The organism is Aeromicrobium sp. CF3.5 (assembly GCF_051262695.1).
Taxonomy (GTDB): domain Bacteria; phylum Actinomycetota; class Actinomycetes; order Propionibacteriales; family Nocardioidaceae; genus Aeromicrobium.
Genome location: NZ_JBIMEZ010000004.1, coordinates 168,179 through 280,168 on the forward strand (window position 1 = coordinate 168,179; position 111,990 = coordinate 280,168).

109 protein-coding genes (2 of these 109 only partly in view) are annotated in these 111,990 nt (G+C 69.1%); 46 read left to right on the plus strand and 63 right to left on the minus strand.

Annotation, left to right across the window (positions count from 1 at the left end; all coding sequences use genetic code 11):
- The 4 genes in view from cydC to ACHAA3_RS09745 are tightly spaced (at most 28 nt apart) and all read right to left on the minus strand, a layout consistent with a single transcriptional unit that may run on beyond the window.
- On the minus strand, positions 1-203 hold the 5' portion of the coding sequence (cydC, locus tag ACHAA3_RS09730) for a thiol reductant ABC exporter subunit CydC (RefSeq protein WP_435708799.1). The gene continues 1,432 nt to the left of window position 1, outside the view; the window shows 203 of its 1,635 coding nt (coding positions 1-203); it begins with the start codon at positions 201-203; its stop codon lies beyond the left edge, outside the window.
- Positions 200-1,834, minus strand: coding sequence for a thiol reductant ABC exporter subunit CydD (gene cydD / locus ACHAA3_RS09735; RefSeq protein WP_435708800.1), 1,635 nt, complete (start codon positions 1,832-1,834; stop codon positions 200-202). Before cydD ends, cydC begins: the two co-directional genes overlap by 4 nt.
- Entirely contained in the window at positions 1,831-2,853 is a 1,023-nt protein-coding gene (gene cydB / locus ACHAA3_RS09740) for a cytochrome d ubiquinol oxidase subunit II (protein ID WP_435708801.1), read from the minus strand. The genes cydD and cydB overlap by 4 nt, the downstream gene beginning before the upstream one ends.
- Positions 2,854-2,881: 28 nt before the next feature.
- Positions 2,882-4,345 (minus strand): cytochrome ubiquinol oxidase subunit I, encoded by a 1,464-nt coding sequence (locus tag ACHAA3_RS09745; protein ID WP_435708802.1) that lies wholly within the window; start codon positions 4,343-4,345, stop codon positions 2,882-2,884.
- Positions 4,346-4,452: 107 nt separating this feature from the next.
- On the opposite strand from ACHAA3_RS09745, the gene ACHAA3_RS09750 reads away from it, so the two are divergent.
- Complete coding sequence (locus tag ACHAA3_RS09750; RefSeq protein WP_435708803.1) at positions 4,453-4,815, plus strand: BlaI/MecI/CopY family transcriptional regulator; 363 nt, start codon at positions 4,453-4,455, stop codon at positions 4,813-4,815.
- A complete protein-coding gene (locus tag ACHAA3_RS09755; protein WP_435708804.1) occupies positions 4,812-5,690 on the plus strand; it encodes a M56 family metallopeptidase in 879 nt (292 codons plus the stop codon). Before ACHAA3_RS09750 ends, ACHAA3_RS09755 begins: the two co-directional genes overlap by 4 nt.
- Before the next feature lie 293 nt (positions 5,691-5,983).
- On the opposite strand, the gene ACHAA3_RS09760 is transcribed toward ACHAA3_RS09755, so the two are convergent.
- The 4 genes from ACHAA3_RS09760 to ACHAA3_RS09775 form a co-directional block, all read right to left on the minus strand.
- Entirely contained in the window at positions 5,984-6,556 is a 573-nt protein-coding gene (locus ACHAA3_RS09760; protein WP_435708805.1) for an NYN domain-containing protein, read from the minus strand.
- Positions 6,549-7,004, minus strand: a complete 456-nt coding sequence (locus ACHAA3_RS09765) for an acyl-CoA thioesterase (protein WP_435708806.1) — start codon at positions 7,002-7,004, stop codon at positions 6,549-6,551. Before ACHAA3_RS09765 ends, ACHAA3_RS09760 begins: the two co-directional genes overlap by 8 nt.
- Positions 7,001-10,567: a chromosome segregation protein SMC gene (gene smc, locus ACHAA3_RS09770; protein WP_435708807.1), complete on the minus strand. Its 3,567-nt coding sequence runs from the start codon at positions 10,565-10,567 to the stop codon at positions 7,001-7,003. The genes ACHAA3_RS09765 and smc overlap by 4 nt, the downstream gene beginning before the upstream one ends.
- Positions 10,568-10,654: 87 nt before the next feature.
- Complete coding sequence (locus ACHAA3_RS09775; RefSeq protein ID WP_435708808.1) at positions 10,655-10,855, minus strand: hypothetical protein; 201 nt, start codon at positions 10,853-10,855, stop codon at positions 10,655-10,657.
- A 119-nt stretch (positions 10,856-10,974) separates the two neighbouring features.
- Between ACHAA3_RS09775 and ACHAA3_RS09780 the strand changes: the two genes are divergently transcribed.
- The 3 genes from ACHAA3_RS09780 to ACHAA3_RS09790 are packed head-to-tail and all read left to right on the plus strand — an operon-like array spanning position 10,975 to position 13,885.
- Positions 10,975-11,484 (plus strand): PH domain-containing protein, encoded by a 510-nt coding sequence (locus tag ACHAA3_RS09780; protein WP_435708809.1) that lies wholly within the window; start codon positions 10,975-10,977, stop codon positions 11,482-11,484.
- Positions 11,477-12,805, plus strand: a complete 1,329-nt coding sequence (locus ACHAA3_RS09785; protein WP_435708810.1) for a PH domain-containing protein — start codon at positions 11,477-11,479, stop codon at positions 12,803-12,805. Before ACHAA3_RS09780 ends, ACHAA3_RS09785 begins: the two co-directional genes overlap by 8 nt.
- A 54-nt stretch (positions 12,806-12,859) precedes the next feature.
- Positions 12,860-13,885, plus strand: coding sequence for an aldo/keto reductase (locus ACHAA3_RS09790; RefSeq protein WP_435708811.1), 1,026 nt, complete (start codon positions 12,860-12,862; stop codon positions 13,883-13,885).
- Between the two features lie 124 nt (positions 13,886-14,009).
- Here ACHAA3_RS09790 and dusB read toward each other — a convergent pair whose 3' ends face one another.
- A complete protein-coding gene (dusB, locus tag ACHAA3_RS09795) occupies positions 14,010-15,155 on the minus strand; it encodes a tRNA dihydrouridine synthase DusB (protein ID WP_435708812.1) in 1,146 nt (381 codons plus the stop codon).
- A 72-nt stretch (positions 15,156-15,227) separates the two neighbouring features.
- On the opposite strand from dusB, the gene ACHAA3_RS09800 reads away from it, so the two are divergent.
- Positions 15,228-16,343: a glycosyltransferase gene (locus tag ACHAA3_RS09800; RefSeq protein ID WP_435708813.1), complete on the plus strand. Its 1,116-nt coding sequence runs from the start codon at positions 15,228-15,230 to the stop codon at positions 16,341-16,343.
- Here the strand turns inward: ACHAA3_RS09800 and mptB are convergent.
- Genes mptB through ACHAA3_RS09815 form a run of 3 tightly spaced genes read right to left on the minus strand, consistent with a single transcriptional unit; the run spans position 16,333 to position 19,706 of the window.
- Positions 16,333-17,706 (minus strand): polyprenol phosphomannose-dependent alpha 1,6 mannosyltransferase MptB, encoded by a 1,374-nt coding sequence (gene mptB, locus ACHAA3_RS09805; RefSeq protein ID WP_435708814.1) that lies wholly within the window; start codon positions 17,704-17,706, stop codon positions 16,333-16,335. The two genes, ACHAA3_RS09800 and mptB, sit on opposite strands and share 11 nt — an antisense overlap.
- Before the next feature lie 39 nt (positions 17,707-17,745).
- Entirely contained in the window at positions 17,746-18,318 is a 573-nt protein-coding gene (locus ACHAA3_RS09810; RefSeq protein WP_435708815.1) for a hypothetical protein, read from the minus strand.
- A 2-nt stretch (positions 18,319-18,320) separates the two neighbouring features.
- On the minus strand, positions 18,321-19,706 hold the full coding sequence (locus tag ACHAA3_RS09815; RefSeq protein ID WP_435708816.1) for a glycine--tRNA ligase: 1,386 nt from the start codon (positions 19,704-19,706) through the stop codon (positions 18,321-18,323).
- 134 nt (positions 19,707-19,840) lie between these two features.
- Here ACHAA3_RS09815 and ACHAA3_RS09820 point away from each other — a divergent pair, with 134 nt between their 5' ends.
- From ACHAA3_RS09820 to ACHAA3_RS09840, 5 genes are read left to right on the plus strand one after another with little or no spacing between them, the layout of a single operon-like run.
- Entirely contained in the window at positions 19,841-20,797 is a 957-nt protein-coding gene (locus ACHAA3_RS09820) for a metal ABC transporter substrate-binding protein (RefSeq protein WP_435708817.1), read from the plus strand.
- Positions 20,794-21,582, plus strand: a complete 789-nt coding sequence (locus ACHAA3_RS09825) for a metal ABC transporter ATP-binding protein (RefSeq protein ID WP_435708818.1) — start codon at positions 20,794-20,796, stop codon at positions 21,580-21,582. The genes ACHAA3_RS09820 and ACHAA3_RS09825 overlap by 4 nt, the downstream gene beginning before the upstream one ends.
- Before the next feature lie 5 nt (positions 21,583-21,587).
- Complete coding sequence (locus ACHAA3_RS09830) at positions 21,588-22,409, plus strand: metal ABC transporter permease (RefSeq protein ID WP_435708918.1); 822 nt, start codon at positions 21,588-21,590, stop codon at positions 22,407-22,409.
- A 2-nt stretch (positions 22,410-22,411) separates the two neighbouring features.
- Positions 22,412-22,801, plus strand: coding sequence for a Fur family transcriptional regulator (locus tag ACHAA3_RS09835; RefSeq protein ID WP_435708819.1), 390 nt, complete (start codon positions 22,412-22,414; stop codon positions 22,799-22,801).
- A 22-nt stretch (positions 22,802-22,823) separates the two neighbouring features.
- On the plus strand, positions 22,824-23,240 hold the full coding sequence (locus ACHAA3_RS09840; protein WP_435708820.1) for a VOC family protein: 417 nt from the start codon (positions 22,824-22,826) through the stop codon (positions 23,238-23,240).
- 8 nt (positions 23,241-23,248) lie between these two features.
- Here ACHAA3_RS09840 and ACHAA3_RS09845 read toward each other — a convergent pair whose 3' ends face one another.
- Positions 23,249-23,902, minus strand: coding sequence for a VOC family protein (locus tag ACHAA3_RS09845; protein ID WP_435708821.1), 654 nt, complete (start codon positions 23,900-23,902; stop codon positions 23,249-23,251).
- 23 nt (positions 23,903-23,925) lie between these two features.
- On the opposite strand from ACHAA3_RS09845, the gene ACHAA3_RS09850 reads away from it, so the two are divergent.
- Positions 23,926-24,378, plus strand: a complete 453-nt coding sequence (locus tag ACHAA3_RS09850) for a GNAT family N-acetyltransferase (RefSeq protein ID WP_435708822.1) — start codon at positions 23,926-23,928, stop codon at positions 24,376-24,378.
- On the opposite strand, the gene ACHAA3_RS09855 is transcribed toward ACHAA3_RS09850, so the two are convergent.
- Both ACHAA3_RS09855 and cimA read right to left on the minus strand, forming a co-directional pair.
- A complete protein-coding gene (locus ACHAA3_RS09855) occupies positions 24,368-25,144 on the minus strand; it encodes a hypothetical protein (protein ID WP_435708823.1) in 777 nt (258 codons plus the stop codon). The two genes, ACHAA3_RS09850 and ACHAA3_RS09855, sit on opposite strands and share 11 nt — an antisense overlap.
- A complete protein-coding gene (gene cimA, locus ACHAA3_RS09860; RefSeq protein ID WP_435708824.1) occupies positions 25,141-26,772 on the minus strand; it encodes a citramalate synthase in 1,632 nt (543 codons plus the stop codon). The genes ACHAA3_RS09855 and cimA overlap by 4 nt, the downstream gene beginning before the upstream one ends.
- Positions 26,773-26,877: 105 nt before the next feature.
- On the opposite strand from cimA, the gene ACHAA3_RS09865 reads away from it, so the two are divergent.
- The 3 genes from ACHAA3_RS09865 (at position 26,878) to ACHAA3_RS09875 (ending at position 29,518) form a co-directional block, all read left to right on the plus strand.
- On the plus strand, positions 26,878-27,900 hold the full coding sequence (locus ACHAA3_RS09865) for an NADP-dependent oxidoreductase (RefSeq protein WP_435708825.1): 1,023 nt from the start codon (positions 26,878-26,880) through the stop codon (positions 27,898-27,900).
- 167 nt (positions 27,901-28,067) lie between these two features.
- Positions 28,068-28,577, plus strand: a complete 510-nt coding sequence (locus ACHAA3_RS09870; RefSeq protein ID WP_435708826.1) for a hypothetical protein — start codon at positions 28,068-28,070, stop codon at positions 28,575-28,577.
- Positions 28,574-29,518 (plus strand): pyridoxal-phosphate dependent enzyme, encoded by a 945-nt coding sequence (locus tag ACHAA3_RS09875; RefSeq protein ID WP_435708827.1) that lies wholly within the window; start codon positions 28,574-28,576, stop codon positions 29,516-29,518. The genes ACHAA3_RS09870 and ACHAA3_RS09875 overlap by 4 nt, the downstream gene beginning before the upstream one ends.
- Before the next feature lie 222 nt (positions 29,519-29,740).
- On the opposite strand, the gene ACHAA3_RS09880 is transcribed toward ACHAA3_RS09875, so the two are convergent.
- From ACHAA3_RS09880 to ACHAA3_RS09895, 4 genes are read right to left on the minus strand one after another with little or no spacing between them, the layout of a single operon-like run.
- Positions 29,741-31,162: an aspartate ammonia-lyase gene (locus ACHAA3_RS09880; protein ID WP_435708828.1), complete on the minus strand. Its 1,422-nt coding sequence runs from the start codon at positions 31,160-31,162 to the stop codon at positions 29,741-29,743.
- 21 nt (positions 31,163-31,183) lie between these two features.
- Complete coding sequence (locus tag ACHAA3_RS09885) at positions 31,184-32,269, minus strand: branched-chain amino acid aminotransferase (protein WP_435708829.1); 1,086 nt, start codon at positions 32,267-32,269, stop codon at positions 31,184-31,186.
- 5 nt (positions 32,270-32,274) lie between these two features.
- Complete coding sequence (locus tag ACHAA3_RS09890) at positions 32,275-33,318, minus strand: 3-isopropylmalate dehydrogenase (protein ID WP_435708830.1); 1,044 nt, start codon at positions 33,316-33,318, stop codon at positions 32,275-32,277.
- Between the two features lie 23 nt (positions 33,319-33,341).
- On the minus strand, positions 33,342-33,476 hold the full coding sequence (locus tag ACHAA3_RS09895) for a hypothetical protein (RefSeq protein ID WP_435708832.1): 135 nt from the start codon (positions 33,474-33,476) through the stop codon (positions 33,342-33,344).
- 318 nt (positions 33,477-33,794) lie between these two features.
- Here ACHAA3_RS09895 and ACHAA3_RS09900 point away from each other — a divergent pair, with 318 nt between their 5' ends.
- Positions 33,795-34,358, plus strand: a complete 564-nt coding sequence (locus ACHAA3_RS09900; protein WP_435708833.1) for an O-methyltransferase — start codon at positions 33,795-33,797, stop codon at positions 34,356-34,358.
- Positions 34,359-34,963: 605 nt separating this feature from the next.
- Here the strand turns inward: ACHAA3_RS09900 and ACHAA3_RS09905 are convergent.
- Positions 34,964-35,875: a DMT family transporter gene (locus tag ACHAA3_RS09905; protein WP_435708834.1), complete on the minus strand. Its 912-nt coding sequence runs from the start codon at positions 35,873-35,875 to the stop codon at positions 34,964-34,966.
- Positions 35,876-35,935: 60 nt separating this feature from the next.
- Between ACHAA3_RS09905 and ACHAA3_RS09910 the strand changes: the two genes are divergently transcribed.
- Entirely contained in the window at positions 35,936-37,366 is a 1,431-nt protein-coding gene (locus ACHAA3_RS09910; protein WP_435708835.1) for a PLP-dependent aminotransferase family protein, read from the plus strand.
- 8 nt (positions 37,367-37,374) lie between these two features.
- Here ACHAA3_RS09910 and ACHAA3_RS09915 read toward each other — a convergent pair whose 3' ends face one another.
- The 4 genes from ACHAA3_RS09915 to ACHAA3_RS09930 all read right to left on the minus strand — a co-directional run bounded on the left by ACHAA3_RS09915 (position 37,375) and on the right by ACHAA3_RS09930 (position 43,051).
- Positions 37,375-39,669, minus strand: a complete 2,295-nt coding sequence (locus tag ACHAA3_RS09915) for a glycerol-3-phosphate 1-O-acyltransferase (protein ID WP_435708919.1) — start codon at positions 39,667-39,669, stop codon at positions 37,375-37,377.
- The gene (gene ilvC, locus ACHAA3_RS09920) at positions 39,621-40,646 is read right to left on the minus strand and encodes a ketol-acid reductoisomerase (protein ID WP_435708836.1); all 1,026 of its coding nucleotides are present in this window, start codon (positions 40,644-40,646) and stop codon (positions 39,621-39,623) included. Before ilvC ends, ACHAA3_RS09915 begins: the two co-directional genes overlap by 49 nt.
- Before the next feature lie 28 nt (positions 40,647-40,674).
- Entirely contained in the window at positions 40,675-41,205 is a 531-nt protein-coding gene (gene ilvN / locus ACHAA3_RS09925) for an acetolactate synthase small subunit (RefSeq protein WP_435708837.1), read from the minus strand.
- A 79-nt stretch (positions 41,206-41,284) separates the two neighbouring features.
- On the minus strand, positions 41,285-43,051 hold the full coding sequence (locus ACHAA3_RS09930; RefSeq protein ID WP_435708838.1) for an acetolactate synthase large subunit: 1,767 nt from the start codon (positions 43,049-43,051) through the stop codon (positions 41,285-41,287).
- Positions 43,052-43,315: 264 nt separating this feature from the next.
- On the opposite strand from ACHAA3_RS09930, the gene ACHAA3_RS09935 reads away from it, so the two are divergent.
- Complete coding sequence (locus ACHAA3_RS09935) at positions 43,316-43,624, plus strand: hypothetical protein (protein ID WP_435708839.1); 309 nt, start codon at positions 43,316-43,318, stop codon at positions 43,622-43,624.
- 3 nt (positions 43,625-43,627) lie between these two features.
- Here ACHAA3_RS09935 and ACHAA3_RS09940 read toward each other — a convergent pair whose 3' ends face one another.
- Genes ACHAA3_RS09940 through ACHAA3_RS09965 form a run of 6 tightly spaced genes read right to left on the minus strand, consistent with a single transcriptional unit; the run spans position 43,628 to position 50,646 of the window.
- Positions 43,628-45,070, minus strand: a complete 1,443-nt coding sequence (locus ACHAA3_RS09940) for an SDR family NAD(P)-dependent oxidoreductase (protein ID WP_435708840.1) — start codon at positions 45,068-45,070, stop codon at positions 43,628-43,630.
- A gap of 11 nt (positions 45,071-45,081) precedes the next feature.
- Positions 45,082-45,687, minus strand: coding sequence for a hypothetical protein (locus ACHAA3_RS09945; RefSeq protein ID WP_435708841.1), 606 nt, complete (start codon positions 45,685-45,687; stop codon positions 45,082-45,084).
- A gap of 5 nt (positions 45,688-45,692) precedes the next feature.
- The gene (gene ilvD, locus ACHAA3_RS09950) at positions 45,693-47,384 is read right to left on the minus strand and encodes a dihydroxy-acid dehydratase (protein ID WP_435708842.1); all 1,692 of its coding nucleotides are present in this window, start codon (positions 47,382-47,384) and stop codon (positions 45,693-45,695) included.
- A gap of 10 nt (positions 47,385-47,394) precedes the next feature.
- A complete protein-coding gene (locus ACHAA3_RS09955) occupies positions 47,395-48,243 on the minus strand; it encodes an enoyl-CoA hydratase/isomerase family protein (RefSeq protein ID WP_435708843.1) in 849 nt (282 codons plus the stop codon).
- Positions 48,240-49,388, minus strand: a complete 1,149-nt coding sequence (locus tag ACHAA3_RS09960) for an acyl-CoA dehydrogenase family protein (protein WP_435708844.1) — start codon at positions 49,386-49,388, stop codon at positions 48,240-48,242. The genes ACHAA3_RS09955 and ACHAA3_RS09960 overlap by 4 nt, the downstream gene beginning before the upstream one ends.
- A 34-nt stretch (positions 49,389-49,422) precedes the next feature.
- Positions 49,423-50,646 carry a CaiB/BaiF CoA transferase family protein gene (locus ACHAA3_RS09965; protein WP_435708845.1) on the minus strand — a complete coding sequence of 408 codons (1,224 nt, stop codon included), beginning with the start codon at positions 50,644-50,646 and terminating at the stop codon, positions 49,423-49,425.
- Between the two features lie 90 nt (positions 50,647-50,736).
- On the opposite strand from ACHAA3_RS09965, the gene ACHAA3_RS09970 reads away from it, so the two are divergent.
- Positions 50,737-51,675 (plus strand): LysR family transcriptional regulator, encoded by a 939-nt coding sequence (locus ACHAA3_RS09970; protein WP_435708846.1) that lies wholly within the window; start codon positions 50,737-50,739, stop codon positions 51,673-51,675.
- Here the strand turns inward: ACHAA3_RS09970 and ACHAA3_RS09975 are convergent.
- Positions 51,656-52,585: an acyl-CoA thioesterase gene (locus ACHAA3_RS09975; RefSeq protein ID WP_435708847.1), complete on the minus strand. Its 930-nt coding sequence runs from the start codon at positions 52,583-52,585 to the stop codon at positions 51,656-51,658. The genes ACHAA3_RS09970 and ACHAA3_RS09975 overlap by 20 nt on opposite strands.
- Positions 52,586-52,817: 232 nt before the next feature.
- On the opposite strand from ACHAA3_RS09975, the gene ACHAA3_RS09980 reads away from it, so the two are divergent.
- From ACHAA3_RS09980 to ACHAA3_RS09995, 4 genes are read left to right on the plus strand one after another with little or no spacing between them, the layout of a single operon-like run.
- Complete coding sequence (locus tag ACHAA3_RS09980; protein WP_435708848.1) at positions 52,818-53,954, plus strand: TAXI family TRAP transporter solute-binding subunit; 1,137 nt, start codon at positions 52,818-52,820, stop codon at positions 53,952-53,954.
- The gene (locus ACHAA3_RS09985) at positions 53,951-55,975 is read left to right on the plus strand and encodes a TRAP transporter permease (RefSeq protein WP_435708849.1); all 2,025 of its coding nucleotides are present in this window, start codon (positions 53,951-53,953) and stop codon (positions 55,973-55,975) included. The genes ACHAA3_RS09980 and ACHAA3_RS09985 overlap by 4 nt, the downstream gene beginning before the upstream one ends.
- On the plus strand, positions 55,972-57,711 hold the full coding sequence (locus tag ACHAA3_RS09990) for a CoA-transferase (RefSeq protein ID WP_435708850.1): 1,740 nt from the start codon (positions 55,972-55,974) through the stop codon (positions 57,709-57,711). The genes ACHAA3_RS09985 and ACHAA3_RS09990 overlap by 4 nt, the downstream gene beginning before the upstream one ends.
- A 10-nt stretch (positions 57,712-57,721) precedes the next feature.
- Positions 57,722-59,116, plus strand: a complete 1,395-nt coding sequence (locus tag ACHAA3_RS09995; protein ID WP_435708851.1) for an MFS transporter — start codon at positions 57,722-57,724, stop codon at positions 59,114-59,116.
- A gap of 26 nt (positions 59,117-59,142) precedes the next feature.
- Here ACHAA3_RS09995 and ACHAA3_RS10000 read toward each other — a convergent pair whose 3' ends face one another.
- Positions 59,143-59,784, minus strand: coding sequence for a GntR family transcriptional regulator (locus tag ACHAA3_RS10000; RefSeq protein ID WP_435708852.1), 642 nt, complete (start codon positions 59,782-59,784; stop codon positions 59,143-59,145).
- 95 nt (positions 59,785-59,879) lie between these two features.
- Between ACHAA3_RS10000 and ACHAA3_RS10005 the strand changes: the two genes are divergently transcribed.
- From ACHAA3_RS10005 to ACHAA3_RS10035, 7 genes are read left to right on the plus strand one after another with little or no spacing between them, the layout of a single operon-like run.
- A complete protein-coding gene (locus ACHAA3_RS10005; protein ID WP_435708853.1) occupies positions 59,880-61,121 on the plus strand; it encodes a CoA transferase in 1,242 nt (413 codons plus the stop codon).
- Positions 61,118-61,951: an HpcH/HpaI aldolase/citrate lyase family protein gene (locus ACHAA3_RS10010; RefSeq protein WP_435708854.1), complete on the plus strand. Its 834-nt coding sequence runs from the start codon at positions 61,118-61,120 to the stop codon at positions 61,949-61,951. The genes ACHAA3_RS10005 and ACHAA3_RS10010 overlap by 4 nt, the downstream gene beginning before the upstream one ends.
- A complete protein-coding gene (locus ACHAA3_RS10015) occupies positions 61,944-63,110 on the plus strand; it encodes an acyl-CoA dehydrogenase family protein (protein ID WP_435708855.1) in 1,167 nt (388 codons plus the stop codon). Before ACHAA3_RS10010 ends, ACHAA3_RS10015 begins: the two co-directional genes overlap by 8 nt.
- Before the next feature lies 1 nt (position 63,111).
- Entirely contained in the window at positions 63,112-63,861 is a 750-nt protein-coding gene (gene fabG / locus ACHAA3_RS10020; RefSeq protein ID WP_435708856.1) for a 3-oxoacyl-ACP reductase FabG, read from the plus strand.
- Positions 63,862-63,881: 20 nt separating this feature from the next.
- Entirely contained in the window at positions 63,882-64,754 is an 873-nt protein-coding gene (locus tag ACHAA3_RS10025; protein ID WP_435708857.1) for an FAS1-like dehydratase domain-containing protein, read from the plus strand.
- Positions 64,754-65,980, plus strand: a complete 1,227-nt coding sequence (locus ACHAA3_RS10030) for an acetyl-CoA C-acetyltransferase (protein ID WP_435708858.1) — start codon at positions 64,754-64,756, stop codon at positions 65,978-65,980. The genes ACHAA3_RS10025 and ACHAA3_RS10030 overlap by 1 nt, the downstream gene beginning before the upstream one ends.
- Positions 65,980-66,435 carry a MaoC family dehydratase gene (locus ACHAA3_RS10035; RefSeq protein WP_435708859.1) on the plus strand — a complete coding sequence of 152 codons (456 nt, stop codon included), beginning with the start codon at positions 65,980-65,982 and terminating at the stop codon, positions 66,433-66,435. The genes ACHAA3_RS10030 and ACHAA3_RS10035 overlap by 1 nt, the downstream gene beginning before the upstream one ends.
- A 6-nt stretch (positions 66,436-66,441) precedes the next feature.
- On the opposite strand, the gene ACHAA3_RS10040 is transcribed toward ACHAA3_RS10035, so the two are convergent.
- Entirely contained in the window at positions 66,442-67,131 is a 690-nt protein-coding gene (locus ACHAA3_RS10040; RefSeq protein ID WP_435708860.1) for a hypothetical protein, read from the minus strand.
- The gene (locus tag ACHAA3_RS10045) at positions 67,128-67,772 is read right to left on the minus strand and encodes a SatD family protein (protein WP_435708861.1); all 645 of its coding nucleotides are present in this window, start codon (positions 67,770-67,772) and stop codon (positions 67,128-67,130) included. Before ACHAA3_RS10045 ends, ACHAA3_RS10040 begins: the two co-directional genes overlap by 4 nt.
- Before the next feature lie 70 nt (positions 67,773-67,842).
- Here ACHAA3_RS10045 and ACHAA3_RS10050 point away from each other — a divergent pair, with 70 nt between their 5' ends.
- On the plus strand, positions 67,843-68,709 hold the full coding sequence (locus ACHAA3_RS10050; protein WP_435708862.1) for an ATP-grasp domain-containing protein: 867 nt from the start codon (positions 67,843-67,845) through the stop codon (positions 68,707-68,709).
- Here ACHAA3_RS10050 and ACHAA3_RS10055 read toward each other — a convergent pair.
- Positions 68,663-69,676, minus strand: coding sequence for a patatin-like phospholipase family protein (locus ACHAA3_RS10055; RefSeq protein ID WP_435708863.1), 1,014 nt, complete (start codon positions 69,674-69,676; stop codon positions 68,663-68,665). The genes ACHAA3_RS10050 and ACHAA3_RS10055 overlap by 47 nt on opposite strands.
- Positions 69,677-69,711: 35 nt before the next feature.
- Here ACHAA3_RS10055 and ACHAA3_RS10060 point away from each other — a divergent pair, with 35 nt between their 5' ends.
- Positions 69,712-70,605: an alpha/beta fold hydrolase gene (locus tag ACHAA3_RS10060; protein ID WP_435708864.1), complete on the plus strand. Its 894-nt coding sequence runs from the start codon at positions 69,712-69,714 to the stop codon at positions 70,603-70,605.
- Here ACHAA3_RS10060 and gatB read toward each other — a convergent pair.
- The 4 genes from gatB to ACHAA3_RS10080 all read right to left on the minus strand — a co-directional run bounded on the left by gatB (position 70,598) and on the right by ACHAA3_RS10080 (position 74,850).
- Positions 70,598-72,127, minus strand: a complete 1,530-nt coding sequence (gatB, locus tag ACHAA3_RS10065) for an Asp-tRNA(Asn)/Glu-tRNA(Gln) amidotransferase subunit GatB (protein WP_435708865.1) — start codon at positions 72,125-72,127, stop codon at positions 70,598-70,600. The two genes, ACHAA3_RS10060 and gatB, sit on opposite strands and share 8 nt — an antisense overlap.
- Positions 72,124-73,644 carry an Asp-tRNA(Asn)/Glu-tRNA(Gln) amidotransferase subunit GatA gene (gatA, locus tag ACHAA3_RS10070; RefSeq protein WP_435708866.1) on the minus strand — a complete coding sequence of 507 codons (1,521 nt, stop codon included), beginning with the start codon at positions 73,642-73,644 and terminating at the stop codon, positions 72,124-72,126. Before gatA ends, gatB begins: the two co-directional genes overlap by 4 nt.
- Positions 73,644-73,952 carry an Asp-tRNA(Asn)/Glu-tRNA(Gln) amidotransferase subunit GatC gene (gatC, locus tag ACHAA3_RS10075; protein ID WP_435708867.1) on the minus strand — a complete coding sequence of 103 codons (309 nt, stop codon included), beginning with the start codon at positions 73,950-73,952 and terminating at the stop codon, positions 73,644-73,646. The genes gatA and gatC overlap by 1 nt, the downstream gene beginning before the upstream one ends.
- Before the next feature lie 82 nt (positions 73,953-74,034).
- Entirely contained in the window at positions 74,035-74,850 is an 816-nt protein-coding gene (locus ACHAA3_RS10080; protein ID WP_435708868.1) for a pseudouridine synthase, read from the minus strand.
- A 189-nt stretch (positions 74,851-75,039) separates the two neighbouring features.
- On the opposite strand from ACHAA3_RS10080, the gene ACHAA3_RS10085 reads away from it, so the two are divergent.
- Positions 75,040-75,873, plus strand: a complete 834-nt coding sequence (locus ACHAA3_RS10085; RefSeq protein WP_435708869.1) for an alpha/beta fold hydrolase — start codon at positions 75,040-75,042, stop codon at positions 75,871-75,873.
- On the opposite strand, the gene ACHAA3_RS10090 is transcribed toward ACHAA3_RS10085, so the two are convergent.
- The 4 genes from ACHAA3_RS10090 to ligA are packed head-to-tail and all read right to left on the minus strand — an operon-like array spanning position 75,870 to position 80,592.
- The gene (locus tag ACHAA3_RS10090) at positions 75,870-76,895 is read right to left on the minus strand and encodes a hypothetical protein (RefSeq protein WP_435708870.1); all 1,026 of its coding nucleotides are present in this window, start codon (positions 76,893-76,895) and stop codon (positions 75,870-75,872) included. The two genes, ACHAA3_RS10085 and ACHAA3_RS10090, sit on opposite strands and share 4 nt — an antisense overlap.
- Positions 76,895-77,824: an NAD-dependent epimerase/dehydratase family protein gene (locus ACHAA3_RS10095; RefSeq protein ID WP_435708871.1), complete on the minus strand. Its 930-nt coding sequence runs from the start codon at positions 77,822-77,824 to the stop codon at positions 76,895-76,897. The genes ACHAA3_RS10090 and ACHAA3_RS10095 overlap by 1 nt, the downstream gene beginning before the upstream one ends.
- A gap of 51 nt (positions 77,825-77,875) precedes the next feature.
- On the minus strand, positions 77,876-78,511 hold the full coding sequence (locus ACHAA3_RS10100; RefSeq protein ID WP_435708872.1) for a maleylpyruvate isomerase family mycothiol-dependent enzyme: 636 nt from the start codon (positions 78,509-78,511) through the stop codon (positions 77,876-77,878).
- A complete protein-coding gene (gene ligA / locus ACHAA3_RS10105; protein WP_435708873.1) occupies positions 78,508-80,592 on the minus strand; it encodes an NAD-dependent DNA ligase LigA in 2,085 nt (694 codons plus the stop codon). The genes ACHAA3_RS10100 and ligA overlap by 4 nt, the downstream gene beginning before the upstream one ends.
- Positions 80,593-81,031: 439 nt before the next feature.
- Here ligA and ACHAA3_RS10110 point away from each other — a divergent pair, with 439 nt between their 5' ends.
- On the plus strand, positions 81,032-82,180 hold the full coding sequence (locus ACHAA3_RS10110) for a DUF222 domain-containing protein (RefSeq protein WP_435708874.1): 1,149 nt from the start codon (positions 81,032-81,034) through the stop codon (positions 82,178-82,180).
- A gap of 1 nt (position 82,181) precedes the next feature.
- Here ACHAA3_RS10110 and ACHAA3_RS10115 read toward each other — a convergent pair whose 3' ends face one another.
- The 5 genes from ACHAA3_RS10115 to ACHAA3_RS10135 all read right to left on the minus strand — a co-directional run bounded on the left by ACHAA3_RS10115 (position 82,182) and on the right by ACHAA3_RS10135 (position 87,128).
- A complete protein-coding gene (locus ACHAA3_RS10115; protein WP_435708875.1) occupies positions 82,182-83,153 on the minus strand; it encodes a methionine synthase in 972 nt (323 codons plus the stop codon).
- Complete coding sequence (gene mnmA / locus ACHAA3_RS10120; protein ID WP_435708876.1) at positions 83,153-84,247, minus strand: tRNA 2-thiouridine(34) synthase MnmA; 1,095 nt, start codon at positions 84,245-84,247, stop codon at positions 83,153-83,155. Before mnmA ends, ACHAA3_RS10115 begins: the two co-directional genes overlap by 1 nt.
- A gap of 3 nt (positions 84,248-84,250) precedes the next feature.
- Entirely contained in the window at positions 84,251-85,447 is a 1,197-nt protein-coding gene (locus ACHAA3_RS10125; protein WP_435708877.1) for a cysteine desulfurase family protein, read from the minus strand.
- Between the two features lie 83 nt (positions 85,448-85,530).
- Positions 85,531-86,064, minus strand: coding sequence for a hypothetical protein (locus tag ACHAA3_RS10130; protein ID WP_435708878.1), 534 nt, complete (start codon positions 86,062-86,064; stop codon positions 85,531-85,533).
- A gap of 35 nt (positions 86,065-86,099) precedes the next feature.
- Positions 86,100-87,128, minus strand: coding sequence for a bacterial transcriptional activator domain-containing protein (locus ACHAA3_RS10135; protein WP_435708920.1), 1,029 nt, complete (start codon positions 87,126-87,128; stop codon positions 86,100-86,102).
- Positions 87,129-87,163: 35 nt separating this feature from the next.
- On the opposite strand from ACHAA3_RS10135, the gene ACHAA3_RS10140 reads away from it, so the two are divergent.
- Positions 87,164-87,286: a hypothetical protein gene (locus ACHAA3_RS10140; RefSeq protein WP_435708879.1), complete on the plus strand. Its 123-nt coding sequence runs from the start codon at positions 87,164-87,166 to the stop codon at positions 87,284-87,286.
- Positions 87,287-87,559: 273 nt separating this feature from the next.
- Here ACHAA3_RS10140 and ACHAA3_RS10145 read toward each other — a convergent pair whose 3' ends face one another.
- From ACHAA3_RS10145 to ACHAA3_RS10165, 5 genes are read right to left on the minus strand one after another with little or no spacing between them, the layout of a single operon-like run.
- The gene (locus ACHAA3_RS10145; protein ID WP_435708880.1) at positions 87,560-88,669 is read right to left on the minus strand and encodes a cysteine desulfurase family protein; all 1,110 of its coding nucleotides are present in this window, start codon (positions 88,667-88,669) and stop codon (positions 87,560-87,562) included.
- Positions 88,670-88,676: 7 nt separating this feature from the next.
- Complete coding sequence (nadC, locus tag ACHAA3_RS10150; RefSeq protein WP_435708881.1) at positions 88,677-89,519, minus strand: carboxylating nicotinate-nucleotide diphosphorylase; 843 nt, start codon at positions 89,517-89,519, stop codon at positions 88,677-88,679.
- The gene (nadB, locus tag ACHAA3_RS10155) at positions 89,512-91,065 is read right to left on the minus strand and encodes an L-aspartate oxidase (RefSeq protein ID WP_435708882.1); all 1,554 of its coding nucleotides are present in this window, start codon (positions 91,063-91,065) and stop codon (positions 89,512-89,514) included. Before nadB ends, nadC begins: the two co-directional genes overlap by 8 nt.
- A gap of 24 nt (positions 91,066-91,089) precedes the next feature.
- The gene (gene nadA / locus ACHAA3_RS10160) at positions 91,090-92,355 is read right to left on the minus strand and encodes a quinolinate synthase NadA (protein WP_435708883.1); all 1,266 of its coding nucleotides are present in this window, start codon (positions 92,353-92,355) and stop codon (positions 91,090-91,092) included.
- Complete coding sequence (locus ACHAA3_RS10165; RefSeq protein ID WP_435708884.1) at positions 92,352-93,074, minus strand: NUDIX hydrolase; 723 nt, start codon at positions 93,072-93,074, stop codon at positions 92,352-92,354. The genes nadA and ACHAA3_RS10165 overlap by 4 nt, the downstream gene beginning before the upstream one ends.
- Positions 93,075-93,159: 85 nt before the next feature.
- Between ACHAA3_RS10165 and ACHAA3_RS10170 the strand changes: the two genes are divergently transcribed.
- Entirely contained in the window at positions 93,160-94,662 is a 1,503-nt protein-coding gene (locus ACHAA3_RS10170; protein ID WP_435708885.1) for an ATP-dependent DNA ligase, read from the plus strand.
- 56 nt (positions 94,663-94,718) lie between these two features.
- Here the strand turns inward: ACHAA3_RS10170 and ACHAA3_RS10175 are convergent, their stop codons facing one another.
- The 4 genes from ACHAA3_RS10175 to ACHAA3_RS10190 all read right to left on the minus strand — a co-directional run bounded on the left by ACHAA3_RS10175 (position 94,719) and on the right by ACHAA3_RS10190 (position 97,375).
- Positions 94,719-95,975, minus strand: a complete 1,257-nt coding sequence (locus ACHAA3_RS10175; protein WP_435708886.1) for a DUF222 domain-containing protein — start codon at positions 95,973-95,975, stop codon at positions 94,719-94,721.
- Positions 95,976-96,146: 171 nt separating this feature from the next.
- Positions 96,147-96,437: a hypothetical protein gene (locus tag ACHAA3_RS10180; RefSeq protein ID WP_435708887.1), complete on the minus strand. Its 291-nt coding sequence runs from the start codon at positions 96,435-96,437 to the stop codon at positions 96,147-96,149.
- Complete coding sequence (locus ACHAA3_RS10185; protein ID WP_435708888.1) at positions 96,406-96,903, minus strand: DinB family protein; 498 nt, start codon at positions 96,901-96,903, stop codon at positions 96,406-96,408. The genes ACHAA3_RS10180 and ACHAA3_RS10185 overlap by 32 nt, the downstream gene beginning before the upstream one ends.
- Position 96,904: 1 nt before the next feature.
- Positions 96,905-97,375, minus strand: coding sequence for a PaaI family thioesterase (locus ACHAA3_RS10190; protein WP_435708889.1), 471 nt, complete (start codon positions 97,373-97,375; stop codon positions 96,905-96,907).
- A gap of 22 nt (positions 97,376-97,397) precedes the next feature.
- Here ACHAA3_RS10190 and ACHAA3_RS10195 point away from each other — a divergent pair, with 22 nt between their 5' ends.
- The 5 genes from ACHAA3_RS10195 to ACHAA3_RS10215 all read left to right on the plus strand — a co-directional run bounded on the left by ACHAA3_RS10195 (position 97,398) and on the right by ACHAA3_RS10215 (position 104,358).
- Positions 97,398-97,784 carry a DUF1398 family protein gene (locus ACHAA3_RS10195; RefSeq protein ID WP_435708890.1) on the plus strand — a complete coding sequence of 129 codons (387 nt, stop codon included), beginning with the start codon at positions 97,398-97,400 and terminating at the stop codon, positions 97,782-97,784.
- A 254-nt stretch (positions 97,785-98,038) separates the two neighbouring features.
- Positions 98,039-101,311, plus strand: coding sequence for an isoleucine--tRNA ligase (ileS, locus tag ACHAA3_RS10200; RefSeq protein WP_435708891.1), 3,273 nt, complete (start codon positions 98,039-98,041; stop codon positions 101,309-101,311).
- 22 nt (positions 101,312-101,333) lie between these two features.
- On the plus strand, positions 101,334-102,038 hold the full coding sequence (locus ACHAA3_RS10205; RefSeq protein ID WP_435708892.1) for a VOC family protein: 705 nt from the start codon (positions 101,334-101,336) through the stop codon (positions 102,036-102,038).
- 62 nt (positions 102,039-102,100) lie between these two features.
- Entirely contained in the window at positions 102,101-102,721 is a 621-nt protein-coding gene (locus ACHAA3_RS10210; protein WP_435708893.1) for a TetR/AcrR family transcriptional regulator, read from the plus strand.
- The gene (locus ACHAA3_RS10215) at positions 102,718-104,358 is read left to right on the plus strand and encodes an MFS transporter (protein WP_435708894.1); all 1,641 of its coding nucleotides are present in this window, start codon (positions 102,718-102,720) and stop codon (positions 104,356-104,358) included. Before ACHAA3_RS10210 ends, ACHAA3_RS10215 begins: the two co-directional genes overlap by 4 nt.
- A gap of 70 nt (positions 104,359-104,428) precedes the next feature.
- On the opposite strand, the gene ACHAA3_RS10220 is transcribed toward ACHAA3_RS10215, so the two are convergent.
- On the minus strand, positions 104,429-105,610 hold the full coding sequence (locus ACHAA3_RS10220) for an acyl-CoA dehydrogenase family protein (RefSeq protein WP_435708895.1): 1,182 nt from the start codon (positions 105,608-105,610) through the stop codon (positions 104,429-104,431).
- A gap of 74 nt (positions 105,611-105,684) precedes the next feature.
- On the opposite strand from ACHAA3_RS10220, the gene ACHAA3_RS10225 reads away from it, so the two are divergent.
- The gene (locus ACHAA3_RS10225) at positions 105,685-106,839 is read left to right on the plus strand and encodes a GNAT family N-acetyltransferase (RefSeq protein ID WP_435708896.1); all 1,155 of its coding nucleotides are present in this window, start codon (positions 105,685-105,687) and stop codon (positions 106,837-106,839) included.
- Between the two features lie 8 nt (positions 106,840-106,847).
- Here ACHAA3_RS10225 and ACHAA3_RS10230 read toward each other — a convergent pair whose 3' ends face one another.
- Positions 106,848-107,573, minus strand: coding sequence for a TSUP family transporter (locus tag ACHAA3_RS10230; RefSeq protein WP_435708897.1), 726 nt, complete (start codon positions 107,571-107,573; stop codon positions 106,848-106,850).
- A gap of 57 nt (positions 107,574-107,630) precedes the next feature.
- On the opposite strand from ACHAA3_RS10230, the gene ACHAA3_RS10235 reads away from it, so the two are divergent.
- Together ACHAA3_RS10235 and ACHAA3_RS10240 are read left to right on the plus strand one after the other, a co-directional pair.
- Positions 107,631-108,062 (plus strand): SRPBCC family protein, encoded by a 432-nt coding sequence (locus tag ACHAA3_RS10235; RefSeq protein WP_435708898.1) that lies wholly within the window; start codon positions 107,631-107,633, stop codon positions 108,060-108,062.
- Positions 108,059-108,856: a DUF1295 domain-containing protein gene (locus tag ACHAA3_RS10240; protein ID WP_435708899.1), complete on the plus strand. Its 798-nt coding sequence runs from the start codon at positions 108,059-108,061 to the stop codon at positions 108,854-108,856. The genes ACHAA3_RS10235 and ACHAA3_RS10240 overlap by 4 nt, the downstream gene beginning before the upstream one ends.
- Positions 108,857-108,861: 5 nt before the next feature.
- On the opposite strand, the gene ACHAA3_RS10245 is transcribed toward ACHAA3_RS10240, so the two are convergent.
- The gene (locus tag ACHAA3_RS10245) at positions 108,862-109,194 is read right to left on the minus strand and encodes a nuclear transport factor 2 family protein (protein WP_435708900.1); all 333 of its coding nucleotides are present in this window, start codon (positions 109,192-109,194) and stop codon (positions 108,862-108,864) included.
- Positions 109,195-109,287: 93 nt separating this feature from the next.
- Here ACHAA3_RS10245 and ACHAA3_RS10250 point away from each other — a divergent pair, with 93 nt between their 5' ends.
- Together ACHAA3_RS10250 and ACHAA3_RS10255 are read left to right on the plus strand one after the other, a co-directional pair.
- Complete coding sequence (locus ACHAA3_RS10250) at positions 109,288-110,082, plus strand: MerR family transcriptional regulator (RefSeq protein WP_435708921.1); 795 nt, start codon at positions 109,288-109,290, stop codon at positions 110,080-110,082.
- A 40-nt stretch (positions 110,083-110,122) separates the two neighbouring features.
- Positions 110,123-110,560, plus strand: a complete 438-nt coding sequence (locus ACHAA3_RS10255; protein WP_435708902.1) for a VOC family protein — start codon at positions 110,123-110,125, stop codon at positions 110,558-110,560.
- Between the two features lie 34 nt (positions 110,561-110,594).
- Here the strand turns inward: ACHAA3_RS10255 and ACHAA3_RS10260 are convergent, their stop codons facing one another.
- The 3 genes in view from ACHAA3_RS10260 to ACHAA3_RS10270 are tightly spaced (at most 59 nt apart) and all read right to left on the minus strand, a layout consistent with a single transcriptional unit that may run on beyond the window.
- Positions 110,595-110,933, minus strand: coding sequence for a hypothetical protein (locus tag ACHAA3_RS10260; protein ID WP_435708903.1), 339 nt, complete (start codon positions 110,931-110,933; stop codon positions 110,595-110,597).
- Between the two features lie 59 nt (positions 110,934-110,992).
- Positions 110,993-111,418, minus strand: a complete 426-nt coding sequence (locus ACHAA3_RS10265; RefSeq protein ID WP_435708904.1) for a DUF1810 domain-containing protein — start codon at positions 111,416-111,418, stop codon at positions 110,993-110,995.
- Positions 111,415-111,990: the 3' end of an NAD(P)/FAD-dependent oxidoreductase gene (locus ACHAA3_RS10270; RefSeq protein ID WP_435708905.1), read on the minus strand. Its footprint extends 657 nt past the window's final position; the window shows 576 of its 1,233 coding nt (coding positions 658-1,233); the start codon falls outside the window, past its right edge; the stop codon is at positions 111,415-111,417. The genes ACHAA3_RS10265 and ACHAA3_RS10270 overlap by 4 nt, the downstream gene beginning before the upstream one ends.

Here is a 111,990-nt window from a genome sequence, read left to right on the forward strand (position 1 = left end):
CGCAGTGCGGCTCGGGCGAGCCCGAAGAATCGCACCGAGACCACCGCGACCATCAGGTACAGCACCGGCGGCTGCTCGGCGGCACGCACGATCAGCCAGGACGACACCAGCAGCAACCCGATCCCGGCCAGCTGGGACAGCACACCCAGGGCACGGCCCCAGCCCAGTCGGCTCCCCACGCCCTGCCTTTTGCCGAGTCTCATGCCTGCACCTCGGCAGTCAGACCCAGGTCGACGAGGCGGTCCCCCGCCTCGATGGCGCGAGGTCGGTGGCTCACGATCACGGCGGTCGCCGCACACTCACGCACAGCGGCCACGACGGCGGCCAGGACGGCGTCCTCGCGCTCGGCGTCGAGACCGGCGGTCGGTTCATCGAGCAGCAGCAGGACCGCGCCGCCAATGCGCACGCGCAGCAGCGCACGAGCGACCGCCACGCGACGCCGCTCCCCCGCCGACAGGTCGAGACCTTGTTCGCCCACATGTCGTTCCGGGGCCAGGTCCGCTGCACCGGCGGCGTCCAGCGAAGCCCGCACGTCTGCATCGGCCGGCGCTCCTGCGCACCCCAACCGCACGTTGTCGGCGATGCTGGCGCGCAGGAAGCCCGGAGTCTGGGGCACCCACGCGATCCGCTGGCGCCACTGCACGGGATCGATGTCCACGAGGTCCTCGCCACCGACCCGCACCGCGCCGCGGGTGACCGGCTGGGATCCGAGCAGGACCGACAACAACGTCGACTTGCCCACGCCGGAGGGTCCGGTCACCACGACCACCTCGCCGGATCGGATCACGACATCGTCGACCCGCAGGCTCACCTCGGTGCGATCCGGGTGCTCGACCTCGACGCCGCGCACGACGAGGTCGTGGTGGCGCAGGTCAGGGGCGGGTCGATCACCACCGTGCCGGGGGTGGTCCAGGATCGCGAGGGCTCGACCGACCGCCTCGGCACCATCGGTGCTGTCGTGGAACAGGGTGCCCAGTCGGCGCAGCGGCGCGAACGCCTCGGGTGCCAGCAGCAGGACCAGCAGGGCCGGCTCGAGGGACAGATCGCCGTGGACCACCCGCAGTCCCACGCTCACCGCCACCAGGGCCACGGCGAGGGTGGCGAACAGCTCCAGCACGAACGAGGACAGGAAGGCCAGCCGCAGTGCCTGCACCGAGGCGCGTCGGTGTCGCTCCCCCACCTCTCGAAGACCAGCTTCACTGCGACGGCCGAACACCTTCAGCACGACCAGTCCGTCGAGCACGTCGGCGAAGTACTGCCCGAGTCGCTCCAGCGCTCGCCACCGACGATCGATGCGGTCGCGGGTCAGCAGTCCCACCAGCACGAGGAAGACGATGATCAACGGCAGCGTGATCCCGACGATCAGAGCCGCCAGCAGATCGGTGATGGCGATCGTGATCAGGACCAGCACCGGGACGAGAGCCGACAGCACGACCTGCGGCAGGAATCGCCCGATGTAGCCGTCGAAGGCGTCCAACCCCGGTCCCAGCAGGGTGACCACCGATCCACTGTCCGGCCTGGGCCCGACACGCCTGGGGTCGAGGAGGTCGTCGACGATCTCGGTGCGCAGATCAGCCTTGACCCGCACAGCGGCGCGCGCGGACACCACCTGATGGGCCCACCCCACGCCGGCCCGCACCGCCAGGCACACCACGATCGCGACCGCGAAGGCCGCGATCGGGCGACCGTCGAAGCGATCGGCCACGAGACCGGCGAGGATCACTGCCTGCGCCACGATCGCGACGGCCGTCGCGAGCCCGAGCAGGACGCTGACCACCAGCAGTCGTCGCACCCCCCGCGAACGGCGCACCAAGCGTGGGTCGAGCGGCTTCACGGCGCCCGGTCCTCGGCCGGCTTCTCAGCGGGAATGTGGTGCACACCGATGCGGCGGCGGAACACCCAGTACGACCAGCTCTGGTACAGCAGCACGATTGGGGCGAAGAACACCGCGACCCAGGTCAGGATGCGCAGGGTGTACGGGCTGGCGGCGGCGGACTCGGTGGTCAGTGACCACGCCGGATCCAGCGAGGACACCATGACGTCGGGGAACAGGCCGGTGAACAGCGCAGCGACCATCAGGGCGATCGTCACGGCGGTCGCGGTGAAGGCCCAGCCCTCGGCGCGGGCGACACCGGCGGCGAACGCGAGCACGAAGGCGATGAAGGCGCCGCCGGCCAGGATCCACACGGCTCCCTGGTCCTGCATCACGGCAGTCCACGTCAGAAAGATCAGCAGTCCGGCTGCGGTGGGCAACCCCGCCCGTAGTGCCAAGGAGGTGGCCCGCTGCCGGATCGGCCCGACGGTCTTGAGCGCGACGAAGAATGCACCGTGCACCACAAAGACGGCCGCGAAGACGACGCCGGCGAGCAGGGAGTACGGGTTCAGCAGGTCGAGCAGGTTGCCGACGAACTCGGCGTCGGCGTCGATCGGAGTGCCTCGCACCAGATTGGTCAGTGCGACGGCCCACAGCACGGCGGGCACCACGGAGCCGAAGACGATGGCCATGTCGCAGCGCTTGCGCCACTGCAGGTCGGCACGCTTGCTGCGGAACTCCAGCCCGATGATGCGCACGATCAGCGCCACCAGGATCAGCAGGAGCGGCAGGTAGAAGCCGCTGAACATCGTGGCGTACCACTCGGGGAAGGCGGCGAAGGTCGCGCCTGCCGCGACGATGACCCACACCTCGTTGGCATCCCAGACCGGTCCGATGGTGTTGATCAGGACCCGGCGCTCGCGATCGTCCTGCGCGAGTGCTCCCAGCAGCATGCCGACCCCGAAGTCGAAGCCCTCGAGGATCAGGTACCCGGTCCACAGGCCGGCGATCGCGATGAACCAGAGGGTCGTGAGCTCCATGTCAGTCCGTTCTCAGCAGTCGGTGGGATCAGTAGGCGTACGAGAGGGGCGCGTCGGGGTGGTCGGCGTCCACCGGCGGTTCGGTGTCGGGCAGCCCCTTGCCGATGTAGGTGAGCAGCAGCCGCACCTCGATGACCGCGAGGACCGCGTACAGCAGGGTGAAGGTGCCCAGCGAGATCACGATCTCGGCCATCGAGGTGCCCGGGGAGACCCCGTCCGCCGTTCGCATGAGTCCGAACACCACCCAGGGCTGACGGCCCATCTCGGTGAAGATCCACCCGAACGAGTTCGCCGCCAGCGGCAGCAGGGGCAGGACGATCGCGCCCCGCAGGAGCCAGCGTCCCGACGGTCGGGCCAGACTCGGCGTGCGGCCACCGCGAGTCATCCACAGCATCAACGCGCCCATCGCCATCGCGATGCCACCGGCGGTGATCATCAGGCGGAAGGACCAGTAGGTGATCGGGATGTTGGGGCTGTAGTCCCCGGGCCCGTACAGGTCCTCGTACTCGGCCTGCAGGGAGTCGATGCCGCGCACCTCACCGTCCAGCGTGCCGGTGCCGAGCACCGACAACAGCCGGGGAATCTCGACCTGGAGCAGGGGTTCGGATCCGTCGAGCGTGCCGATCGTGAAGGCTGAGAAGGGCGCTGGCTGCGCATCCTCGTAGAGCCCCTCGGCCGCAGCCATCTTCATCGGCTGCACCTCGGTCATGACCTTGCCCTGGAAGTCGCCGCTGATCACGGTGCCGAGTCCGGCGACCAGCAGCACGACCGCTCCCAGCTTGAGGGCAGGACGGAAGGCAGCGGCGGACCCGGCCGAATCAGCTACAGCGGAGGACTCGGCCGAATCAGAGACAGCACGGTCTGAGTGCCGCAGCAGCTGCCACATCGACACGCCGGCCACGAACGCACCGGCGACCATGAAGCAGCCGAAGATCTGGTGCGGGAAGGTCGTCAGCAGCACCGGGTTGGTCAGCACCGCACCGATGTCGGTCAGCTCGGCGCGACCGCTGGCCGCGTCCAGCTCGAAGCCCACCGGGTTCTGCATGAAGGAGTTCGCGGCGAGGATGAAGTAGGCCGAGAACACCGTGCCGAGCGCCGCGATCCAGATGCACGCCAGGTGCAGACCGGGCGAGAGCCGTCCCTTGCCGAAGATCCACAGGCCGAGGAACGTCGACTCGAGGAAGAACGCGAGCAACCCCTCGATCGCCAACGGTGCACCGAAGACGTCGCCGACGAAGCGCGAGTAGTCGCTCCAGTTCATCCCGAACTGGAACTCCTGCACGATGCCGGTCGCGATGCCCAGCGCGAAGTTGATGAGGAACAGTTTGCCGAAGAAGGCGGTGAGCCGATTCCAGTGATCCTTCCCGGTACGCCACGCGATTGTCTGCATCGAGGCGACCAGCACCGAGAGCCCGATCGTGAGGGGCACGAAGAAGAAGTGGTAGACGGTCGTGATGCCGAACTGCCACCGAGCGAGATCGAGCACGTCCATGACTGCCGCCTTCTGATCTGATCCACGGTCCGGTTCCTACGACGCTACGTAGTAGATACTACGCCCCGTAGTACCACTCCTACTACCCGATGTCGTAGATTTGTCCCATGGCACATCTGGGATCGCTCGAGCGAGCGGTCATGAACGTTCTGTGGGACGCCGCCGAAGCGATGTCGGTGCGCGACGTCCAGGACCTGCTCGAGGACCAGGACCTGGCGTACACCACCGTCATGACGGTGCTGGACCGACTCCTCACCAAGCAGATGGTCCAGCGCGAGCGAGACGGGCGCGCCTTTCGCTACTCCCCCGCGCTGACCCGCGACGCAGCGACGTCGGAGGTGCTCAACGCCGCACTCAACGACGCCGGCGCCGATCGCACGGCGGCGCTGGTGCACTTCGCCCGGACGGTCGACCCGACTGAGGCCGCCGCCCTGCGCGACGCACTCGACGAGATCCTCGACCGGGAATGACTCCGCTCTGGCTCGGCCTGATCGGCCTGGCTCTGGCGCAACCCGTCCCCCTCCTGCTCGCACGCGCCACGTGGCCCACCCGGTCCCCCATGGCAGGCGTGGTGCTGTGGCAGTCGCTGGCCCTCGGTGCCGTGCTCTCGATCTCGGCCGCGGCCCTGACCACGGCGCTGTGGCTGGTCACCCAGGAGCTCACCTGGTGGAAGATCGTGCTGCACGTGCTGATCCTCGCCATGGGTCCACTGGTGTGGTGGCGATTCTGGTGGGCGTTCGGCCAGGTCTGGAGCGAGACCTCCACCCGGCGCCGGCGGCACCGCGAGCTGGTCGACCTGCTCGGTGAGCCGCACGGCGCCCTGCCCGCGGTGCGCATCCTGGCCGAGCAGACTCCGGTCGCCTACTGCATCCCACGCCTGCGCGACGCCCGCGTGGTCATCTCCCAGGGCACGGTCGACGCACTCGACGATGACGCGCTCCAGGCGGTGCTGGAGCACGAACGCGCTCACGTCCGCACCCGCCACGACCTGGTGCTGGAGGCGTTCGGAGTGCTGCACAAGGCGTTCCCGCGCGTGCTGCGCACCGACGCATCCCTGCGCCAGAGCCAGGTGATGGTCGAGCTGATGGCCGACGACGCGGCCCGCAAGGTCACCGGCGACCCGGCGCTGGCCCGCGCGATCATGGCGCTGTCGGGCGGGGCGGCCCCGGACGGCACACTCGGCGGCAGCGTCGAGGGCCTCGTGCGGCTCGAGCACGTGCGCGACGACTCCGTGCGCGCCCGTCGCTGGTCGGCCGCCGCGAGCCTGACGCTCTCGGCGATCGTCCTGGTCGCGCCGACCGCCCTGCTCGCGATCCCGTACGCGGTGCGCACGGTGCCGTTCTGAGTCACTGGCCGTTCTGGGCCACGGGCAAGCGGGCTGCGGTCGCGCTGGGTCCGGTTCGCGACGGCTGAGGACGACGGGAGTGAACCCGCCTCGGGCCTGCTCTTCGTCTCACGCAGTGGACCACATGAGTCTCTGCCATCGCATTCGACGCAGCTGCCACTCGTGTCACCACCAGCGGTGGGTGAGTGGGCCATCACAGGTGCTGATAGGACGCCAACCCACCGCCACCCACCGCTTTCGTCCTCAGCCCGGCGAAGCCGGAACAACCGACCCCGGCCTGCTGAGCCCCGCGCCTACAGGAAGTCGAGCGGGTCGAACTCGTCGATCGGGATGATCCGGATGCGCGGCAGCGTCTCGTTGAAGGCGTGCACGTCGTACTCGAGGTCGTGGAACTCCAGACCGCGCTCGAGCAGGGCGCCGAAGCCGGAGTTGCGGAACTCGCGGAACGCCAGCAGCGCGGTGCGGCGATCGGGTCCGACCAGCGGATCGAGCTGCTCGATGAAGTCGCCGTCGTTGCTGGCCAGCATGACGTCGGCATCACGCCGTCCCAGCTCGACCAGCGTGCGTTGGATGGCGATGTCGACGACCTTCTGGTCGCTGCCGCCGGACAGCGGCACCGGCCGGAAACCGATCGCGGTCAGCGCCTGCACGAACGACATCGGCAGATCGCCGTTGGCGGCCAGGAAGAACAGGCCGGTGGCGGGCTGGTCCCAGTGGTTCTGCGCGAACTGCAGCAACCGATCCCAGCGGGGCCGCTCGTGCGGCTGGGGGCGACGCCCGAGGATCGACGAGCCGAGGGTCGCGTCGATGTTCTCGCCGTCGACCAGCACGTAGGTGGTGCGTTCGGTCAGGGATGTTTCATTCATGTGCGGCTCCCACCACGAGGGGCTCGAGGACCGAGCGGATGGCATCGGGGACGGGGGTGACGGCACGATCGGCACCCGTGACGTAGACGTGCACGAACCGCCCGATCGCGGCCGGTTCGGTGCTCTCGCCCTGGAACAGACCGATCTCGTACACGACGCTCGACGTGCCGAGCCGGGTGACGCGCAGCCCCGCGTGGACGTCGACGGGGAAACGCAGCTCGCGCAGGAACCGGCAGCTGGTCTCGGCGACGATCCCGTACTCGGGCAGAGCCCGGATGTCGGTGCCCGTGGCCTCGATCAGGTAGCCGTTGACCGCGGTGTCGAAGAACGAGTAGTACACGACGTTGTTGACGTGGCCATAGACGTCCTCGTCCTCCCACCGCGTCGAGATGGTTCGCAGCACCGGAAAGTCGTCACGGCCCGGCTCGATGGTGTGGGCTTCGGTCATGCTGACTCGTCCTCCTCGCGCAGGCGTTGACTGATGACGGCCGAGACACCGTCGCCGCGCATCGTGACGCCGTACAACGCGTCCCCGACCTCCATGGTGCGCTTCTGGTGCGTGATGACGATCAGCTGCGAGCTGGCCCGCAGCTCCTCGTAGATGCCCAGCAGCCGGCCGAGGTTGGTGTCGTCGAGCGCCGCCTCGACCTCGTCGAGGATGTAGAACGGGCTCGGCCGCGCCTTGAACAACGCCACAAGGAAGGCGACCGCGACCAACGACCGCTCGCCGCCGGAGAGCAGGGACAGTCGCTTGACCTTCTTGCCCGGGGGCCGCGCCTCGACGTCGATGCCCGTGGTGAGCATGTGGTCCGGGTCGGTCAGCACCAGCTGACCCTCGCCGCCGGGGAACAGCCGGCTGAAGACGTGCTCGAACTCGCGGGCGGTGTCGTGCCACGCCTCGGTGAAGACCTTCTCGACCTTGGCGTCGACCTCGTCGACGATCTCCAGCAGGTCCTGACGCGTCTTGCGGAGGTCCTCGAGCTGGCTGGACAAGAACTGGTGGCGTTCCTCCAGCGCGGAGAACTCCTCGAGCGCGAGCGGGTTGACCTTGCCCAGCATGGCCAGCGATCGCTCGGCCGCGCGCAGCAGCTTGATCTGCTCGGGGCGGTCGAAGGGCCGCGCCTGCGGCGGTTCAGCCTCGGCCGTGTCCTCGTCGGCCGTCTCCCCTTCGAGAGGAGGCACCAGCTGCTCGGGGCCGTACTCGGCGACCAGCGCCTCGGTCTCCAGGCCCAGCTCGTCGAGGGCCCGCGCCTGCAGGCTCTCCAGGCGCATGCGCAGCTCGGCGCGCGCCATCTCGTCACGGTGCACCGAGCTGGTGACTCCGTCGAGATCGCCGCTGAGCTCGCGCAACCGGGTCCGCACCGTGCGCAGCTCTTCCTCCCGACCGCTGCGGGAGACCTCGATCGTCTGGCGCAGCTCGGTGGCGCGGGTGATCGACGCGTCGAGGCGGATCAGGACGATGTCGGTGGCCGCCACGACCGCACGTGCGGTCTCTGCCTCGCGGCGCTGGCGTTCGCGGCGTTCGGCCGCTTTCTGGCGGGCCTCCCGCTCGGCCTCGGCCGCGGCGAACAGGGCCGTGACCTGGCCCTCCAGCGCCTTCGCGCGCTCCTCGTTGGTGCGCAGGGTCAGACGCGCCTCGGTCTCGGACCGGCGCGTCGTCGAGGCGATCTCGGCGAGCTCCTCGAGGGCCGAGGTGTCGGGCTCCTCGTCGGGCACCGACTCGGCCTGCTCGAGTCGCGACTCCAGGTCCGCGAGGCCCGACAGATCGGCATCGCGTGCCTCCTCGGCGGCCACGATGGCCGCCGCGAGTCGGTCGGCCTCACCGCGCGCGGCTCGCTGCTGCGAGCCGAACGATCCCAGATCTGCAGCGATGGCCGTCATGGTGGCATCGGACTCGTGCAGACGGGCCAGTGCGGTGTCGACCCGTTCCTGGGCGGTGTCGCGACGGTTCGAACGCGCCTCCGCGTCGAAGCGGAGCCGATCCAGCGTGTGCTGGGCCTCGGCCAGGTCGGTCTCGGTCTGGCTGATCGCAGCCTGCACCTCGATCAGGCTCTGTGAGGCCGAGGACCCGCCCGAGGCGAAGAACGTGCCGAGCAGGTCGCCGTCGCGCGTGGCAGCGGTGACGTCGGGGACGTGGTCGACCAGCTCGCGGGCGCGGTCGAGGTCGTCGACCACCGCGACCTTGAACAGGAGCCGGCGCAGCGCCCCGGTCAGCGCATCGGGCGCCTCGACGACATCGACGGCATAGGTGGCGTAGTCAGGCAGACCGGGCCAGGTGGAGTCGTCGACCTCGCCGCCGCCCAGCAGCATGCCCGCTCGCCCGAGATCCTCGGACTTGAGCTTGCTCAGTGCGGTGACGGCGGTCTCGACCTGGTCGACCGCCACGGCGTCGGAGGCCGACCCGAGGGCTGCTGCGATCGCGGCCCCGTACCCGTCTCGCACCGATAGGAGGGCAGCGACCGATCCGAGCAGTCCGCTGATCTCGCCGGTCGCAGCCAGCAACGCACCGACACCGTCCTTGCGCTCCAACCCCAGCTCCAGCCCCTCACGGCGAGCCTGCAGTGCGGCCAGCGCACGCTGCGCGTCGTTCTCGGTGGTCGTGAGCGCCGACAGCTCCTGGGACAACCGGTTGAGCTCGGCCTCGGCGACCTCGAGCTCCTCGTCCAGCCCGGTCTCGCCGGCGTTGAGCCCGGCGATCTGGTTCTCCAGCGTGGTGAACTCGCGCTGTGCGGTGCTTGCACGGTCTTCGACCTCGGCGCGCGCCGTGGTCAGCCGGCCGATCTCGTCCTCGGCGGCAGTCGCGCGGCTGCGCAGGGAGTTGACCTGCCCATGCAGGCGGGCCAGTCCCTCGCGCTTGTCTGCGGCGGCGCGCAGCAGACCAGCGACCCGGCGATCCTCGGCGTTGGCGGCGTCCTCGGCCTCGGCCCGCTCGGCGATGACGGTCTGCAGGGCCTCGGTGGCCGCGGCCACGCCGGTGGCCAGCTCGGCCAGCTGTTCGCGGGCCCGGCGCGCGTCGGCCTCCAGCTCCTCGGGATCGCGGCCGTGCGACTGGTCGTCGGACTCCACCGCGGCCAGCCGGATGCGTTCGTTGGCGAGACCGGCGGTGCCACGGAAACGCTCGCGCAGACCGGACAGGGCGTACCAGGTCTCCTGGGCGGCGGACAGGCGCGGCGAGTCCTCGCGCAGCTGGTCCTCCAGCTCGGTCTCGCGGGTGCGGGTCTCGACCAGCGCGGACTCCAGCGCCTGACGGCGCTCCTTGAGGGCTGCCTCGTCGGCCAGCTCGGTGTCGATCACCGTCTGGGCGGTGACGATGTCATCGGCGAGGAGTCGGGCCCGGGCATCGCGGACGGCGGCCTGGATGCCGGCCGCCCGACGAGCCACCTCGGCCTGGCGTCCCAGCGGCTTGAGCTGGCGCCGCAGCTCGGTGAGCACGTCGTTGAGCCGGGTCAGGTTGCCCTGCGTCGCGTCGAGCTTGCGCAGCGCCTTCTCCTTGCGCTTGCGGTGCTTGAGGACTCCAGCCGCCTCCTCGACGAAGCCGCGGCGTTCCTCTGGGGTGGCGCGCAGGACGCTGTCGAGCTGTCCCTGGCCGACGATCACGTGCATCTCGCGCCCGATGCCCGAGTCGCTGAGCAGCTCCTGCACGTCGATCAGGCGACAGGTCGAGCCGTTGATCGCGTACTCGGACCCGCCATTGCGGAACATGGTCCGCGAGATGGTGACCTCGGCGTACTCGATCGGTAGCGCCCCGTCGGAGTTGTCGATCGTCAGCACGACCTCGGCGCGGCCCAGCGGCGGGCGGCCCGAGGTGCCGGCGAAGATGACGTCCTCCATCTTGCCGCCGCGCAGGCTCTTGGCGCCCTGCTCGCCCATGACCCAGCTGAGCGCGTCGACGACGTTGGACTTGCCCGACCCGTTCGGCCCCACCACGCACGTGATGCCCGGCTCGAACTGCAACGAGGTGGCCGAGGCGAAGGACTTGAATCCGCGCAGCGTCAGGCTCTTCAGGTACACAGGAGTCCTCCGATCGCGCGGCTCATGGGCAGGGGCGTGTGGCAGACACCCTAGTGCGTCGAACCGGTGCGGAGGACGAGCGCTGGACTAGTGGGACACGCGTTCGCGCAGGTCGCTGGCGGTGACCGGTTCGAGGTGCTCGCGCACTGCGGCCAGCAGACCATCGTTCTCGATCTTCAGGCGCAGGACCTCGGCCTCGAGATCGGCGATGCGGCGGCGCATCCGGGCCGTCTGGCGCTGCTCGTCTGCGGTGGGGCCACCGATGAAGCCGATCAGTGCTTTGGCCATGTCGAAACTCCACGCAGGTCGTGATTGAGAAGGAGCAGACGCAGGCTGTCTGCACCTGCGATCGTCCCACCGCGGGTCGGCTCAGGTCAACTGACAGTCTGGCGCTCTAGCATGGCGTCATGGCTCGCCACGATTCCGTTGAGACTCTGTTCGCCTCGCCGACGGGCGAGTGGCAACGCGTCTCCCCCGCCCTCGCCACCATCCACCGCATCAGCATGACCGTTCCGGCCATCGTGTTGGCCCTGGTCGCCCTCGTCGTGACCGCGCTGGTCCCCGATCTGCGCTGGATTCCCGGCATCGTCGCCGTGTTGTTGATCGCCGAGGCGGTGTTCTCGTTCATCTGGGCCGGGCGCACCCAGCGCGCATGGGGCTATGCCGAGAACGAGCAGGATCTGTTGGTGACCTCAGGCGTCATGTTCCGTCGCCTCGTGGCCGTGCCCTACGGACGCATGCAGTTCGTGGACGTCCAGGCCGGCCCGCTGCAGCGAGCCTTCGGCGTCGCGACCGTCACTCTCCACACGGCCAGCTCCGAGACCACGTCGGACATTCCTGGTCTCCCCGCAGACGAGGCGACGCGCCTGCGCAACCGGCTCACCGAGCTGGGCGAGTCCAGGGGCGCCGGTGTCTGAGCAGACCGAGCAGGTCGGGCCCGAGGCGGTCGGACTCCGCACCCACCCCCTCACCGCGCTGGTGCAGGGAGCACTGTGGGCGGCCGGTGGCGCGGTGGCCCTGCTGGGCTCGGCCATCTCCGGCGACGGATGGGGTGACCTCGGGCTGCTGGTGAGCCTCGGCATCGCCGTGGTTGCCGGGCTCGTCCTCGGTCTCGGATTCGGGTACCTCAGCTGGTTGTTCACCCGGTACGTCATCGACGGGACCGAGCTGCGCATCACCAGTGGCGTGCTGACCAAGGCCTCGCGGCGCATCCCGTACGAGCGGATCCAGTCCGTCGACATCGCCGAGCCGTTGGTGGCTCGCGTCCTCGGTCTCGCCGAGCTGCGCATCGAGATGGCCGGCGGCAGCAAGTCGCGCACCTCGCTGCGCTTCCTGCCGCTGGCCGACGTGCGAGAGCTGCGTCGACTGCTGCTCGCTCACGCGCATGGTCAGGACATCGCCGAGCCGATCGAGGATGCCGACGCCCGTGAGGACGACGAGGATCGTCGATCTCTCATCACCCGGGTGCCACCGCAGCGCATCATCATCGGCACCCTGCTCTCGCTCGATCTCGCCTTCGCGGTGTTCGGCCTCCTGGTGGCGCTCGCGGTCGCCATCTGGTTCGGTGAGTTCCTCGTCGCGATCGGCGGCCTGCTGCCATTCGGTTCCGCAGTGTTCTCCATCGTGACCAAGCGCGTGATCGAGCAGTGGGACTTCCAGCTCTCCCGCGGCGAGCGTGGACTGCGCATCGAGCGCGGACTGCTGTCGCGCACGTCGCAGACCATTCCCTACGACCGTGTACAGGGCATCGCGATCAAGGAGCCGCTGGTGTGGCGCCGCTTCGGGTGGCTGCGCCTCGAGGTCGACGTCGCCGGATATGCGGGACAGAGCAGCGAAGACGGCTCCACGTCGGTCTCGACCCTGCTGCCGATCAGCGACGCGCCCTTGGCCCACGCGATCATCGCCGAGCTGATTCCGGGCACCCTCATCACACCTGAGACCCGCACGGCCGCTCCATCCCGGGCCAAGCTGTTCGCTCCCATCGGGTGGCGCTACCGCTGGGCCGGCGCCGACGACTCGGCGTTCATCGCCTCGCAGGGCTGGATCCAACGCACCACCAGCCTCGTGCCGCACCACAAGACACAGTCGGTCGAGCTCAAGCAGGGCCCTCTCCAGCGGTGGCGCAACGTCGCGACGGTCGAGGTCCACTCCCCGCCCGGGCCGGTCAACGCCGACGGCACGCACCTCGACGCCGCGAGTGCGCGCGTCATCTGGCAAGAACAGCTTGACCGGATCTGAGTGCCGCTGCGGTCGTGCTCCGCGGCTCGCGGGCCCGGGGCGTACGTTCGCAGCATGGAGTACACGAGCCTCGGACGTACCGGAATGAAGGTCAGCCCCCTGTGCCTGGGGGCGATGATGTTCGGCCCGTGGGGCGAGCCGGACCATGACGCGGCGATCGGCGTCATCCATGCTGCGCTGGACGCAGGCATCAACTTCGTCGACACCGCTGACATCTACTCGCAGGGCGAGTCCGAGGTCATCGTCGGCAAGGCGCTGAAGGGCAGGCGCGACGACGTCGTGCTGGCGACCAAGTTCCACGGCCCCATGGACGTGCCGATGGGCGAGGAGGGCGACCCCAACCGTCGCGGCAACTCCCGCCGCTGGATCGTGCGCGAGGTCGAGGACAGCCTGCGTCGCCTGCAGACCGACTGGATCGATCTGTATCAGGTGCACCGGCCCGACGGAGTCACCGAGGACGAGGAGACCCTCTCGGCGCTCACCGACCTGCAGCGGGCCGGCAAGATCCGCGCCTTCGGCTCCTCCACCTTCCCTGCGCACCACATGGTCGAGGCGCAGTGGACCTCGCAGCAGCGCCACCTCGGCCGCTACGTCACCGAGCAGCCGCCATACTCCCTGCTGGTGCGCGGCATCGAGGCCGACGTGCTGCCGGTCGCGCAGAAGCACGGCATGGGTGTCATCCCGTGGAGCCCGTTGGCTGGCGGCTGGCTCACCGGCCGCTTCCGCAAGGGCCAAGACCTACCGAGGACGAACCGCGCCACGCTCACCCCCGGCATGTACGACGACGACGCCAAGCTGGAGATCGTCGAGCAGCTCAATCTGCTCGCCGAGGACGCGGGCATCTCGATGGTGCACCTGGCGCTGGCCTTCGTGATGCAGCACCCCGCCGTGACGGCGCCGATCATCGGCCCGCGCACCATGGAACAGCTCGAGAGCCAGATCGGCGCCACCGACGTGACCCTGAGCGCCGACGTGCTGGACCGGATCGACGAGATCGTGCCCCCGGGCCGCAACGTCTCGGCCGACGACGCCGGATTCAAGCCCGAGTCGCTGCTCGACCCGAGCCTGCGCCGCAGCTGAGTGGGGCCGCCCGGTGGGCGGTGACATAGCGTCCCATCAGCGCGTTTAGCGGTGATCTTGCGTCGTTTCGAGGGTTCGGATGGGACGCAAGGTCACCGCTGCCGGACCCCGGGCGCCCGTCGGGTCAGCCTCCGCTGGTGCCGTCCTCGGCCAGCGGGTCGAGTGGTTCGAGGACCTCACGGCTGTCGAGCCACCCGTAGGGCACCGTGACCTTCTTGGGCGTGCCCTGTCGCCCGCGGGGTGTGCCGAGCTCGCCGACCGGATACGGCTCCGTGGGGTCCAGCTCGCCCAGCAGGTCGTCCAGATCGGCAAACGACGACACCATGCCGAGCTGCTTGCGCACCGTGCTGCCAGCCGCGAAACCCTTCAGATACCAGGCGATGTGCTTGCGGAACTCGATGCAGCCGCGCTCCTCCCCGGAGATCTCGGCCAGCAGCTCAGCATGCCGGCGCATGACGGCCGCGACCTCCCCGAGCGTCGGCAGCTCCAGCACGTCCTCGCCCGAGAAGGCCGCCGCGAGATCGCGGAACAGCCACGGTCGACCGAGGCAGCCCCGACCCACCACGACACCGTCGCAACCGGTCTGCTCGACCATGCGGATCGCGTCGGCAGCCTCCCAGATGTCGCCGTTGCCCAGCACCGGGATGTCGCTGACCGATGCCTTGAGCTCGGCGATGGAGTCCCAGTCAGCCTCGCCCGAGTAGTGCTGCACCGCGGTGCGGCCGTGCAGCGCGATGGCCGCGGTGCCGGTGTCGGCGGCGATGCGACCGGCATCCAGATACGTGAGGTGGTCGTCGTCGATGCCCTTGCGGGTCTTCATCGTGACCGGCACCCCGAACGGGGCCGCGGCACCCACTGCAGCAGTGAGGATCTGGCCGAGGAGACGGTCCTTCCACGGCAGCGCCGCTCCCCCGCCCTTGCGGGTCACCTTGGGCACGGGGCAGCCGAAGTTGAGGTCGACGTGGTCGACTCCGTGCTCCTCGCAGAGAATGGCGACCGCACGCCCGATCGTGTCCGGGTCGATGCCGTACAGCTGCACTGACCGGAACTGCTCGTTGGGCGCGAACCGCAGCATCGACAGGCTGGTCGGGTCGCGTTCGACGATGCCGCGCGAGGTGATCATCTCGCAGACGTACAGCCCCGCCCCCTGCTCCGCGCACAGCTGCCGGAACGCCGCGTTGGTGACACCGGCCATCGGCGCCAGCACCACAGGGATGTCGACGCTGATCGGTCCCAGACGCAGCGGGCCCGGGAGGATGGAGGTGCTCACACCGCCATTGTTCCACCGCGACAGACATGCAGGCGTTCCCACCCGTTCATCTCGCACCGGCAGGGTCTGCCTGTGCGCATCGCCCAGCTCGCGAACTTCGTCGGCCCCTCCTCGGGCGGCATGAAGACCGCCCTGACAGCTCTCGGCCAGGGATACACCGACGCGGGAGTGCCACGCCTGCTCGTCGTGCCCGGCCCCACCGACTCGATCACGACCTCCGAGGCCGGAGACGTCGTGCAGGTCCGGGCACCCCAGGTGGGTGGCGGCTACCGACTGATCGTCGAGCCGTGGCGGGTCATCGACGTGCTCGAACGCTTCGCGCCGACCAGCGTCGAGCTCAGCGACAAGCTCACCCTGCTGCCGGTCTCGCGCTGGGCCCGCCGCAGCGGCGTCCGATCGACCCTGTTCTCGCACGAGCGTCTCGACGACATGTTCGCTCTCCGCACCGGATTCGAGACGAGCTCGCGGGTGTCGATCAAGTTGCTCAACCGCATCCTGGTGCGCAGCTTCGACTCGATCGTCGTGACCTCCGACTACGCCCGTCGCGAGTTCCAGACGCTGGCCGATGCCGCGCGGTGCCCCATGGAGCAGGTTCCGCTCGGGGTCGACCTGGCCACCTTCCGCCCCGGCCCCGAACCGACCACCACCGACACCCTGCGCCTCGTGCACTTCGGCCGCCTGTCCCGAGAGAAGTCGCCCCACCTCGCCGTGGAGACCGCCCTGGAGCTGCACCGACGCGGGACGTCGGTGCAGCTCGACGTGTACGGCGACGGGCCGCACCGCGCTGAGCTCGAAGAACTGGCCTCGGGGACGCCCGTGCGGTTCCACGGTCATGTCGACGACCGCCGACAGCTCGCCGACCACATCTCGCGAGCCGACGTGAGCTTGTCGGTGTGCCCCAGCGAGACGTTCGGGCTGGCCGTCCTGGAAGCGCTCGCGTGCGGCACCCCGGTGGTCACGGCCGACTCCGGCGGCGCGCACGAGCTGGTCGATGCCACGTCTGGTGCGTGGGCACCGGCCGACGCCGCCTCCCTGGCCGACGCGGTGCTCGACGTCGCGGCTCAGCCGATCCGGAAGCGGCGCGCCGCCGCGCGGGCGCGCGCCGAGCAGTTCCCGTGGGCGGCGTCGGTGGAGCGCATGCTGGCGGTCCACGCGGGTGAACCCCGCGAGGTGCCGGTCACCGCGTGAGCGTCTCGAGCCGCTCACGCCCCCGAGGCGTGAGCAGCAGCCCGGCTCCGAGCAGCGCCGCGAGCATGGTGACCAGCACGATCGCGAGATAGGCGCCGTGCAGCGAGGAGTCGAGCGGTGCGACGAGGCCCAGCAGCACCGCCAGCACCAGAACCGCGGTACCGACCGGGCGGGACCATCGCACGGTCGCCACGAACGGCAGCACCCACAGGAAGTACCACAGGTGCACCACCGGCCCCAGCACGACGACGGTGCCCACCGCGACGGCGACAGCACGAGTCGCCGCAGGCCGCGTTCCGGTCGGCGACCGCAGGGCCATCCAGGCCAGGGTTGCCACCGCGACGACGGTGCCGACCAGTCGTACGACGGTCACCGATCCCCATGCCTGCCCCACCACCGTGGTGATCGACAGCACCGTGTTGACCTCGCCCGGCACCGCGAGGGCTGCGATCCAGCCATGTCCCGTCCCGACCAGCACGCCGGCGAGCCACAGCACCGCCGAAGACACCCCCGCCACCGCGACGAACCGGCTCAGACGTGCCCGCATCGACGCCGCGACCGGCAGGCTCACCAGCACCACGCCGAGACAGACCAGTCCCCCGGGCGCCTTGACGCCCGCTGCCAAGCCGCCCACGACAGCGCCCCAGACCCAACCGTGCTCTGCGGCGAGAACCAGGGCGACGGCCATCAGTCCCGCCATCAGCAGGTCGTTGTGCAGTCCCCCGATGCCATTGGCCATCATCAGGGGGGACGCCAGGACGACAGCACTGGCGAGCGCCGGGTTGACCCCCGACCACTGGGCGAGCCGTGGCACGGCCCAGGCGAGGAGCGCCACGCCCAGCAGGGCCACGCCACGATGGGCGATGACGAGCAGCCACGGGTCGGTCGTGACGTGGGCGAAACCGCCTCCCAGAGCGAGGGGGATGGGCCCGTACGGCGTCATCGTCGCGAGCCAGCGCCCGTCGACGGCTTCGATGATCGGACCGCCGAGGATGACCGGCCCGTGCTCGTACGGTGATAGGTCGGCCCGCATGAGAGCCCCCTGAGCGGCGTACGACCACCCGTCGCGCGAGAACAGCGGAGGAGCCAGCAGCAGGGGCACGGACCAGCACACCGCCGCGAGCCGTGACGACCGCAGGTCGCCTTCATCGTGGCTCACCGACCGACACAGTCCGAGCCAGGCGTGAGCCAGGAGCCCGAGCCCCAGCATCACGAGACTCAGGCCCGCCATGCGACCACCGATCCCCGAACGAAGCGACTGCAGCAGCGCCGAATCGCCCACCCAGGAGGATTCGGGTACGACGGACACGACCAACCCACCGATCAGGACCAGCAGGCTGCCGATGGATCCACGAACGAGCACGCCACGACCCTAGGGAGGCCACGTGAACCGAGGATGACGTCAGGGCTTCCAGCGCACCGCAGTTGCCGGATCGCTCGAGACCGCGTCGATGGACACGAGCGTGCGGCCCTCCGGCACCAGAAACACCATGCACAACTCTGCGGTGTCGCCGGGCAGAAAGGTCTCCGGCAGCTGTCCGCCCTGGCACGGCTCGAACTCCCCGTTGATCACGTTGGGCGCGACGATCATGTCGGTGTCGTCATGCACCACGAACGGTGCACCCAGTCCCCCGAGACCGGCCGGTCCGTCATTGGTGACGGTCGCCGTGACGTAGTAGGGCGTGGACTTCTTGCTCGCCTCGTCGAGGGAGAAGAACTCGAAGTCCTTGATCTTCCCGCGGGTGACCTTCTTCGGCATGGCCGTGATCGCGCTGGCTGCGCCGTCACCGGTCTCGAACACCACGGTGGCCGGCTTGCCGATCTCCAGCTCGGTACCGGCTGGCGTCAGCTCGACGCCTGCGGGCACATCGAACCCCTTCGGAGCGGTCGCCTCCGGCTCGTCGGCCGAGTCATCGGAACCACATCCCGACAGCAGCACGAGCGCTGCGATCACTGCGACGGCCACCGCCTTCATGGTCAGCAGCCCGGCAGCCGCGCCGCGAGGTACGACGTGACCTGGTCCAGCGCGACGCGCTCCTGGGTCATGGTGTCGCGCTCGCGGATCGTGACGGCATGGTCGGAGGCGGTGTCGAAGTCGACGGTGATGCAGAACGGGGTGCCGATCTCGTCCTGTCGCCGGTACCGCTTGCCGATGGCTGCCGCGTCGTCGAAGTCGACGTTCCAGAACTGGCGCAGCTCGGCGGCCAGGTCGCGCGCCTTGGGCGAGAGATCCTCGTTGCGTGACAGGGGCAGCACAGCAGCCTTGCACGGCGCGAGTCGGGGATCGAGCTTGAGCACGGTGCGCTTGTCGACGCCGCCCTTGGAGTTGGGCGCCTCGTCCTCGGTGTAGGCGTCGATCAAAAAGGCCATCATCGAGCGGTTCACGCCCGCCGCCGGTTCGATCACGTACGGCGTCCAGCGCTCGCCGGTGGCCTGGTCGAAGAACTGCAGATCCTTGCCGGAGTGCTCGCTGTGCGTCTTGAGATCGAAGTCGGTGCGGTTCGCGATGCCCTCGAGCTCGCCCCACGCGGATCCCGCGAACTCGAACTTGTACTCGATGTCGACGGTGCGCTTGGAGTAGTGCGAGAGCTTCTCGGCCGGGTGCTCGAACTTCCGGAGATTGTCCGGTGAGATTCCCAGCGAGACGTACCAGGCAAGCCGCTCGTTGATCCAGTAGTCGTGCCATTGTTCATCGTCCCCCGGTGCGACAAAGTATTCCATCTCCATCTGCTCGAACTCGCGAGTGCGGAAGATGAAGTTTCCGGGGGTGATCTCGTTGCGGAAGCTCTTGCCGATCTGCCCGATGCCGAACGGCGGCTTCTTGCGCGAGGTGGTCATGACCTGAGCAAAGTTCACGAAGATGCCCTGAGCGGTCTCGGGCCGCAGGTAGTGCAGGCCCTCCTCGGACTCCACCGGACCGAGGAAGGTCTTGAGCAGTCCGTTGAACATGCGTGGCTCGGTCCACTGACCGCGCGTGCCGCAGTTCTCACACGCGATGAGCTCCATCTCGACCGCGTCGGGGTCGGACAGGTCCTTCTTCTCGGCGAACGCCTCCTGCAGGTGGTCCTGGCGGTAGCGCCGGTGGCAGTTCTGGCACTCGACCAGTGGATCGACGAAGGCCGCAAGGTGACCCGAGGCCTCCCACACCGCGGTGGGCAGGATCACCGAGGAGTCGAGGCCGACCACGTCGTCGCGGCCCTGCACCATCGAGCGCCACCACTGGCGCTTGATGTTGTCCTTGAGCTCGACACCGAGCGGGCCGTAGTCCCAGGCGGACTTGGTGCCGCCGTAGATCTCACCGCACTGGTAGACAAATCCCCTGCGCTTGCTGAGGCTGATGACGTGGTCGACTGTGGTGGCCATGCGTGGGGACGTCCTGTCCGGCTGGGTGTCGGCGGGCCTGAGCTGATCGCCATGGCGGTCAGCACCCGAGATGTGACCGATTCTACGTCACTCCGGTTTGACAATGGTTCCCATCGAGAGTGAGAATCATTTCCATGAAGCGATCCGCCCTCCTGCCCGTCCTGCCCGCACTCGCTCTCCTCCTCGCCGGCTGTGGGGGCACCGCAGGGGCCGACGACGGCCGACCCAGCGTGGTCGCGTCGTTCTATCCCTTCGCATTCGTGACCGAGCAGGTCGGCGGGTCGCTCATCCAGGTCGACAACCTCACGTCTCCCGGCGTCGAGCCGCACGACCTCGAGCTCGCGCCGCAGCAGGTCGGTGACGTGCAGGATGCGGACCTGGTGGTGTTCGAGACGGGCTTCCAGGCCGCGATCGACGATGCCGTGAAGACCGCCGACCGCGCCGACGGCACCACGATCGACATCGCGGACGTCGTCGACCTGCTGCCCGCCGCCGAAGGTGAGGAGCACGACCACGAGGGTGAGGAGCACGAAGGTGAGGAGCACGAGGGTGAGGACCACGATCACGGCGATGTCGACCCCCACACGTGGCTGGACCCGCAGAACATGGTGAAGGCGACCCGAGCCGTCGAAGCCTCGCTGGCCGATCTCGACCCGGCCAACGCCGAGACCTATGCGAGCAACGCCGATGCCTTCGTCGCACAGCTGGAGGACCTGGACGCCGACTTCACCGCTGGGCTCGAGACCTGCGAGACCCGCACCATCGTCACGAGCCACGCGGCCTTCGCGTACCTGTCGGACCGCTACGACCTCACCCAGGAACCGATCGCCGGCATCGACCCGTCCAACGAGCCGTCGCCCCGCGACCTGGCCGACATCACCTCGCTGGTGCGCGAGGAGGGCATCACGACGATCTTCACCGAGGAGCTGGTCAGCCCGGCCGTCGCTCGCACCATCGCCGATGAGACGGGCGCCGAGATCGCCACCCTCGATCCCATCGAGGGTCTGAGCTCGGACACCAGCGACGAGACGTACCTGACCCTCATGGAGAACAACCTCGAGGCCCTGCGTACGGCAAACTCCTGTTCGTGAGCACTGACTTCGTAAGCACTGGCCCGCTGGTGGCCCAGGACGTCCACGTCTCCCTGGACGGCCGATCCGTCCTGCACGGGGTCGACCTGCGCGTCGGCCCCGGGGAGCTGGTGGTGCTCCTGGGCGCCAACGGATCGGGCAAGTCCACTCTCGTGCGCGCGGCCGTGGGTCTCGTCCCCATGACGTCGGGGCGCATCGAGCTGTTCGGCACTGTTCTGGACCAGTTCAAGGATCGCTCGCGGCTCGGCTACGTGCCCCAACGGATGCACGCGTCCGGCGGGGTGCCGGCCACGGTCCACGAGGTGGTGCTCAGCGGACGGCTGGCCCAGCGCCGCCTGTTCGCCCGGCGTTCCGCAGCGGACCTCGCCGCCGTCGAGACCGCCCTCGACCGCGTGGACCTGGCCGATCGGGCACTTTCCTCGGTCAATGCACTGTCCGGAGGCCAGCAGCAGAGGGTCCTCATCGCGCGGGCCCTTGCCGGCGGGGCCGACCTGTTGGTGATGGACGAGCCGACCGCGGGCGTCGACCACTCCCACCAGGAGACGCTGTCCGACCTGATGGGCACGCTGCTCACCGAGGGGACCTCCGTGCTGCTCGTCGCCCACGAGCTCGGCGCCATGCGACCCCTGATCCACCGGGCCGTCGTGCTCGACCAGGGCCGAGTGGTCCACGACGGACCGGTCGAGGAGATCGACCACCCCGGCGGCAACCACGAGTCACACACCCACCTGCACACCGGGGCTCCGGTGCGCGAGAGCATCCAGGGCGAGGGGGTCTGGCCGTGATCGAGATGCTCGACTACGACTTCATGCGTCGCGCCCTGCTGGCCGCGGTCTTCACCGGGCTCGCAGCACCGGCGATCGGCACCTTCTTGGTGCAACGTCGCCTGGCTCTGCTGGGCGACGGTCTGGGTCACGTGGCGCTGACCGGAGTCGCGCTCGGCCTGCTGACCGGCGTCGCTCCCCTGCTCACCGCCGTCGTGGTCGCCGCTCTCGGCGCCCTGCTGATCGAGCTGCTGCGCGCCGCCGGCCGCACCAGCGGGGACGTCGCGCTCGCCATGCTGTTCTACGGCGGAATCGCCGGTGGCGTCATGCTGGCCGGTCTGGCCGGAGAGAGCGCCGCGAACCTCAACGCCTACCTGTTCGGATCCATCACCACGGTCTCCAGCAGCGACCTGATCGTGGTCGGCGTGCTCGGCGCCATCGTCGTCGTGCTGTCGCTCGGTCTCGCACCCCAGCTGTTCGCGGTGTGCCAGGACGAGGACCACGCCCGCGTCAGCGGGATCCCGGTGCTCTGGATGAGCATCCTCATCTCGATCCTGGCCGCCGTCACGATCACCGTCGCGATGCGCACCGTCGGTCTGCTGCTGGTCTCGGCGCTCATGGTCGTTCCGGTGGCGGCATCCCAGCAGCTGACCCGCAGCTTTCGAGCGACCCACCTGTCCGCGATGGGAATCGGTCTGGCGGTCGCCCTGGGCGGCGTGGTCGGCAGCTACCAGATCCGCACGTCTCCGGGACCGACCATCGTCATCCTGGCGATCGCCGTGTTCGGGGTGCTGGCCGTGGTCGCGGCGCTGCTGCGGCGGTTCCGACGGGTCGGTACCGTGGGCTGACCATGGTCGAGACACAACGCAACACCCGCCAGCGCCGAGCCGTCGCCGCGATCCTGGACGAGCTCAACGGATTCGCCAGCGCCCAGGACATCCATGACGCTCTGCGCCACAAGGGCGACTCGGTCGGTCTGTCGACGGTCTACCGCAACCTGCAGGCCATGGCCGATACCGCCGAGGTCGACGTCCTGCGCAACGGCGAGGGCGAGGCCCTGTACCGCCAGTGCAGCGCCGGGCACCACCACCACCTCGTGTGCCGCTCGTGCGGTCGGACCGTCGAGGTCGAGGGCCCCACGGTCGAGACCTGGGCCGACTCGGTCGCGGCGAAGCACGGTTTCACCAATGTCGAGCACACGCTGGAGATCTTCGGCACCTGCTCGGCGTGCGCCACCTGAGACTCGGTGACATCGTGGCGACATGGCCATCTCCACGAGTGCATACGCCCACGTCCGCCTGACCGTCACCGACATCGACGTCTCGCGCAGATTCTACGAAGACGTCTTCGGTCTCCCCGTCGCCTTCGAGATGCCGGCCGATGCCGACGAGGAGACGCGCGAGCAGCTGTCGTTCCTCTTCGGCGGCGTCATCTACCAGCTCGGCGACTCGCTGCTGGGACTGCGACCGGTCGGATCCGGCACCTTCGACGAGGACGGCACCGGCCTGGACCACGTGAGCTTCGCACTGGCCTCGCGCGCCGACCTCGACGACGCCGCCACCCAGCTCGACGGTCTCGGCATCGCCCACGAGGGCGTCAAGGACATCGGTGCAGGCTTCATCCTGGAGTTCCGCGACCCCGACAACATCGCTCTCGAGCTCTTCGCGCCTGCTGGCTGAGCCGCGGTTCAGTGCTCCCGCGTCACGTGGGTGCACAGGCAGACCTGGTTGCCGTGCGGGTCGGCCAGCACCCAGAACCGCGGCGCCTGGTCCTCCGAGACCAGCGTGCCGCCAGCCGCGAGAGCCGCGGCAACCCGTGATTCCACCTGCTCCGGGGGCACCCGGAGGTCGAGGTGGAAGCGCTGGTGCGGGTGCTCGTGCGGCTCGCACCGCTGGAACCAGATGGTCGGCACCCGGTGGGAAGGATCGGTGACCTCATCGTCGCCGAACTCCTCCATCGCCAGCACCGCGGCCCAGAACGGTCGCACCTCGTCGACGTCCCACGTGTCGAGCGCGATCTCGAGGCGCTGCACCGCCGAGGGATCAGCCGACACCCCCAGGTCCGCGGCGAGCTCGCTGATGCGGCGAGCGAGGTCGGCGTCGCGCTGGGTCTTGCCTCCGACGTCGTGGCTCCTGAGCAGCACGTCGACGTGACCGTAGCGCAGCTCTATGTCGGGGTGATGGTTGGCGACCTCGGCCGCCTCTCCGATCGCGTTGACCAGCTTCAGCCCGGTCACGAAGTCGCCGGTCGCGAATCGGGCCTCGATCGCGTCGTACATCGGACGCCAGTCGTCAAGACCCAAGCGGTCGATCTGGTCACCGGACAGCAGCTCGTCAGCCATGTGCCTCACCCTAGGCTGATCTCGTGACCGATCAACCCCTCATCAGCAAGGCCGGCGACACCTTGGCCGCCTCCGACGTCTACGGCATCTGGAAGATTCGCGACGCCGTCTTCGCCGTCGAGCAGCAGTGCGACGAGCCCGATGTCGACGACCAGGACCTCCTCGAGGCCACGCACCACCTGTGGTTCGAGGACGCCGAGGGGCCCACCAGCTACGTGCGTCTCCTGACTGATCCCGACGGCGCTCGCCGTGTCGGCCGTGTCTGCACGCGCCGCGAGCACCGCGGCGCCGGTCAGTCGGGGCGCCTCGTGCAGGAGGTCACCCGGGTGTGGGGCGACGGCGTTCTGCACCTCAACGCCCAGGCACACCTCGAGGACTGGTACGGCCGCTTCGGCTACGTGCGCACCGGCGAGAACTTCATGGAGGCCGGTATCGACCACGTGCCCATGCAACGGGATCCGGGCATCATTCGCTGAGGTCGGAGATCGCGATGAGCGACTCGGTCAGGTCACCCTCGACCGCCGTGGCGTAGTTCTCGAGGGCGGTGATGCCGGCCTGGTACTGGTCGGCGTAGGTGAACGTGTAGTTCTGGTTGGCGTCGATCGAGTTGGCCAGCGCGGTGGCCTCGTCGATCACGTGCTGCACGGCGCCGGTGACCGTGTCCGCGACGTCCTGGCCGTCCTCGGGCACCGGGACCTGCGCCAGCTCGTCGCGGGCCTGCACGAACCTCGGAATCAGCCCGGTGCGCAACGACCCGCTGCTCGAGAGCAACGTGCCCTCGACGAAGTCCTCGACACGCAGGTCGAGCACCTCGCGCGCGGCGGCGATGTAGGTGAAGGACACCTCGGCCCTATCCAGCTCCTCGCCGAGCTCGATGTAGGGCTGCAGCAGCGTCTCCTCGACGCGGACCGCCTCGGTGTACGTGCTGGAGCTCTCGACCCCGGTCGACTCCTCGTCCAGGTCGGGCAGCGCGGGAGGATTCTGCACCGCGTTCTCGAGTGCGCTCGCGATGGCCGCCGGGTCGTCCTGGTCGGCCTCCTCGACCGCGGTGGCCACCTGCTTCTGGAACGTCGCCACCGCGCTCAGGTAGTCGGCGCCAGCGGCGTCAGCGCTCTCGATCTGGTCGGCCTGTTCCTGGCTCTGCACCACGACGAACCCACCCACGGCGACGGCGAGCAGCACCGTGACCGCCACCGGCAGGAACAGCAGCGCGCGCCGGGGCCGGGCGGCCCGAGCACTCATCTGAGAGGAGCGACACCGTGGTGCCGCAGACCGAAGGTGAAGGCGTCGACGAGTGCCTGCCACGACGCCTCGATGATGTTGGGCCCGACCCCGACCGTGACCCAGGTGTCCTTGCCGTCTGAGGTCTCGATCAACACCCGGGTGACCGCGTCGGTCCCGTGCCCCTGGTCGAGGATGCGCACCCGAAAGTCGGTCAGGTGGAATCGTGCGACGTCGGGGTACACCCGTTCGATCGCCTGCCGCAGCGCATGATCGAGCGCATTGACCGGACCATTGCCCTCACCGACCACCGCGAGCCGCTCACCGCCAGCGAACAGCTTGACCGTCGCCTCCGACAACGCTGAGGCGCTGCGGCTGGATTCGGCGGAGACGCGCCACGACTCCAGGTCGAAGAATGACGGACGACGCCCCTCGACCTCCTCGGCCAGCAGCAGCTCGAAGGACGCATCGGCGGCCTCGAAGGTGTAGCCCTCGGACTCCATGGCCTTGACCCGGTCGGTGACGCGGGCCAGCTGGTCCGGATCACGGGTCAGGTCGAATCCGAGCTCGCGCCCCTTCAGCTCGATGGTGGCGCGACCGGCCATCTCCGAGACCAGCAGGCGCATGTCATTGCCCACCAGTGCCGGATCGACGTGCTGGTACAGGTCCGGATCGACCCGGATGGCGCTGGCGTGCAGGCCCGCCTTGTGCGCGAACGACGAGACTCCGGTGTACGGCTGACGGGCGTGCGGCGGGTAGTTGGTGATCTCGCTGATGGCGTGCGAGATGCGGGTGGCATCGGCCAGGCGGCTCCGCCCGAGATCTGTGGCGGGCAGCAGCGACATGCCGAGCTTGAGCTCGAGATTGGCCACGCACGTGACCAGGTCGGCGTTCCCGGTGCGCTCGCCGTATCCGTTGATGCAGCCCTGCAGGTGCGTGGCACCAGCACGAACTGCCGCCATGGAGTTCGCGACGGCGCAACCGGTGTCGTTGTGGGCGTGGATGCCGAGGCGGGCACCCGCCCTCATCACGTCGGTGACGACGTCGGTGACCAGGTGCGGCAGCATGCCGCCGTTGGTGTCGCACAGGACGACGACCTCGGCTCCGGCCTCGGCCGCCGTGCAGACGACCTCGAGGGCGTAGTCGCGGTTGTCGGCGTAACCGTCGAAGAAGTGCTCGAGGTCGACGAAGACCCGCTGGCCGTTGCCGATCAGGTGCTCCACCGAGTCACGGATCATGGCCAGGTTCTCATCCAGCGTGGTGCGCAACGCCTTGAGGACGTGCTGGTCGTGGCTCTTGGCCACCAGAGTGACCACCGACGCGCCGGACTCGCGGAGCGCGGCCAGCAGGGGGTCGTCGGCCGCGGCGACGTTGGGACGACGGGTGGCGCCGAAGGCCGCGAGCGTGGCGTTGTCGAGGTCCAGCTCCTTGGCGGCGAGAGCGAAGAACTCCGTGTCCTTGGGGCTCGAGCCGGGCCATCCCCCCTCGATGTATCCCACACCGAGATCGTCCAGGTGCCGCGCGATGTGCAGCTTGTCCTGGACCGACAGGTTGAGGCCCTCCTGCTGGGCGCCGTCGCGCATGGTCGTGTCGTACACGTGGAAGTCCGAGGCAGCCTGGCGCCCGGGGCTCTGCTGTCCTGCGGTCACGATCAGTTCCTCGTCGATGGGGTGTCGCTCACAAAAAAAGCCCCCCGATACGGGAGGCGGCGCGCCGGGGAAGGGTGTTCGGATCCAGTCTAGACTCATCTGTCTATGCCCAACAACACGCAGATCGTCCTCGCTTCCCGTCCCCACGGTGCTCCCGTGCCGGAGAACTTCCGCACCGAGACCGTGCCTGTGCCCTCCCTGGGCGACGGTGAGGTCCTGCTGCGCACGCTCTACCTGTCGCTCGATCCCTACATGCGGGGCCGCCTGAGCGACGCTCCGTCCTACGCGGCACCCTTCAAGGTCGACGCTCCGCTCGGCGCCGGGACCGTCTCCGAGGTCGTCGAGAGCAACGGGTCGGACTTCGCCGTCGGCGACATCGTGCTGGGCTACACGACCTGGTCGACCCATGCCGTGGCCCCGGCGTCCCAGCTGCGCCTGATCGACCCCGACCGCGCTCCGATCTCCACGGCTCTGGGCGTGCTCGGCATGCCGGGCTTCACCGCCTACGCGGGCCTCGCCGAGATCGGCAAGCCGAAAGAGGGGGAGACCGTCGTGGTGGCCGCAGCCACCGGCCCCGTCGGATCACTGGTCGGACAGCTCGCCCAGCGTGAGGGCGCGCGGGCGGTCGGCATCGCTGGCGGTCCGGACAAGTGCGCCTACCTGACCGAGATCGGCTTCGACGCCGCGATCGACCACCGCTCCCCCACCTTCGCCGACGATCTCGCGGCCGCGACGCCCGACGGCATCGATGTGTACTTCGAGAACGTCGGCGGCGCCGTGTGGGATGCCGTGCTCAGGCGCTTCAACGACTTCGCCCGCATTCCGGTGTGTGGTCTGGTCGCCAACTACAACGACACAGACGCACCCGCCGGCCCCGACCGCATGCCGGCCCTGATGGGGCGCGTGCTGCGCCAGCGTCTGCACATCCAGGGTTTCATCCAGTCCGACTTCGCCTCGCACCTCGGTGACTTCCACCGGGTCGTGGGCGCCATGATCGCCGAGGGCTCGGTGCACTATCGCGAGGACGTCGTCGACGGTCTCGAGGCAGCGCCCGAGGCGTTCATGGGCATGCTCGAGGGCCGTAACTTCGGCAAGCTCGTGGTCAAGGTCGGCGAGCGGTCGGCGTGACGTCCGACGCGCCGGACTCTGAACGGATCGTTCCGGTTCCGCAGCGGTGTCGATCAGTCCATGGGGTGTTCACCCGCGAGCCGATCGACGGCTCAGCGGACTTCCCCGCCCCCGCGGCAGCGCTCCTCAAACGTTTTGGTGCCACCGATGAGGCGACCCACGCACTCATGCAACGCACCCACCTGCGCATGTTCATGACCGACGTTCCGCTCAGCGATGCGCGGTCTGCGGCGCGCGGCGCGCGGCGCGACGCGGGTGCTTTCGCGACCGAGCACGACGGTGTGCTCGTGGACCTCGCAGTACCGCGGATCGTGGAGGATCCGGCCGCAGCGGGTGCCGCCGCCTGGGTTGCCGTCGACGTCGACCCGATCGGCCTGACGACCCGGGGTCTCGAGGCGTTCGGGCTGCCCGAGCTGCGCGTCGACGGCGTCGAGGCTGCGCGGGCCGCCTCGACGATCGCGGTGTTGCTGGGACTCTCCCAGCGCCTGATCTCCGAGTGGCCCGCCCACGATCCGGTCGGGCCGGCCGCCGTGACCCTCCACGACATCGCCCTGGCCTATGACGACCAGATCGACCAGACCGGACCCGAGCGCAGCTCCGACCTGCTGATCGCCTTCCACGACGGTGAGCTGGTGCTCACCGTGATGGGCGATCCGATCGCCGATCTGTTCTCGTGACCGACCGCGTGCGGCTGTGCACCCTGCCGACCCCCGTCGAACCTGCCCCGCGCCTCGCGGCGGCGATCGGCCTCGCGCCGGGTGCGCTCTGGATCAAGCGCGACGACCTGGTCGGCCTCGGCGGCGGTGGCAACAAGGTGCGCAAGCTGGAACGGCTGTGCGCGGACGCCCTCGCCGCGGGCGCCACCACTCTCGTCACCACCGGCGCCGCGCAGAGCAACCACGCCCGGCTCACCGCTGCGGCCGGAGCCCGGCTCGGTCTCGACGTCGAGCTGGTGCTCGCCGGAACGGCCGACTCCCCGGTGGCCGGGAATCTCGTGCTGGACCACCTGTTCGGTGCTCGTCTGCACTGGGCCGGCCCCGTGCCACACGAGGGCCTGGAGGCAGTCGCGGCCGAACGGGTCTCGGCGCTCGCCGACGAAGGCGTCATCGCTGCGCGAATCCCGTACGGCGGCACCAACGCGTCCGCCGCCACGGCCTACGCCGACGCCGGCCGTGAGGCCGCGGCCCAGGTCGCGAACACGCGCCACCACGTGGTGGCGGTGGGCTCGGGCGGCACCATGGCCGGGCTCGTCGCAGGCCTCGGAGCGGACCTCGTGCTGGGGGTCGACACCGGCGCCGTCGCCGATCCGCACGAGCGGGTCTCCGCGCTGGTCCGCGAGCTGGGTTCGGACCCGGCAGGCCTGCGTCTGCGGACCGACCAGGTGGGGTCGGGGTACAGCGACGTCACCCCGTCGGTTCGCAATGCGCTCCGGACGGCGGCCACGCAGGACGGGCTCGTCCTCGATCCCATCTACACGGGGCGGGCGATGGCTGGCCTGGTAGCCGCCATCGCTGACGGCGACATCCACCCGGACGAGACCGTCATGTTCTGGCACACCGGCGGCCTGCCGGGTCTCTTCGGTTCACCAGCCGCCGTCGATTGGATCGCCTCGCTCTAGGTGTGGTTCTGCCGGCTCCGCCGGCGGCTGAGGACGAAGGCAGCGCCCGTGGTCAGGGTGGGGCGGTGACCTAGCGTCGCATCAGGGCTGCTGATACGACGCTAGGTCACCGCCCAATGTGACTCCTGAGCCTCATGGGGCGCTTGATGCTGATGTGACCGGTGGGTCTCACCATGCGAGAGCACCCGTGTCATCTCCCTGCCCGGCGAAGCTGGGAAAACCTCACGCCCGCGGCGCGAGGTTCGCCAAGGTCTCCGGGCGCAGGATCGCGGCCAGCTTCTCCGGCGGCAGCAGGCCCTTCTCGAGCACCAGCTCGGCCACACCTCGACCGGTGACAAGCGCCTCCTTGGCTACCTCGGTGGCCGCCGCGTAGCCGATGTAGGGATTGAGCGCGGTGACCAGGCCGATCGAGTTCTCGACCTCGGCTCGCAACAGCTCGACGTTGGCCGTGATGCCGTCGACACACCGTTCGGCGAGCACCACGATGGCCTCGCGCAGCCGCGCGATGCTGGCGGTCAGCGAGTAGCAGATCACCGGCTCGAAGGCATTGAGCTGCAGCTGTCCGGACTCGGCCGCCATCGTGACTGTCATGTCGTGCCCGATGACCTGGAACGCCACCTGGTTGACGACCTCGGGGATCACCGGGTTGACCTTGCCCGGCATGATGCTCGACCCCGCCTGCACGGCCGGCAGGTTGATCTCGTTGAAGCCGGCCCGCGGTCCCGAGGACAGCAGCCGCAGGTCGTTGCAGATCTTGGACAGCTTGACCGCGACCCGCTTGAGCGTGCCGGACAGCTGCACGAACGAGCCGCAGTCCTGCGTCGCCTCGATCAGGTCGAGCGCGGTCTCCAGGGGCAGCCCGGTCAGCTCCGCCAGGTGACCGCACGCCGACGGCACGTAGCCCTGCGGGGCGTTGAGCATCGTGCCGATCGCCGTCGCACCGAGGTTGATCTCGTGCAGCAGCAGCAGGGCCTCGCTCAGGCGCGCCCGGTCCTCGGCGATCATCAGCGAGTAGGTGCGGAACTCCTGGCCCAGCGTCATCGGGACGGCGTCCTGCAGCTGCGTGCGCCCCATCTTCAGGACGTCACGGAACTCCTCGGCCTTGGTCGCGAAGGACAGCTCGAGGGTCTCCATGGCGTCCAGCAGCGCCTGCGCCTCCAGGATGATCGCCACCTTGACCGCGGTCGGGTAGACGTCGTTGGTCGACTGGCTCAGGTTGACGTGCTCGTTGGGGTGCAGCACACCGTAGTCACCCTTCTCGTGGCCCATGATCTCCAGCGCGCGATTGGCGATGACCTCGTTGGCGTTCATGTTCGACGACGTGCCGGCGCCCCCCTGGATCACGTCGACCACGAACTGATCCAGCAGTGCCCCGCCACGGATCTCCTCGCAGGCCTGCGTGATGGCGGCATGCCGTTCGTCATCGAGCAGACCGAGGTCGTGATTGGCTGCGGCTGCGGCCTGCTTGACGGAGGCGAGTGCCTCGACCAGGTGCGGACTGGCGCCGATCTGGATGCCCGTGATGGGGAAGTTCTCGAGCGCCCGCAACGTGTGCACGCCCCAGTAGGCATCGATCGGAACCTCCCGGAAGCCGATCAGGTCGTGCTCGGTGCGGGTGGTCCCATCGGTGGTGACGTCGGTCATGCCCCGATGCAATCACAGACTTCAGCTGGTCGGGCGGACCCAACCGTGGTGGTCCTCGGCCCTTCCGTACTGCAGGTCGATCAGGGCCGATCGGATCGCCGTGGTGACCTGGCCGGCATCGCCGTCGGTGCTCACGACCTCGCCGCCGTCCCACTTCAACCGGCCCACCGGCGTCACGACTGCGGCGGTGCCGCAGGCGAAGATCTCGGTGATCGTGTCGTCAGCAACACCCGTGCGCCACTCGTCGAGGCTGACCCGACGCTGGACGACCTCGTGACCGAGATCGCCGGCCAGCGTCAGGATGCTGCCCCGGGTGATGCCCTCGAGGATCGAACCGGTGAGCTCGGGGGTGACGATGGTTCCGTCGGACTGCACGAAGAACAGGTTCATGCCGCCCAGCTCCTCGATCCAGGTCTGCTCGATCGAGTCCAGGAAGACCACCTGGTCGCAGCCGTGGGCGATGCCCTCCTGCTGCGGCAGCAGGCTGGCGGCGTAGTTGCCACCGCACTTCGCCGCGCCGGTGCCGCCAGCGCCAGCCCGGGTGTAGGAGGTGGACAGCCAGATCGAGACCGGCTTGACGCCGCCCTTGAAGTAGGCGCCCGCGGGTGAGGCGATGACGCTGTAGGTGACCTTGGCCGAGGGCCGCACACCGAGAAAGGCCTCCGAGGCGTACATGAAGGGCCGCAGATACAGACTCTTCTCCCCGCCCGAGGGCACCCACGCCCGGTCGGCGGCGATCAGCGCGTCGATCGATCCGAGGAACCACTCGTCGGGCAGCTCGGGAAGCGCGAGGCGTCGCGCCGAACGTCGCATCCGCTCGGCGTTCTGGTCCGGCCTGAACAGCGCCACCTCGCCGGAGGGGTGGGCGTAGGCCTTGAGCCCCTCGAAGATCTCCTGGGCGTAGTGCAGGACTGCCGAGGCCGGATCCATCAGGATCGGGCCGTACGGCACGACCCGGGCGTCGTGCCAGCCGTCCTCGAGGGTCCAGTCGGCCACGAACATGTGGTCGGTGAAGCTGGTGCCGAATCCGGGGTCGGCGAGGATCGCGTCGCGCTCGGCGTCGCTGCGTGGGTTCGGGTTGAGCTCGGTGCGTGCGGTGAAGGTCATGTCGTTCACGCCAATCGTCCGATGATGGCTTCGCCGACCTGCTCGGTGCTGCGTGACTCGACTCCGCGATCGGCGATGTCGGCCTCGACCGCCTTCGCGACCTGGGCCGCAGCGTCGTCGTGGCCCAGGTGCTCCAGCAGCAGGGACGCTGACAGGATCGCTGCCGTGGGGTCGGCCTTGGACTGTCCAGCGATGTCGGGCGCAGAGCCGTGCACAGGCTCGAACATGCTCGGCGCAGTGCGATCGGGGTTGACGTTGCCGCTCGCCGCGAGGCCGATGCCTCCCGTGATCGCCGCAGCCAGGTCGGTCAGGATGTCGCCGAAGAGGTTGTCGGTCACGATGACGTCGAACCGTGCCGGATCGGTGACCAGGAAGATGGTGGCCGCGTCGACGTGCAGGTAGTCGACCGTGACGTCGGGGAACTCCGTCGCCACGGCGTCGACCGTGCGCTTCCACAGGTGCCCGGCGTGCACGAGCACGTTGTTCTTGTGCACGAGGGTGAGTTTGCGCCGCGGACGCCCCTGCGCTCGGGTGAACGCGTCGCGAACCACTCGCTCGACACCGAAGGCCGTGTTGATGCTGACCTCGGTGGCCATCTCGTGCGGTGTGCCGACGCGGATGGCGCCGCCGTTGCCGACATACGGCCCCTCGGTGCCCTCACGCACCACGACGAAGTCGATGTCGCCCGGCTCCGCCAGGGGCGTCGCGACACCGGGGAACAGCCGCGAGGGACGCAGGTTCACGTAGTGGTCCAGCTCGAAGCGCAATCGCAGCAGCAGCCCGCGCTCGAGCACGCCGGACGGGACCGACGGATCGCCGACCGCGCCCAGCAGGATCGCGTCATGGCCCCGGATCTCGGCCAGCACCGCGTCGGGCAGGGTCTCGCCCGTGGCGTGGTACCGGCGCGCACCGAGGTCGTACTCGGTGCGCTCGAACGACAGGCCGTGCTGGCCGGCGACGACGTCGAGCACCCCGAGGGCCTGGCCGGTCACCTCGGGTCCGATCCCGTCACCGGGCACGACAGCGAGCGAATAAGAGTTCTGAGGCATGAGCCGATCCTAGGAGGCGCGGATCAGTTGTCGTCGGGACGGTCGGTCGGCTCGACGTCGAGCGCGACCGCGTCCTCGCGCAGGTGAGCCGGGCCCCACTCGATGCGACCCCCACCGAATCGGCTGGTGTGGGTGGGTGATGTCTGGGTCTGGAACATGATGATCTCCTCGATCGTGGGAATGACAGAACGGGTGCGGGTGCTGTGTGAGACAGCGCACCGAAACATCCCGGAGATCATCCGGACAGGCAACGGGGTGAGGAGATCAGATCGTGATCGAACCCGGTTGTGACGAACCTGCGGCGAGCTGTCGGGCCACCTGGTGACACCAGGATCGTGGCGTCATCGACGAGCACCGCGGCAGGGTGTGGCCCTAGAAGGCCCCGCCGCGGCGAGCAATGAGTACTACGAGCAGCTTCCGCATGGTGACGACAGCTTAGCGGCAGGGTGGTCACCTGTCCATGACAGACTGGCCGCATGAGCGCACCGGCCGACCTTCCCCCGTTGGTCTCGACCACGCTCGACCTGTCACGACAGCGCGGATTCATCACCTCGATCCGCCACGAGACCGGCCGTCTGCTCGCTTCGTTGGCGGCTTCGCGCACCGGAACGCTGGCTGAGCTCGGCACCGGCTGCGGCGTCGGATCGGCGTGGTTGTCCAGCGGAGCGGTCGAAGGAGCCCGCATCGTCAGCGCCGAGCTCGATCCCTCGCTGGCCGGTGACGTGCAGAAGATCTTCGCCGATGTCGACAATGTCGACGTGGTGGCCGGAGACTGGTCGACGCTCGAGCAGTACGCACCGTTCTCGATGCTGTTCGTCGACGTGCGCGAGGTCATGGAGGACATCGACGTCCTGGCCGACCTGCTGGAGACCGGCGGCATCGTGGTGCTCGACGACTTCACGCCGTCACCGTTCTGGCCCCCGATCGTCGACGGTCAGGTCGACTCGGTCCGTGAGCGGTGGCTCACCGACGACCGCTTCACCGCCGTCGAGATGCTGATCGACCCGCACGCCTCCCTGCTCATCGCCACGCGCCGCTGAGCTCCGCTCGATCTCCGCGCGGCGCGCGTCGGGCGTCCTGTCGGGCAGCAGCCCGGTGAACAGCTGGACCAGCGGGCCGATGGCGAGCGCGTACAGCACCGTGCCGACGCCCACGGTGCCGCCGAGCGCGAACCCGATCGCCAGCACCGTGATCTCGATCGAGGTGCGCCAGAACCGGATGCTGCGCCCGGTGAGGCGCACCAGGGCGAGCCACAGGCCGTCGCGTGGCCCGGAGCCCAGGTTCGCCGAGATGTAGAGCGCCCCGGCGAACCCATTCCCGACGACACCTCCGACCAGCAGCATCGTCCGCCAGAACAGGTGATCCGGCTGATCGATCAACCAGATGCCGAAGTCAGCGGCCAACCCGATGATGACGACGTTCAGCACCGTGCCGATGCCGGGCCGTTGGCGCAGCGGGATCCACAGCAGGAGAACCGCCGCACCGGTCACGATCACCACCTGACCGAAGGTCAGCGGAACCCGGTTCGCGACGCCCTCGTGGAACACGTCCCACGGATCGAGGCCGAGGGTCGACTCGACCAGCATCGCCATCGTGAATCCGTACAGGAACAGCCCCGCGAGCAGGACCACCAGGCGACGGGCGATCATCGCTGCACCCGAGCGGTCACCGCGAGGAACGCGCACAGCACGACGCAGGCTGCACCGGTGACCGTGGCGATCGTCAGGGCATCGCCGAAGAACGCCGCGGCCCAGATCAGCGTGAACACACCCTGGGCCAGCTGGATCTGGCTCACCGAGGAGATGGGACCGATCGCCAGGCCCCGATACCAGGCGAAGAAGCCGAGGAACATGCTGAACAGACTGACGTACCCGAAGGCCACCCACCCGGAGAGGTCCGCCGACACGGGGTGCGCCACCACCGAGCCGATCGTCATGGGAACCATGATCGGGAGCGCCAGGACCAGCGCCCAGCAGATGGTCCGCCACGCGCCGATCTGGCGCGCCAGGAGCCCGCCCTCGGCGTAGCCGATCGCAGCAGCGACGACGGCGAGGAGCAACAGGACGTCCGCGCCCGCCAGACCGGTCGGGCCGCCACCGATCAGCACGAACCCGATGACGCTCGCGGCACCGGCCCAGGAGGCCACCCAGAAGGTCGCGCTCGGACTCTCCCGGCCCCGCAGCACCGCGACGACTGCGGTCGCCGCCGGAAGGATGCCGATGACGACCGCACCGTGGCTCGCCGGCACCTCGCGCATCGCAAGGCTCGTCAGGAGGGGGAATCCGACCACGACACCCCCTGCGACGACGAGGGCGCTGCCGACATGACGACGCGTCAACCGTGGGGATCGGGTGATCACGAGCAGCAGTGCCGCGAGCGCGCCCGCGACCACCCCACGTCCAGCGCCGACGAACACCGGATCCAGGGTCCTGACCGCCACGTGGGTGAAGGGCAGCGTCAGCGAGAAGGTGATCACGCCGATCAACCCCCACAGCACGCCGCGGGCGGGAACGCGGTCCGACGTGGGCGACGCGACGGACGACTCGATCGTTCTCATGGTTCCACTGTGACCACGATTGGCCCCTGTTCATAGAGCCAATTGTGAGACAGTGGCCATGTGATCCTCTCCGCCCACCGGCTTGCGCACCTGCTCGGACACGCCTCGCCCGCCTCAGGCCCCGCCTACCGGGACATCGCTGATCGGCTGCGGCTGCTCGTCATCGACGGTCGCGTCATCGACGGCACCCGCCTGCCGTCCGAGCGCGACCTCGCCACCGCCCTCGGCGTCAGCCGCACGACGACCACGCGCGTGTACGCCGAACTGCGTGACGCCGGGCTCGTCCGTTCTCGCCAGGGATCGGGAACCGTGGTGCAGGTTCCTCGGGCCGCCTCCTCCGTGAGCAGCCTCATGGCGACACCCGACGACCCCGACACGATCGCGATGACCTACTCGGCGTGGCCCGGCCCGCCGGGGCTCGGGCGTGCCTTCGAGCTGGCCGCCGAGAAGCTTCCGGGACTGCTGGCGACGACCGGCTACCTCCCTGACGGACTGCCACGGCTGCGCGCTCTGATCGCCGAGCGCTACTCGCGCGACGGTCTACCGACCGATCCCGACCAGATCATCGTGACCAACGGCGCGATGGGCGCCATCTCCCTGGTGGCTCGCACCATCGGCGGCACGGGATCTCGGACCATCGTCGAGGGCATCACCTATCCGCACGGCGCCGACGCGTTCGCCCACGTCAGCGGCCGACTCAGCGCCCTGCCGGTGAGCGATCGCCCGTGGGACGGGCTCGACGACCTCCTTGCGTCCGGACGCCACCGCGCGGCCTACTTGATCCCCGACTTCCACAATCCCACCGGCGCCGTCATGACCGGCGAGGAGCGGGGGCACTGGGGACGCTCCCTGGCGCGCCACGACGTCGTTCCGGTCGTCGACGAGTCGTTGCGGGACGTCAATCTCGATGGCATCACCCTGCCGCCGAGCCTGGCCCACCACAACCCGCAGGCGATCGTGATCGGCTCGTCGTCCAAGGCCTACTGGGGCGGACTGCGGGTCGGGTGGATCCGCGCGCCACGCCCAGCGGTCATGCCGCTGCTGCAGGCTCGCATGATCGACGACCTCGGCACCTCTGCCTTCGACCAGCTGGTGCTGTGCGAGCTGTTCGAGGACGGGGGCCAGACCCTGGCCGCGTCGCGCTCTCGCGCTCGAGCGGCACGCGACCACCTGTTGGGCGAGCTCGCAACCCAGCTGCCCGACGTGCGCACGACGTGTCCGGCCGGCGGTCTCAACCTGTGGCTGACCCTGCCCGAGCGCGTGTCGACGCCGCTGGTCGCGGACAGCACCGACCACCAGCTCCTGCTGACCGCCGGGCCACGATTCTTTCCGGGCGCACCGGCGGCCGGGGAACGGCACCTCCGCCTGCCCTACACGCACCCGCCGGAGGTGCTGACCGAGGCCGTCCGTCGCCTGGCTCTCGCATGGGACTGCGTGGCGTCCGGGACCGCCACGGCCGGAACGAAACCGACGATCGATCTGATCGCCTGACGCGCTGGTCAGGCGTCCAGCACGTCCTGCACGAGCTCGGCGTCGCGCCTCGCCCCACGGGCGATCAGGTCGAGCACGTCACGCAGCTCGTCGACCAGAGCCTCGCGACCGGCGCGGGTGCCCGGTTCGAGGAGCCCGCGATTGGCCGCAATCTGCCACGCACCGTCGTAGAGCTCGCGCGAGATCGAGTCCGGGTCGTGCAGACGTCCCTGCAACAGCTGCTGCTGTCCCACGCGCAGACACTCCGCGAGGAACTCCTTCTTGTTCGGAGCGTCACCGCCCTCGTCGTGCTCGAGCAGCCGTTCGGCGAGCATCAGCTGCGCCTCGAAGATGGGGCGGAGCGCGCGCGGCGCCACCAACGTCTGACAGCGGTCGAGCAGGTGCGTCGCTGCGCTGCCCGCGTCACCGAGATCGCGCCACGCGGGGTCGATCAGGGTGGCCTCTCTCTCCAGATCGCCGCGCAGCGTCGCGCGGTCGGCGAAGAAGAACTCGAACTTGAGCAGGTCACGCAACTCGGCCGAGCCGTCCGACCCCACCTCGTCGATCGGTCGAGAATCCAGGTCACGCTCGGCGCGCAGCATGCCGATCTCGAGCATCGCGCGCACCAGCAGGTGGTGCACCGCTCCGTTGCGGTAGAAGGCTGCGACGTGCGCCTGTGCGGACGGGATCGACCACACGGCCTCCTCCCCCGCGTCGTAGCAGCTGACCACACCGGCGCCTGTGAGCAGGTCGATGGTGTCCCGCATCGTCTGCTCGTCGCGCAGCTGGGTGTGCGGCCCCGGGATTCCTCGCTCGTCCAGGTACTCGATCAGCGGCTCGGTGATCGCGATGATCTGCGAGAAGGTCAGCGCACGGCCGCCGGTACCCAGCAGGGCGAAGGTGACCACCGACGTCGCCATCACCGGGGTGGCGGAGTTGATGCCGGCACAGACGCGAAAGGCCACCTTCTCCAGCTGGGCCGATCCGGGCCCCGCCTCGGTCAACGCCTCACGCAGGCTGAACGGCTCGCCGAAGCTGACCTTGGCGTCACCGATGTGGTGGTTCTGCTTGCGCATGTACTCCACCATCCACCGCAGACCCTCGGCTCTCTTGGTCGCGCCGGTCTGCTCGGCCACGACGGCCACGACCTCGGACTGCTGCTCGTACATGATCGACGTGGGGACCAGCACCGCGTCTCGCTTCTCGTCCGGACCCAGTGCGTCCACCAGATAGCGCAGCAGGCCGTACCGGGGATGCCGCAGCTTGCCCGTGCGGGTGCGCCCGCCCTCGATGTACCACTCGAGGTTGAACCGTTTGGCCATCAGGTGACCGAGGTACTCCCGCATGGCGAACTTGTACGCGGCGTCCTCGCCGAAGCTGCGTCGAATGAACACGACGCCTGCACGTCGAGCGAGCGCGCCCACGGGCCAGAAGCCCAGGTTGTCGCCACTGAGCACGTGATTGCGGGGGAAGTCGTGGCGGTGCAGCACCTCGTTGAGCACGAGCGGGTCGACGTAGGAGCGGTGCGACGGCAAGAACACGAGGGCGTGGTGCCGGTTCAGCTCACGCAGCTGGTCGATGCGGTCGGCGTCGCCGTCGACGTCCCAGGCCCGGGTGTGGAACGGGGACGTGAAGGCGCGGAACACGTCGATGGCCAACGGACTCAGCACGGCGGTCATCTCGGTGAGCCGCTCCCCTGCGCGGGTCACGAAGTCGTCCGGGTCGTCGCCGACCTTCTCCGCCGCAGCCTGCGCCCGTTCGTGATAGCTCGCGGACGCGGTGATCTGCTCGACCATCAGGCGCGGCACCTTGTACCGGTCGCCGGCGAGCCGACGTTCGGCCCGGTCGCACGCCACGAGCGCACGCCGACGCACGAACTCGACGAACTCGGTGTCGTCGTCGCGCGCCCCGGCGCGCACCTCGGCCTCGAAGTCCGCCCGCAGGTCGGTCGTGGTCGCGGCGTCCCCGGTCACGACGGTCGTCGCTCCGGACACCGCAGTCATCAGCGGCTGGTGAAGGATCGGCCACGGCGCCCGTCGAAACGGCGCCACCACCAGATCACTCAACCGCGCGACGGGATCATCGCCGGACGGCAGATTCCACGCGACCCGGACCGGGATGATGTCCCGGTCCGGAGTCAGGTGGCGGGTCAGACCACGATCGGCGGCACCCAGCAGCGCTGCGTCCGGCCACGCCGTGCGTGCCCACTGCCGCAGCAGTCGCCCCTCCGCACGCGATCGCGCGTGCAGCAGGACGATCGGAGTGCCGCCCCCGGTCAGCGAGCAGCCTGACCGTCGGTGTAGTCGGCGTCCTGCTGCTTCCAGGAGAAGTGCGAACGCAGGACCTTGCCCGTCTTCTCGATCGAGTGGCCCGCCTCCTTCTCGCGCAGCTGCAGGAACTCGGCCCCACCGTTGTCCTGGTCGTCGATGAATCGCTTGGCGAAGGTGCCGTCCTGGATCTCGGCCAGCACCTCGCCCATGCGCTCCTTGACCGACGCATCGATCACGCGCGGTCCGGAGACGTAGTCGCCGTACTCGGCGGTGTCGGAGACGCTCCAGCGCTGCTTGGCGATACCACCTTCGAACATCAGGTCGACGATGAGCTTGAGCTCGTGCAACACCTCGAAGTAGGCGATCTCGGGCTGGTAGCCCGCTTCGGTCAGCGTCTCGAAGCCGGCCTGCACCAGGTGCGACACGCCGCCGCACAGGACGGCCTGCTCGCCGAACAGGTCGGTCTCGGTCTCCTCGGTGAAGGTGGTCTTGATGACACCGGCGCGGGTTCCACCGATGGCCTTCGCGTACGACAGGGCGATGTCCCAGGCGGTGCCGCTGGCGTCCTGCTCGACCGCGATGATGTCGGGGATGCCACGGCCGTCGACGAACTCGCGGCGCACCGTGTGCCCGGGGGCCTTGGGCGCGACCAGCAGCACGTCGACGCCAGCCGGCGGGGCGATGTAGCCGTAGCGGATGTTGAACCCGTGGCCGAACAGCAGCACGTCGCCGTCGACGAGGTGGGGGGCGATCGACTCGGTGTAGACGTGACGCTGCACCTGGTCGGGCGCGAGGACGACCACCGTGTCGGCCTCCTCGACGGCCTCGGCCACGCTGAGCACACGCAGACCCTCGGCCTCGGCCTTGGCCTTGGACTTGGAGCCCTCGAGCAGGCCGACGCGCACGTCGACACCGGAGTCGCGCAGGTTCAGCGCGTGGGCGTGGCCCTGGCTGCCGTATCCGATGACCGCCACGTGGCGGCCCTGGATGATGGACAGGTCTGCATCGTCGTCGTAGAACAGTTCAGCCATGGGTGTGTCTCCTCTGAGGTGAAGGGGTTTATGCCGTGTGCGAGCCGGGCACGGCGCGCAGGGTTCGGTCGGTGATCGATCGGGGACCGCGGCCGATGGCCACGCGCCCGGACTGGGCGATCTCGCGGATGCCGAAGGGCTCGAGCACGTTCAGCATCGCAGCCAGCTTGGCGGCATCGCCGGTCGCCTCGACGGTGACGGCGTCGGTCGCGACGTCCACCACCTTGGCGCGAAACAGCTGCACGGTCTCGAGCACCTGGCCGCGGGTCTGCGGGTCGGTCTTGACCTTGATCAGCATCAGCTCGCGCTCGACGGCCGACGAGGACTCGAGCTCGACGATCTTGAGCACGTTGATCAGCTTGTTCAGCTGCTTGGTCACCTGCTCCAGCGGCAGCTCCTCGACGTTGACCACGATGGTCATGCGCGAGATCTCGGGAATCTCGGTGGGGCCGACGGCGAGAGAGTCGATGTTGAACCCGCGACGCATGAACATGCTCGAGACGCGGGCCAGGACACCGGGAGTGTTCTCCACCAACACGCTCAACGTGTGCGTACTCATCGCGGTCCCCCCTGCGTCAGAAGTGCACGGTACGCAGATGCGACCGCGAGGTCTGGATCGTTCGCTCGCTGGCGCTCGCTCATACCTGCTCCTCGTCGTCCCACTCCGGCGCCAGGTCCCTGGCGATCTGGATGTCGTCGTTGCTCGCGCCGCCGTGGACCATGGGCCACACCATCGCGTCACGCTCGACCACGAAGTCGATGACGACCGGACGGTCGGTGATCGCCATGGCCTGCTCGATGGTCGCGTCGAGATCGGCTTCACTGTCGCACCGCAGGCCCACGCATCCGTAGGCGTCGGCGAGCTTGACGAAGTCGGGGATGCGGCGCGCGCCGATCGACTCCGGCCCGGTGTTGAGATCGGTGTTGGAGTACCGCTTGTCGTACAGCAGCGTCTGCCACTGCCGCACCATGCCGAGCGAGGAGTTGTTGATGACCGCGACCTTGATCGGGATGCCCTCGATCGCGCAGGTCGCCAGCTCCTGGTTGGTCATCTGGAAGCAGCCGTCACCGTCGATGGCCCAGACGACCTCGCCGGGCAGACCCACCTGGGCGCCCATGGCGGCCGGCACCGCGTAGCCCATCGTGCCGGCGCCACCGGAGTTCAACCACTGACGCGGACGCTCGTAGTCGACGTAGTGTGCCGCCCACATCTGGTGCTGACCCACGCCGGCGACGTAGGTCGCCTTCGGGCCGGCGATGGCGCTGAGGCGCTCGATGACGGTCTGGGGCGCAAGACCCTCGGCGGGCCTGTCGTAGCCCACCGGGAACTTCGCCTTGACGCCCAGCATCTGGCTCGTCCAGGTGCTGCAGTCGAGCGTGATCTCGTCCTGATCGACCTGCTTGCGCAGCGTTGTGATCAGGTCGGCGATGACCTCGCGGCAGTCGCCCACGATGGGCACGTCGGCGGTGCGGTTCTTGGAGATCTCGGCCGGATCGATGTCGGCGTGGATGACCTTGGCCAAGGGCGCGAACGAGGACAGCTGACCGGTGACCCGGTCGTCGAATCGGGCGCCGAGCGAGATCAGCAGGTCGCTGCGCTGCAAGCCGGCCACCGCGGCCACCGTGCCGTGCATGCCCGGCATGCCCAGGTGCAGCTCGTGCGAGTCGGGGAACGCCCCCCGGGCCATCAGCGTCGTGACGACGGGAATCTGGGTTAGCTCGGCGAGCTCGAGCAGCTCGGCCGACGCTCCGGCCTTGATGACACCTCCGCCGACGTACAGGACGGGACGCTCCGCCGAGGCGATCAGCCGAGCCGCCTCCCGCACCTGCTTGGCGTGCGGCTTGGTCGTGGGCCGGTAGCCCGGCAGCGCCAGCTCGCTCGGCCACACGAAATCGGTGTCCGCCACCAGCGCATCCTTGGAGATGTCCACGAGGACCGGTCCCGGTCGGCCCGTCCCCGCGATGTGGAACGCCTCGGCGATGACGCGCGGGATCTGGGCAGCATCGGTCACCAGGTAGCTGTGCTTGGTGATCGGCATCGTGATGCCACGGATGTCGGCCTCCTGGAAACCGTCGGTCCCGATGAGGTGGGATGCCACCTGGCCGGTGATCGCGACGATAGGGACCGAGTCCATGTAGGCATCGGCGATCGCCGTGACCAGGTTGGTGGCACCGGGGCCCGAGGTCGCCATGCAGACACCGACGCGGCCTGTGACCTGCGCATACCCCTGGGCCGCGTGTCCCGCACCCTGCTCGTGGCGGACCAGGATGTGCCTGATCGAGGAGTCGAACAGCGGGTCGTACGCCGGCAGGATCGCACCTCCAGGAATACCGAAGATGGTGTCGACCCCGGCGTGCTCGAGCGCCTGCACGAGGCTCTGCGCTCCGGTCATCGTGTCGGTCATGGCTGGTTCCTCGTCATTGCTCGTATCAGGTGGGTGGGACGGCTCGCTCGCATAAAAAAATCCCCCGGCCAGTGGCAAACGAGGGAGACGCGGCGCCGGGAAGGCGTTCGCGTCATACGACTACTACGAGGAGGTACACGCACACATTGCAAGTCTCACCCGCCGCCCCGACGTGGTCAAGTCGTGAGACGACTTGTTCCACGATGTGGTCATCTCAGGCTGGGCTGCCTCGCTTCCGGCTCCCCTCACTGGTTGGATGAGGTCATGACGAAGATGCTCGCCACCCTCTGTGCCGTGGCCGCCCTGACCCTGACGTCCGCCTGCGGCGGAGGAGGCGGGCGCCCTGCCGCGGACGAGATCTCCACCGCGCTGCAGGCCGAGGGCAATGTCCTTGGCACCGCGCTGCCGGCTGAGGCGGCCGACTGCGTCGGAACTGCGCTCGAGGGCTCCGAGCTCTCCGACCAGACCCTGCAGGCACTGGTCGACGGCGACGAGGACTACCAGAACAGTGATGACGAGGACGTCCTCCTGGGCGACCTGGCCGCAGAGGTCAGCGAGTGCGTCGCCCCCTGAGGCTCACCAGGCTGAGGCGGCGTAGTCCTTGAGGAACACGCCGTGCACGTCCTCGCCGGCCTCGCCACGCACGATCGGGTCATAGACCCGGGCGGCGCCGTCGACGAGGTCGAGCGGAGCCTTGAATCCCTCCGCTGCCAATCGCACCTTGGTGACGTGCGGACGTTCGTCGGTGATCCAGCCGGTGTCGACCGCCGTCATGAGGATCCCGTCGGCCTCGAGCATCTCGGCGGCGCTGGTGCGCGTCAGCATGTTGAGCGCCGCCTTGCTCATGTTGGTGTGCGGGTGGCCGGGTCCTTTGTACTGGCGGGCGAACTGCCCCTCCATCGCTGACACGTTCACCACGTAGGTGCGACGAGCGGTCGAGCTGGCCATGGCCGGACGCAACCGGCTGATCAAGATGAAGGGCGCCGTCTGATTGCACAGCTGCACCTCGAGCAGCTCCAGCGCGTCGACTTGGCCGAGATTCTGCGTCCAGCTGTTGATCGTGACCTCGTCGGGCACCAGTCCCCCGGCGTCGATGCGCGACAGGTCGGCCGAGCCGGCCGTCATCGCCTGCTCGGTCAGTTCGTCTGCTGAGCGCGCGACGCTGGCCAGGACCGGCGCGGCCTCGACGGACCCGACCAGCGCAGCGGGGTGCAGGTCGCTGGTGTGGCCGAATGTCTCGATCTCGGGCATCGGTCCGGGTGCCAGGGGCGTCGTCTCGGCCTCGGCCAGCGGTGCGTAGGCGCCTGGGGTGCGGCGGACGGTCTGCGCGGCGTTGTTGATGAGGATGTCAAGCGGTCCGGCAGCTGCGACGGAGTCGGCCAGGCCGATCACCTGGGCCGGGTCGCGCAGGTCGATGCCGACGATGCGCAACCGGTCGATCCAGTCGGCACTGTCCGGAACTGCGCGGAAGCGCCGCACCGCGTCGTGCGGGAAGCGGGTCGTGATGGTGGTGTGCGCTCCATCGCGCAGCAGGCGCAACGCGATGTACATCCCGATCTTGGCGCGTCCGCCGGTGAGCAGTGCCCGCTTGCCCGTCAGGTCGGTGCGGGCGTCACGGCGGGCATGGTTCAGTGCCGCGCAGTCCGGGCACAGCTGGTGGTAGAAGGCATCGACCACGGCGTACTTGGACTTGCAGATGTAGCAGGGGCGGGCGACCTGCAGCGTGCCTGCGCTGGCTCCCGCCGCCGAGGAGGCCAAGGCGATGCCAGCGGTCTCGTCGTCGATGCGCGAGGCGGACCCGGTGGCCGTGGACTCCACGACGGCCCGGTCGGCTGCCGCGATGGCGTCACGCTTGGCGATGCGGCGCTGCTTCTTGACGTCCTTGTAGAACTTGCCGCACGCATGCCGGAGGGCCACGTAGGACTCGTCGTCCTCGCCGAGGAACTGGGCCTCGCCGAGAACCTTCAGGGCGACTGCGAGCTCGTGCTCGTCGAACCCTGCTTCACGGTGCGATGGCATGGGCTCATTGTTCACCGACGCCACGGCCACGACCGTCGGCGGGCCGGCGCGAGCGCCGCGCGCACCTCCTCGGGAAGGTCGCCGGGCTCGAGCACGTGGACGATCGCGGCCCCGAGAGCAGCGGGTTCACCCCAGGCCGACAGCGCCGCCTCGACGGGGCCGGGCACCCCCGACGTGTGGACCACGCACCCCATCATCGGGCTGTCGTCGACGGTGTACCCGAAGGAGTGCACGTCACCCAGGGCGTCGAGCAACGCCTCGGGCAGGTCCCAGTCGGCCAGGCGCACCTCCGAGCCAGCGGGAAAGGGCGCGACGTACGGCTTGAGCTGCCCGACATAGGACGCCGACGCGGTCATGCCCGTCGGACGTTCGGGGTCGACGACGACGCCGACACCGCCCGGCAGCAGTGGCAGCAGGTCACGCACGGCGATCGGCAGCAGGTCCCAGGACTCCACGTGCAGGGCATCGGTGGCCAGATCCATCTGCGACCACACGCACACCATCTGTCGTCCCGGCACCGTCTCGCTTCCCGAGAACACCCCGGTCGCACGGTCGACACCGATCACGACCCGCGCGAGGAGGAAGTCCCACCGGGTCGCGAAGACCGGTCCGCTCATCGTGGTCAGCCGGTGACGGCGCCCTGCGAGGCGCTGCCGACGAGCTTGCGGTACTTGGCCAGCACACCGGTGGTGTACTTCGTGGGCAACGGCTCCCAGCCGACCTTGCGAGCCTCGAGCTCATCGGGATCGATCTCGACGTCGAGGGTCTTGTTGGCGACGTCGAGCGTGATGGGGTCGCCGTCCCGGACGAACGCGATCGGGCCGGCGTCGACGGCCTCGGGGGCGACGTGGCCGACACACAGCCCGGTGGTGCCACCGGAGAATCGACCATCGGTCAGCAGCAGGACGTCCTTGCCGAGACCGGCGCCCTTGATGGCTCCGGTGATCGCGAGCATCTCGCGCATGCCGGGGCCGCCCTTGGGACCCTCGTTGCGGATGACCACGACGTCTCCAGCGGCGATGGTGCCGTCCTCGAGCGCGTCCATGGCGGCGCGCTCGCCGTCGAAGACCCGAGCGGTGCCGGTGAAGACGTCGGAGTCGAAGCCGGCGCTCTTGACGACGGCCCCGTCGGGTGCCAGCGAGCCGTGCAGGATCGTGAGGCCACCGGTCTTGTGGATGGGCCGGTCGAGCGGGCGGATGATGTCCCCGTCGAGGCCGAGCTCGATGTGCGCAAGATTCTCGGCCATCGTCTTGCCGGTGACGGTCAGGCAGTCGCCGTGCATCAGCCCCGCGTCGAGCAGCGCCTTCATGATGACCGGGATACCGCCCACCTTGTCGACGTCGTTCATGACGAATCGGCCGAACGGCTTGAGGTCGCCCAGGTGCGGGACCTTCTCGCCGACACGGCTGAAGTCCTCGAGTGTCAGGTCGACCTCGGCCTCTCGGGCGATGGCCAGCAGGTGCAGGACGGCGTTGGTGGAGCCGCCGAGGGCCATGACCACGGTGATGGCGTTCTCGAACGCCTCCTTGGTCAGGATCTGGCGCGCGGTGATGCCGTGCCGCAGCATCTCGACGACGGCCTCGCCGGACTTGACGGCGTACTCGTCACGGCGCTTGTCGGGACCGGGAGGGGCCGCCGAACCGGGCAGGCTCATGCCGAGGGCCTCTGCGGCCGAGGCCATCGTGTTGGCGGTGTACATGCCACCGCAGGCGCCCTCGCCAGGACAGATCGCGCGCTCGATCTTGTCGACCTGCTCGCGACTCATCAGCCCACGCATGCAGGCACCGACAGCCTCGAAGGCGTCGATGATGGTGACGTCCTTGCCGTCGACGTTGCCCGGCATGATCGATCCGGCGTAGAGGAAGACGCTGGCCAGATCGAGGCGGGCCGCGGCCATCAGCATGCCCGGCAGACTCTTGTCGCAGCCGGCCAGCAGGACCGACCCGTCGAGGCGCTCGGCCATCATGACGGTCTCGACCGAGTCGGCGATGACCTCCCGGCTGACCAGCGAGAAGTGCATGCCCTCGTGGCCCATGCTGATGCCGTCGGACACGCTGATGGTGCCGAACTCAAGCGGGTATCCGCCGCCGGCGTGCACACCGGTCTTGACCGACTTGGCCAGCCTGTCCAGCGGAAGATTGCACGGCGTGATCTCGTTCCAGCTCGACGCCACACCGATCTGGGGCTTGACCCAGTCGTCGTCGCCCATGCCCACGGCGCGAAGCATGCCGCGCGCGGCAGTTGCCTCCAGGCCATCGGTCACGGTGCGGGAACGGGGCTTGATGTCGATGGGATGATCGGGTGTCTCGGCCATGGAGCCAAGATTACGACTGGACTCCGTCCCTGACCGACCCGGGCACATCTCGACCTCGCTCTCGCGGGGTGGCCGCGTCGCCGTCCTCGGCCGCGACGAAGTCGGCCGGACGGCGCTGCATGAAGGCACTGCGTCCTTCGGCGAATCCTGGCCCGGCGAGCAGGTCGAGCTGTTCGGCGGCCTCCGCAGCCAGCACACTCTCAAGATCCTGCTCGGCGGCGGACAGGATGCGGCGCGTCGCAGCGACGGCCGTGCGGGACAGGCGCGCGAGATCATCGGCCAGCTCGATCGCTCGAGCCAGAGCAGCTCCGTCGTCGACCACCTCGTCGACCAGACCGATCCGCTCGGCCTCGTCGGTCCGCACGGTGCGTGCGGTGAGCATCAGCGCACGAGCCCGCGCGGGTCCCACCCGCAGCGGGAGGGTGTGCAGCAGGCCGGTGTCAGCGGTCAGGCCGATCCGCAGGAAGGACGCGGCGAAGACGGCGCTCCGCCCGGTGACCGAGAGGTCGCACGCGGTCGCGAGCGCGAGTCCGAGTCCGTGGGCTCCGCCCTCGACCGCGGCCACGACCGGCAGCGGTCCGTGCGCGAGCGAGCGGGCGATGCGGTTGACCAGGTCGAGCCGTACGCGACCGACCTCGGGATCAGGCGACATCGAGCGGATGTCGCCCCCGGCGCAGAAGGTTCCCGCGGCGCCGGTCAGCACCAGGGCGCGGACCGAGGGCGCAGCGGCCGCGGCCTCCAGCGCCGCGATCAGCTCACGCCGGTCGTCCAGGTCCAGCGCGTTGCGCCGCTCGGGACGATTGAGTGTCAGGACACGGACGGGGTCGTGATCCTCGACCAGGACGGCAGGATCGGTCACGTCGACGCTCCTCGAATCATCTGGGTGGCGATGATGACGCGCTGGATCTCGCTGGTGCCCTCGTAGAGCCGGAACAGACGCGCATCACGGTAGAACCGTTCGACCGAGACCGATCGGATGTACCCCATGCCGCCGTGGATCTGGACGGCTCGGTCCGCGACCCGGTCGACCATCTCCGAGCAGTAGAGCTTGCAGCTGGACGGAGCCAGCCGCCGGTCGCTGCCGTCGTCGTAGGCCCGGGCGGCCTCGAGGACCATCGCCCGGCCCGCATACGCCTCGGTCTGGCTGTCGGCGAGCATCGCCTGCACCAGCTGGAAACGGCTGATCGACTCACCGCCCTGCTTGCTCGTGGTCGCGTGGGTGAGGCTCTCGTGCACCAGACGCTGCGCCATGCCGACACAGATGGCGGCGATGTGCAGACGTCCCTTGGCCAGCGACCGCATCGCGGCGGAGAATCCCTCCCCCTCGACCTCGCCGACCAGATGATCGGCCGGGACGCGGGCACCGTCGAGAAAGATCTCGCAGGTGGTCGAGCCCTTCTGCCCCATCTTGACGTCCCGCGGTCCCAGGGTGACGCCGTCGGTGTCGGTGGGCACGACGAAGACCGAGATGCCGTTCGCTCCGCTGCTGGATTCGCCGGTGCGCGCGAAGACCATCAGGACATCGGAGTTCTCGGCATTGGTGATGAAACGCTTCTGGCCCGAGATCACGTAGTCGTCGCCCTCGCGTACCGCCCGTGTCCGCATGCCGCTCGGGTCGGAGCCCGCCTCGGCCTCGGTCAGTGCGAACGACGCGACGAGAGCGCCGGCGGCCAGGTCGGGCAGCCAGCGCCGCTTCTGCCGCTCGGTACCGCAGTTGACCAGCACCTGGCCGGCGATGCCGTTGTTGGTGCCGAACATCGAGCGGAACGACGGAGTGGTCCACCCGACCTCCATCGCGAGCCGGACCTCCTCGCTCATCGTGAAACCGAGGCCGCCGTACTCCTCGGGGATCGCGTAGCCGAACAGTCCCATCTCGCGGGCCGCGTCGCGGATCCGTTCGGGGATCGCATCGGTCTCCTCGATCTCGTCCTCCGCGGACACGACGTCCTTGCGGACGAAGGTGCGGACGGCGTCGAGGACGGCGCTGAAGTCGTCGTGATCCATGTGGCTCTCCTTGCAGGGGCGGTGGTGGGTGGGATCAGCCGACCGGGGCAGGGGCGACGGCGGGGACGCCGACCACGCCGGCCTCGATCATCGCGGCGGTCTCGGAGCCGAGTCCCAGCTCGTCGAGCAGCGCTCGGGAGTGCTCTCCGAGGTCCGGGACCGCGCCCATCGGCAGCTCGACGTCGTCGAAGATCATCGGCGGCAGGAGGCCGCGGATCGTACCGGCCGGGGTCTCGACATCGCGCCAGCGGTCGCGGGTGCTCAGCTGGGGGTGGTCGACCAGACCGTCCATGTCGTTGAGCGACGCGGCGGCGACACCGGCGACGGCGAGGCGGGCGTCCAGCTCGGCGGTCGTCAGCGTCCGGGTCAGCGAGGCCACGGCTCCGTCGCACTCCTGCCGGTGGTGCACTCGGGCCTGGTTGGTCGCGAAACGTGGATCGGTCACCAGGTCGGGCCGGTCGAACACCTGGGTGACCAGGGCAGTCCAACCACGATCGTTCTGCACGCCGATCAGGATCTCTCCGTCGGACGTCGGGTAGGAGTCGTAGGGCGCGATGGCGGCGTGGCTCAGTCCCATGCGCGGGATCTGACGACCGCCGTACATCTGCATGTACATCGGGTGACCGAGCCACTCGACCGTCGCATCGAACATCGAGAGATCGAGCGTCGCGCCCCGCCCGGTGCGCTCTCGGCGCAGCAGTGCCGCGACGACGGCGTTGCAGGTGTACATCGCGGCGGCGATGTCGGCCGTCGGGATGCCCGTCTTGGTCCCGGTCTCTGGTGTTCCGGTGATCGAGACCAGACCTGACTCGGCCTGGATCAGCATGTCGTAGGCCTTGCGGTCGCGGCGTGGGCCGGCGGTGCCGTACCCGGAGATGCCGGCCGTGATCAGCTGCGGGTCGCTGGACCGCAGCAGGTCGGCACCGAGGCCGAGCCGCTCGGCTGCTCCGGGTGCGGAGTTCTGGACGAAGACGTCCGCGTCCGCGATCAGGCGCCGAGCGACATCGCGACCCTCCGCGGACTTGAGGTCGAGCGCGACCGACTCCTTGCCGCGGTTGAGCCACACGAAGTGCGACGCGAGCCCGTGGACGGCGTCGTCGTAGTTGCGCGCGAAGTCGCCCTCACCGATGCGCTCGAGCTTGATGACCCGGGCGCCCAGGTCAGCGAGGTGTCGAGTCGCCAGCGGTGCGGCCACGGCCTGCTCCAGCGTGACGACGGTGTAGCCGGCCAGCGGCAGGGCGGACGTGACGTCGGTCATGTGATCAGCATCGCGCGCCGATAAGGTCTGGTCCAATACTCAATACCGAACCGATTGTTTCGGTCTTGGCAAGAATCAGGAGCTCATCCCATGGAGATCGCCCAGCTGCGGGCCTTCCTCGCGGTCGCCGAGGAGCTGCACTTCGGCCGTGCCGCCGAACGCCTGCACATGGCACAACCCCCGCTGAGTCGCGCCATCAAGCAGCTGGAGCGCGATCTCGGGACCGAGCTGTTCGAGCGCACGACCCGAAAGGTCCGGCTGACGACGGCCGGCGAGGCCCTGCTCGGACCGGCGCGCGACGTGCTCGAGTCGATGCGGGTCGCCCGGTCGGCAGTGACCTCGGCCGGTGAGGGTGAGACCGGCACCGTGCGCCTCGGTTTCGCCGGCCCCTCGACGTATCTGCTGATCGGCCACCTCGGCCGCCTGGTGCGAGAACGCCACCCCGGAATCGAGCTCAACCTGCAGAGCACGACCTACGTGTACGAGGCACTTCGGCAGGTCATCGCCGGCGAGCTGGACGCCGCGATCGTGCGCTGGGAACGTGAACCTCCCGGCATCGCGCACCGCATCGTGGCCACGGAGCACTACGTCCTGGTTGTCCCCAAGGACCACCCGTTCGCGGGCCGCGAGCTGGTGTCGATGGCTGAGTGCCGCGACGAGGCATTCGTGGCCCTGCCCGCCGACCCCGGGTCGAGCGTCCGCGACGCGTTCATCCGCACGGCGTACGACGCCGGGTTCGCGCCCGACATCGTCCAGACCGCACCGGACTCGTGGACCGTCATGGCCCTCGTGGCAGCGCGGGTCGGCATCACGTTCACGATCGACACCGCGCTCGACGGCGTCCTGCAGGACGGCATCGCCATGGTTCGCCTCGCCGAGGGCCTCTCCCCGGTGTACGCGCGACTCGCGTGGCGCCACGGCGACCAGAATCCCGCCCTCCGCGAAGTTCTGCGCGCCTCGGTCGAGGCCCTGCCGACCCCGGCCGGAGTGACCGCCAGACCCGGCCCGCCTAGGCCCAGTCCGGCGTGATCCCAGCTAGCTTCACCAACCCGAGCTGCGTGGCACTGACCACGTGACGCCCCTGGTCGTCGAACAGCTCGCCGATCCCCAGACAACGACCGTGCGTCATCGCGTCGATGCGAGCATCGACCTGGTGCCATCGCCCGAGGTCGACCTCGCAGTGGAAGATCATCGCGTGGGTCAGGCTCAGGATGCGGCTGTCCGGCGCGTGCCGGGCGGCGCCGAGCGCTCGGAACGCCGGCTCGAGGATGGACATGTCGCTGACGTACGCGATCAGTCCGGCGCGCACCACCGGGTCCGCGGGCAGCGGGCCCGTGGTCCGCACCCAGGCGCTCTGCGCGTCGCCGCCGGGTGCGACCGGCTCCACATAGGCCGGCGGTTCCACGTGCCGGAACTCGACAGGACGCTCGATCCGCCACCAGGCGGGCACGCGAATGTCATCACCGAACCGGTCGACCAACGTCGACAGACCGTCCGGTGACGGCGCCGAGCGCGGCACGCGCGGGGCATGACTCGGCAGGTCCGAGCGCGTCGTCGACCATCGGGTGGTTGCCGTGAATCGCACCGCGCCGTCGTCGTCGCGCAGGGTCGAGCGACGCGTCGACAAGGACGTCGCTTCGGACAGCGGTTCGACCTCCCACGTCAGGTCCCTGCCTGTGGGGACTCCGGCGAGGAAGTCGGCCTGCAGGCTGACCACCCGTTGCGCCGGGTCGACGGTACGTCCGGCCGCGACCAGCGACTGCGCGAGCAACAAGCCGCCGAAGACCCGGTCCTCCGGGAACGTCTGGGTGCCGCCGCGCCAGCGGGTGGTCCGACGCCTGGCGTCGAGACCCGGATCGAACGGCTCCAGGTCCAGTGCCTCGAGCAGGTCGTCGAGCGTGACGGCGGGCGCGCGAGTCGCGTGCGGGGAATCATCCATGATGCATAGTTTGGGTGCACTCGACGCAGACTTCGACCCCTCATTGATGCGCACTGGAAAACAATTGATGCTGAAACCGGTATTGGAGTTTTAGGCGTGATCAAGGGCACAGTGATCCGGACCACACCACTGGAGGCACCACATGTTCCATCCGCTCGCCCGGGCTCCGCAGTCGCCACGACCGACTGATCGGACGCGACCCCGCCGACGGTCGTCCACCACGCTCATCGCGATGGCGGCCACGGGCGCCCTGGCCGTCGCCGGCTGCGCCTCACCGAATGCGATCGGCGCGAACGGTCTGCCCGAGCAGATGGTGTGGACCACCTACGGCACCGGGACCTCGACCTATGCCGACGTCGCTGCCGTGGCCGATGCGATCACCACCGCCGAAGGCACGCCCGTGCGCGTCATCACCTCCGACACCGGCATCGGGCGCCTCGCCCCGCTCCGCGAGGGCCCGGCCCACTTCGCGCGCACCGGAGACGAGTACATCTACTCCTTCGAGGGCGACGAAGACTTCACGACCGAGCGCTGGGGCCCCCAGGACGTGAGCGTCGCCTGGGCGCCGGTCGCGCCGCACGACCTGATGGTCCGCGCCGACTCCGGCATCGAGAACTTCGAGGACCTCGCCGGCAAGAAGTTCCCGAACGTCACCGCCAATCCCTCGGTCAACAACAAGCTCGAGGCATTCCTCGCCTACGGCGGACTGACCTTCGACGACGTCGAGCTCGTCGACGTCAGCTACGGCGATCAGCCCGCGGCCCTCCAGTCCGGAAAGCTCGACGTGCTCTTCCAGCAGGTCTACGGCTCCTCGCTGTACGAGCTCGAGGCATCGGTCGACGTGCGGTGGTTGAGCATGGACGACACGTCGCCCGACCGAGTGGCGAAGGTCTCTGAGATCTCACCGTCGGTCGACATCGGCGAGTTCGCCGATGCGCCCGGCCAGCCGGACGGCAAGCCCGACAAGGGCCTCCTCTACTCGGTCCCGGTCGTCACGTACACCGACACCGATCCGGACATGGTCTACGCGACGGTTCGCGCCATCGCCGACAACTACGAGAAGTACGCCGACAGCACGGCGACCACGGACCTGTGGTCTCCCGAGGCCGTGCTGCACGCACCCAAGCAGGTGCCGTTCCACGAGGGGCTGATCCGCTACCTCGAGGAGGAGGGCCTGTGGACCGACGAGGCACAACGTCTCAACGACGACCTCGTCGAGCGCGGCGAGCAGCTGCGCGCCGGGTGGCAGGACGTCGTCGACGAGAACGACGAGGACGAGCTCCCCGCTGCATGGAGCGCCTGGAAGTCCAGTCTGCCCGCCCCCGAACCCATCAACACCTCCGACACGAACGAGGAGAGCGCTCGATGAGCTCAGCCACTCTGCCCCCTCCCGCAGACACGACCCCGGACCACGTTCCCGATGCCCCGCCGGAGACGCGCGGGACCGCACGCTGCGGGCCGGTCGTCCGCGGCATCGTCATCGTCCTGACCCTGGTCGGGATCACCCTGACGGTCAGCCAGACGTTCTTCTGGAATCCGTTCAGCAACGGCACCCTCCTGGCCAGCGCCTTCCTCTACTTCGTGCTCGCCTGCTTCCTGCCGGTCGTGTTCCTGGCATTCCCGGCCACGAGTCGCCACGGCCAGACGTCCGTGCCGACCTACGACGTCGCGCTGGCCGTCGTCGCAGGTCTCGTGCCGGCCTACCTCGGCCTGCATGCCGAGCAGATCCTCACCGAGGGCTGGGACTACGTGGCTCCCACCCTCGCCCTCGTCGCGAGCTTCGCGCTCTGGGCGCTGGTGCTCGAGACCCTGCGCCGCACCGCCGGTCTGGTCGTGACCGTCATCGCCGGCGCCTTCTCGGTGTACCCGCTGGTCGCCGGTGGCGTGCCTATCGGGTTTCTCGAGGGCATCCAGTACGACCTGGCAGGCACCGCGACCAAGCACGCGCTCGGCGTCGAGTCGATCCTCGGTCTGCCGCTGCAGACCGCCGCCGGCATCCTGATCGGCTTCCTGCTGTTCGGCGTCGTGCTCCAGCACACCGGCGGCGCCGGTTTCTTCCACGACTTCGCCCGGTCGCTGTTCGGCACGGCGCGCGGTGGATCGGCCAAGGTCTCGGTCGTCAGCTCCGCGTCGATGGGCATGATGAGCGGCAGCGCCGTGTCGAACGTGCTGACCACGGGCCCGATGACGATCCCTGCCATGAAGAAGTCCGGCTTCTCCGGCGAGTACGCGGCCGGCGTCGAGGCCACCGCATCCTCGGGCGGATCCATCACGCCGCCGATCATGGGCACGGCCGCCTTCCTGATGGTCTCGTTCCTCGGCGTGCCGTACACCGAGATCGCCATCGCCGCTGCGATCCCGGCGTTCTTGTACTACGTCGGCATCTACACCCAGGTCGACGCCTACGCGGCCGGCAAGCGGCTGCGCGGCGAGGCACGCGCGAGCCTGCCCAGGCCCGTCCCCACCCTTCTGGCCGGCTGGCCGTACCTGGCGGCACTCGGTGGGCTTCTCTACCTGCTGGTGGCGGTCGGCCAGGAGGCCCAGGCGCCCTTCATCGTGGCCGCAGCGCTGCTGGCCTACGCCGTGCTGCGACCGCGCAACCGGTTGCGCCTCTCGGACCTGACCACGCTGCTGTTCAGCGCCGGACGCACCCTGGCCGAGATCCTCGGCATCATCGCGGGTGTCGGCCTGATCATCGGGGGCCTGTCGATGACGGGCGTCTCCCTGTCCCTGGCCCGCGAGCTGGTCAACTCCGTCGGAGGAAGCGTCGCGCTGATCCTGATCGCAGGTGCCGTGACGTCGTTCGTGCTCGGCATGGGCATGACCGTGTCAGCGGTCTACGTGCTGCTGGCCATCGTCATGGCCCCTGCCCTGGTGACACTCGGCATCGACCCGATCGCTGCACACCTGTTCGTCATCTACTGGGCGACCGTCTCCTACATCACGCCGCCCGTCGCGCTCGCCTCGTTCGCAGCGGCCGGAATCGCCGGGACACGCCCCATGCGCACGAGCCTGACCGCCATGCGCCTGGGCATGGTCAAGTACGTCATCCCGTTCTGCTTCGCGCTCAATCCGGCGCTCGTGGCGCAGGCCGGGCTCGGCGAGGTCCTGCTGACCCTCGCCTTCGCGATCGTCGGCGTCGTGGCGATGGCCTGCAGCTTCGAGGGCTATGCGATCGGGATCGAGCGGCGGCTGAGCCCGGCCTTGCGTGTCATCGGCCTGGGCGCTGGATTCGCCACCCTCCTGCCCGAGATGACCAGCAGCCTGATCGGCCTCGGAGTCGTCGCGGTCGTCGCGGTCGTCGCTCGCTTCACGGCTCCGGCACCGGAGCCCGTGCTCGAGCAGGACGTCGCCGAGACCGACCGAGCCGCCTCAGAGCCCGCCCGATGACCGTCACCGACCTGCGCACCGCGGTCGCCGAGTACGTCGAGGACGGCATGACACTGGCCCTCGAGGGCTTCGGCCACCTCATCCCCTATGCGGCCGGCCACGAGATCATCCGACAGGGTCGCCGTGACCTGACCGTCTGCCGCATGACCCCGGACCTGATCTTCGACCAGATGATCGCGGCCGGGTGCGTCAGCAAGCTGGTGGCGTCCTTCTTCGCCAGCGGATCCGCGGGAGGGCTGCACGAGATCCGGCGTCGGGTCGAGCACCATGATCCCGAGCCGCTCGAGGTCGAGGAGTACAGCCACTACGGCATGGTGTGTCGCTACCAGGCCGGGGCGTCGTCCCTGCCATTCATGCCGCTGCGTTCCTACGCCGGCAGCGACCTGCCCGAGCTGAACGACCAGATCCGTCTGGTCGCCGACCCGTACGGCGGCCCTGACATCTACGTGGTCCCCGCGCTGCGCCCCGACGTCACGTTCGTGCACGCCCAGCGCGCCGATGCCGACGGCAACGTGCAGATGTGGGGCATCGTCGGTTCACAGCAGGAAGCGGCCTACGCCGCTTCGAAGGTCGTCGTGACGGTCGAGGAGATCGTCGACACGGCGGTCGTGCGGGCCGACCCCAATCGCACCGTGCTGCCCGCGCACGCCGTCGACGCCGTCGTCGAGTGCCCTGGTGGCGCACACCCGTCCTACGCCCAGGGCCACTACGACCGCGACAACCTTTTCTACCGTGACTGGACCGCCATCAGCCGCGACCGCGACCGCCTGCTGGGTTGGCTCGACGAGTGGGTCCACGGGGTGCCTGACCGGGCCGCCTACCTCGAGAAGCTCGGCCCGCAGCGCTGGAGCGACGTGGGCGTGGCCTCTCGTCTCTCCGGTGGTCGACTACGGTCGGCGTCGGACGACGCCCGCCGGTGCCACGGACGGAGCAGCACCATGACCGCCACCGACCTCGATCTCCTCAGCGACGTCGACGCGTCCAGCACCGAGTTCCTGGCGACGGTCGCGGCCCGCGAGCTGGTCGGCGTCCACCGGGTCTTTGCCGGAGTGGGCCTCCCGACCCTGGCCGTCGACCTGGCACGACGCACCGTCAGCCCCGACGTCGAGCTGATCTACGAGTCGGGTGTGTGCGGCGCCGATCCCGAGGCGATGGCCGAGGGCATCGCCGACTCCGTCCTGGTGTCGGGGGCCGCCTCGGTCCTCTCCGTCCAGGCACTCTTCGGCTACGTGCTGCAGGGCGGCCATGTCGACGTCGGCTTCCTCGGCGCCGCACAGGTCGACCGTTGGGGCAGTCTCAACACCAGTGTCATCGGCGACTGGCACCAGCCGACAGTTCGTCTGCCCGGGTCCGGTGGGGCTGCCGAGATCATCGCCAGCGCCGGCGAGTGCATCGTGGTGATGCGGCGGCACGACCGCGGCGCCCTGCCCGCCGAGCTCGACTTCTGCACGTCACCGAGTCCGGTGCGGGCGCATGCGCAGGATCCACGGATGGTGCCGCCCGGACATGGACTCTCCACCCTGATCACTCCGCTGGGCGTGCTGCGACGGCCCGACCCGCTCGGTGAGCTGGAGCTGACCCAGGTGCACCCCGGGGTGTCGGTCCAGCAGGTGCTCGACGCGACCGGGTGGCCGTTGCGTGTGGCCGACGAGGTCATCGAGACGCCCCGCCCGCGCATCGAGGACGTGCGGCTGCTGCGCGAGGAGATCGACATGGTCCGCCTCTACCTGCGGTGATCACGTCCCGATGACCCTCCCGACCGCCACGACCAGCCCCGGCACCGGCCGGACGGCCTATGTCGCGCTGCTCGCACTCTCGACCCTGGGCACCTTGTCGAGCACGATCATGACCGCACCCATCAACGAGATCGCGCGGTCCCTGGACGCGACGCCGAGCCAGATCGTCGTCGCGGTCAGCGCGTTCACGCTGGCGATGGTCCTCGCCTCGCCGCTCGCCGGGTGGACCTGCGAGCGCTTCGGCACCAAGAGGGTGCTGCTGGCGGCGCTGGTCCTCATGGTGGTGGCCCAGCTCGGCGCCTCGACGAGCGGGTCGCTCGTCGAGCTGGTCGCCTGGCGGGCGCTGCAGGGCATCGCGTGCTCCGCGATCCCGCCAGCAGTCCAGCAGACGCTCGCGAGGCACTGGGCGCACCGCCGCGCCCAGGCGATGGCGGCGTGGGCCTCGGCGATCGGCGTGGGTCAGGCACTCGGTCCACCGCTCGGCGGCGCTGTTGCCGACCTGCTCGGATGGCGAGCGGTCTTCGCGACCCACGCCGCACTCAGCATCGTGCTGTTCGTCCTCGTGGTGTGGCGCGTACCGACCGTGCGGGCCGGACGTCCACCGATGCACGTCACGGGCATGACGACCCTCGTCGTCGGCGTCGGTGCGCTCGTGGTGTCGTTCACCTGGGCCGGGCAGGGCGGCAGTGCCGTCGTCGGCGCGAGCCTGGTGGGTGTCGGCGTCGCCGCCCTCGTGGCGCACGCGGTGCTGGCTCTGCGCAGTCCGCGGGCCTTCGTGCCTGCCCGGCTGCTCATCGAGCGGCGATACCGACGATCCACCGCCGCCGCGGCCACCTCGATGGCCTGCCTCGGCGTCGTGATCGTGTCGACCCCACTGCATCTGGGACGTGACTGGGGTCTGGGACCCGGCGCGATCGGAGCGACCACCCTGGCCCTGGCCGCAGCCATCACGGTCTTCGCCCCGTGGTCCGCACGGCTCGGCCGCCGGTGGAGCCCCCGCAGCGTGCTGGGCGGCAGTCTCGGAGTGCTGGCCACCGGAATGCTGCTGCTCGCCGCGGTCGGCAGCCATGAGTACCGGGCCGTGGTCCTGGCCGGCACCGTCGTCGTCCTGGCCCTGACCGGCGCCGCGATCGGGATCGTCCAGGCCGGGTCGGCGCTCGGCGTGATGCGCTCGGATGCGGCCTCCGGCACGTCCAGCGGAGCAGCCCTCGGGATCCACAACATGATGCGGTTCTCGGGCCTTGCGGCCGGGTACGCCTGGGTCGCCACCACGTGGCCGACCGGCAGCCTGTGGTGGGTCTACGGCGGACCCGTGGTCCTCGTCGGTGCGACGCTGATGGTGCTCGCCGGACCTCCCGCCGCTCCGACCGAGGACGCCACGAGCACGGCGGGGCTCACCCGATGAGGCCGGGTCGTCTCAGCCAGCGCCGGTCATTCCGGCAGCTCGGCGTGCTCGGCCAGCAGTCGACCGGTGTTCTGGATGTGCTCGATCATGGCTGCTCGGGCCGCTTCGGCGTCGCGGGCGCGCAGTGCGGTCAGCACCTCGACGTGGTCGCTGCGCGTCGCCTCGGTCCACCCACTCACCCGGTGGTACGAACGCAGCGGCACGTAGCGCGTCGCCGTGCGCAGGAACCACTGCAGCTTGGGAGCGTCGGCGGCCAGGTTGATGGCGCGATGGAAGGCGTGGTTGTGGCGCTCCACCGCGTCGAGGTCGTGTGCGTCGAGCGCCACGGTCAGCTCGTCCTGCAGCCGCCCGAGCTCGGCGATCTGCTCGTCGTCGAGCGAGACGGCCGCTCGGGCGGCCAGCTCGCCGGCCAGCTGCGCCTGCACCCAGAACAGGTCGGTGAGGTCGCCGATCGTCAGCGGCGCCACCGCGAACCCGCGTCGGGGTTCCAGACGCAGCAGCCCCTCACCCTGCAGCAGCAGGAGACCTTCGCGGACCGGGGTCACGCTGATGCCGAGCTGGTCGGCCACCGGCTCGACGCGGACGAACTCGCCGCCTCGCAGCTGCCCGGTGAGCACGAGCTCGCGCACGTGGGCCGCGACTTCCTCGCTGAGCTGGGATCTCTGCACGGCCACACCCTAGCCTCTGTCATGAATCATGCATCATATATGATGCATGGGAAGCCCTATCACTCTCCGTCTCTCCCTGTGGAAGGACTCGGCCCATGACCGCCGCCCACCCGTCGCCGCCCCCCGGGCCCTTGGCCGGACTCCGCATCGTCGAGCTGTCGGCCTTCGTCGCGACACCTCTGTGCGGCATGACACTGGCCCAGCTGGGCGCCGAGGTGATCCGGGTCGAGCCCCTCGGTGGTGCAGCCGATCGCGGCCGCTGGCCGCTCGCCGATGACGGCAGCTCGCTGTACTGGACCGGGCTCAACCGCGGCAAGCGGGCACTCGCGGTCGACCTGACCCGGCCTGAGGGACGCCAGTTGGTGGCCGACCTGGTGACCGAGGCGGGCGTGCTGGTGACCAACACCGAGCGATGGCCCGAGCTCGCTCCTGCCCTGCTGCGCGAGCGACGCCCCGACCTGATCCACGTGCTCCTGACCGGCCGTCACGACGGCAGCACGGCGGTCGACTACACGGTCCAGGCCTCGACCGGCTTCCCGCTGATCACCGGTCCGGACGCCCTCGCCACTCCGGTCAATCACGTGCTCCCCGCGTGGGATGTCGCCGCCGGGCTCTACCTGACCACGGGCCTGCTCGCAGCCGACCGCGAGCGGCTGCACTCCGGTGTCGGACGCGACGTGCGGGTCGCTCTGGAGGACGTGGCGATGGCGACCGCCGGACAGCTCGGCTATCTCGCCCAGGCGCAGCTCGACCCCGAGAACCCTCGTGCACGCGACGGCAACCACGTCTACGGCACCTTCGGCACCGACCACGTCACCCGCGACGGTGCCCGATACATGCTGGTCGCGCTCACCCCCCGTCAGTGGAGCGACCTGCTCGCGATCACGGGGCTGGGTGACGTCGTGGCATCCATCGCAGCAGCTCTCGGAGCCGACCTCGACGACGAGGGCGAGCGGTACCGCCACCGCGGCGTGCTCGCGCCGCTGGTCTCCAGCTGGTTCGGCCGCCTGAGTGCCGACGAGGTCGAGAGCGCACTCGCATCCACTCGGGTGCTCTGGTCCAGGTACCGCAGCTTCGAGGACATGGTCGCGCCGTCTGGCATCGTCCACGATCATCCCTTGTTCAGCACCGTCGACCAGCCCGGGGCCGGTCGGTACCGCGCTCCCGGCTCTCCTGTCGTGCTCGACGGTTCCTACGCTCCCCCGCACGCTGCGCCGGTCGTCGGGCAGGACACGGCCCAGGTGCTCGCCGACCTCGGGATCTCCTCCGACGACGCCGCCTCGCTCATCGCCGACGGCCTGGTCGCCGGCCCTGCCGTCGAAGGAGGAGCAGCATGACCAGCGCCCTCCGTGTCGCGACGACACTCCTGTTCGTGCCCGGAGACCGCCCCGAGCGGTTCGCGAAGGCTGCTGCTGCCGGGGCCGACGTGGTCGTGATCGATCTCGAAGACGCCGTGTCCCCGGCCGCCAAGGACGAGGCCCGCACCGCTGCGCTCGACTGGCTGAGTGCGGCGGGGGCCGCCGTTCGCATCAACGCGACGAGCACACCCTGGTACGACGCCGACGTCGCCGCTCTGTCTGCTGCCGGGGTACCCCGGCAGGTCGTCGTGCCCAAGGCGGACCGGGCCGCCCTCACCGCGGTGACTGCGGCCCTACCCGACGGCACCGAGCTGATCGCGCTGATCGAGACGGCCGGCGGAGTCCTCGACGCAGCCGCCATCGCGACCACGCCCGGTGTCGTCCGACTGGCGATCGGCACGTACGACCTCGCTGCCGAGCTCGGCGTCGACCCGGACGACGCGATGGCGATGGCGGCAGCCCGCGGCGCGCTGGTGCTCGCCTCGGCCGGGGCAGGCCTGCCTGCCCCGATCGACGGCGTCACCGGCGACGTCCGGGACCCCGCACGCCTCGAAGCCGACGTGACCGCCGCACGACGACTCGGCTTCGGCGGCAAGCTGTGCATCCATCCGACCCAGGTGGCACCGACCGCGAATGGCTTCGCCCCCGAACCCGAGGAGATCGACTGGGCACGCCGCATTGCCGACGCCGCAGAAGCGTCCACCGGTGGGGTGTGCACGGTCGACGGCCGGATGGTCGACGGCCCCGTTGTCGCCCGCGCGCGCAGGATCCTCGACCACCACCACCCAGGAGAAGAGACCCATGAGTGAGCTCACCACCGACGAGCAGGCGATGGTCCGTCTCGTGACCGAGTTCGTCGACGACCGGGTTCGCCCGGCCGTCCGCGAGCTCGAGTCGACCGACACGTACCCCGAGGACCTGATCGAGGAGATGAAGAAGCTCGGCTTCTTCGGACTGCTGATCCCCGCCGAGCACGGCGGTGTCGACGTCAGCACCACGTGCTTCGCCCGGGTCACCGAGGAGCTGGCGCGCGGTTGGATGAGCCTGGCGGGAGCGATGGGCGGCCACTCGGTCATCAGCTACCTGGTGCGCGAGTTCGGCACCCCCGAGCAGAAGGAGCGGCTGCTGCCGCGCATGGCGGACGGAAGCCTCCGCGCCACGATGGCCCTGACCGAGCCGTCCGGGGGCAGCGACCTGCAGGCGATGCGCACCCACGCCACGCGCGACGGCGACGACCTGGTGATCAACGGCTCGAAGACCTGGATCTCCAACGCCCAGCACGCCGGCCTCATCGGGCTGCTGTGCCTCACCGACCGCGACGCGTCGCCCACCCATCAGGGCATGAGCGTCGTCCTGGTCGAGGCCGGCGAGGGACTGCACGTGTCGGGCAAGATCCCCAAGCTCGGCTACCGCGGCGTCGAAGCCTGCGAGCTGACCTTCGACGGGATGCGCGTACCGGCCGACGCCGTGCTCGGCGGCGTGCCGAACCTCGGCTGGGGTCACATGATGCGCGGCCTCGAGGTCGGTCGCATCCAGGTGGCCGCTCGCGCCGTCGGTGTCGCCCAGGCGGCCTTCGCAGATGCGCTGTCGTACGCCCAGCAGCGTGAGTCGTTCGGCAAGCCCATCTGGAAGCACCAGTCGGTCGGCAACCTGCTCGCCGACATGGGCACCAAGGTCCGCGCCGCGCGACTGATGACCACGGACGCAGCCGTTCGGCTCGACGAGGGCAAGCGGGCCGACCTGGAGGCCGGCATGGCCAAGCTGTTCGCCTCGGAGGCGGCCATGGAGGTCGCCCTCGACGCCGTGCGGGTGCACGGCGGCTACGGCTACAGCAAGGAGTACGACGTCGAGCGCTACTTCCGTGACGCCCCGCTGATGATCGTCGGCGAGGGAACCAACGAGATCCAGCGCAACGTGATCGCGGCCCAGCTCGTGGCCCGCGACCAGCGCCCGAGCAGCAGGAGCTGAGATGAACCTTCTCGACCAGAAGACCGCCGTGATCACCGGCGGCGCCCAGGGCATCGGGCTCGCCATCGCCGAGGCCTACGTCGCCGCCGGCGCGCGCGTCGTCCTGGCCGACCTCGACGGCGAAGCCGCGGCGTCGGCGGCCGCCAGGCTGAGCGCCGACGTCGGTGCCGACATCGCGACCGGCGTCGCGTGCGACGTCGTGGACTCCGACGCCGTCGATGCAGCACTCGCCGCAGCGGTCGAGACCTTCGGCAGCCTCGACATCATGGTCAACAACGCCGGCATCACCCGCGACGCCACCATGCGCACCATGACCGAGGACGCCTTCGACCAGGTCATCGCGGTCCACCTGAAGGGTTGCTGGAACGGCACCCGTCTGGCGTCGACCCGGATGCGCGAGCAGAAGTCCGGTTCGATCGTGAACATCTCGTCCCTGTCGGGCAAGGTCGGCATGATCGGGCAGACCAACTACTCCGCCGCCAAGGCCGGAATCGTGGGCCTGACCAAGGCCGCAGCCAAGGAGATGGCGCACCATGGCGTGCGGGTCAACGCGATCCAGCCAGGTCTCATCCGGTCCGCGATGACCGAGGCCATGCCGCAGAAGGCCTGGGACGCCAAGATGGCCGAGATCCCGATGCAGCGCTCCGGCGAGCCCGATGAGGTCGCCTCGGTGGCACTCTTCTACGCCTCGTCGCTGTCGTCGTACATGACCGGCACCGTCTCCGAGGTGACCGGCGGGCGATTCATGTGACGTCCCCGTCCTCTGATCTCGTGACGCTCGAGCACGGGCCGGTGGCCGCACTGACGGCGCTGCTCGACTCGGGCGCCGGGCCCCTCGGCCCGGGTGACCCGTTGCCGCCGCTGTGGCACTGGGTCGCGCTCCCCCAGTGGCCGACCTCGTCGATGTTGTCGACCGATGGTCACCCGGACCGCGGGGCGCTCCTGCCCGCGATCGACCTCCCGCGCCGCATGTTTGCCGGTGGGAGCACTGTCCTGCACGCACCGCTGACGGTCGGCGCAGCGGTCCGACGCGAGGAACGTGTCGTCTCGGTCGTCCCGAAGCAGGGACGCAGCGGTCCCCTGGTCCTCGTCGACGTCGAGTCCAGGCTCCATGACGCCGAGACCGACACGCTGCTGGTCGAGGAGCACCGTCACCTCGTCTTCCGCGAGCGCGCGACCGCATCCACCTCGGCCGCCGCTCCCCCGCTCGACCAGGACCCCGCGGGGCCGCCTCTGCGGTCGACCGGCCCGGGCACGTGGGACGTCGCGACCGACCCGACGCTGCTGATGCGCTTCAGCGCCGCCACCGCCAATCCGCACCGCATCCACTACGACTGGCCCTACGCCACCGGCATCGAGGGCTACCCCGGACTCGTCGTCCATGGCCCCTTGACCCTGCTGATGCTCATCGAGGCCCTGCGGCTGCACGGCACGCCCATCCCACCCGGCACCGCGCTGGAATTTCGCAACCTGTCACCGCTGACCTGCGGCGAACCGGCCGAGATCACGCTGTCGCCCGACGGCACCTCCGTGACCCTCAGCACTCCCGGCGAGCGGGTCGTGACACGGCTCGACATCCGCACACCCACCGACCACCAGCCCGACCCCCACCAGTCCGATCCCCACCAGGAAGGCACCCTGTGATGAGCACGCCCCAGTTCCGTGAAGCCGTTGTCTGCGAACCCGTCCGCACCCCCATCGGCCGATACGGCGGCCAGTTCCGCGACCTCACCGCGGTCGACCTCGGTGTTGCCGCACTGCAGGGCCTCCTGACCCGTACCGGCATCGACCCCGATGAGATCGACGACGTCATCCTCGGGCACTGCAACGGCAACAGCGAGGCGCCGGCGATCGGCCGTGTCGTCGCGCTCGACGCCGGTCTCCCGGTCACGGTGGGCGGCCAGCACCTCGACCGGCGCTGCGGCTCCGGTCTGCAGGCCGTCGTCAACGCCGCGATGCAGGTCCAGACGGGCGCATCGGACATCGTCGTGGCCGGCGGCACCGAGTCGATGAGCAACGCATCGTTCTACTCCGTCGACATGCGCTGGGGCGGAGCACGATCCGGCGTGACGATGCACGACAGCCTGGTCCGCGCCCGCTCGACGGCCGGTGGTCGTCACCACCCCGTCCCCGGCGGCATGCTCGAGACGGCCGAGAACCTGCGCCGCGAGTACTCCATCTCCCGCGAGGAGCAGGATCGGCTCGCCGTCTCCTCGCACCACCGCGCCGTCGCAGCCCAGGACAGCGGCGTGCTTGCCGAGGAGATCGTCCCCGTGACGGTGTCGTCGCGCCGGGGCGACACCGTGATCGACCGCGACGAGCACCCCCGCGCCGACACGACGATGGAGTCGCTGGCGAAGCTGCGTCCCATCCTCGGCGCCTCCGACCCCGACGCCACCGTCACCGCCGGCAACGCCTCGGGACAGAACGACGCGGCCGCCATGTGCCTGGTGACGACCCCCGGACGGGCCGAGCAGCTCGGGCTGCGTCCCCTGGTGCGTCTGGTCAGCTGGTCGGTCGCCGGTGTTCCGCCGAGCACGATGGGCATCGGCCCCGTCCCCGCGACCGCGGGTGCGCTCCAGCGAGCTGGGCTCGGCCTCGACGACATCGACCTGATCGAGCTGAACGAGGCGTTCGCGGCGCAGGCGCTCGCCGTCATGCGCGAGTGGAAGTTCACCGACGACGACCATGCACGCACCAACGTCCACGGCTCCGGAATCTCGCTCGGCCATCCCGTCGGGGCGACCGGCGTCCGCATGCTCGGCACGCTGGCGCGCGAGCTGCAGCGCCGCGAGGCGCGCTACGGACTCGAGACCATGTGCATCGGTGGCGGCCAGGGGCTGGCCGCCGTGTTCGAGCGGGTCGCCTGATGCCGCGCCGCTTCACCAGCGTCGAGGAGATCCGCGCTGCACTCGGGGAGCCGCTCGGCCAGACCGACTGGGTCGAGATCGATCAGGACGCGGTCGACGCGTTCGCCGACCTGACCGGCGACCACCAGTGGGTGCACGTCGACGTCGAGCGCGCGAGCGAGTCCGCCTTCGGCGGCACGATCGTGCACGGCTACCTGACGCAGTCGATGCTTCCCGGGTTCGGGGCCCAGCTCTTCGAGCTGAGCGCAGGTTCAGCCCGGCTCAACTACGGCTCGGAGCGCGTGCGCTTCCCGTCGCCACTGCCGGTGGGCTCGCGCATTCGTGCGTCGGCGTCGTTCGTCGAGGCTGTCGACGTACCGGCCGGCACCCGGGTCACGACCCGCTGGACCGTCGAGCGCGAGGGCGGCACCAAGCCGGTCTGCGTCGCCGACACGATGACGATGGTGGTGTCGTGACAGCCTTCAGAAGAGCGGAACGAAAACCAGTGCCAGCCCCCAGCTGACGAAGCTGCCGACCAGCACATACTCCGCCTTGAGTCCTGACGCGGCGTCACGGCTGATCTCGGGAAACCGCAGAATTCCCTTGGCTGCGATGATCGCGCTGATCGCGGCCACGTTGCCGCCGAGTGCCAGCGCGAAGATCGCGAGCCGCTCGATCGGGCCGAGTACCCGCCCGCCGCGCAGCTGCTGCTCCTCCTCGATCACTCCAGGACCGACGTCGGTCAGCACCCGACGCACGACCACGTTGGCCGACTGCACCAGGAACATCGCCACGGCCAGAGCCAGCGCCGCCTCGGGGATCGGCACCCCCGAGAGCGTCCCGATCTCGAGCGATGAGTACCACCCCGCGATGGGCGGCCGTCCCCGCGGAACCTGCTGGCCGGCCAGCAGGGCGAGGACGCCGGCCACGGGAAGCGCCCACCCCCACGAGGGCTGATCTCTCACCGACCACGCGACGACGACGGCCGCCACGACCGGCACCAGCCAGACGACGTGCCACCCGTAGCCCAGTGCGGCGGCGACGACCGCAGCAACTGCGCCACCCACCGCAGCGGCCCGCGTGAGGTCGAGGTTTCGGGCCAGCTGTGCCGGCTTCAGCCGGACCAGGTCAGCAGCGCCGACCGCAGCCAGCAGCACCGCGAGAAGGCTCACCGGACCGGTCCCACGAGGGTGACGCCGTGCAGCACCTCCACGGCGCCGCTGCGCCGCAGACTCTGCGACACCGCCGAGGCCGAGATGCCCTCGCGCTCGGCCAGGTCGGCCCGCGTGACGCCCTGCAGCACCCCCAGGACCAGGCGTCGCTGACGTCCGTCGAGACGCGTGACCACCGCATCGCGGGTGGCGAGGTATCCGTTCATCCACTTCTCCTGCTCGACGGGGCCGTCGGCATGCACCACGGCTGTCCTCAGTCCGGGTAGCCGGCGCTCGTCGTCCTTGACCCCGATCACCGCCTCGCGCGCACTCCACCACGCCGGCCCGTCCTGGGTCAGACCGTAGGCCGACTGACCGACAATCTGGATGGCACCGACCCCCAGACCTGCCCGGGCGTCGAGCTGTTCGGGCAGGGCGAGACGCACCACCAGCGCGGCAGTTGACGCGGCGGCCACCGTCTCGTACACGCCCTGGAACTCATCGCCAATCGTGGCCGCGAGCGGCTGCAGACCGGGGAGGAGATCATTGGCCGCGGCCAACGCGGTCACGAGAGCCGACTGCACCTCACCGCGAGACGGTTGGCTGCGAGATCCTACGAGATCACCGATCAGCGCCACCGCTGGTGAAGCCGTCGAATTCATTCAGTCATAATGAAGTCAAGTGCTTCATATGTCAAGAATGAAGTCAGAACATGTCGGATAGGATCGATGGATGACCATCACCTTCGTCACCGCGAGCTCCACCGGGGTGCGCGACACCGACCTGCCGAGACTCGTCGCGGCGGCCGACCGCGCCGGGCTCGCGGCCGACATCACCGTCTGGGACGACCCGGAGGTCGACTGGTTGTCCTATGACGCGGTCGTCATCCGCTCGTGCTGGGACTACACCGCGCGGGCTGGGGAGTTCCTCGGCTGGGCCGCCTCGGTCCCCCACCTGCACAACGGCATCGACGTGCTGCGGTGGAACACCGACAAGACCTACCTGCGCGACCTCGAGGCGGCCGGTGTGCCGATCATCGAGACGCGGTGGGACGTGCGGGACGGCGACGACCTGGGCGATCACGACGAGTGGGTGGTCAAGCCGACGGTGTCGGCGGGATCGAGGGACACGGCCCGGTGGACGACTGCCGCCGAGGTGCACGCTCACAGCACCGATCTGCTCGCGGCAGGACGACACTCCATGACGCAGCCCTACATCGCCTCGGTCGATGACGAGGGAGAGACCGCGATGCTGTTCTTCGGCGGCACCTTCTCCCACGCGATTCGCAAGGGCCCGATCCTGGCGCGCGGCGAAGGGGTGCGCGACGACCGCAACGGCCGCGGCGACAACGTCGCGCGCACGCCCACCGACGCGCAGCACGAGGTCGCTGCGGCCGCGCTGGCCGCGCTGCACGACCGATTCGGTCAGGTGCCGTTGTACGTGCGCGTCGACCTGGTGACCGATGCCGATGGCGCATCGCTGCTGATCGAGCTGGAGGCGGCCGAGCCGTTCCTCTTCCTCGACATGGCTCCGGACTCTGCGGCCGACCGGTTCATCGCATCGTTGGTGCACCGTCTGGGTGACGCTCCAACCACCTGAGACCCGCCGTGTGACCGGCTTCGAACAACGACTGCTGCTGCGCAGGCGTCAGGTCGAAATCGGTCCAGCGCACGCCCTTCGGCTTGGCGAAGATGCTGCGCTCGACGTTGATGGGGTCACTGACGTGGCGCACCTGGGTCGAGTCGACGGTGGTGTAGATCAGGCTCGAGATCAACGAGATCGGACCGGTCACCGGCTTGGCCAACGCCTGCTCGTCCCACGGTGAGCTCAGGCGGACCCCGATGGTGGGCCACCGGCTGGGCCGCCCGTCGTCGCGGTCGAAGATCTCGATCGGGTAGCTGCGCAGCAGGGAGCCATCGGCCAGCGTCGAGACGCCGTGGCGCCCCCGCAGCGTCGACGGCTCGAACATGAACGGAATCGCCGAGGAGGCACGCACGGCCCTCGCGACGCGAAAGTTCTCCGGTGCGATCCCGTAGGCAGGCAGGTCCCAGGGCAGGAACATCAGCCGCTGCCGCGACAGGTCACTGGCCGTCACGACCAGACGGAACGACTGGTTCACGTCGAGGGCCGAGCCCGGGTCGTCGAAGACCAGATCGCCGAAGGACCGCACACCGAGGTCGGCCAGCACGCCACGCGTCCAGTCCTCGAGGTGCTGGCCGCGGTACATGCCCCGGTGCAGCACGATCCCGAGGCCGTTGGCCAGCGCGGGCCACCACGAGAAGGCCTTGCTGATGCCCCGCCGGTCGAGCATGTCGGTGTAGTCGAGGGTCCGCATGATGTCGTCGACGCGGCTCAGCGGTTCGCCCGCCTGCTGCATCGCCGCGATGATCGCGCCCACCAGGGATCCTGCGGACGATCCGGCGATCCGGGCGAACGTGTAGCCGTTCTCGGCCAGCGCCACGGCAGCACCCACCAGGGCGATTCCCTTGACACCGCCACCCTCGAGGACGAGATCGGCGATGCGGGGGCCGGGGCCGCTCGAGAGGCCCGCCGGTGAGTCCGTCATGCCGCAACCCTACGAAAGTGCCAGACTCTGCGGTTGTGACCTCCACCGCCGCGCGCGTGCGCTTCCACGACGTGACCAGCCCCGACGGTACTCGTCTGCGCGCCTGGTCCAACGACGCCGACGGACCCACGGTCCTGATCTCCAATGGTCTCGGCACCAACCCCTACGCCTGGCCGTCGCTGCTGAGTCCTGACTGCGGGGTGCACGTCATCGGTTGGAACCATCGCGGCGTCGGAGGTTCCGAGCGTCCCGTCGACGGTCGGGTCGACCTGGACTCCTTCGTCGAGGACGCCGTCGCGGTCCTGGACGACGCAGGCGTCGAGTCCGCGGTCGTGGTCGGCTGGTCGGTCGGCGTGACCGTCGCGTTCGAGCTGGCGGTGCGTCACCCCGAGCGCGTCCGCGGCATCCTCGCCGTGGCCGGGGTCCCGGGCAACTCGTTGTCCACGATGCTCGCGCCGCTGCGCGTCCCCGGCCCTCTCGCCCGCGCACTCGTCAGCACCACGGCGCGGATCGCCACCGTGGCCGGACATCCGTTGGCGCCCGTGACGCGCAAGCTGCCGTGGACCAACCTCACCACGAACATGGTGCGTCGCAGCCGCGTGATCAATCCGGCGGCCGACACCGCCGAGCTGCGCGATCTCCTGCAGGAGTTCTTCACCACGCACCCGGCCTGGTACGCCAAGCTGGCGCTGAGCGTCAGGAAGCATGGTCGGGTCCCCCTGTCGAGCATCCGCGTCCCGGTGACGTTCCTGGCCGGTTCGTTCGACCTCCTCGCAGGATCCAACGACATGCTGACCGCGTCACAGCGGATCCCCGGCTCGCGCTACGTGCGCCTCGAGGCGACGCACTTCCTGCCGGTCGAACGCCCCGACGAGGTGCTGCGCGAGCTGCTCGGCGTGATCGCCCGGACCGGCCGGGACGTCAGCTGAGCTTCTCCATGATGAGCTCGCGGACCCGTCCGGCGTCGGCCTGACCGCGCATCTCCTTCATGACGGCGCCGATCAGCGCGCCGGCGGCGGCGACCTTGCCGTCCCGAATCTTCTGGGCGGCGTCGGGATCACCGGCAATGGCGCGATCGACCGCGTCGCCCAGCGCACCGTCGTCGGACACGATCTCGAGCCCACGTGCGGTCAGGATCGCCTCGGGGTCGCCCTCGCCAGCGACGACACCGTCGAAGATCTGACGGGCCAGCTTGTCGTTGACGCGGCCGTCGTCGATCAGCTGCTGCGTCTGTGCCACCTGCAGCGGTGTGATGCCGACGTCGGCGACCGCGACGTCGGCCTCGTTGGCCCGGCGGGTCAGATCGCCCTGCCACCACTTGCGGGCGGCCTGGGGGCTGGCACCTGCTGACACCGTTGCCTCGAGGAGGTCGAGCGTCCCGGCCGCGACGATGTCGCGCATGTCGGTGTCGTTGAAGCCCCAGTCCGACTGCAGCCGCGCGCGGCGCACCGAGGGCGGCTCGGGCAGCGTGGCCCGCAGCTCCTCGACCCACTCGCGCGACGGGGAGACCGGCGCGAGGTCGGGCTCGGGGAAGTAACGGTAGTCGTCGGCGTCGGACTTCTCCCGACCCGACAGCGTGCTGCCGGTGGTCTCCTGGAAGTGCCGTGTCTCCTGCAGCACCGATCCTCCGGCGTCGAGGATCCCCGCGTGGCGGGACACCTCGTACCGAACTGCACGCTCGACCGACCGGAAGGAGTTGACGTTCTTGGTCTCCGAGCGCGTGCCCAGCGTCTTGGACCCCGCCGGCTTGAGCGAGAGGTTGACGTCCGCGCGCAGCGATCCCTGGTCCATGCGGACGTCGGAGACGCCGAGCCCACCGATCAGGTCCCGCACGTGCGACACGTAGGCCCGCGCCACGGCGGGGGCCTTCTCGGCCGGCACCTCGATGGTGCGCGTGACGATCTCGATCAGTGGGATGCCGGCGCGGTTGTAGTCCACCAGCGAGTGATCGGCTCCGTGGATGCGACCCGTGGAGCCACCGACGTGCAACGCCTTGCCGGTGTCCTCCTCCATGTGAGCGCGCTCGATCTCGATGCGGAACGTCTCGCTGGGGCCGTCTTCACTGGGCACCTCGACATCGACGTAGCCGTCGAAGGCGATCGGCTCGTCGTACTGCGAGGTCTGGAAGTTCTTCGGCATGTCGGGGTAGAAGTAGTTCTTGCGCGCGAACCGGCACCACGACGCGATCTCGCAGTTGAGGGCCAGACCCATGCGGATCGCCGACTCCACCGCCTTCGCGTTGACGACCGGCAGGGCGCCCGGCAGCGCCAGGCACACGGGGCAGGTCTGCGTGTTCGGCTCGGCGCCGAATCCGGTCAAGCAGCCACAGAACATCTTGGTGGCCGTGTTGAGCTCGATGTGGATCTCCAGACCCATCACCGGGTCGTAGCGACCGATGGCCTCGTCGAAGGGAACGAGCGTCTCGTCGGCGTGCGAATTCTGGGGGCTCATGCGTGGACCTCCGGTGCCCGATCGATCAGTGGTTGGCCCCAGGTGTCGACCAGCAGACGCTCGAGTCCGGCCGCGGCGTTGTAGAGCCGGTCGTCGGCCTGCTGGGGTGCCAGGAACTGCAGACCCACGGGCATCTGGTCCTCGTCGGCCACGCCGATCGGTAGCGACAGACCGGGGATGCCCACGAGGTTCGCGGGCAGAGTGGCGATGTCGCCCAGATACATGGACAGCGGGTCGTCGAGCTTGTCGCCGAGGGGATACGCGGTGGTCGGGACGGTCGGCGAGGCGAGCACGTCGAGACCCTCGAACGCCGCCGCGAACTCGCGGGCCAGCAGCGTGCGGACCTTCTGCGCCGACCCGTAGTAGGCGTCGTAGTAACCGCTGGACAGTGCGTAGGTGCCCACGATGATGCGGCGCTTGACCTCATCACCGAAGCCGGCGTCACGCGTGGCGGCCATGACCTGCTCGGCGCTCGGGTCGTCGACGCCGTCGGGGCTGACCCGCATGCCGTAGCGCATCGCGTCGAAGCGGGCGAGATTGCTGCTCGCCTCGCTCGGCATCACCAGGTAGTAGGCGGCCAGGGCGTGCTCGAGGCTCGGGATCGAGACCTCGACGACCTCGGCCCCTGCTCCGGTCAGCAGCGCGATCGACTCGTCGAAGCGAGCGCTGACACCCGCCTGGAAGCCACTCGAGAACTCAGTGCTGGCACTCAGCTCGCGGATCACGCCGACGCGCAGTCCCTTCAGCTCGCCGCGGCGTGCGGCCGCCACGACTGGCGCGGACGGGCCGTCGATGCTGGTGGAGTCCATCGGGTCGTGCCCGGCGATCAGCTCGTGCAGCAGGGCCGCATCGAGGACGGTGCGGGTGACCGGTCCGGCCTGGTCCAGGCTGCTGGCCATGGCGACCAGCCCGTAGCGACTCACCGCGCCGTAGGTGGGCTTGACGCCGACCGTGCCGGTGAAGGCGCCCGGCTGACGGATCGAGCCGCCGGTGTCGGTGCCGATGGCCAGGGGCGCCTCGAAGGCGGCGACGGCCGCGGCCGAACCGCCTCCGGAACCACCGGGGACGCGACCGATGTCCCACGGGTTGTGCGTGGGTCCGTACGCGGAGCGCTCGGTCGACGAGCCCATCGCGAACTCGTCCATGTTGGTCTTGCCGAGGATCGGCAGGCTGGCGCGCCTGATGATCGCGGAGATCGTGGCGTCGTAGGGCGGGATCCACCCCTCGAGGATCTTCGAGCCGCAGGTCGTGGGCATGCCACGCGTCGCGATGACGTCCTTGACCGCGATCGGCACTCCGGCCAGGTGGGCCAGCTGTTCGCCTGCGGCGCGGCGGGCATCGACGTCAGCGGCCGTGGCGAGGGCGCCCTCGCGATCGACGTGCAGGAACGCATGGATGGACGACTCGACCGACTCGATGCGGTCGACGTGGGCCGTCGTCAGCTCGGTGGAGGTGATCTCGTTCGACGCGAGCGCCTGGGCCATCTCGTCGGCCGTCAGGCGGGTGAGGTCGCTCATCAGTCCTCCCCGAGGATCTTGGGCACCAGGAACCGCTGCTGGTCGGACGCGGGTGCGCCGGCGAGCGCGTCCGCGGCCGACAGGCTGGGCCGGACCACATCGGGCCGGAACACGTTGTCGACCGGCACCGGGTGGCTCATCGGCTCGACGTCGTCGCCCACGTAGTCGGCGATGGACGCGACGTGATCAAGGATCGCGGGCAGCTGGGTGGCGAGGTGGTCGAGCTCGACCTCGCTGAGGTCGATACGGGCGAGGCCGGCCAGATGGGCGACGTCCTGGCGCGAGATACCCGTGACGGGCTCAGACATGCGGATCCTTGCAGCAGTGGGGTCGAGGGGTACGGAGCCATCGTAGTGGCCCCTCTATGTCGGATAGCCGGGGCGGGACGGCTCACCGGAGTGGGAGCTGGCGCCCCGATTGGAAGGACCGCTGACTGCCGTCGATCGGGTCGGTGAACGCGAGCTCGGCGGCGAGCAGCTGGAGCGGCGAGCTGAAGTCGCCGATCGCGACGTCGAGAACCTCGGGGTAGAGCGGATCGTCGACGATCGGGATGCCGAGGCCCAGCAGGTGCACCCTCAGCTGGTGGGTGCGGCCGGTGCGAGGCGTGAGTCGGTAGACGCCCAGCCCGTCGAGAACCGACTCGAGCTCGACGACGGTCTCGGCATTCGGGGTGGCCCCTGGTCGCACCTCGGCCTGCCACACGGCGCGCTGCTTGGCGAGGTGGTTGCGCACGGTCACCGGCAGCTGCAGGTCGGGGCGCACCGGCGCCAGGGCTCGGTAGGTCTTGCGGACCGTGCCGGCCTGGAACATCGACTGATAAGGCCCACGCCAGCGACGCTCGGTGGCCAGCATCAGCAGGCCCGACGTGATGCGGTCGAGCCGGTGCAGCGGTGACAGCTCGGGCAGGCCCAGCTCGTCGCGCAGTCGGACCACGACGCTCTCGCGGATGTGCTGGCCGCGCGGGATCGAGGACAAGAACGCGGGCTTGTCGACCACGAGCAGTCGCTCGTCCCGGTGCACGACCTCGATCTGGCCTGGTACAGGCACCTCGTCGGGGAGGTCGCGGTGGAACCACACGAAGGTGTGCGGCGTGTAGGTCTCGTGCTCCAGCACGGCCGACCCGTCGTCATGCACGAACCGTCCGGCGGCCAGCATCGCCGCGATGTCGACCCGCTCCGGAAGACGGTGGCGCAGCCACGTACCCATCGTGGGCCAGGGGTCGGGATGAGGAAGACCTCGATCCGGCGTGCGCAACCAAGCCGCCGCGAGCCCATGGCGGTGAGGCAGTGGAGATCGCGGCGGCACGCTGCAAGGTTACGACGGTCAGTGAGTCAGGCATCCGCGCCGACGACGATTTACCCCCGAGTCGGGCGCGCGATCTGAGACGATGGCGTCATGACTCGCCTGACTGAGTACTCCCGGGGCCCTCTGACCTTCGACGTCATCGACTCCGGCCCCGAGGACGGCGAGCCCGTCGTCCTGCTGCACGGGTTCCCGCAGCGGGCCACTGCCTGGAACCAGGTCAGCGAACGACTGCACGCCGAAGGACTTCGCACCTATGCGCTCGACCAGCGCGGCTACTCGCCGCGGGCCCGGCCGACGTCGCGCTTGGACTACCGCGTCTCAGAGCTGGTCGGCGACGTCGTCGAGCTGATCGAGCAGATCGGCCGACCGGTGCACCTGGTGGGTCATGACTGGGGTGCGATCGTCGCGTGGGCCGTCGCCGGTCAGCATCGCGATCTCATCGGGACCCTGACTACCGTGTCGGTGCCGCACCCGGGCGCCTTCACGCGCTCGATGCTGAACAGCTCGCAGGGTGCCAAGTCCTGGTACATGGCCATGTTCCAGCTGCCCATCGTCCCCGAGCGGATCCTGGGCAACCGGTCCTCGGCGGAGAAGTTCTTGCGCGGTGGCGGAATGACCGCCGAGATGTTCGATGACTACATGACGAACATCGTCGAGGACGGCGCGCTGCGCGGCGGCATCGGGTACTACCGTTCACTGCCGCTGAGCCTGTCCGAGGGCATGGGCCAGATGATCCGCGTGCCCACCACGTTCGTCTGGAGCGATCGCGACGCCTTCCTCGGCCGCAAGGGCGCCGAGAACACCCGCAAGTGGGTGACGGCCGACTACCGGTTCGAGGTCATCGAGGGCGGAACCCACTGGCTGCCCGAGCGCAACGCCGACGAGCTGGCCGCCGCGATCACCGCCCGCGCCGCCTCGGTCTAGGTGCCCAGCAGGTCCGAGACCTCGTCGGAGGCGTAGAACGGGGCCAGCTCGGCGCGCAGCAGGCGCTCCAGGTCGCCGGTGTCGGTCATCGCCTGAACGACGGCGGGGGCGAAGTGCGCCACGTCGGCGATGAGGTCGGTGCGGTCGAGATTCAGCTCGTCCAGCAGCTCGGCCGGCGTGTAGCCGCCGAACGACTCGAAGAACCCGTCCACCACCGCATGGCCGATCGCAACGATCTGCGGGGTGGCGAGCGTCGTGACGACGAGATCTCGGGCGGCGTCGAGGACGCCAGCCACCTGGTCGTCGTGGGCGTGATGGTCAAGCCCGTCGAACGGCTCGGCGGCGATGAGGTCCCACACCTGGAGGACGGCATCGCGCGTGACGGGGTCCTCCAGCGTCTCGACGATGATGCGGTTCAACCGGCGCACGGCGACGGTGCCGCCCTTGCCCGCCGTGTCGGCGAGCAGCCCGCCCAGCTGCTTGTCCGCGGCGCCCACCACGCCACCCGCAGCGCGGGTGCCGAACGACATGATCGACCCGAGCCCGGGGACCTTGTCCGCCATTGCCTGGTTGGCCGCCAACGCCTCCCCCACGACACGGCCCATGAACCGAGTCGCGGTCGCCCCGACGAGCGGACTGGCAGTCAGCCGCTCCATCGCACGCCCGAGTGCCGGAGTCAGCTCGAGCGCCCCGTCGAGCACCCGCTCGACCTGCTCGCGATCGACCACGTCAGCCAGTGCGAATGGCTCGACGGGCCCGACCTGGGCGATCTCGCGTGCCAGCTCGACGAAACCGGCCACCGCCGGACTGCCGGGCACCTCGACCAGGGCCCGGCTGACGATGTCCTTGATGGTCGACGCATCGACCAGATCCGCGATCTGTCGGTCCCCGGCCGAGTCGAGCACTCCCTCCGCGACCCGCGTGACGGTCGCGGTGAGCTCGTCGCCGGTCAGCCGGGCGAGGTGGAACCGCACCTGGGCTTCGAGCAGCTGCTCGCCCAGCGTGGAGGAGGTTCTGACCATCAGGACGTCAGACCGGCACGCAGCTCGGCGAGCGCATCGTCCAGCGTCGTGGTGGGTGTCCATCCCCAGGCGTGCGCACGGTCGGCGACGATGCTGCCCGTCCAGACGGCGTCATCGTCCCAGACCGGCTCCACTCCGACTGCTCCCGCGACGGTCGAGTGGTAGTCCTGAACACGCGCGGGAGCGGCGGCGACGTTGAGCGGGGTGCATGCGCCGGACACGGGCCCGGTGGCCGGGTCGTCCGATGACGCGACCTGGCCGACCGCGACGTCCGCCGCCAGTGCGGCGAGGTCGGTGACATGGACCCACGCGAAGGACTGGTCGGCCACGGCGTGCCGCTGCGACTCGTGCTCACGGACTGCAGAGGGGCGCAGCGTGTTCCAGACCGACGACTCCCCTGCACCCAGGATGGCCGGCGGTCGCAGCAGGATCCGGGTGATGCCGTCGACCTCGGCCAGCGCGGCGTCGGTGTCGCGCTTGGTGACGCTGTAGTCGTTGTCGTCGTCGCTCACCAGTGCACCGCTCTCATCGACGTCACCGGTCTGCGGCGAGCGCTCGTAGACGGCGGCCGTCGAGATGTGCACCAGCCGGTCGACGCCAGCATCGGCTGCGGCCTGAGCGATGGTCGTCGTGCCGACCACGCCGATCTGCTCCTGGACGTCGCGGCTCGAGCCCATCGGGTGCACCGTGGTGACGACAGCGTCCGCACCGGCGACGGTCTCGGCGGCGAAGGCGGGATCGGTGAACTCGCCGACTCGTTCCTCGATGTCAGTGCCCTGCGGCGCGGTCCCGGCGGTGCGCACGATGGCCCGCACGCTCGCTCCGCGCTCGGCCAGTGCGGCACAGACGTGCGATCCGACGAGCCCGTTGGCTCCGGTCACGACGATCACGGGTCGATTCGAATCGGTGGGGGTGGGTGCAGAAGTCATACCTCCACTGTGTCACTGAGCCCGAGCCCCCGCTGGGACTGACCGAACAGCTCACTCGGTCGAGGACGGGCCGGTCAGCAGCTGGTTGAGCCCCGGGCCGCTCAGTGAACCTGCCGCGCCGGCTCGACCCGATGCCACCATCAGCAGCGCAACGGCTGGGCCGTACACCTCGGGTCCGCTGCCCACGACCATGTCGATGTCGGTCGCTCGCAGGGTCAGGCCTTCGACCCGTTGCTTGGCTCCGCCCATACCGGCTGAGGTGCGGGCCTGGTAGCGCAGCGCGCGGTCGATGGCCTCGGGCACGTAGTCGTGCGCGATGCCCAGCGGGCCGCGGATGTCCTGTCCGTGCACGATCTCCTCGACGAGACGGCTGTCGGTGGACACTGGCGGGCCTGTGGTGCGGGACACGACGGCGCGCAGTCGATCGAGCGTCACGTCGGGGGTTTCGCCGCGCTCGCGATCGACCCCCTGCTGGTTCTGCCGATCGAAGTCGAACCGCGCTCTGGCCATCGCGACGAACAGACCCCACGAGGTGGCCTTGGCGTTGTCGACCAGATGCGCCGCCACGTCGTGCACGGTCCAGCCGGGACACCACGACGTCGTGTCCCACTCGGCGGGTTCCAGAGCGGTGAGGTCGTCGACCAGCGCCTGCCGCTCGATGCTGACCCAGGGCCACACGTCACTCATTCGGTCACCGGCCCTTCGACCAACAGCTTCTCGAAGCCGGCCTCGTCGAGGATGGGGCGCCCCAGCTGCTCGGCCTTCTCGGCCTTGGTCCCGGCATTGTCGCCGACGACGACGTAGTCGGTCTTCTTCGACACCGAGCCCGACGCCTTTCCGCCGCGGCTGATGATCGCCTCCTTGACCGAGTCGCGGGTGAACCGCTCCAAGGAACCGGTGACCACGATCGTCAGGCCCTCGAGCGTGCGGTCGATCGACGCGTCGCGCTCGTCGGCCATGCGGACACCAGCACCCGCCCACTGGTCGACGATGGCGCGGTGCCAGTCGACGGCGAACCACTCGACCACGGCGTCGGCGATGGTGGGGCCGACGCCCTCGGCCGAGCCGAGGTGCTCGCTCGACGCTTGGCGAATCACGCCCAGGTCGGCGAACTCGGTGGCGAGCGCCCGGGCAGCCGTGGGGCCGACGTGCCGGATCGACAACGCCACGATGACGCGCCACAGCGGCTGGCTCTTGGCCGTCTGGAGATTCTTGAGCAGCGCTATGCCGTTGGCGCTGAGCACCCGCTCGCTCGAGCCGGCCTCGAGCTCGGACTTCTTGGCGGTCCGCGTGTACAGCGGCACCGTGAGCAGCTGGTCGTGAGTCAGCGCGAACAGGCCGCCCTCGTCAGTCAGCACTCCGGCATCCAGCAGGGCGGTGGCGCCCTCCCAACCGAAGACCTCGATGTCGAAGGCACCCCGGCCGCCCACGTGGGTGAGTCGTTCACGCAGCTGCGAGGGACACGACTGCGTGTTGGGACAACGAAAGTCCTTGTCGGCCTCCTTGCTGGGGGCGAGCGTCGTGCCGCACGCGGGACACTCGGTGGGCATGACGAAGGCGCGCTCGGTGCCGTCGCGCAGGGCCACGACCGGTCCGACGATCTCGGGAATGACGTCGCCGGCCTTGCGCAGCACGACCATGTCGCCGATCAGCACTCCCTTGCGGGTGACCTCGAACTGGTTGTGGAGCGTGGCCATCTCGACGGTGGACCCGGACACCCGGATGGGCTCCATGACTCCGTACGGCGTGGCCCGACCGGTGCGGCCGACGTTGACGCGGATGTCGAGCAGCCGCGTGTTGACTTCTTCGGGCGGGTATTTCCAGGCGATGGCCCAGCGTGGTGCCCGTGACGTGGAGCCGAGCCGGCCCTGCAGCGCGACCTGGTCGACCTTGACGACCACCCCGTCGATCTCGTGCGCGACGTCGTGGCGGTGCTCTCCGTAGAACTCGATGAACTCGGTGACACCGGCGATGTCCGACACGACCTTGGCGCGATCCGACGTGGGCAGACCCCACGCCTGGAGCGCCTGATACGCCTCGGACTGGGCCGCCGGGCTGAATCCCTCGCGATAGCCGATGCCGTGGCAGACCATGGACAGCGGCCGTGCGGCCGTGACCGACACGTCCTTCATGCGCAGGGTGCCGGCTGCCGCGTTGCGGGGGTTGGCGAACGGGTTGTTGCCGGCCTCGGCCCAGGCGGCATTGAACTCGTCGAACGCAGCGGTCGGAAAGAAGACCTCGCCGCGGATCTCGACCACCGCGGGCACCGGGTACTCATCCGTTGCGGTGAGCCGGTGCGGGATGACCGAGATGGTGCGCACGTTGTTGGTGACGTCCTCACCGACGCGACCGTCGCCGCGGGTGACACCGCGGGTGAGCACACCGTCGGTGTACGTCAGCGAGATGGCCAGGCCGTCGACCTTGAGCTCGCACAGGAACGCGGCGTCGTCGACGCCCTCGCGCAGGAGTCGGCCGTGCCAGGACTCCAGCTCCTCGGCGCTGAACGCGTTGTCGAGGCTGAGCATGCGCTCGCGGTGCTCGTAGGCCTCGAACGACGACGACGGGCGGGCCCCGACCGTCTGCGTGGGCGAATCGGGCGTGCGCAGCTCGGGCACGCTGTCCTCGAGTGCCTCGAGCTCACGCATCTGGTGGTCGTACTCGGAGTCGGAGACCGTGGGAGCGCTCTCCACGTAGTACCGCTCGCGATGCTCGAGCAGGATCTCCGACAGCTCCTTGTGCCGCTGGCGGAGCTCGTCGTCACTGGCCATGACGTGACTGTATCGCCGTGGCCAGACAGCGCCGACCGGTTGCTGTGGCGAGCCAGAACTGTCGACGTGTGTGTCTCAGGACATCGGTGACTGTGCAGACACTTGGGCGTCCTCCGCGGGGTCTGCCGTGGCCCACATACATGACCCCCTGGTGCGGCTTGGTGTGTGATGAGGAGCTCGCGGTCCAGGTCGGCAACGGTGATCTGGTCGCCGCTGAGGCGCATCCTGGGGCCACTGCGAGATAGCGAGACGGACACGGGGGATCAATCGGTTCACTGCAGACACCACCAGAGCCTCGCGGACGAAGTGTCACTACCAAGACCACGTCAAGTGTCACCCATGTCCTGATACAGAACTGTCACCGAAGTTCTGCGACATGACAACAGAATTGTCCCCGAGAATCCTTGCGAATCGAACGCGTGTTCGATATACTTGATGCATGACCACCCGCCCCGAACTGTCGTCTCTGGCGACGTTGTGCGCGCAGGCCGAGTTCGCGAAGTGGCAGGGCGTGCTGGCCTACCGCGATGAGCAGATCGCTGCCCTGGACCGCGGCGATCACAGCTCGATGTACCGGCGGATGGGCGTCAACGCGGTCGCGTTGAAGATCGCGCAGACGCTGCGGATCAGTGAGCAGCAGGTCTGGCGGATCGTCGAACAGGGTGGCCGGTTGCGCGAGCACCTGCCCAGCGTGTGGGCTGCGTTCGGTGACGGGGTCATCGATGCGCAGAAGGCCTCCACGCTGGCCGTCGCCGTCGACCGTCTCACCAACCCAGCCAACAAGCAGCGCCTCGACGAGGTGGTCGTGGAGTACGCCACCACCCACACCCCGTCCGAGCTGCGACGCTGGACCGACAAGCTCATCGACCGCCTCGAACCCGTGACCATCGACGCCGCCGAAGCAGAACGCGCCAAGCGTCACGTGCGCCTCGACACCGGCCACCACGGCATGAGCTACCTGGGCGTCTACCTGTCCTCCCTGGCAGGCCAGGCCGTCATGACCCGACTGCACAAAGCAGCAGCCGAGCTCCCTGACGACGGACGCACCCTCGAGCAGAAGAAGGCCGACCTGGTCGCCTCGTGGCTCACCAACGCCGGCGGCACCGACTGCGACATCCACGCAGAAGTCGCCATCATCATCGAAGCCGCCGCCCTCGCCGGAGTCACCGACACCCCCGCCCACACCACCACCGGCGACGCCCCCATCCCACCGGCATGGATCTTCGGACTCAACCCCGACACCACCCTCTGGACCCGCCTGATCACCGACCCCGCCGGCCACGTCCTCGACGTCACCCACCTGGGCTACCAACCACCCACCGCACTGCGCGAAGCCGCGCAGTGGCGCGACATGACCTGTCGCATCAGCGGCTGCAACCGACCGGCCACCGACTGCGACCTCGACCACCGCACCGCGTTCGAGGCAGGCGGCGAGACCACCGGCACCAACCTCGACGCGCTCTGCCGAAGACACCACGGCATCAAAGGCCACGGACTCCTACCACCAGATGCGTATGCGCCACCCGAAGTCCACCTCGTCAGGCTCCCCACCCCCGACATGATCATCGAGTACGTCGAGGCTGCCTGACTCAGGTCGGGTCGAGGCGTGCTGCCAGCTCGCGTGAGTCGATCAACAGCTGACGTGCTCGGCTCGGAGTCGCTGCGGCCAGCCCGCACGCGGTGCTGACGACCAGTCGGTCGGCGACGGCCTCGGGCGAGAATCCGAGCCGGTGCACGAACTCGCGCACCTTCTCGGCGCCGTTGACGACACTCATCGCCCCCTCGATCGGCAGGACGCCGATCCACAGGTCCATGCCGCCGTCGAAGGCCTCGGCCCACACGTCATCGGGTCGCGCCAGGGACAGGTCGAACGACAGGGCAGAGAATCCGAGCCCACGCAGCAGCTCGACCGGGACTTCGGGGCCACACGAGTGCAGCACCGGCGTGGCACCGCCCTCGACGATGACCTCGACGACCCCTCGCAGCAGGTCATCAGCCTCCGGCGGATCGACCCGGCGGTGGGTGGCCCAGCCCGAGGCGGTGGGGACCCGTCCCTCCATGACCAATCGAATCGCCGGCTCGTCGACCTGGACGAGGAGATCGACCGCCGGGAATCGGCGTCGCAGATCCGCCACGTGGGTCGCGAGCCCCCCGGCCAGCACCCCCGCCAGCTCGCGGCGTGCGCCGTGGTCGGCCAACATCTTGTCGCCGCGCGGACGCTCGACGGACGCCGCCAACGTCAGCGGCCCCGTCACCTGCACCTTGAGCGGGCCCACGTACTCGGACAGCGCCTCCTCGGCGACGTCGAGATCGTGAGCCAGCAAGGAACGGGCTCGCCGCTGGTCCAGCCCCTCGCCCACGCCGATGCGCCATCCGTCGGGTTGAAGGTCGGCGCCCAGATCCGTGATGAGACCCAGGGTGCGACCGATCATGCCGGCGTGCGGCCCGCGCGCCGGCAGCTCGGGGATGAAGGGCAGGTCGGGGGTTGCCTCGGTGGCGATCTTCAGCGACTCGACAAAATCTGTGCCGGGCATCGAGCCGATTCCGGTGGCGCGGGCCATCAGGCGCGACGCGTGGAGTTGATCGTGGCGGAGCCGACCACGCGGGTGCCGGCGTAGATGACGCAGGCCTGCCCGGGCGCGATGCCACTGGCGGGATCGCGCAGCTCGACCTCGACGGTGTCACCGTCGGCGACCACCACGGCGCGGTGCTCGTCACCGTGGGCACGCAGCTGCACCGAGCACTCGAGCGGTTCGATCGGTGCGACGCCGCACCACAGCGGCTTGATGCAGCTGAGGTGGTCGACGGCCAGCGCCTCGCGCGACCCGACAGTGACAGTGCCCGAGACCGGCTCGATGTCGAGCACGAACCGCGGCTTTCCGTCGTCGGCGGGGATGCCGAGCTTGAGCCCGCGCCGCTGCCCGATCGTGAAGGCGTAGGCGCCATCGTGCTCGCGCAGCACGTCGCCGGACTCGTCGACGATGCTGCCGGGCTTGGGGCCCAGCTTGTCGGCCAGCCAGCCGGCGTTGTCGCCGTCGGAGATGAAGCAGATGTCGTGACTGTCGGGCTTGGCGGCGACCTGCAGACCACGGCGCTCGGCCTCGGCCCGGATGACGGGTTTGGTGGTGTCGCCGAGCGGGAACAGCGAGTGCGCCAGCTGGTCCTGCGTCAGCACGCCCAGCACGTACGACTGGTCCTTGGCCATGTCCTCGGCACGGTGCAATTCAATTCTGGGCATCTCGATCGTGCCGTCGACTGCGGTCTCCAGCTGCGCGTAGTGCCCGGTGGCCACGGCGTCGAATCCCAGCGCCAGGGCCCGGTCGAGCACCGCGGCGAACTTGATCTTCTCGTTGCACCGCAGGCACGGGTTGGGGGTGCGACCGGCCTCGTACTCGGCGATGAAGTCGTCGACCACGGTGTCGGCGAACTCATCGCTCATGTCCCACACGTAGAACGGGATGCCGAGGGTGTCGGCGGCTCGGCGCGCGTCGTTGCTGTCCTCGATCGAGCAGCAACCGCGGGCACCGGAGCGGTACGACTTGGGGTTGCGGCTGAGCGCGAGATGCACCCCCGTCACGTCGTGGCCGGCGTCGACCACGCGGGCGGCCGCCACGGCGGAGTCCACTCCCCCGGACATCGCAGCAATGATCCTCATCAGTCAGGACCTCGCATGGGCGGCACGGGTGGCCCGTTCGTGCACCGCGGGAAGCGCGGCCAGCAGCCGGTCGACGTCGGCCTCGGTGCTGGTGTGGCCGAGGCTGAATCGCAGGGAGCCACGGGCAGCCTGCTCGTCGTAGCCCATCGCGAGCAGCACGTGGCTGGGTTGCGGCACCCCGGCAGCGCACGCCGATCCGGTGGAGCACTCGACGCCCTGGGCGTCGAGCAGCATCAGCATCGCATCACCCTCGCAGCCCGGAAAGGTCACGTGGGCGATGTTGGGGAGCCTGTGGTTGGACCCGGGCTCGGGATCGCCGTTGACGACGGAGTCCGGCACGATCCGGCCAATGCCCTCGACCAACCGGGTCCGCAGGGCCTCGACGCGGGCCACAGTCTCGGCCTGGCCGCCCACGGTGATGTCGACCGCGCGGGCGAACGCTGCGATCAGGGCGACGCCGATGGTGCCGGAGCGCACGTCGCGCTCCTGTCCACCGCCGTGCAGCAACGGCACTGCATCGATCTCGCGACGCATCACCAGCGCCCCCACGCCGACCGGGCCACCGAGCTTGTGAGCGGTGACCGTCATGGCGTCGAGTCCCCGGGCGGCGAAGTCGATCGGCACGTACCCAGCGGCCTGGACCGCGTCGCTGTGCACCCAGATGCCGTGCTCGCGGGCGATCGCCACGACGTCGTCGATGGGCTGGATGGTGCCCATCTCGTTGTTGGCCCACATGGTGGTGATCGCGGCCACCGAGGCGGGATCGGCAGCCACGCTGTCGCGCAGCTCATCGACCAGCACCCGCCCCTGACGGTCGACCGGGGTCATGTCGACCTGCGCACCCTCGTGCTTGGCCAACCACGTGACCGGATCCAGCAGCGCGTGGTGCTCGATCGAGCTGAACAGCACACGGTTGCGTACCGGATCCTGGCCACGACGTGCCCAGAACAAACCCTTGATCGCGAGGTTGTTCGCCTCGGTGCCGCCCGAGCAGAACACGACCTCGCTGGGACGGGCCCCGAGCCGCTCCGCGATCAGCTCGCGCGACTCCTCGACCACACGGCGTGCCGCACGGCCCGACGTGTGCAGGGACGAGGCATTGCCGAGCCGTCCGAGCTCGGTGGTCATGGTCTCGATCGCCTCGGGGAGCATCGGTGTGGTGGCCGCATGGTCCAGGTACGCGACGGGCAGGTCGTTCATTCTTTCCATGGTAGGCCCGAGGTGTGCGGCGTCGCCGACCGAGGAGAGATCAGCCGAGCCGTCAGCCCAGATCGACCCTCACCTCATGCGCATGAGGCGTCCTCCGTGAACTCCAGATCAGTGACGATCCAGCTCCCGTCACGGTCGGCCAAGGTGGCCTTCATGAGACCCGGAGTCGAGTCCTCGGCGTATCCCGGCACAGTGGTTCCATCGCTCGTGGCTCCCCAGGGACGTTCGTCGTAACAGACCTCGGACGTGGCAGAGTCGCCGTCGACCGTTGTCGTGAACTCCCCGAACTGCGGTTCTCCGACTCTCCTGACGCCGGCTTCCGCCTGGTCGCCGAGCAGCTTGAGGTCCAGCTCGACGACGGATCCATCCGCCACACCCTCGAAGAGTGCTGGATCGACCTCGCCGGAGTTCGACATCTGGATGTAGGCGTCCCAGTACTGCTCGTGGACCTCGCTGGCCATCTCTTCCGCGCTCGGTTCCGACGGGGCCGCAGACGGCACTGGGGTGCTTGATTCCGGCTCGTCGCCGCTGCACGCCGACAGGCCCACCGCGGCAACGAACAGCAGTGCCGCGCACCGCGGCGCAGCGGGTCGTCTGGTGGTCTTCATGTTTCTCCGGTCGTAGTCGGCGTACGGTCTACTCCTCAGCCGCTGCTCGGCATGGAGCTGGTGTCGGGGAGCAGCTCCTCGACCAGCGCCTCGGTCTCAGCCTCCAGCGCGATGCCCTGCAGTGCCGTGCTCATCTGGTCGAGCGTGCGGTGGATGCCAGCAGGACCATTCTCGGCATAGCTGGCTCGAATCAGCTCACGCCACAACGGCTGGCTGCCGGGGCAGATTAGCAGGCCCGCCTGCGCCGCCGACGCGGCGCGGCCCGGATCGTCGTCGTTCAGGTCGCAGAGGCGTTTGGCGGCGTCGACCAGCACGCGCGACATGGTGCGTGGCATGTCGTCGCGCGCGACCCAGCCGTACCGGCCTTCGGGGACCGCCGTGAACGCCTCACCGCGCACCAGCCCGAGCGCCCGTGAGAGCGCATCGGTCTCGTCGCGGGGGGTCGAGGCCCGCCGCGATCGCTGCAGCAACGTGCAGACGACGTCCCAGTCGCACACCACCTCTTCGGCAAGCGCCTGACGGCCGGCGCCCACCAACGAGGCCAGCCGCTGCGCCACTGCGTCGTCGGGTTCGCTGCCAGCCACCAGGACGTGCGAGGTGACGCGTCCGTGACGGCTCATCCGACCGGTGAGGACGTCGGCGCGCAGAGCGCCGATCTCCTGCTCGAACCGGTCCAGCTCGCCGCCCAGACCGGTCACCAGGCGGATCCGGTCGTCGCCGACCTCGTCGAGGCCTTCGGGCAGATCGGCTGCGGTGACCTGGACGTCACCGGACCACGGGCTCGTGGCGCACTGGATGGCGAGTGCTGCGGCCACCTCACCGGCGGCCGTCGAGTCGCCACCGATCGACACGATGCCGCCAGCGGCTTCCAGGTCGAGCATGACGTCGCTGCCCTCGTCGTCGAGACCGACACCGTACAGGGCAGCGTGGATGCCGTAGGCGAGCTCGGCCTCCTCGGACTGGTCCGGGGGCGTGCGTCCAGCGGTGATCTCCGAGCGCGCATGGGACTCCAGCACGCGGGCGATGACGGCTCGAGCGAACTGGCGCTCGTCCTCCGAGCTCATCACGGCGACACCGCTGGAAGCATCCTCGCATCGCTGTGCGTACCTGCGGCGACAACGTCCACAGCGGACTCGGCTCCCCCCTCGACGCGATCGCCACCCCCATCGCCTGGCGCGGTATCTCCTGGCCCCGCGCCTGGGTGCACCGCCACAACTACTGATCGGAGGGGCCTCACCGTGACCAAGGTCGAGATCGACATCGAGAAGCTCGGATCGCCATCAGCGCCGCCGAGACGCTAGCGCAACACATTGGCTCGCAACGTCACACGGCCAGCAGCGCAACCCCGATTGAGTTGCCGACGCTGCGATCTCGCGCTGCTTCTGGACCGCGACCAGACGGGGCACGCCAGCTACGAAGTCACTTCGGACTTGCCAACGTCAAGGACCGACTCGGACAGCAGCCCCGAGGCCCCGTCGGGAGCATGGCGATCGCGTCATCGGGTCGCGGCGGCAAGGTGCGCGACGACCTCGTCGAGCCGTTCAGCGGTGATGCCCCGGCCGAAGGTGAAGCGGACCGCGGTCTGCGCGACCTCCTCCGGATAGTCCATGGCGGTCAGCACATGGCTGGGGTCATCGCTACCGGCAGCACACGCTGAGCCGCTGGAGCAGACGACACCGCGACGCTCGAGGTCGAGCAGGATCGACTCGCCGCTGCGTCCAGGGAAGACGAACGACGCACTGCCGGGCAGTCGCTCGGTGGGGTGGCCGGTCAGCTCGGCGCCCGTAACCTGCTCCAGGACACGACTGATGAACACGTCCCGCTGGGCCACGACGTCGTCGTTTGAACCACTCGCGAGCCTCAACGCGGCAGCCATGCCGACGGCCGCCGCGACGTTCTCGGTCCCCGATCGGTGACCACCCTCCTGCCCTCCCCCGTGGATCAGCGGCTCGAACGGCGTGCGGCGCGACACCCACAGCACCCCCACACCCTTGGGGGCGCCGATCTTGTGCCCGGAGATGCTCAGCGCCTGCACGCCCAGGCGCGCGACGTCGAGATCGAGCCAGCCGGCCGTCTGCACCGCATCGGTGTGCAGCGGGACGCCTCTGTCCGCACACGCTGCCGCCAGCGCCGCGATCGGCTGGATCGTGCCGACCTCGTTGCTGGCGTGCTGGATGCTGACCAGCGCCGTGTCGTCCCGGAGGGCCGCAGCAAGGTCGTCGGGGCGCACCAACCCTTCGTGGTCGACCGGCAGCGTCGTGATCTCGAAGCCGATGCGGCCCAGCCAGGCGGCTGACTCCAGCACCGCCGGGTGCTCGATCGCCGACACGATCACGTGCCGACGTTCGGGCCCGGCGGCCAGGGCGATTCCCTTGACGGCCGTGTTGTCGGACTCGGTGCCACCTGAGGTGAAGGTGATCTCCGATGACCTGGCACCCAGCACGGTCGCGACGTCGGCGCGCGCCCGGTCGAGTCCGGCCAGGGCCGCCTCGCCGACCTCGTGGTGGCTCGACGGATTGCCGAACTGCGGCCCGAGGTAGGGCCACATGGCCTCCATGACCTGGCGCTTGACCGGCGTCGTGGCCGCCTCGTCGAGGTAGATCACACCGATCTCACGAGACCCGGATGTCGAGCCCGAGGTCGAGCACGGGGACGCTGTGGGTCAGCGCGCCGACGCTGATGAGGTCCACGCCGGTGGCGGCGATGCCCGCAATGGTCTGCAGGTTCACTCCCCCGCTGGCCTCGACCAACGACCGACCGTCGATCTGGGCGACGCCGGCGCGCAGGTCGACGAGGCTGAAGTTGTCGAACATGATCGTGTCGACCACCCCGGATGCGAGCACCGCGTCGATCTGGTCGAGGCGGTCGACCTCGACCTCGAGGTGCGTGGTGTGCGGCAGCTGCTGCGCGGCAGCCTGCAGCGACGTGGTGACATCGCCCATCACGGCCAGGTGGTTGTCCTTGATCATCACGGCATCGGACAGCGAGTACCGGTGGTTGTGGCCGCCACCGCACCGCACCGCGTGACGCTCGAGCGACCGCAGCCCGGGGGTGGTCTTGCGGGTGTCGACGACCCTCGCCGGGTGGTCGCCCACGGCCGCGACGTACTGCGCCGTGAGCGTGGCGATCGCGCACATGCGCTGCACCAGGTTCAGGCCGATCCGCTCGGCCTGCAGCACCGCGCGGGCCGGACCGACCACGTCGGCCAGCACGTCGCCGGCGGAGAACCGGTCGCCGTCGAAGACGTGGAGCGTCACCTCGACGAACGGGTCGAGGCGAGTCATCGCCACCCGGTACACGTCGGCGCCGGAGAACACCCCCGGCTCGCGGGCGACCAACCGAGCGTCGGCCACCGCGCCGGGCGGCACGACGGTCTGGCTGGTGATGTCGCCGAAGGGCGCGTCCTCGGCCAGGGCCAGGTCGACGATGCGTTCGATGTCACGGAAATCAAGCACGTGCCATCACTCCTGAGTGGTGAACGGCCGAGTGGCGGGCCTGCGCCGGATCGGTGTCGGGATGGTCGGTGCGGAAGTGGCCGCCGCGGGATTCGCGACGAGCCAGGGCACTGGCCACGACGGCGCGCGCGACGATCAACAGATTCGCGTCCTCGGCAGACTTGGCATCGCTGACCGCCCCGGCTCGCCACGTGGCAAGCTCGGCGGCCGCCTGCTGCAGATCAACCTCGGTGCGCGCGAGCCCGGCGGCGTCCCACATCAGCTGCTGCAGGTCTGACCGGTTGACCTCGCGGCCGTCGACCGGGTCCGCAAGATCGAGCGCGACGGACGGCTCGATCCAGTCGTCGCCGAATGGCTGCGCGGGGGCAGGATCGAGCAGACCCTCGATGACGCGAGCGCCATAGACCGCACCCTCCAACAGCGAGTTGGAGGCGAGCCGATTGGCGCCCTGCAGGCCGTTGCAGGCCACCTCGCCGACGGCGTAGAGGCCTCGCACCGAGGTGCGGCCCCACTCGTCGGTGCGCAGACCACCCATGTAGTAGTGCGCTGCGGGGGTGACGGGGACCGGCTCGACGCCCCAGTCGAATCCTTGGGCCCGGCAGGCCGCGTCGATGTTGGGGAACCGCGTGGCGAGGAACTCCGCGCCCAGGTGGGTGGCGTCCAGACGGACCGGCGCACCGTTCTGCGACTTCATCGTCTGCGCGATCGCCCGGGCGACGACATCACGCGGCGCCAGCTCGGCATCGGGGTGGAGGTCGAGCATGAAGCGGCGACCCTCGGCGTCGATCAGGTGGGCGCCCTCGCCACGCACGGCCTCGGAGACCAGGAAATTGCCCGGGGCGCTCAGGGACGTGGGGTGGAACTGGTAGAACTCCAGATCCGACGCGACTGCACCGGCGCGCAGGCCCATGGCGATGCCGTCGGCCGTGGCCACCTCGGGGTTGGTGGAGTACGGGAACAGCTGTCCGGCCCCGCCGGTCGCCAGCACCACGGCATCGGCCCCGACCTTCGATCCGTCCAGCAACCTGACCCCGACGCAGTTGCCGTCCTCGACCACCAGATCCACGACGGTCGTTCGTTCGAGAACCTTCGCACTGCTCTCGTGGAGGCGGTCGATCAGCGCGTAGGCGATCGCGGCACCGGTGGCGTCGCCGCCGGCATGCAGGATCCGCTGGTAGGAGTGTGCGGCCTCCAGGCCGTGCGACAGCTGGCCGTCGTGACGGTCGAACGCGACCCCGCGGGCGATCAGCTCGTCGATGGCCCCCGGTCCTTCGGCGCACAGGACCTGCACCGTGTCGGGGTCGCTGAGGCCCGCGCCCGCCGTGAGGGTGTCGGTGACGTGCGACTCGACGGAGTCGCCCAGCCGGGGCGCCCCCGGGTCGACCATGGCGTCGATGACCACGGCCACTCCGCCCTGGGCGTAGCGCGTGTTGCTCTCGGCGAGGTCCGCCTTGCTGATGACGGTGACCTGCAGGCCCGCCTCGACGGCGTCGAGGGCCGCCGTCATGCCGGCCACACCACTGCCGACCACGATGATGCTGTTCATCGGTCCTGCCTCACTCGGTGATTGTCATCGGGGAAGCGCGGCGAGCATCCGCTCGAGCGCGACCTTGGCGTGGGTGGCGATGTCGTCGGGGACGATGATCTCGTTGACGACCTCACCGGCGACGAGATTGTCGAGCGTCCAGGCGAGGTAGCCGGGGTGGATGCGATACATCGTCGAGCAGGGGCAGACCACCGGGTCGAGGCAGAAGATCGTGCGGTCGGGGTACTGCGCCGCCAGCCGATTGACCATGTTGATCTCGGTGCCGATCGCGATGGTGTCGCCGGGGCTGGAGGCCTCGACGAACTTCTTGATCGCGTCGGTGGAGCCGGCCGCATCGGCGGCGTCGACCACCGGCATGGGGCTCTCGGGGTGGACGATCACCTTGACGTCGGGGTGGTCGATGCGGGCCTGCTTGATCTGGGCGACGGTGAATCGCTTGTGCACCGAGCAGAAGCCGTTCCACAGCAGCACCTTGGCGCTGGACAGCTCGGCCTCGGTGTGGCCACCGAGAGGCTTGCGAGGATTCCAGGTCGGCATGTCGTCGAGGCTGATTCCCATGGCCTTGGCCGTGTTGCGGCCCAGGTGCTGGTCGGGGAAGAACAGCACGCGATGGCCCCTTTCGAAGGCCCACTCCAGCACCGTGGTGGCGTTGCTGGACGTGCACACGATGCCGCCATGGCGGCCGCAGAACGCCTTGAGTGCCGCCGAAGAGTTCATGTAGGTGACCGGGATGACCGGCTGCTTGCCGTCGGCGTCGAGCTCGTCGAGTGGTCCGTAGACCGCCTCGAGCTGCTCCCAGCAGTCCTCGACCGAGTCCTCGTCGGCCATGTCGGCCATGGAGCAGCCAGCGGCGAGGTTCGGCAGGATGACGTGCTGCTCGGGCCGAGCGAGGATGTTGGCGGTCTCGGCCATGAAGTGCACGCCGCAGAACACGATGGTCTCGGCGTCGGGCTTGGTCAGCGCCGCATTGGCCAGCTGGAACGAGTCGCCGACGAAATCGGCGTACTGCACGACCTCGTCGCGCTGGTAGAAGTGACCGAGGATGACCAGCTTGTCGCCCAGGGTCTGCTTGGCAGCGCGAATCCGCGCGTGCAGGTCGGCATCGTCCATCTTCTGGTACTCGACGGGCAGCTGGCCGGGACGCACGACCGGCTCGGGGATGACGTCGTCCTCTGAGCAGCCCGGTCCGTAGCCCGGGACCGTGTCGAACTCCCAGGGGCCCTTGGTCAGCTCGACGTCACAGGTCTGGCTGGGGGCGGCGACGACGAGGTCGTTGACAGATGCAGTCATGAGGACTCCTCGGTGAGAGTGGTGCGTCGGTACAGCGCGGGAGGTCGGTGGCTGGTGCCCTGCACACAGGCACCGGTGGGTTCGACGGCGCCCGTGGCGAGCACCTGGCGACGGAAGTTGGCGGGGTCGATCTGCACGCACCGCACGGCTTCGTGCACCTCGCGCAGCTCGGCGAGGGTGAACTCGTCGTTGCAGAACGCGTACGCGATCGGCGAGTAGGTGATCTTGGCGCGCAGCCGCTGCAGGGCGTGAGTGAGGATCGTGTTGTGGTCGAAGGCGAGCTGGGGGGCTTCGTCGGCGACGAACCACTGGACGTTCTCACCACCCTGATCCGCATTGGCGGACTCGGCCTTGGCGATGGCCTGTGCGATCTCGTCGGGCCGCACCAGCGCCCAGTACACGATCGAGACGACACGCTGGTCGGCCTCGGCGGCCGGGTACCGGTCGACCGCTCCGAAGGAGTACAGCTGCTCGAGGTGCCGGGGCTGCAGGTCGGTGGTGTCCTCCAGCGTGTGGCGTGCCGAGCCGGTGAGATCCTCGTGCGGCTCGAGGGGTCCGCCGGGCAGGGCCCACGATCCCTCGAACGGTTCACGAATCCGTCGCACCAGGGGCAGCCAGAGGGTCAGGTCGCCCGTGGAGGGATGCGGACGCAGGGCGAACACGACCGTGGAGACCGCCAGCGAGATCCGCTGGTCGACTGCTGCTGGTGTCATCGTCATGGCGCGCCTCCTTCGTGTCCATCCGACACTAACCCCACCTTAGGGTCACGTCAACACTAAGGCGGAACTGAGAGACGATGGACCCATGCAGCTGGCAGACGTGGTCACGACCTCCGACGAGGTGGGCGCGACCCGCTCACGCAAGGCCAAGACGGTCGCGCTCGGCGCCTTGCTGTCACGACTGACGGACGCTGAGCCGGACGAGATCGCGACGGTGGTCTCCTACCTCGCCGGCTCCCTGCGCCAGCGGCGCACCGGCCTGGGCTGGCGATCGCTGCAGACCCTGCCCGATCCTGCGTCGTCCGCCAGCCTGAGCGTGCTCGAGACGCACGAGGCGTTCGAGCGCATGGCTGCCCTGTCCGGCCCGGGATCGCAGCAGGCACGAGCCGACGCCACGACCGAGCTGTTCGCGCGCGCCACCGCCGAGGAACAGCGCTGGCTGCGCGGGCTGGTCACCGGCGAGGTCCGCCAGGGCGCGCTCGACTCGCTGGTGCAGGAAGGGCTCGCGGCCGCAGGTGGAGTGCCCCTCGCAGCGGTTCGCCGGGCCGCGATGATGGCCGGTTCCAGCGTCGCAGTGGCGACCGCGGCGCTGACCGGCGGCGAACCGGCGCTGGCCGAGTTCGTGCTCGAGGTCGGGCGCCCCATTCAGCCCATGCTCGCGTCCTCGGCCCCCACCGTCGCTGAGGCCATGGTCAAGATCGATGGAGAGGTCGCCATCGACACCAAGCTCGACGGCATCCGCTTCCAGGCGCACAAGCGGGGCGACGACGTCGTCCTGGCCACCCGTTCGCTCGACGACATCACCGCCCGGCTGCCCGAGGTCGTCGAGATCGTGCGTGCTCTGCCCGCCACCGACGCCGTGCTCGACGGCGAGGTGCTGGCGATCGGCCCGGACGGTCGGCCCCGACCCTTCCAGGAGACGGCGTCGCGCACGGCGCAGTCGACCGGGACCCTCATCACTCCGTTCTTCTTCGATCTGCTGCACCTCGACGGCCGCGATCTGGTCGACTCCCCCGGCGCCGAGCGCCACGCAGCGTTGGAGTCGGTCGCGTCGCCGGCCCATCTGGTCCGCCGACTGGTGACGTCGGACCCGACCGAGGCCGAGTCGTTCGCCCGACAGGCCGTCGAGTCCGGCCACGAGGGCGTCGTCGTCAAGGACCTCACCGCGTCGTACGCCGCAGGTCGGCGCGGAGCGGCCTGGATCAAGGTCAAGCCGGTGCACACGCTCGACCTCGTGGTGCTGGCCGTCGAGTGGGGCTCGGGCCGGCGCACGGGGAAGCTGTCCAACATCCACCTCGGCGCTCGCTCGGAGGATGGCTTCGTGATGCTCGGCAAGACGTTCAAGGGCATGACCGACGAGACGCTCGCCTGGCAGACCGAGCGCTTCCTCGAGCTCGAGACCTCGCGCACCGACCACGTCGTGCACGTGCGGCCTGAACAGGTCGTCGAGATCGCGATCGACGGCGTGCAGCGCTCCACTCGCTACCCCGGCGGCGTCGCCCTGCGTTTCGCTCGGGTCATCCGCTATCGCGACGACAAGACCCCGGCCGAGACCGACATGATCGAGTCGATTCGTCAGATGTTGTGAATGTGATCCGGCAGGTCGAGTGGTGGGCGTGCCGGTGGGCCGCCGGACTGGGGTAGTCAGGCGGCTCGGGTGAAGCTGACTCTTCGCCGTCGACGCAGCGGACGTCCGGACCTGTTGGTGAATCGGAAGCCGTCGGTGGCGTTGCCGGTGATGTGGAGCCGGCCGCGGTGCAGGAGGTGGTGGCAGCGGGTGCAGAGTCCAACGAGCTGGTCCAGGTCAGTCTTGCCACCCAGCGACCACCAGATGACGTGGTGGATCTCAAGGTGGGTGTGCCTGCAGCCCGGAGCCGCACACACGCCTTCTTGTCGGGCGATGACCGAGCGGCGTTGCAGCTGATTGGGCTGGTAGCGATCGCGCCCGGCGTTGAGGACTTGCGCCTGTCGGTCACCGTCTCCCTCTTTCATGAGGAAGGCGGTGAAGTCACTGATGCACAGGAAGTACATGAGCAGGTTCGGGCCGATCGCACCATGGCCGGCGAGCCTGGCGGGTTCGACTGGTGGCATGGGCTCGGGGACGAAGCCGGGGTTCTCGGTGGCCTGCTTGACGTGCTCGGCAGCCGCCTGCAGTGTTTCGGCGTCGACGAAGACCGACATGTGGGGTTTGACGCCCTTGTCCGATGGCAACCCATTAGCCAAGATGCTGGACAGCAGGTCGTCGAGGCCCTGGACCCGGCGCTGCGCACCGGTGCGGGTGTCGTCGGCATCGCGGGGTGCAGAGACCGAGTCGATGACCTTCTTCAACTTCGCGCCGGTGGTGGTGCCCAGGAACCCATTCACGTGCCAACCGTCAGGAACGGCATTGACCTGGAAGTCTTCTTTGTCCATGCCCTTCTCCCAGGCATCATCAAGGTCCTCGGGATGCACGACGTCTTTGAGGTGTTTGACGGCCTCGAACAGATCAGCCGGGTCACTCTCCAGCGCCACAGCGACGAACAGGTCCTCGAACTCACGCATCTTGGCCAGGCCGACGTGCTTGATGCCGTAGACGAACACTCGAACGTGCGCCGCGCTGATCCGACCTGCCACGGCTGCTTCAGCAACCAATGGCAGCTCATCGAGCGCGGTGATGTTACGGACCAGCGCGGTGGCCTGGCCGGCGTTCAGACGCAGCTCGTTGCGGACCCATGTGTTCAGCGTCGAGGCTCCGTCGAGCTCGTGATCGCGGCTGATCTCCAGCTCGGACAGCGCCACGGCTTTGGCCGCGTCGAGGGCATCGGTTGCGACCTGGATGGCCCGGGCACGATCACGGGCATCACCGGTTCGTAGCGCGTGCGCGGCCTGGCGCATCGCGTCGATGGTGGGCTCCGGATTCATGCCCCTATCGTACTCGAACACGTGTTCTATTGCAAGCAACATTTACTGCGGTTCCAGTAATTTAGCGAACTTGAACCTGTGTCCGAGGCACCTGCGAGACTGAGAGGTTCCGCCCGTCGGCAACAGGTTTCCATTCAGATCTGCTCAGATCAGCGAAGGCACCCGCGGCATTCACGCACGGGGCACGAATCGCACCTGGGTGAACAGGTCGGCGCCGGCGGGCCACGAGCTCACCACCGACGTGACTGCCTCGACCTCGGTCGTGCCTTCGGGACCGAACTCGAGCACCAACGCCGGGTCCGGCGTGCTGTCTCCGCGCTTGACGCGGAAGCCCGCCACCGCGAGCACCCTCCAGCCAGCCGCCAGCCGCGCCTCGATGATGGGCAGAGCCGCCGCAGCGGGCACGAAGATCTCGGACTGCTCGGCCATCTCAGTGCCCCGTGCGTCCGTCGATGCACTCACGCAGCAGATCGGCGTGGCCGCAATGGCGGGCGTACTCGTCAATCAGGTGCACCAGCACTTCCCTCAGCTCAATGTCCTGGCCGTGCACCTGACCGGTGACGTCGAGGGACGGCGCCGACTCGACCCAGCTGCGTCCGAACGCCACCTGGGACCGCCATGTCCCCCACGCCTCGGCGACCATCCGGTCGTCGGCGACCGCGTCGTCGAAGTCGGCGTCCCGGCGCTCGTCCTTGCCCCACAGCTTCGGCAGGTCGACCTGTCGGTCCATGACGCGCCGCCACCAGTGCTCCTCGGCGAAGGCGAGGTGGCGCAGCAGTCCGAGCAGGGACAGCGTCGAGGGAGGCACCGCCCGGCGGGCCAGCTGCTCGGCGTCGAGGTCGGAGCACAGCTGCTCGAAGGTCTCGTGAAAGTGCTGCAGGTAGTCCGTCAGCACGGCGAGCTCACCACGGAGCACCGGGTCGGCCATCTCAGGCGTCCCGACGCTTGCGCACGTAGATCTGGCGGCGCTGGACCGCGACGACCGAGCCGTCTTCCGCCAGGAGCGGAACCTCGAACCAGCGCAGCAGCTTCTCGCCGTGGGCGGTGGCAGCGCGTACCTCCTCGACCACATTGGCCGGCATCTCGACGATTGCCGTGACCGGGCCCGCGCCGGGTCGCACGAAGTCGATCTCGACGACCTTGTCCCACACCGTGAAGTCCTCGCCCATCTGGTTGGCCAGCAGAATCACCACGAACGGGTCGATCATGCTGAACAGCGACCCTCCGAACGCGGTGCCGAAGTAGTTGGAGTTGTCCTCGGTGAGGTCGAGGCGGATGACCGCGCGGCTCCAGTCGTCGGCGATCTCGAGGACCTCGATCTCCTGGGTCGCGAACGTCGGCCAGGAGTTGATGCCCTGGCGCAGCTGTTCGGGGGTCTGGTCTCGGGAGAATGGAGGCACCACTCGACGGTACCGTCGACCGATGGTGTCGCTGCAGCAGATCGACGACGTGCACGCGCGCCTCGGCACCGCCGAGCTGCTGGTCGACTACGTGCGTGCTCTCGCCGCGCTCGGCGTCACCCACTACGACTCGTTCGTCATCGACGGCCACACCGAGTACCGGACCGTCGAGGGCACTGACCTCGTGGGGCCCCCGCACCACGACCGGTTCGAGATCGCCGAGTCCGCCGACCCCGAGGCGTTCCATGCCGTCATGGCGCAGGTCGAGCTCGGCGCGCTGGACTACACACAGATGTCGTCGGCACTGGCCCGCTGCGGGGTGGAACGGTGGTCGGTCGACACCGCCGCGTTGACCATGGCCTATTGCGACACCACTGGCGGCAACCTGTTGATCGAGCAGCTCACCTGAAAGGCCGCTACACCTCCTTCGGCTTCAGCAACTGACCCCGGTACGATCTGCTCCACAGCGTTCGAGCCGTCATCAGCGGCGAGCAGCCGGAAGAACGGGACCGCACCACGGGTCCTCAGTAGAACCGGACGGATGGGTCCGTCATCGCCTTCACGAAGTGGTCGCCCGCACGTCGGGCGGCAATCGAGGTGGTACCGCGGCTCCCGGCGATCGGGTGTCGTCCTCGTCCCAGAGACGAGACGACGGAGCCAGCGATGACCTCATACCCCCGCACCGACCCTTCGGGTAGCGGCGTTCCCTCGAGCCCTCGCTTCCCCGAGATCGAGGAGCGCGTCCTCGACTTCTGGGCCACCGATGACACCTTCCGCGCCAGCATCGATCAGCGCGACGGGGGACCCAACGGCGAGAACGAGTTCGTCTTCTACGACGGTCCCCCGTTCGCCAACGGCCTGCCGCACTACGGTCACCTGCTGACCGGATACGTCAAGGACGTCGTGCCGCGCTTCCAGACCATGCGCGGCCGCCGCGTCGAGCGCCGCTTCGGCTGGGACACCCACGGCCTGCCCGCCGAGCTGGAGGCCATGCGCCTCAACGGCATCAAGACGACCGACGAGATCGTCGAGATGGGTATCGACAAGTTCAACGAGGCCTGCCGCGAGTCGGTCATGAAGTACACCGGCGAGTGGCGCGACTACGTCACCCGCCAGGCACGCTGGGTCGACTTCGATAACGACTACCGCACCATGAACCCCGACTACATGGAGTCGGTGATGTGGGCGTTCAAGCAGCTGCACGACAAGGGCCTCATCTACGAGGGCTTCCGCGTGCTGCCGTACTGCTGGAACGACGAGACGCCGTTGTCGAACCACGAGCTGCGCATGGACGACGACGTCTACCAGAACCGACAGGACCCGGCGGTCACGGTCGGCTTCGAGATCAACACGCCCGGCGAGCTCTCCGGTGCCAAGCTGATGATCTGGACCACGACCCCGTGGACCCTGCCGAGCAACCTCGCGGTCATGGTCGGCACCGACATCGACTACGTGATGGTCGGTCCGGACCGGCTGATCTTCGCCGAGGCACGCCTGTCGGCGTACGCCCGCGAGCTGGGCGACGATCCCGAGCTCGTCTGGAGCGGCACGGGCGCCGACCTGCTGGGGCTGACGTACACCCCGGCCTTCACCTATTTCGAGGGTCACGAGAATGCGTTCCGCGTCGTGGCCGCTGACGACGCCGTCACCACCACCGACGGCACCGGCCTGGTGCACAGCGCCGGCGCCTTCGGTGAGGTCGACAAGGAGGTCACCGACCGCGAGGGCATCGAGGCCGTCATGCCTGTGGGCAAGGACGGCCGGTTCACCGCGCCGGTCACCCACTACGAGGGCATGCAGGTCTTCGACGCCAATGCGCAGATCATCGACGACCTCAAGGCATCCCCCGAGGACCGGGCGAGCAGCGCCGTCACCGCGGGCACCGTGCTGCTGCGCCGCGAGACCTACGACCACTCCTATCCGCACTGCTGGCGCTGCCGCGAGCCGCTGATCTACAAGGGCGTCTCGTCGTGGTTCGTCGAGGTCACCGCGATCAAGGCGCGCATGCTCGAGCTGAACCAGACGATCGAGTGGGTGCCCGGACACATCAAGGACGGCCAGTTCGGCAAGTGGCTGGAGAACGCCCGCGACTGGTCGATCACCCGCAACCGGTTCTGGGGCTCGCCCGTGCCGGTGTGGAAGAGCGACGACCCGGCCTACCCGCGCATCGACGTGTACGGCTCGTTCGAACAGATCGAGGCCGACTTCGGTCGCCTGCCCACCAACGACGGCGAGCCCGACTTGCACCGTCCGTACGTCGACGAGCTGGTCCGCCCCAATCCGGACGACCCCACCGGACAGTCCATGATGCGCCGCGTCAGCGACGTGCTCGACGTGTGGTTCGACTCCGGCTCCATGCCATACGCCCAGGTGCACTACCCGTTCGAGAACCGCGAGTGGTTCGAGGGCCAGAACGGGCAGGCGCACTTCCCCGGCGACTTCATCGTGGAGTACATCGGCCAGACCCGTGGCTGGTTCTACACGCTGCACATCCTGTCGACCGCCTTGTTCGACAAGCCTGCGTTCGAGGCGTGCATCAGCCACGGCATCGTGCTGGGCTCGGACGGCAACAAGATGAGCAAGTCGCTGCGCAACTACCCCGACGTCTCGGAGGTCTTCGACCGCGACGGCGCCGACGCGATGCGCTGGTTCCTGATGGCCTCGCCGATCCTGCGCGGCGGCAACCTCGTCGTGACCGAGCAGGGCATCCGCGACAGCGTCCGCCAGGTGATGATCCCGCTGTGGAACAGCTGGTACTTCTTCAGCCTCTACGCGAATCTCGCCGGCAGTGCTGGATCAGGGCGGGATTTCGAGGCGCGAACGATCACCGACCCGAGCGACCCGGTGGATCGCTACATCCTGGGCAAGCTAGGTCGCTTCGTCGACGACATGACTACCCAGATGGACACCTACGCCGTCGCCGACGCGTGCGAGACGACGCGCGAGTTCCTCGACGTGCTGACCAACTGGTACATCCGTCGTTCGCGCGACCGGTTCTGGCTGGCCGACGGAAACCCGGCGGACGAGCACACGCGTCAGCCGTTCGACACCCTGTTCACGGTGCTCGAGACGGTGTGCCGGCTCACCGCTCCCCTGCTGCCGCTGACCACCGAGGAGATCTGGCGCGGACTGACCGGGGGGCGGTCGGTGCACCTGACCGACTGGCCGACCGCCGAGAGCCTGCCTCACGACGACGCGCTGGTCGTCGGCATGGACCAGGTCCGCGAGATCTGCTCGACCGGATCGTCGATCCGCAAGGCCTCGGGTCTGAGGACGCGCCTGCCGCTGGCGTCGTTGCTGGTCGCCGTGGCGGAGCCGGATCTGTTGTCACCGTTCGCCGGCATCGTCGCCGGCGAGCTCAACGTCAAGGCCGTGCGATTCGTGGACGTCACGTCCGAGGAGGCGCGGGCCTACGGCCTGAGCAGCAGGCTGACAGTCAACGCGCGGGCTGCCGGTCCTCGCCTGGGCAAGGACGTGCAGACCGCGATCAAGGGCTCCAAGTCCGGCGACTGGTCGGTGCACACCGATGATGCGGGCGACGTCACCGTCACCTCCGGCGGGCTCACGCTGGTCGAGGGCGAGTACACCCTGGAGCAGGTGGCCGAGTCCGCCGACGGGGCCGAGGTGGCACTGATGCCTGCGGGCGGCTTCGTGGCGCTCTCGACCGAGGTCACGGCCGAGCTCGCCGCCGAGGGGCTGGCCCGCGACCTGGTGCGCGGCGTGCAGCAGGCCCGCCGCGAATCGGGCCTGGACGTCTCGGACCGCATCACGCTGGTGATCGGCGGCAGCGACGCCGTCGTGGCCGCGGCGACGACGCACGCCGACCTGATCGCCGGCGAGACGCTCGCGACCCTGACGGTCGACGCCTCCGTGGGCGGCCAGCCGGTCGAGGTGGCCGACGGCGAACGGGCCGTGGTGTCACTGGCCAAGGCCTGATCCGCGCCCTAACGTCGGGTCCATGACCGTGCGACTCGCAGCCGTGACCTTCGATGTGCCCGACGCCCGAGTGGCAGCGAACTTCTGGGCCCAGCTGCTCGGGCGGGAGGCTCGTGAGCACGACGGCGGGCTCCTCCTGCCCGGCGACACCACCCAGGTCGGCCTCCGGTTCGTGACCGACCCGTCGACGGTGATCGCAGGAAACCGCGACGTCCACCTGCACGTCACGAGCGCTGCCGCACCGTCGCAGCAGCACGTGGTCGACCGGGCGGTCGCGTGCGGCGCCTCACCGGTCGATGTCGGGCAGCTGGACGACGAGGGACACGTGGTGCTGGCTGCTCCCGACGGGCACCCCTTCTGCGTGATCGAGCCGGGGAACTCCTACCTCGCCGGAACCGGTCTGCTCGGCGAGGTCGCGTGCGACGGCAGCCGTGCGGTGGGCACGTTCTGGAGCGCGGCACTCGGTTGGCCGCTGGTGTGGGACCAGGACGGCGAGACTGCGATCCAGTCACCGGAGGGTGGCACCAAGGTGGCGTGGGGAGGAAGGCCGGTCACGCCCCTCATCGGCCCCCTGCGCCAGCGATTCGACCTCGCCGTGCCCGCCGACGACCTGGCTCCCGAGATCGATCGCCTCGTCGCGCTGGGCGCCACGCATCGCGCCTCCGGGATCTCCGAGGTCGTGCTGGCCGATCCGGAGGGCAACCAGTTCGGACTTGCACAACGATGAAACGAAGTCGTACTCTCTGATGGAACGAAACAGTTTCGTTCCATGCGCCGTCAGGAGTACCCATGACCCCGGCAGAATCAGCAGCCGCCGCCCGACCTCGGGTGGAGGGCGAGCGTGAGCGGGAGATCCTCGAAGCCGCCCTCGACGTGCTCGCCGAGGTCGGCTACGACCGGCTGACGATGGACGCGGTGGCCTCGGCCGCCAAGGCGTCGAAGGCCACGCTGTACCGCCGGTGGGAGACCAAGGCCAGTCTCGTCCTCGAGGCCGTCCTCGCCCAGAAGGGACCGATCGGCGACCTGCCCGACACCGGCACCCTGCGCGGGGACCTCATCGCCTCGCACTGCGGCCACGGCGGACTCACCGACGAGCGACAGATGGCCGTGTTCAGCAGCATGCTCACTGCCCTGACGCGTGACGCCGAGTTCGCCGAGGGCTTCCGCACCCAGTTCCTCGGTCCCAAGACCGAGCTGACCCGGCAGCTGTTCACCCGGGCCCGCGACCGCGGCGAGCTGCGCGATGACGTCGACATCGACGTCATCGGCCCTGCGCTCGCCGGCATCATCTTGCATCGCCAGTTCGTCATGGGCGAACAGCCCAGCCCCGAGACCATCACCACCGCGGTCGACCAGATCATCCTGCCCGCCGTCCTTCGATCCTCCCCCTCTCAGAAAGACCTCTCATGACCGACATCACGACCAACGACACGATGGACGGAGACGGCGAGAAGATCGTCGACCCCGCCGCGGTGCCGCCCGAGACCTCCCGCCGCCTCGGCTGGGCCCTGGTCATCATCTGCATGGCGCAGCTGATGGTCGTGCTCGACAGCACCATCGCCAACATCGCCCTGCCCTACATCGCCAGCGACCTGGACATCGGTCCGGCCAACCTGCAGTGGATCGTCACCGGCTACGCCCTGGCCTTCGGTGGCCTGCTGCTGCTCGGCGGCCGCCTGGCCGACCTGTTCGGTCGCCGTCGCATCTTCATGATCGGACTGCTCGTCTTCTCCGCCGCGTCCGCACTCGGTGGCATCGCGCAGAACGAAGCGATGCTGCTCGGATCGCGCGGACTGCAGGGCGTGGGTGCGGCCATGGCCGCCCCCGCAGCACTGGCCCTGATCACCACGACCTTCCCGGCCGGCCCACTGCGCAACCGTGCCTTCAGCATCTACGCCGCCCTGTCGGGAGTCGGAGCTGCCATCGGCCTGATCCTCGGCGGCTGGCTGACCGGGCTGGAGATCTCCGGGCTCGAGGGCTGGCGCCTGACGTTCCTCATCAACGTCCCGATCGGTCTGGTCGCTGCCTGGGTCGCGCCGCGCTTCCTGCCCGAGAGCACGCCGCGACGCATGTCGCTGGACATTCCCGGCGCCGTCACCGGCACCGTGGGCATCAGCGCCCTGGTCTACGGACTCTCGCGAGCCGGCGACGAGCGCTACGGCTGGAACGACACGTTCACGATCTCGGCCCTGGTCCTGGCAGCCGTGCTGCTCGTCGGGTTCGTCGTGCTCGAGTCGAGGATCAAGAACCCGCTGCTGCCGCTTTTCATCTTCGCCAACCGCGCCCGCGCCACCGCCTTCCTGGCCATGATGATCACACCGGCGGCCATGTTCGCGATGTTCTTCTTCCTGTCGCTGCTGGTGCAGAACGTGCTGGGCTACAGCCCCCTGCACACGGGCTTCGCATTCCTGCCCTTCACGGTCGGCATCATCGCCGGTGCCACGTTGTCCTCGAAGCTGATCGCTCACATGGATCCGCGGTTCATCGCCGGAACCGGCACGATCCTGTCGGGCTTCGCCCTGCTGGGATTCTCCCGGATCTCGGTCGATGACAGCCCGGCCAACCTGATGCAGGTGGCGATGGGGAACGGGACGCTGAGCGACAGCGTCAACTACTGGACGCAGATCGCCCCGTTCATCGTGCTGATGGCCTTCGGCATGGGCCTGGTGTTCGTGACGATGACCCTGGTCGCCGTGCACGGCATCCCCGCCGAGGACTCGGGCATCGGCTCGGGCGTGCTCAACACGATGCAGCAGGTCGGTGGCGCCATCGGACTCGCTGGCCTGTCCACCGTCGCGCTGCACTTCAGCAGCAACCGGGGTGAAGAGGTCGGCGCCGCAGTCCAGGCGGCAACTCCCGCCGGCGGAGTGCCGTCGGCCGACTTCGGCGAACGGCTCGAGGCCCTGATCGGCCAGGCGGCCTTCGCCGAGGGCGCGACGTCAGCCTTCCTCGTCGGCGCCTTCATGGTCTGGACCGCCTCGGCGATCATCTGGATCATGCTGAACGTCAAGCACGAGGAGCTCGCCACCGACGGCGCCCCCGTCTGACCCAAATTTTGTGACGTAGATCGTCAGTGGCTTCGCACCCACTGCCGAACTACGTCACAAAATTTGGACCCTAGACGAACGCGCCCTCGCCGGTGATGGCGCGGCCCACGATCAGCGTGTTGATCTCGCGCGTGCCCTCGTAGGAGTAGATGGCCTCCGCATCGGCCACGAACCGGCCGACGTGGTGCTCCAGCAGGATCCCGTTGCCGCCGAGCACCTCGCGGGCCCAGCCGACGGTCTCGCGCATCGTGACCGTGCTGTGCACCTTGCACAGTGATGCGTGCTCGTCCTTGAGCACCCCGGCGTCCTGCAGCTGTGAGGCCCGCACGTTCATCGCGATGGACGACGTGACGTTGCTGAGCATCCTGACCAGCAAGTCCTGCACCAGCTGGAACGAGCCGATCGACTTGCCGAACTGCTGGCGGTTCGTCGTGTACTGCAGGGCATGCTCGAAGGCGCCGCGTGCGCAGCCGGTGGCCTGCCAGGCCACGTCCATGCGGGTCACCCGCAGGACCCGGGCGGTGTCGGCGAACGAGTTGGCGTCCTGCAGCCGATTGGCCTCGGGCACCCGCACGCCGGACAGGTGGATCTCGGCGTTCTGCACGACGCGCAGCGCGATCTTGTCCTCCTGCTTGGTGAAGGTCATGCCCTCGGTGCCCTTCTCGACCACGAAGCCCTTCACCTGCTCGTCGGCCTCGTCGCGGGCCCAGATGATCACCAGGTCGGCGAACGCGGCATTGCCGATCCATTTCTTCTCACCATCGAGGATCCAGTCGTCACCGTCGCGGCGAGCCGTGGTCGCCAGTCCCCCGGCGATGGCCGAACCGACCTCGGGCTCGGTCAGGCCGAAGGCGCCGATCAGCTCCATGCGCGCCATGGCCGGCAGCCAGCGCTCCTTCTGCTCGGCCGATCCGCACAGGTCGATCGATCCCATCGCCAGACCTCCGTGCACGCCCATGAAGGTGCCGATCGACGGGTCGATGCGCCCCATCTCCATCGCGACCATGCCGTTGACCAGACCGCCGCGGTTGGGGCAGCCCGGACCGTCGTAGGACAGGCCCGCGATGCCGAGCTCGGCCATCGGCTTGATGATCTCGTGCGGGAACTCCGCGCGCGTCCAGTAGTCGTTGATGATCGGCTCGATCTGGCGGGTCATGAACGATCGCACGCCGCTGAGCAGCTCGCGGTCCTGCTCGGGCAGCATCAGCTCAAAACCGAGGAAGTCGGAAAAGGGAGTGTCGGTCAGGTCCATGCGACCAACCTAGACGGCGATGGGCCGTCCGGCCCGCTGCCGCTGACCGGGTCCGAATTTGGCACGATCAGACCATGGCGACCATCCGACCTCTCGAAGTCCGCGACGACGAACCCATCCGACGACTGTTCGTCGAGGGGTTCGGCGACTGGGACGACCCTCACCCGCGCATCCCCTTCTCCGAGCGCAAGGGCCGCAGCACGTACGTGACCGAGGTCGACGGGCAGCTGCGGGCCGCCGTCAGCGAGCGGCACTACGACAGCTGGTTCGGCGGAGCCCAGATCCCCACGGCGGGCGTGAGCAGCGTGACGGTGCAGGCAGAATCGCGGGGCCACGGCCTGCTGAGCCCCTTGTTCGAGGCGATGTCGAACGGCGCCCGTGAGCGCGGCGCCCTGCTCAGCACGCTGTACCCCACCTCGCCGGGCATCTACCGACGCTTCGGCTACGCCCCGATCGTGGACCTGATGGAGCTGCGGGTGCCGACCCTGGCCCTGGCCGTTCCCGGCGACACCGTGCCGACGCGGCGCGCCACCGCCGCCGACCTGCCCGGGATCCGCGAGGTCTACCGTCGCTGGGCCGCCGACCACAACGGACCCCTGACCCGCCTGGGTGAGTCGTTCCCCGACCCCGACCAGACGGTCATCTCATCGGTCACCGGCTTCACGGTGGCCGAGTCCAGTCCCGGGGCCATCTCGGGCTACGTGGCCTGGGACCGCGGCAGGGGTTACGGCGCCGAGGCGAGCATCAAGGTGTGGGACCTGCACGCAGACGACCCTGCCAGCCTCGTGTCCCTGATGAGGTCGATCAGCTCGTTCAGCTCGGTGGCCGACACGACGGTGATCCGCACGTCGGGTGACCCGGAGTGGAGACAGCTGCTGCGGCAGGGATCGATCCAGCAGGTGCATCGCAGTTCCTATGCGATGGCCGTGCTGGACGTCGGGGTGCTCGAACGGATGCACTACCCCGACGGCCTCGAGGTCGGGATGCCGTTCTCGTGGAAGGGGACGGGCCACGTGCTGGAGGTGTCCGCGGGGCGGGCCCAGGTGCAGTCCGCCGACGTCGGCGCCGCACGGTCGCTGGACGCAGCAGGGTTGGCCCTGACCATCTCCGGAGCCCAACGGTCCGCAGCGCTGCGACGTCTGGGCCACCTGACGGGCGATACCGGCGACGATGAGTTCTGGGACTTCCTGTTCGGCAGCCGCCAACCGCACATCCGCGACTACTTCTGATCGTCAGGTCAGAAGAACGACCGCACGACCAGCACCACGGCCGAGGCGCCGCTGATCAGCAGCAGCGCGGGGCGCATCACGCTGAGTGGCAGCCGCGACCGCAACCGGGTGCCCGCGAGCACCCCGATCGCCAGCACCGGGACCAGGACCGCGGCGGCCTCGACCTCGTCGCGGGTCAGCTCACCGGCGATGCCCAGGCCGATCAGGCTCAGGATCGCTCCCACCGTGAAGAACACTGCGATCGTGGAACGGATCTGGTGCGGTGGCCGGTGCTGGTAGAGCAGGGCGAACGGTGGTCCACCGATCGACGTGGCGGTTCCCGTCACACCACTGACGAACCCCGCCACACCCAGGGTTCCCCGGTTGATCGGGACGACCACCGCGCGTGCGGTCAGCAGGACGCCGAGAAGCACGACGACCCCCACGATGCGTTCGAGATTGCTGGTCGTGACCTGGGTGATGATCCAGACTCCGGCGACCGTGCCGACGACGCGCCATGGCATGGCCCAGCCGAGACCGAACCAGTCGATGTCGCGGTGCTCTCGGACCAGGGTGAAGAACGGCAGGGTCGCGGCCAGCATGATGAGCGCACCAGGCATCAGCGACGGGGTCGCGATGGTCATGAACGGGGCTGACACCAGGCCGAGACCGAGGCCGACCGAGGTCTGGGTCATCGCGCCGATCAGCACGGCCATCGCGACGACGAGAAGCGCCCCGACCCCCACACCTGCCACCGCCCCACCCTAGCCGCGCGCCGATTGGCCCAACCGCCCAGTGGGTACTCCTGCGCCATGACCAAGATCAGCAGGACCTTCACCGTCAAGCCCGCGCCGGCCACCGTCATCGAGTACCTCAAGGATTTCTCCCACGCGACCGAGTGGGATCCGGGCACCGAGGCGTGCGATCGCAATGGATCCGGCCCCGTGCAGGTGGGCAGCACCTGGCACAACACGTCGAAGATCGCGGGCGTCTCGACCGAGCTGACGTACGAGCTCACCGAGCTGACCGACTCGCGCGTGCAGTTCATGGGCTCGAACGAGACCGCCAGGACGACCGACACGATCGACATCGTGCCCAGCGGCTCGGGCAGCGAGATCACCTACGAGGCGAACATCGAGATGTCGGGCGCCGCCAGGCTGGCGACCCCGTTCGTCAAGCTCGTCTTCGAGAAGATCGGCTCCGACACCGAAGAGGACATGGTCACCGTCCTCAACCGTCTGTGAGCACCGTCGACTGGGCCAACCTGCGCACGATCGCGGGCCGGTCCGCCGTGGCGGTCACGGCACTGCAGGCCGTGACCGCGACGTTGGGCATGCGCGACGGCCGCCGCGACTACGCGGACGCCGCGTGGGGTCCTGGCCTGGCAGGGATCGCGCTGATCAGCGCCGCCACGGGTACCGGTGACGCATCGCGTCGCTGGGGCACGGCCGCGCTGACCGGCGCGTGGGCGATCCGCCTCGAGCGCCTGATGACGGGCCGGCTCCGCGGCTCGGACGAGGAAGACCCCCGCTATGCGGACTTCATCGAGGGCGACTCGGCCCCCAAGGTCGTCACCAAGGTGTTCGTCACCCAGGGTCTGGCGCAGCTGCTCGTCTCCGCTCCCGTGCAACTGGCCGCCGCCAGCACGCTGCCGCGCTCTGCGCGCCGCTGGCTCGTTCCGCTCGGTCTCAGCGTGGCTGCGACCGGCGCCGTGGTCGAGGCACTCGCCGACCGTCAGAAGGCCGCATACATGGCGCGCGACCGCGACGAGCGGCCCGACGTGCTCGACACGGGTCTGTGGGGCGTGACCCGTCACCCCAACTACTTCGGCGACTCCCTGATGTGGGACGGGGTTTGGGTGGCCTCGGCGGCCTCCCCCGGCGCCTTGTTCACCCTGCCTGCGCCCGCCGCGATGAGCTACTTCCTGATGTACGCCACCGGAGCCAAGCGCACCGAGGACCACATGGCGGAGCGTCCGGGCTACCGCGACTACCAGAAGCGGGTCGCGTTCTTCTTCCCGTGGATCAAGACGGGCTGAGGTGCTCAGGCGCTGATCGTCAGCCGTCGGATCAGGCCGTGCTCATCGAGGCTGAACACGTGCTCCAGGTCGACCTGACCGCCCGGAAAGTTGCCGGTGAGACGATTCGTGACTGTCGTGGTGTGCTCCGTGGTCTGCACGGACAACCGGCTCGAGACGTACTCGAACGCGGTGGCCGCGCCGGTGAGCCAGGCCAGGATCTCGGCCCGGCCGCGATACGTGGTGCCATCGTCGGTGACCAGGGCATCGTCGGTGAACGAGTCGACCGCCTTCTCGGGGGCATCGCTGTCGATGACGGCGAAGTAGGACTCGACGGTGGCGGGCACGTGCGTGGTCATGGTTCTCCTGAGGTGGTGATGCGTGGATCGTCGCTGCGGTCCCACGCTGGCCCCTGCTCCAAGGGGAAGGTCAAGAATGGGGTGGTGACCTCGATGATGAACATCGGCGACTTCAGCCGTGCGACGCGCCTGAGCGCCAAGGCGTTGCGCCACTACCACCGGCTCGGGCTGCTGGAACCGGCGTTCGTCGACGACGTCACCGGGTACCGGTCGTATGCCGCCGAGCAGGTCACCCAGGCGCACCTGATCCGACACTTCCGATCCTTGGAGATGCCCCTCGACATCATCGGCCGGATCCTCGCCGCGGACTCCCCCGACCACAGATCGCAGCTCATCGCGCAGCATCTGCAGGTCATGGAGGAACGCCTCACCGAGACCCGCGACGCCGTGACGGCGCTGCGGAGCCTGCTGGATGCCGAGCACGTGACGGCGGTGATCGAGCGTCGACAGGTCGGTGAGACACCCGCACTGGTCCTCCGAGACCACATCAATCTCTCGAATCTGGGGGTCTGGTTTACCGATGCACGGGCAGAACTCGATCGCGCCCTGACGTCGACCAGGGCAGCCCCGTCGGGGCCGATGGGCGGCCTGTGGTCGACGGACCTGATCCTCGACGAGGCCGGCGAGGTGGCTCTGTTCCACCCGGTCAGCGTCGACCCGCAACGAGATGATGCCGGACGGGTGCGCTTCGAGCTTCTCCCAGCCGTGCTGCTCGCAGTCGCCACGCACTCCGGCCCCGACGCGACGGTTGGGCAGGTCTACGCCGACCTCGGTCAGCACGTCGCTCGACACGAGACGGGCGCTGACGGTCCCGTGCGGGAGATCTACCTCGCCGGAGTCCCCGGCGGCGAGGGCGTCACGGAGATCGGCTGGCCGATCCAGGACTGAAAAGGGTGATTTCGTCGGTGGTCGGGACCAGACTGCGAGCATGAGCCTCGAACTCCAGATCACCTTCGACTGTGCCGATCCCGATGCGCTCGCCCACTTCTGGGCGGATGCGCTGGGGTACGTGCTGCAACCGCCGCCCGACGGTTTCGACTCCTGGGACGCTGCCCTGCAGGCTTGGGGCGTCCCCGAGGAGCAATGGAACAGCCGCTCGGCCCTGCTGCCGGCCGACAGCTCGGGACCCCGACTGTTCTTCCAGCGCGTGCCCGAGGGCAAGGCCAGCAAGAACCGCCTGCACCTCGACGTGCGCGCCGCGCCCGGTCTGACTGGCGACGAACGCATGGCGGCACTGGGCACGGAGGCCGAGCGGCTCGTGGCGCTGGGCGCCGAGGTGGCCTACCGCGTCGAGCCCGACGGCGGCATGGAGGCTGGGTTCATCACGATGCACGACCCCGAGGGCAATGAGTTCTGTCTCGACTGACGGCTCCTCCCGCCAAGTCCGCCAGGTCTCGTCGTCACGCGCAGACGGCTATGAGGTCACAGCCGTCTGCGCCTGCTCTGATGAATCGCGTTGACTCCTTCGTCACGGCGACGAAGTGTCCGACGCCAACAAGCGTCTCTTCGCCATCGATGACGACCCAGCCGCCACCGCGAACGATCGCGTAGACGTCTTCCACCCCGTCATCGAAGTGGTCATGGGGCTCGGTGGTCCCGCCCGGAGGCAGCTCCACCTTGTAGATCTCGAAGTTTCGGATGCTCAAGAGCTCGCTGATGCGCTTGTCGAACGGACTGGCGGCCGGGTGAGGTCCGCGACCGGTCGGTACGTCCGCGTCATGAATCACGATATGCGACATCGACTCAGGCTACGGGGATGATCGGGCCACGTGCGCGGCTCGTGGAGCGCACACGCTGGTCAGGCCAGCAGCTCGTCGGTGGCTGCGTCAGCCTCGCCACCGAAGAACCTGTCCAGCACCTCGACGAACACGGGATCCTCAGGAGCAGCCCGGGCGAACAGCGTCATGGAGGACCGTAGCTTGATCGCGTCCACCGAGCCGAACACCTGCTCGGCCGTCGAACCTTCGAGGGCGAGGACGGCTGCGCAGCACTGACGAAGTCGAGGTCCGAGCACCGGATGGGCCAGGTACTCGCGGGCCTCCTCGAGACCGGAGAGGGCGTACGTCCGGGCGATCGCGCTGTGGCCGAGACCTTTGATCTGCGGGAAGATGAACCACATCCAGTGACTCGACTTTTGCCCCACCTGGATCTCGGCGAGGGCCTGCGCGAAGATCCCTCCGTCGTCCTGCGCCAGCACGAAGCGTTCCAGATCCGGCGCAGTCACGACGATTTCTCCGGCGCCGAGTCGCCGAGCGCCTCAGTCAGGCTCGCTCTCCGGCTCAACAGCTCCGTCCCGCGTTCGTAGTCCTCATCGCGCTCGTGGGTGAGCACGCCGACGACCTCACCACCTGCGTCGGCGTACCAGACGGTGAAGGCCTCGTCCGGGTGCTCGACGACCCGAAATTGCTCGAAGCCGTCGCCCCACGCGGAGTACTTCAGCGTGTGTCCGCCGATCTCGCTCCAGAAACCAGGCGGGTCCGTCCACTCAGCCGAGGATCCGGAGCCGTCCGGGCCCTGGGCTGCCGCGTTGCTACCGGCCAGCTGGCCCATCGTGATCGCATCGCCCCAGTGCTCCACGCTCAGCGATCGACCGAGCACCGCATGGCGTGCCCGGGCCACGTCTCCGGCGGCCCACACGTGCGGGTCGCTGGTCCGCAGCTGCGCATCGACGGCAAGGTGATCATCCTCGACCAGGAGTCCGGACTCTGCGAGGAACCCTTGGGACTGCGTCACTCCTACGGCAGCCAGGACCAGGTCGGCCTCGATCACCGATCCGTCCTCCAGATGTACCGAGGC

Bases quoted from the DNA above. Each gene is read 5' to 3' on its own strand.
- cydB (WP_435708801.1), bottom strand. From the start codon at position 2,853: ATGGAGCTCACGACCCTCTGGTTCATCGCGATCGCCGGCCTGTGGACC.
- ACHAA3_RS09745 (WP_435708802.1), bottom strand. From the start codon at position 4,345: ATGGACGTGCTCGATCTCGCTCGGTGGCAGTTCGGCATCACGACCGTC.
- ACHAA3_RS09750 (WP_435708803.1), top strand. From the start codon at position 4,453: ATGGCACATCTGGGATCGCTCGAGCGAGCGGTCATGAACGTTCTGTGG.
- ACHAA3_RS09755 (WP_435708804.1), top strand. From the start codon at position 4,812: ATGACTCCGCTCTGGCTCGGCCTGATCGGCCTGGCTCTGGCGCAACCC.
- ACHAA3_RS09760 (WP_435708805.1), bottom strand. From the start codon at position 6,556: ATGAATGAAACATCCCTGACCGAACGCACCACCTACGTGCTGGTCGAC.
- ACHAA3_RS09765 (WP_435708806.1), bottom strand. From the start codon at position 7,004: ATGACCGAAGCCCACACCATCGAGCCGGGCCGTGACGACTTTCCGGTG.
- ACHAA3_RS09775 (WP_435708808.1), bottom strand. From the start codon at position 10,855: ATGGCCAAAGCACTGATCGGCTTCATCGGTGGCCCCACCGCAGACGAG.
- ACHAA3_RS09780 (WP_435708809.1), top strand. From the start codon at position 10,975: ATGGCTCGCCACGATTCCGTTGAGACTCTGTTCGCCTCGCCGACGGGC.
- ACHAA3_RS09790 (WP_435708811.1), top strand. From the start codon at position 12,860: ATGGAGTACACGAGCCTCGGACGTACCGGAATGAAGGTCAGCCCCCTG.
- ACHAA3_RS09810 (WP_435708815.1), bottom strand. From the start codon at position 18,318: ATGAAGGCGGTGGCCGTCGCAGTGATCGCAGCGCTCGTGCTGCTGTCG.
- ACHAA3_RS09815 (WP_435708816.1), bottom strand. From the start codon at position 19,706: ATGGCCACCACAGTCGACCACGTCATCAGCCTCAGCAAGCGCAGGGGA.
- ACHAA3_RS09820 (WP_435708817.1), top strand. From the start codon at position 19,841: ATGAAGCGATCCGCCCTCCTGCCCGTCCTGCCCGCACTCGCTCTCCTC.
- ACHAA3_RS09830 (WP_435708918.1), top strand. From the start codon at position 21,588: ATGCTCGACTACGACTTCATGCGTCGCGCCCTGCTGGCCGCGGTCTTC.
- ACHAA3_RS09835 (WP_435708819.1), top strand. From the start codon at position 22,412: ATGGTCGAGACACAACGCAACACCCGCCAGCGCCGAGCCGTCGCCGCG.
- ACHAA3_RS09840 (WP_435708820.1), top strand. From the start codon at position 22,824: ATGGCCATCTCCACGAGTGCATACGCCCACGTCCGCCTGACCGTCACC.
- ACHAA3_RS09845 (WP_435708821.1), bottom strand. From the start codon at position 23,902: ATGGCTGACGAGCTGCTGTCCGGTGACCAGATCGACCGCTTGGGTCTT.
- ACHAA3_RS09855 (WP_435708823.1), bottom strand. From the start codon at position 25,144: ATGAGTGCTCGGGCCGCCCGGCCCCGGCGCGCGCTGCTGTTCCTGCCG.
- ACHAA3_RS09865 (WP_435708825.1), top strand. From the start codon at position 26,878: ATGCCCAACAACACGCAGATCGTCCTCGCTTCCCGTCCCCACGGTGCT.
- ACHAA3_RS09870 (WP_435708826.1), top strand. From the start codon at position 28,068: ATGCAACGCACCCACCTGCGCATGTTCATGACCGACGTTCCGCTCAGC.
- ACHAA3_RS09880 (WP_435708828.1), bottom strand. From the start codon at position 31,162: ATGACCGACGTCACCACCGATGGGACCACCCGCACCGAGCACGACCTG.
- ACHAA3_RS09885 (WP_435708829.1), bottom strand. From the start codon at position 32,269: ATGACCTTCACCGCACGCACCGAGCTCAACCCGAACCCACGCAGCGAC.
- ACHAA3_RS09890 (WP_435708830.1), bottom strand. From the start codon at position 33,318: ATGCCTCAGAACTCTTATTCGCTCGCTGTCGTGCCCGGTGACGGGATC.
- ACHAA3_RS09895 (WP_435708832.1), bottom strand. From the start codon at position 33,476: ATGTTCCAGACCCAGACATCACCCACCCACACCAGCCGATTCGGTGGG.
- ACHAA3_RS09900 (WP_435708833.1), top strand. From the start codon at position 33,795: ATGAGCGCACCGGCCGACCTTCCCCCGTTGGTCTCGACCACGCTCGAC.
- ACHAA3_RS09905 (WP_435708834.1), bottom strand. From the start codon at position 35,875: ATGAGAACGATCGAGTCGTCCGTCGCGTCGCCCACGTCGGACCGCGTT.
- ilvC (WP_435708836.1), bottom strand. From the start codon at position 40,646: ATGGCTGAACTGTTCTACGACGACGATGCAGACCTGTCCATCATCCAG.
- ilvN (WP_435708837.1), bottom strand. From the start codon at position 41,205: ATGAGTACGCACACGTTGAGCGTGTTGGTGGAGAACACTCCCGGTGTC.
- ACHAA3_RS09930 (WP_435708838.1), bottom strand. From the start codon at position 43,051: ATGACCGACACGATGACCGGAGCGCAGAGCCTCGTGCAGGCGCTCGAG.
- ACHAA3_RS09935 (WP_435708839.1), top strand. From the start codon at position 43,316: ATGACGAAGATGCTCGCCACCCTCTGTGCCGTGGCCGCCCTGACCCTG.
- ACHAA3_RS09940 (WP_435708840.1), bottom strand. From the start codon at position 45,070: ATGCCATCGCACCGTGAAGCAGGGTTCGACGAGCACGAGCTCGCAGTC.
- ACHAA3_RS09945 (WP_435708841.1), bottom strand. From the start codon at position 45,687: ATGAGCGGACCGGTCTTCGCGACCCGGTGGGACTTCCTCCTCGCGCGG.
- ilvD (WP_435708842.1), bottom strand. From the start codon at position 47,384: ATGGCCGAGACACCCGATCATCCCATCGACATCAAGCCCCGTTCCCGC.
- ACHAA3_RS09960 (WP_435708844.1), bottom strand. From the start codon at position 49,388: ATGGATCACGACGACTTCAGCGCCGTCCTCGACGCCGTCCGCACCTTC.
- ACHAA3_RS09965 (WP_435708845.1), bottom strand. From the start codon at position 50,646: ATGACCGACGTCACGTCCGCCCTGCCGCTGGCCGGCTACACCGTCGTC.
- ACHAA3_RS09970 (WP_435708846.1), top strand. From the start codon at position 50,737: ATGGAGATCGCCCAGCTGCGGGCCTTCCTCGCGGTCGCCGAGGAGCTG.
- ACHAA3_RS09975 (WP_435708847.1), bottom strand. From the start codon at position 52,585: ATGGATGATTCCCCGCACGCGACTCGCGCGCCCGCCGTCACGCTCGAC.
- ACHAA3_RS09980 (WP_435708848.1), top strand. From the start codon at position 52,818: ATGGCGGCCACGGGCGCCCTGGCCGTCGCCGGCTGCGCCTCACCGAAT.
- ACHAA3_RS09985 (WP_435708849.1), top strand. From the start codon at position 53,951: ATGAGCTCAGCCACTCTGCCCCCTCCCGCAGACACGACCCCGGACCAC.
- ACHAA3_RS09990 (WP_435708850.1), top strand. From the start codon at position 55,972: ATGACCGTCACCGACCTGCGCACCGCGGTCGCCGAGTACGTCGAGGAC.
- ACHAA3_RS09995 (WP_435708851.1), top strand. From the start codon at position 57,722: ATGACCCTCCCGACCGCCACGACCAGCCCCGGCACCGGCCGGACGGCC.
- ACHAA3_RS10005 (WP_435708853.1), top strand. From the start codon at position 59,880: ATGACCGCCGCCCACCCGTCGCCGCCCCCCGGGCCCTTGGCCGGACTC.
- ACHAA3_RS10010 (WP_435708854.1), top strand. From the start codon at position 61,118: ATGACCAGCGCCCTCCGTGTCGCGACGACACTCCTGTTCGTGCCCGGA.
- ACHAA3_RS10015 (WP_435708855.1), top strand. From the start codon at position 61,944: ATGAGTGAGCTCACCACCGACGAGCAGGCGATGGTCCGTCTCGTGACC.
- fabG (WP_435708856.1), top strand. From the start codon at position 63,112: ATGAACCTTCTCGACCAGAAGACCGCCGTGATCACCGGCGGCGCCCAG.
- ACHAA3_RS10030 (WP_435708858.1), top strand. From the start codon at position 64,754: ATGAGCACGCCCCAGTTCCGTGAAGCCGTTGTCTGCGAACCCGTCCGC.
- ACHAA3_RS10035 (WP_435708859.1), top strand. From the start codon at position 65,980: ATGCCGCGCCGCTTCACCAGCGTCGAGGAGATCCGCGCTGCACTCGGG.
- ACHAA3_RS10045 (WP_435708861.1), bottom strand. From the start codon at position 67,772: ATGAATTCGACGGCTTCACCAGCGGTGGCGCTGATCGGTGATCTCGTA.
- ACHAA3_RS10050 (WP_435708862.1), top strand. From the start codon at position 67,843: ATGACCATCACCTTCGTCACCGCGAGCTCCACCGGGGTGCGCGACACC.
- ACHAA3_RS10055 (WP_435708863.1), bottom strand. From the start codon at position 69,676: ATGACGGACTCACCGGCGGGCCTCTCGAGCGGCCCCGGCCCCCGCATC.
- gatB (WP_435708865.1), bottom strand. From the start codon at position 72,127: ATGAGCCCCCAGAATTCGCACGCCGACGAGACGCTCGTTCCCTTCGAC.
- gatA (WP_435708866.1), bottom strand. From the start codon at position 73,644: ATGAGCGACCTCACCCGCCTGACGGCCGACGAGATGGCCCAGGCGCTC.
- gatC (WP_435708867.1), bottom strand. From the start codon at position 73,952: ATGTCTGAGCCCGTCACGGGTATCTCGCGCCAGGACGTCGCCCATCTG.
- ACHAA3_RS10080 (WP_435708868.1), bottom strand. From the start codon at position 74,850: ATGGGTACGTGGCTGCGCCACCGTCTTCCGGAGCGGGTCGACATCGCG.
- ACHAA3_RS10085 (WP_435708869.1), top strand. From the start codon at position 75,040: ATGACTCGCCTGACTGAGTACTCCCGGGGCCCTCTGACCTTCGACGTC.
- ACHAA3_RS10090 (WP_435708870.1), bottom strand. From the start codon at position 76,895: ATGGTCAGAACCTCCTCCACGCTGGGCGAGCAGCTGCTCGAAGCCCAG.
- ACHAA3_RS10095 (WP_435708871.1), bottom strand. From the start codon at position 77,824: ATGACTTCTGCACCCACCCCCACCGATTCGAATCGACCCGTGATCGTC.
- ACHAA3_RS10100 (WP_435708872.1), bottom strand. From the start codon at position 78,511: ATGAGTGACGTGTGGCCCTGGGTCAGCATCGAGCGGCAGGCGCTGGTC.
- ligA (WP_435708873.1), bottom strand. From the start codon at position 80,592: ATGGCCAGTGACGACGAGCTCCGCCAGCGGCACAAGGAGCTGTCGGAG.
- ACHAA3_RS10110 (WP_435708874.1), top strand. From the start codon at position 81,032: ATGACCACCCGCCCCGAACTGTCGTCTCTGGCGACGTTGTGCGCGCAG.
- ACHAA3_RS10115 (WP_435708875.1), bottom strand. From the start codon at position 83,153: ATGGCCCGCGCCACCGGAATCGGCTCGATGCCCGGCACAGATTTTGTC.
- mnmA (WP_435708876.1), bottom strand. From the start codon at position 84,247: ATGAGGATCATTGCTGCGATGTCCGGGGGAGTGGACTCCGCCGTGGCG.
- ACHAA3_RS10125 (WP_435708877.1), bottom strand. From the start codon at position 85,447: ATGAACGACCTGCCCGTCGCGTACCTGGACCATGCGGCCACCACACCG.
- ACHAA3_RS10130 (WP_435708878.1), bottom strand. From the start codon at position 86,064: ATGAAGACCACCAGACGACCCGCTGCGCCGCGGTGCGCGGCACTGCTG.
- ACHAA3_RS10135 (WP_435708920.1), bottom strand. From the start codon at position 87,128: ATGAGCTCGGAGGACGAGCGCCAGTTCGCTCGAGCCGTCATCGCCCGC.
- nadB (WP_435708882.1), bottom strand. From the start codon at position 91,065: ATGAACAGCATCATCGTGGTCGGCAGTGGTGTGGCCGGCATGACGGCG.
- nadA (WP_435708883.1), bottom strand. From the start codon at position 92,355: ATGACTGCATCTGTCAACGACCTCGTCGTCGCCGCCCCCAGCCAGACC.
- ACHAA3_RS10165 (WP_435708884.1), bottom strand. From the start codon at position 93,074: ATGACGATGACACCAGCAGCAGTCGACCAGCGGATCTCGCTGGCGGTC.
- ACHAA3_RS10170 (WP_435708885.1), top strand. From the start codon at position 93,160: ATGCAGCTGGCAGACGTGGTCACGACCTCCGACGAGGTGGGCGCGACC.
- ACHAA3_RS10175 (WP_435708886.1), bottom strand. From the start codon at position 95,975: ATGAATCCGGAGCCCACCATCGACGCGATGCGCCAGGCCGCGCACGCG.
- ACHAA3_RS10185 (WP_435708888.1), bottom strand. From the start codon at position 96,903: ATGGCCGACCCGGTGCTCCGTGGTGAGCTCGCCGTGCTGACGGACTAC.
- ACHAA3_RS10195 (WP_435708890.1), top strand. From the start codon at position 97,398: ATGGTGTCGCTGCAGCAGATCGACGACGTGCACGCGCGCCTCGGCACC.
- ileS (WP_435708891.1), top strand. From the start codon at position 98,039: ATGACCTCATACCCCCGCACCGACCCTTCGGGTAGCGGCGTTCCCTCG.
- ACHAA3_RS10205 (WP_435708892.1), top strand. From the start codon at position 101,334: ATGACCGTGCGACTCGCAGCCGTGACCTTCGATGTGCCCGACGCCCGA.
- ACHAA3_RS10210 (WP_435708893.1), top strand. From the start codon at position 102,101: ATGACCCCGGCAGAATCAGCAGCCGCCGCCCGACCTCGGGTGGAGGGC.
- ACHAA3_RS10215 (WP_435708894.1), top strand. From the start codon at position 102,718: ATGACCGACATCACGACCAACGACACGATGGACGGAGACGGCGAGAAG.
- ACHAA3_RS10220 (WP_435708895.1), bottom strand. From the start codon at position 105,610: ATGGACCTGACCGACACTCCCTTTTCCGACTTCCTCGGTTTTGAGCTG.
- ACHAA3_RS10225 (WP_435708896.1), top strand. From the start codon at position 105,685: ATGGCGACCATCCGACCTCTCGAAGTCCGCGACGACGAACCCATCCGA.
- ACHAA3_RS10235 (WP_435708898.1), top strand. From the start codon at position 107,631: ATGACCAAGATCAGCAGGACCTTCACCGTCAAGCCCGCGCCGGCCACC.
- ACHAA3_RS10245 (WP_435708900.1), bottom strand. From the start codon at position 109,194: ATGACCACGCACGTGCCCGCCACCGTCGAGTCCTACTTCGCCGTCATC.
- ACHAA3_RS10250 (WP_435708921.1), top strand. From the start codon at position 109,288: ATGATGAACATCGGCGACTTCAGCCGTGCGACGCGCCTGAGCGCCAAG.
- ACHAA3_RS10255 (WP_435708902.1), top strand. From the start codon at position 110,123: ATGAGCCTCGAACTCCAGATCACCTTCGACTGTGCCGATCCCGATGCG.
- ACHAA3_RS10260 (WP_435708903.1), bottom strand. From the start codon at position 110,933: ATGTCGCATATCGTGATTCATGACGCGGACGTACCGACCGGTCGCGGA.